At 56.2% G+C, this 81,696-nt stretch carries 80 protein-coding genes and 1 tRNA gene (1 of these 81 only partly in view); 30 read left to right on the top strand and 51 right to left on the bottom strand.

Translation table 11 applies throughout. The features are described 5' to 3' along the window. Positions 1-9,795 (bottom strand): hypothetical protein (locus tag Q7T36_RS08530; protein WP_304846543.1); only part of this gene is annotated, 9,795 nt, incomplete at its 3' end. Positions 9,796-10,063: 268 nt separating this feature from the next. Between Q7T36_RS08530 and Q7T36_RS08525 the strand changes: the two genes are divergently transcribed. Continuing rightward, positions 10,064-10,660 (top strand): hypothetical protein, encoded by a 597-nt coding sequence (locus tag Q7T36_RS08525; protein WP_304846540.1) that lies wholly within the window; start codon positions 10,064-10,066, stop codon positions 10,658-10,660. Beyond that, positions 10,647-11,018, top strand: coding sequence for a hypothetical protein (locus Q7T36_RS08520; protein WP_304846537.1), 372 nt, complete (start codon positions 10,647-10,649; stop codon positions 11,016-11,018). The genes Q7T36_RS08525 and Q7T36_RS08520 overlap by 14 nt, the downstream gene beginning before the upstream one ends. A gap of 12 nt (positions 11,019-11,030) precedes the next feature. On the opposite strand, the gene Q7T36_RS08515 is transcribed toward Q7T36_RS08520, so the two are convergent. The 29 genes from Q7T36_RS08515 to Q7T36_RS08375 form a co-directional block, all read right to left on the bottom strand. Continuing rightward, a complete protein-coding gene (locus Q7T36_RS08515) occupies positions 11,031-11,735 on the bottom strand; it encodes a sigma-70 family RNA polymerase sigma factor (protein WP_304846534.1) in 705 nt (234 codons plus the stop codon). Between the two features lie 17 nt (positions 11,736-11,752). Next, positions 11,753-12,493 (bottom strand): flagellar type III secretion system pore protein FliP, encoded by a 741-nt coding sequence (gene fliP / locus Q7T36_RS08510; protein ID WP_304846531.1) that lies wholly within the window; start codon positions 12,491-12,493, stop codon positions 11,753-11,755. Next, entirely contained in the window at positions 12,490-12,852 is a 363-nt protein-coding gene (locus tag Q7T36_RS08505) for a hypothetical protein (RefSeq protein ID WP_304846528.1), read from the bottom strand. The genes fliP and Q7T36_RS08505 overlap by 4 nt, the downstream gene beginning before the upstream one ends. Continuing rightward, on the bottom strand, positions 12,852-13,898 hold the full coding sequence (locus tag Q7T36_RS08500) for a FliM/FliN family flagellar motor switch protein (protein ID WP_304846525.1): 1,047 nt from the start codon (positions 13,896-13,898) through the stop codon (positions 12,852-12,854). The genes Q7T36_RS08505 and Q7T36_RS08500 overlap by 1 nt, the downstream gene beginning before the upstream one ends. Positions 13,899-13,940: 42 nt before the next feature. Beyond that, on the bottom strand, positions 13,941-15,116 hold the full coding sequence (gene flgF / locus Q7T36_RS08495; protein ID WP_304846523.1) for a flagellar basal-body rod protein FlgF: 1,176 nt from the start codon (positions 15,114-15,116) through the stop codon (positions 13,941-13,943). Positions 15,117-15,131: 15 nt separating this feature from the next. Next, a complete protein-coding gene (locus tag Q7T36_RS08490; protein ID WP_304846521.1) occupies positions 15,132-15,545 on the bottom strand; it encodes a flagellar hook assembly protein FlgD in 414 nt (137 codons plus the stop codon). Next, a complete protein-coding gene (locus tag Q7T36_RS08485) occupies positions 15,535-16,311 on the bottom strand; it encodes a hypothetical protein (RefSeq protein WP_304846519.1) in 777 nt (258 codons plus the stop codon). Before Q7T36_RS08485 ends, Q7T36_RS08490 begins: the two co-directional genes overlap by 11 nt. Then, positions 16,295-16,759 carry a hypothetical protein gene (locus tag Q7T36_RS08480; RefSeq protein ID WP_304846516.1) on the bottom strand — a complete coding sequence of 155 codons (465 nt, stop codon included), beginning with the start codon at positions 16,757-16,759 and terminating at the stop codon, positions 16,295-16,297. The genes Q7T36_RS08485 and Q7T36_RS08480 overlap by 17 nt, the downstream gene beginning before the upstream one ends. Then, positions 16,749-18,101 carry a FliI/YscN family ATPase gene (locus Q7T36_RS08475; RefSeq protein ID WP_304846609.1) on the bottom strand — a complete coding sequence of 451 codons (1,353 nt, stop codon included), beginning with the start codon at positions 18,099-18,101 and terminating at the stop codon, positions 16,749-16,751. Before Q7T36_RS08475 ends, Q7T36_RS08480 begins: the two co-directional genes overlap by 11 nt. Then, entirely contained in the window at positions 18,085-18,846 is a 762-nt protein-coding gene (locus tag Q7T36_RS08470; protein WP_304846513.1) for a FliH/SctL family protein, read from the bottom strand. The genes Q7T36_RS08475 and Q7T36_RS08470 overlap by 17 nt, the downstream gene beginning before the upstream one ends. Beyond that, a complete protein-coding gene (locus Q7T36_RS08465) occupies positions 18,843-19,232 on the bottom strand; it encodes a hypothetical protein (RefSeq protein ID WP_304846510.1) in 390 nt (129 codons plus the stop codon). The genes Q7T36_RS08470 and Q7T36_RS08465 overlap by 4 nt, the downstream gene beginning before the upstream one ends. A gap of 11 nt (positions 19,233-19,243) precedes the next feature. Further along, positions 19,244-20,629: a flagellar basal-body MS-ring/collar protein FliF gene (fliF, locus tag Q7T36_RS08460; RefSeq protein ID WP_304846507.1), complete on the bottom strand. Its 1,386-nt coding sequence runs from the start codon at positions 20,627-20,629 to the stop codon at positions 19,244-19,246. Positions 20,630-20,634: 5 nt separating this feature from the next. After that, positions 20,635-20,934 carry a flagellar hook-basal body complex protein FliE gene (gene fliE / locus Q7T36_RS08455; protein WP_304846504.1) on the bottom strand — a complete coding sequence of 100 codons (300 nt, stop codon included), beginning with the start codon at positions 20,932-20,934 and terminating at the stop codon, positions 20,635-20,637. Continuing rightward, positions 20,931-21,326 (bottom strand): flagellar basal body rod protein FlgC, encoded by a 396-nt coding sequence (locus tag Q7T36_RS08450; RefSeq protein ID WP_304846501.1) that lies wholly within the window; start codon positions 21,324-21,326, stop codon positions 20,931-20,933. The genes fliE and Q7T36_RS08450 overlap by 4 nt, the downstream gene beginning before the upstream one ends. 1 nt (position 21,327) lies before the next feature. Beyond that, positions 21,328-21,708, bottom strand: a complete 381-nt coding sequence (locus Q7T36_RS08445; RefSeq protein ID WP_304846499.1) for a hypothetical protein — start codon at positions 21,706-21,708, stop codon at positions 21,328-21,330. 11 nt (positions 21,709-21,719) lie between these two features. Further along, a complete protein-coding gene (locus tag Q7T36_RS08440; RefSeq protein WP_304846496.1) occupies positions 21,720-22,850 on the bottom strand; it encodes a flagellar basal body P-ring protein FlgI in 1,131 nt (376 codons plus the stop codon). Beyond that, the gene (locus tag Q7T36_RS08435; protein WP_304846493.1) at positions 22,832-23,404 is read right to left on the bottom strand and encodes a flagellar basal body L-ring protein FlgH; all 573 of its coding nucleotides are present in this window, start codon (positions 23,402-23,404) and stop codon (positions 22,832-22,834) included. Before Q7T36_RS08435 ends, Q7T36_RS08440 begins: the two co-directional genes overlap by 19 nt. Beyond that, positions 23,394-24,092, bottom strand: coding sequence for a flagellar basal body P-ring formation chaperone FlgA (gene flgA, locus Q7T36_RS08430; RefSeq protein WP_304846490.1), 699 nt, complete (start codon positions 24,090-24,092; stop codon positions 23,394-23,396). Before flgA ends, Q7T36_RS08435 begins: the two co-directional genes overlap by 11 nt. A 7-nt stretch (positions 24,093-24,099) precedes the next feature. Further along, positions 24,100-24,873 carry a flagellar basal-body rod protein FlgG gene (gene flgG, locus Q7T36_RS08425; RefSeq protein ID WP_304846487.1) on the bottom strand — a complete coding sequence of 258 codons (774 nt, stop codon included), beginning with the start codon at positions 24,871-24,873 and terminating at the stop codon, positions 24,100-24,102. A 13-nt stretch (positions 24,874-24,886) separates the two neighbouring features. Then, positions 24,887-25,582, bottom strand: a complete 696-nt coding sequence (locus Q7T36_RS08420) for a flagellar hook-basal body protein (protein ID WP_304846484.1) — start codon at positions 25,580-25,582, stop codon at positions 24,887-24,889. 11 nt (positions 25,583-25,593) lie between these two features. After that, on the bottom strand, positions 25,594-27,666 hold the full coding sequence (locus Q7T36_RS08415; protein WP_304846481.1) for a flagellar biosynthesis protein FlhA: 2,073 nt from the start codon (positions 27,664-27,666) through the stop codon (positions 25,594-25,596). Then, positions 27,663-28,727: a flagellar biosynthesis protein FlhB gene (locus tag Q7T36_RS08410; protein WP_304846478.1), complete on the bottom strand. Its 1,065-nt coding sequence runs from the start codon at positions 28,725-28,727 to the stop codon at positions 27,663-27,665. Before Q7T36_RS08410 ends, Q7T36_RS08415 begins: the two co-directional genes overlap by 4 nt. Next, complete coding sequence (locus Q7T36_RS08405) at positions 28,724-29,473, bottom strand: flagellar biosynthetic protein FliR (protein WP_304846475.1); 750 nt, start codon at positions 29,471-29,473, stop codon at positions 28,724-28,726. The genes Q7T36_RS08410 and Q7T36_RS08405 overlap by 4 nt, the downstream gene beginning before the upstream one ends. Before the next feature lie 14 nt (positions 29,474-29,487). Further along, entirely contained in the window at positions 29,488-29,751 is a 264-nt protein-coding gene (locus Q7T36_RS08400) for a flagellar biosynthetic protein FliQ (RefSeq protein ID WP_304846472.1), read from the bottom strand. 159 nt (positions 29,752-29,910) lie between these two features. Further along, positions 29,911-30,342: a hypothetical protein gene (locus tag Q7T36_RS08395; protein ID WP_304846469.1), complete on the bottom strand. Its 432-nt coding sequence runs from the start codon at positions 30,340-30,342 to the stop codon at positions 29,911-29,913. 122 nt (positions 30,343-30,464) lie between these two features. Next, a complete protein-coding gene (locus Q7T36_RS08390) occupies positions 30,465-30,755 on the bottom strand; it encodes a YeaC family protein (protein ID WP_370690076.1) in 291 nt (96 codons plus the stop codon). Beyond that, the gene (locus tag Q7T36_RS08385) at positions 30,748-31,647 is read right to left on the bottom strand and encodes an NAD(+) kinase (protein WP_304846467.1); all 900 of its coding nucleotides are present in this window, start codon (positions 31,645-31,647) and stop codon (positions 30,748-30,750) included. Before Q7T36_RS08385 ends, Q7T36_RS08390 begins: the two co-directional genes overlap by 8 nt. Further along, positions 31,644-32,720: a cyclic nucleotide-binding domain-containing protein gene (locus Q7T36_RS08380; protein WP_304846465.1), complete on the bottom strand. Its 1,077-nt coding sequence runs from the start codon at positions 32,718-32,720 to the stop codon at positions 31,644-31,646. The genes Q7T36_RS08385 and Q7T36_RS08380 overlap by 4 nt, the downstream gene beginning before the upstream one ends. 10 nt (positions 32,721-32,730) lie before the next feature. Continuing rightward, the gene (locus Q7T36_RS08375; protein ID WP_304846462.1) at positions 32,731-34,182 is read right to left on the bottom strand and encodes a hypothetical protein; all 1,452 of its coding nucleotides are present in this window, start codon (positions 34,180-34,182) and stop codon (positions 32,731-32,733) included. A 223-nt stretch (positions 34,183-34,405) separates the two neighbouring features. Here Q7T36_RS08375 and Q7T36_RS08370 point away from each other — a divergent pair, with 223 nt between their 5' ends. The 7 genes from Q7T36_RS08370 to Q7T36_RS08340 all read left to right on the top strand — a co-directional run bounded on the left by Q7T36_RS08370 (position 34,406) and on the right by Q7T36_RS08340 (position 41,227). After that, entirely contained in the window at positions 34,406-36,976 is a 2,571-nt protein-coding gene (locus tag Q7T36_RS08370) for a serine/threonine-protein kinase (protein WP_304846459.1), read from the top strand. Positions 36,977-37,029: 53 nt separating this feature from the next. Next, positions 37,030-37,752 carry a Stp1/IreP family PP2C-type Ser/Thr phosphatase gene (locus Q7T36_RS08365; protein ID WP_304846456.1) on the top strand — a complete coding sequence of 241 codons (723 nt, stop codon included), beginning with the start codon at positions 37,030-37,032 and terminating at the stop codon, positions 37,750-37,752. A gap of 3 nt (positions 37,753-37,755) precedes the next feature. Further along, the gene (gene ybgF / locus Q7T36_RS08360; RefSeq protein ID WP_304846453.1) at positions 37,756-38,700 is read left to right on the top strand and encodes a tol-pal system protein YbgF; all 945 of its coding nucleotides are present in this window, start codon (positions 37,756-37,758) and stop codon (positions 38,698-38,700) included. 77 nt (positions 38,701-38,777) lie between these two features. Continuing rightward, entirely contained in the window at positions 38,778-39,446 is a 669-nt protein-coding gene (gene queE / locus Q7T36_RS08355; RefSeq protein ID WP_304846450.1) for a 7-carboxy-7-deazaguanine synthase QueE, read from the top strand. A gap of 1 nt (position 39,447) precedes the next feature. Beyond that, a complete protein-coding gene (queC, locus tag Q7T36_RS08350) occupies positions 39,448-40,137 on the top strand; it encodes a 7-cyano-7-deazaguanine synthase QueC (protein WP_304846447.1) in 690 nt (229 codons plus the stop codon). Between the two features lie 77 nt (positions 40,138-40,214). Further along, entirely contained in the window at positions 40,215-40,745 is a 531-nt protein-coding gene (locus Q7T36_RS08345) for a glycine cleavage system protein R (RefSeq protein ID WP_304846444.1), read from the top strand. Between the two features lie 17 nt (positions 40,746-40,762). Next, positions 40,763-41,227 carry a peroxiredoxin gene (locus Q7T36_RS08340; protein WP_304846441.1) on the top strand — a complete coding sequence of 155 codons (465 nt, stop codon included), beginning with the start codon at positions 40,763-40,765 and terminating at the stop codon, positions 41,225-41,227. 50 nt (positions 41,228-41,277) lie between these two features. On the opposite strand, the gene Q7T36_RS08335 is transcribed toward Q7T36_RS08340, so the two are convergent. Further along, positions 41,278-41,511, bottom strand: a complete 234-nt coding sequence (locus Q7T36_RS08335; protein WP_304846438.1) for a sulfurtransferase TusA family protein — start codon at positions 41,509-41,511, stop codon at positions 41,278-41,280. Positions 41,512-41,613: 102 nt separating this feature from the next. On the opposite strand from Q7T36_RS08335, the gene Q7T36_RS08330 reads away from it, so the two are divergent. The 3 genes from Q7T36_RS08330 to tal all read left to right on the top strand — a co-directional run bounded on the left by Q7T36_RS08330 (position 41,614) and on the right by tal (position 45,039). Beyond that, a complete protein-coding gene (locus tag Q7T36_RS08330) occupies positions 41,614-43,020 on the top strand; it encodes a M48 family metalloprotease (RefSeq protein WP_304846435.1) in 1,407 nt (468 codons plus the stop codon). A 79-nt stretch (positions 43,021-43,099) separates the two neighbouring features. Then, positions 43,100-44,095 (top strand): tRNA dihydrouridine(20/20a) synthase DusA, encoded by a 996-nt coding sequence (gene dusA, locus Q7T36_RS08325; protein WP_370690085.1) that lies wholly within the window; start codon positions 43,100-43,102, stop codon positions 44,093-44,095. Continuing rightward, positions 44,092-45,039 (top strand): transaldolase, encoded by a 948-nt coding sequence (tal, locus tag Q7T36_RS08320; protein WP_304846429.1) that lies wholly within the window; start codon positions 44,092-44,094, stop codon positions 45,037-45,039. Before dusA ends, tal begins: the two co-directional genes overlap by 4 nt. Positions 45,040-45,117: 78 nt before the next feature. Here tal and Q7T36_RS08315 read toward each other — a convergent pair whose 3' ends face one another. The 7 genes from Q7T36_RS08315 to Q7T36_RS08285 form a co-directional block, all read right to left on the bottom strand. Further along, on the bottom strand, positions 45,118-45,624 hold the full coding sequence (locus tag Q7T36_RS08315) for an STAS domain-containing protein (RefSeq protein ID WP_304846426.1): 507 nt from the start codon (positions 45,622-45,624) through the stop codon (positions 45,118-45,120). A 3-nt stretch (positions 45,625-45,627) separates the two neighbouring features. Next, on the bottom strand, positions 45,628-46,812 hold the full coding sequence (locus Q7T36_RS08310; RefSeq protein WP_304846423.1) for a PP2C family protein-serine/threonine phosphatase: 1,185 nt from the start codon (positions 46,810-46,812) through the stop codon (positions 45,628-45,630). Positions 46,813-46,933: 121 nt separating this feature from the next. Then, complete coding sequence (locus tag Q7T36_RS08305) at positions 46,934-47,635, bottom strand: VacJ family lipoprotein (RefSeq protein ID WP_304846420.1); 702 nt, start codon at positions 47,633-47,635, stop codon at positions 46,934-46,936. A gap of 111 nt (positions 47,636-47,746) precedes the next feature. After that, positions 47,747-48,481, bottom strand: a complete 735-nt coding sequence (locus Q7T36_RS08300; RefSeq protein ID WP_304846417.1) for a DUF2063 domain-containing protein — start codon at positions 48,479-48,481, stop codon at positions 47,747-47,749. Next, positions 48,474-49,325, bottom strand: coding sequence for a DUF692 domain-containing protein (locus Q7T36_RS08295; protein ID WP_304846414.1), 852 nt, complete (start codon positions 49,323-49,325; stop codon positions 48,474-48,476). Before Q7T36_RS08295 ends, Q7T36_RS08300 begins: the two co-directional genes overlap by 8 nt. Positions 49,326-49,348: 23 nt before the next feature. Beyond that, positions 49,349-49,819, bottom strand: coding sequence for a hypothetical protein (locus Q7T36_RS08290; RefSeq protein WP_304846411.1), 471 nt, complete (start codon positions 49,817-49,819; stop codon positions 49,349-49,351). A 145-nt stretch (positions 49,820-49,964) separates the two neighbouring features. Next, positions 49,965-50,348 carry an SCP2 sterol-binding domain-containing protein gene (locus Q7T36_RS08285; RefSeq protein WP_304846408.1) on the bottom strand — a complete coding sequence of 128 codons (384 nt, stop codon included), beginning with the start codon at positions 50,346-50,348 and terminating at the stop codon, positions 49,965-49,967. 355 nt (positions 50,349-50,703) lie between these two features. On the opposite strand from Q7T36_RS08285, the gene ccoN reads away from it, so the two are divergent. From ccoN to Q7T36_RS08240, 9 genes are all read left to right on the top strand, one after another. Then, positions 50,704-52,131 carry a cytochrome-c oxidase, cbb3-type subunit I gene (gene ccoN / locus Q7T36_RS08280; protein WP_304846405.1) on the top strand — a complete coding sequence of 476 codons (1,428 nt, stop codon included), beginning with the start codon at positions 50,704-50,706 and terminating at the stop codon, positions 52,129-52,131. A 15-nt stretch (positions 52,132-52,146) separates the two neighbouring features. Next, positions 52,147-52,767 (top strand): cytochrome-c oxidase, cbb3-type subunit II, encoded by a 621-nt coding sequence (ccoO, locus tag Q7T36_RS08275; RefSeq protein WP_304846402.1) that lies wholly within the window; start codon positions 52,147-52,149, stop codon positions 52,765-52,767. Between the two features lie 4 nt (positions 52,768-52,771). Next, positions 52,772-52,954 carry a cbb3-type cytochrome c oxidase subunit 3 gene (locus Q7T36_RS08270; RefSeq protein ID WP_304846399.1) on the top strand — a complete coding sequence of 61 codons (183 nt, stop codon included), beginning with the start codon at positions 52,772-52,774 and terminating at the stop codon, positions 52,952-52,954. Then, the gene (gene ccoP / locus Q7T36_RS08265; RefSeq protein ID WP_304846396.1) at positions 52,951-53,862 is read left to right on the top strand and encodes a cytochrome-c oxidase, cbb3-type subunit III; all 912 of its coding nucleotides are present in this window, start codon (positions 52,951-52,953) and stop codon (positions 53,860-53,862) included. Before Q7T36_RS08270 ends, ccoP begins: the two co-directional genes overlap by 4 nt. A 73-nt stretch (positions 53,863-53,935) precedes the next feature. Continuing rightward, a complete protein-coding gene (gene ccoG / locus Q7T36_RS08260; protein WP_304846393.1) occupies positions 53,936-55,354 on the top strand; it encodes a cytochrome c oxidase accessory protein CcoG in 1,419 nt (472 codons plus the stop codon). 12 nt (positions 55,355-55,366) lie between these two features. Continuing rightward, a complete protein-coding gene (locus Q7T36_RS08255; protein WP_304846390.1) occupies positions 55,367-55,876 on the top strand; it encodes a FixH family protein in 510 nt (169 codons plus the stop codon). A gap of 5 nt (positions 55,877-55,881) precedes the next feature. Further along, positions 55,882-58,266: a heavy metal translocating P-type ATPase gene (locus Q7T36_RS08250; protein WP_304846388.1), complete on the top strand. Its 2,385-nt coding sequence runs from the start codon at positions 55,882-55,884 to the stop codon at positions 58,264-58,266. Positions 58,267-58,274: 8 nt separating this feature from the next. After that, positions 58,275-58,463: a cbb3-type cytochrome oxidase assembly protein CcoS gene (gene ccoS, locus Q7T36_RS08245; protein ID WP_304846385.1), complete on the top strand. Its 189-nt coding sequence runs from the start codon at positions 58,275-58,277 to the stop codon at positions 58,461-58,463. Next, positions 58,456-59,385, top strand: coding sequence for a sulfite exporter TauE/SafE family protein (locus Q7T36_RS08240; RefSeq protein ID WP_304846381.1), 930 nt, complete (start codon positions 58,456-58,458; stop codon positions 59,383-59,385). Before ccoS ends, Q7T36_RS08240 begins: the two co-directional genes overlap by 8 nt. Positions 59,386-59,394: 9 nt before the next feature. Here the strand turns inward: Q7T36_RS08240 and Q7T36_RS08235 are convergent, their stop codons facing one another. The 9 genes from Q7T36_RS08235 to hemA all read right to left on the bottom strand — a co-directional run bounded on the left by Q7T36_RS08235 (position 59,395) and on the right by hemA (position 70,372). Further along, positions 59,395-60,006 carry a tetratricopeptide repeat protein gene (locus Q7T36_RS08235; RefSeq protein WP_304846379.1) on the bottom strand — a complete coding sequence of 204 codons (612 nt, stop codon included), beginning with the start codon at positions 60,004-60,006 and terminating at the stop codon, positions 59,395-59,397. Continuing rightward, positions 60,003-62,336 (bottom strand): penicillin-binding protein 1B, encoded by a 2,334-nt coding sequence (mrcB, locus tag Q7T36_RS08230; RefSeq protein WP_304846376.1) that lies wholly within the window; start codon positions 62,334-62,336, stop codon positions 60,003-60,005. Before mrcB ends, Q7T36_RS08235 begins: the two co-directional genes overlap by 4 nt. A gap of 155 nt (positions 62,337-62,491) precedes the next feature. After that, a complete protein-coding gene (locus Q7T36_RS08225) occupies positions 62,492-63,844 on the bottom strand; it encodes an HD domain-containing phosphohydrolase (protein ID WP_304846373.1) in 1,353 nt (450 codons plus the stop codon). A gap of 205 nt (positions 63,845-64,049) precedes the next feature. Further along, complete coding sequence (locus tag Q7T36_RS08220) at positions 64,050-64,916, bottom strand: metal-dependent hydrolase (RefSeq protein ID WP_304846370.1); 867 nt, start codon at positions 64,914-64,916, stop codon at positions 64,050-64,052. 191 nt (positions 64,917-65,107) lie between these two features. Beyond that, complete coding sequence (locus tag Q7T36_RS08215; RefSeq protein WP_304846367.1) at positions 65,108-66,421, bottom strand: AarF/ABC1/UbiB kinase family protein; 1,314 nt, start codon at positions 66,419-66,421, stop codon at positions 65,108-65,110. Continuing rightward, positions 66,418-67,179: a molybdopterin-synthase adenylyltransferase MoeB gene (locus Q7T36_RS08210; RefSeq protein ID WP_304846364.1), complete on the bottom strand. Its 762-nt coding sequence runs from the start codon at positions 67,177-67,179 to the stop codon at positions 66,418-66,420. The genes Q7T36_RS08215 and Q7T36_RS08210 overlap by 4 nt, the downstream gene beginning before the upstream one ends. 21 nt (positions 67,180-67,200) lie before the next feature. Further along, positions 67,201-68,013 carry a peptide chain release factor N(5)-glutamine methyltransferase gene (gene prmC, locus Q7T36_RS08205; RefSeq protein WP_304846362.1) on the bottom strand — a complete coding sequence of 271 codons (813 nt, stop codon included), beginning with the start codon at positions 68,011-68,013 and terminating at the stop codon, positions 67,201-67,203. Then, positions 68,013-69,104, bottom strand: coding sequence for a peptide chain release factor 1 (prfA, locus tag Q7T36_RS08200; RefSeq protein ID WP_304846359.1), 1,092 nt, complete (start codon positions 69,102-69,104; stop codon positions 68,013-68,015). The genes prmC and prfA overlap by 1 nt, the downstream gene beginning before the upstream one ends. Then, a complete protein-coding gene (hemA, locus tag Q7T36_RS08195; protein ID WP_304846356.1) occupies positions 69,101-70,372 on the bottom strand; it encodes a glutamyl-tRNA reductase in 1,272 nt (423 codons plus the stop codon). The genes prfA and hemA overlap by 4 nt, the downstream gene beginning before the upstream one ends. 176 nt (positions 70,373-70,548) lie before the next feature. On the opposite strand from hemA, the gene Q7T36_RS08190 reads away from it, so the two are divergent. The 8 genes from Q7T36_RS08190 (at position 70,549) to Q7T36_RS08155 (ending at position 76,917) form a co-directional block, all read left to right on the top strand. Next, positions 70,549-72,213: a tetratricopeptide repeat protein gene (locus tag Q7T36_RS08190; RefSeq protein ID WP_304846353.1), complete on the top strand. Its 1,665-nt coding sequence runs from the start codon at positions 70,549-70,551 to the stop codon at positions 72,211-72,213. Further along, complete coding sequence (gene lolB / locus Q7T36_RS08185) at positions 72,210-72,836, top strand: lipoprotein insertase outer membrane protein LolB (protein ID WP_304846350.1); 627 nt, start codon at positions 72,210-72,212, stop codon at positions 72,834-72,836. The genes Q7T36_RS08190 and lolB overlap by 4 nt, the downstream gene beginning before the upstream one ends. A gap of 12 nt (positions 72,837-72,848) precedes the next feature. Then, the gene (ispE, locus tag Q7T36_RS08180; protein ID WP_370690084.1) at positions 72,849-73,688 is read left to right on the top strand and encodes a 4-(cytidine 5'-diphospho)-2-C-methyl-D-erythritol kinase; all 840 of its coding nucleotides are present in this window, start codon (positions 72,849-72,851) and stop codon (positions 73,686-73,688) included. Positions 73,689-73,711: 23 nt separating this feature from the next. Beyond that, positions 73,712-73,786: transfer RNA gene (locus Q7T36_RS08175), tRNA-Gln, on the top strand. A gap of 21 nt (positions 73,787-73,807) precedes the next feature. After that, positions 73,808-74,758 carry a ribose-phosphate pyrophosphokinase gene (locus Q7T36_RS08170; protein WP_304846344.1) on the top strand — a complete coding sequence of 317 codons (951 nt, stop codon included), beginning with the start codon at positions 73,808-73,810 and terminating at the stop codon, positions 74,756-74,758. 85 nt (positions 74,759-74,843) lie between these two features. Next, positions 74,844-75,425, top strand: a complete 582-nt coding sequence (locus Q7T36_RS08165) for a 50S ribosomal protein L25/general stress protein Ctc (protein ID WP_304846341.1) — start codon at positions 74,844-74,846, stop codon at positions 75,423-75,425. Positions 75,426-75,433: 8 nt separating this feature from the next. Further along, positions 75,434-76,018: an aminoacyl-tRNA hydrolase gene (gene pth / locus Q7T36_RS08160; protein WP_304846338.1), complete on the top strand. Its 585-nt coding sequence runs from the start codon at positions 75,434-75,436 to the stop codon at positions 76,016-76,018. Positions 76,019-76,128: 110 nt separating this feature from the next. Further along, positions 76,129-76,917: an MBL fold metallo-hydrolase gene (locus Q7T36_RS08155; protein ID WP_304846335.1), complete on the top strand. Its 789-nt coding sequence runs from the start codon at positions 76,129-76,131 to the stop codon at positions 76,915-76,917. A gap of 90 nt (positions 76,918-77,007) precedes the next feature. Here Q7T36_RS08155 and Q7T36_RS08150 read toward each other — a convergent pair whose 3' ends face one another. Then, positions 77,008-78,501, bottom strand: coding sequence for an NAD(P)/FAD-dependent oxidoreductase (locus Q7T36_RS08150; protein WP_304846332.1), 1,494 nt, complete (start codon positions 78,499-78,501; stop codon positions 77,008-77,010). Positions 78,502-78,612: 111 nt separating this feature from the next. After that, complete coding sequence (locus tag Q7T36_RS08145) at positions 78,613-79,365, bottom strand: glutathione S-transferase family protein (RefSeq protein WP_304846329.1); 753 nt, start codon at positions 79,363-79,365, stop codon at positions 78,613-78,615. Between the two features lie 78 nt (positions 79,366-79,443). Between Q7T36_RS08145 and ychF the strand changes: the two genes are divergently transcribed. Next, a complete protein-coding gene (ychF, locus tag Q7T36_RS08140) occupies positions 79,444-80,535 on the top strand; it encodes a redox-regulated ATPase YchF (protein ID WP_304846326.1) in 1,092 nt (363 codons plus the stop codon). A gap of 48 nt (positions 80,536-80,583) precedes the next feature. On the opposite strand, the gene Q7T36_RS08135 is transcribed toward ychF, so the two are convergent. Both Q7T36_RS08135 and Q7T36_RS08130 read right to left on the bottom strand, forming a co-directional pair. Continuing rightward, positions 80,584-81,369 carry a 5-oxoprolinase subunit PxpA gene (locus Q7T36_RS08135; RefSeq protein ID WP_304846323.1) on the bottom strand — a complete coding sequence of 262 codons (786 nt, stop codon included), beginning with the start codon at positions 81,367-81,369 and terminating at the stop codon, positions 80,584-80,586. After that, positions 81,366-81,696 carry the 3' portion of a biotin-dependent carboxyltransferase family protein gene (locus tag Q7T36_RS08130; protein WP_304846320.1) on the bottom strand. It continues 608 nt past the right edge of the window, so only the last 331 of its 939 coding nucleotides appear in the window; its start codon lies off the right edge, out of view — the gene reads right to left on this strand; it ends in the stop codon at positions 81,366-81,368. Before Q7T36_RS08130 ends, Q7T36_RS08135 begins: the two co-directional genes overlap by 4 nt.

Below are 81,696 nucleotides of genomic sequence, written 5' to 3'. Positions count from 1 at the left end.
AGGCCAATCGTTCGCCGAACTTGAATTCCCCGTTTTAATGCTGAGTTGATCTTGCGTCAGTGTCGCTGAGGTGACCGACGGATTATGCGTCCACGTCGATGGCAGAGCCCCTCCGGTAAAGTCTACAACCTGAATGGCGTTCAGCTTTATCGCGAAATCGGATTCGTTAGAAACATCTGCAAAATTGATGGCACCGGCATAACGCAGTGTTTCCGTGACTCGACCCAAGCTGTCATAACGCTGTTCCGTCACAAACCCCAAGGCATCAACGGTAAATCGCAACTGGTTGTTGGCGTTGTAAACGTAGCGGGTGACCTGTGCCCCAGTCACATCCAGTGACCCTGGATTGGCCAGCCAAGTTGTCAAGTCCCCTGGTTTTTCCACATAACGGACTTCCTTCACCACCCGGCCTAAGCTGTCGTACTGACGCTCCGTCACATAACCCAAGGCATCCACACTAAAGCGTTGCTGACCATCGGCGTCATATACATAACGAGTCACCTGCGCAGATGCTTCCGGATTCGCACTCCGACTCGAAATGCTCAGGTTATCCAAATAGATGACCGGCCCCGTCGATATTGTTGTCGACGGTCCGGTCACGGTTACACCTCGGAAACTGCAGGTGCCCCAAGTCGAAGTCGAAGTAGACCCTGCAAACCACTGGCTGAAGCCTGAATCACGGTTATTTCCCTTTTCATAAACATACGCCCATGTTCCATCCGCCATCGTTTCAATCTCCACCACATAGGTGGTATTGATCTTGGCCATACCCAACATTTTGCCGCCCGAGACTCCCGGCGCTCGCGTTACTCCATCAATACGGCCCCCGTTGAACTCGATGCTATGCTTCCATGGAGAGTTATCATCGGACAACGTCAAGGTCACGAACGCATTGCTTAAGCTGCTGCCCGTTGTCACCTCTCCCCGATAGACCTTACCGGCCTGATAGGCGGATAGCTGCTGTTCTTCAAAGACTTTGGGATATTGAGTGGTGGACAGGGCGTTATTCGCCTGTGGCTGCACGGCAAGACGGCCATCGACAATGGTTGTACCACTGTAAGTGCCCAGCTTCCAACCCACTGGCATCAAGGTGCTGCCAAGATCCGCCACGGTCAGGCTCTTTAATTGCAGATCAACATCTGCTTCGGTGACGACTGCATCAGCATTGATTGCCTTCGCATGCTTCAGCGTTGCGCTGACCCGGCCCAGGCTGTCAAAGCGCTGCTCCGTCACATAACCCAGGGCATCCACGGTGTACCGTAACTGATTATCCGCGTCATACGCATAACGAGTCACCTGCGCCCCGGCCGCACTCAGGTTCACCGTATTCGACAACCAGGCCTCTGTATAGCTGACCGTCCCGACCGGCTTCTGTGTATAGCGTATTTCCTTGACCATCCGGCCCAACGCGTCATACTGCCGACCCGTCACATAGCCCAGCGCATCCACACTGAATACCGCCCGGTTAAGGCGGTCATAGACCACGTTTGTCGTGGCCGTATCCGTCGGGCTTGCACCATTGGCCGCCGTTACCGCCGCCTGTATCTCCGAGAGCACCAAACTCGCCGGAACACTGATTTTTTGAGCATAACGGATCGTCTTGGTGACCCGGTCAAGACCGTCATAACGGTTCTCGGTCACATTCCCCAAGGCGTCCACCGTATAAACCACACGGCCATCCAGGTCATAGCGGTATTGTGTGCGTTGCGCCACAACATCAGCTTCAGTGACCGTCACCGGTGCATTGGCATTGACCGGCTCAGCGTAACGCAGACTCTCAATGACATGTCCCAAGGCGTCGAATCGTTGCTCGCTTAAATAACCCAAGGCATCCACGGTAAAACGCTCGCGACCCGCGCCGTCATACACCCGCGTTGTTGTCACCGCCGCCTTGTTCAGCAGCGCCGTCGTCAGCGTGCCTTCCGTCAGTGTCAACGGTACGGCGGTCAGTGCATCGCTATAGCGTTTTTCCTGTACCACCCGTCCGGCATCGTCATACACATATTCCGTCACTGCATTCAGCGGATCGAGCTGGAACTTGGCGCGTCCTGCTGCGTCATAAACCGTTCGCGTCCGTGACGAAAGTGTCGCCTGCGTCCCGTTCAGGTTCCATTCTTGCAGGTTGTCAATGCTGACTTTGGAGCCGTCATACGCCGGGTTGCGGCGGCCCCAAATGCGGAGCCGCATGTCAGCCCAGACTGAAGCATCGGAGCTCTGGCTAAAGCCGCTCTCACGGCTCTGCCCCTTTTCATGAACATACAATGTCGTCCCTTCCGCCCGCGTTTCCACCTCAACAACATAGGTGGTATTGGCCTTCGCCACGCCAAGCAAGACGGATTTTTCTTCCTTGTCAGAGTAGGCCACCGACCGCAGGTTGCCGTTATCAAAGAACAGGATATGGCGTCGATAAGTCGCACCATAACTGTTCTTGCTATTCTCCAGGCCTATCTTGAAGCTCTTCGGCAGGGTGGCGCCCAGGCTGAACTCCGCATGGTAGGTCATGCCCGGAGTGAACGTCTTGAACGCACTCTCATAGACCGAGGGTTCGGCTTCCGCACCCATTGCGTTGGTCAGGGTCAGCTTTCCCTCACTCAGCGACAGCACATCCGTGAAATTTTGCACGGTCATGCCTGAGACGCCGTTATCATCCAGGTCATCCGACCAAACGGGGTAAAGCTGCGCGGCAACTGCCGCTTCGCTCAACACCGTACCGGCCGTCAGGGCAGCCGCATGACGGATGGTGTCCGTCACCCGGCCCAGTGCGTCATAGCGTGCTTCGGTAACCTGATTCAGGGCATCCACGGTAAAACGTTGTCGGCCCGAACTGTCGTAGACATAGCCCGTCCGCTGGGCGCCGGCTCCGGCCAGGCCCAGGGCTGCCCCCACATCCGACTCTGTGGCGACAGTCTCCAGCGGAATCGCACGGTCATAACGCCGCACCTCGGTAACATGGCCTGCGGCGTCGTAGCACTTCTCGGTGACATTGCCCAAGGGGTCGATGACAAAGCGTTGCCGGTTCAGGCTGTCGTAGACATAACGTGTGCGGCTGCCCACAACCGCTGCTGACGTACGGGTCGAAATCGACAGGTTGTCGATATACGCCTCACCGTTGGTATCTGTAGGGGACTGCACACCGTAGAGGGTAAAACGGGCCTCATCCCAGCCGATGCTGTCAAACTCATCCTTGTAACCTTCGGCTCGGGTCTTGCCTTTCTCGTAAACATACAGCGAAGTGCCACCGGCACGGGTTTCAATTTCCAGCACGTAAGTGGTGGATGCCGCCGCAACCCCCAGCAGCGGCGTGGCGCTGATGCTGTTATCGTTGATAACGCTGTACCATTTGCCTCCGCTGAGATAAAGGGCATGGCGACGGTAGTTGTTAGCTGAAAGTCCGGCCGTGGAAGATTGGCCCTCGTTGGATAGGCCCACGATCAACCGGCTCGGCAGCGTGGCGCCCAGCGTGATCTCCATCCGATATTGCTGGCCTGGCTCAAAAGCGCGTGATGGCCCTATCAGCGTCTGATTGACACTGGCTGTATTATTGACGGAGCAAAGCACCAGACGCCGACTTACTGAATCGTAGCGAAACAGGCCTGGGTAGGTATTCAAAAGGGTCTGTGAGGCTGACGTCAGCGCCGTGAAACCGGTATCCGGCGAATTTGGGGCGGCGGGCCAGATCAGTGTATCCGCCGGCAACTCGCGCTCATGTGTAATCGTCTCAGTGACATTCCCGGCCGCGTCATAACGCGTTTCTGTCACCTGCCGCAGGGCATTGATCTGGTAACGAACCCGGCCGTCACGGTCGTACACCGCAAAGGTTCGCTGGTCACGGGCCGCATCGGCTGCCGGCGCCGAAATGGTCACCGTTCCCGCCGTTGCCGTCGCGCTCACTATGTCACCGTAGGTGTCCCGGGTGGCCTTGGCGATGACGTTGGCATACTTCAGGGTGCTGATGACCCGGTCATTACCATCATAGTAATACCGGGTGACCTGGCCCTCGCCATCCACCGTGTACATCAGCAGCCCGGCTGCATCATTGACATACCAGGTGCTGTTACCCAAGGCATCAATTTTACGCGTCAACCGGCCTTCCAGGTCGTACTTGTACTGCGTGGTCAGGTTCAGGCCTTCCGGATCCTGCGTTTCACTGATCCGGTGACCCAGGTCATCGTAGGCATACGCCATCACCTGCTGCGCCGGATTGGCGGTATCGCCTCGACTGATTCGGAGTTGACGACCCACGCCGTCATACGCGTAACTCGTGGTCAGCTTCTGTCCAGCTGGATCAACCGTGACCGTCAGCATCTGTCCCTTGCGGTCATAGCTGTAATCGGTAATCCGTTGCCCCAGGCTGCCATCACCCTCCGTGACCCGGACCTGGCGGCCCTGGCCATCAAACGAATATCGGGTGACATTCCCCGTCGTGGCCTCATCCAGACGGCGGATGACACGGTTGGCGGCGTCATACTCAAAGCGGGTCTGCGCCCCTTGCGCATCGGTCGTCTGAATGAGTCGCCCGGCAGCATCGTACACATTCTGGTTGTCATTTCCCTGTGCATCGACAGATCGTGCCAACTGGCCATTAAGGTTGTATTCATAGGACGTAGCATTTCCACGACCATCAACAACCTTCAGCGTTTCGCCGTGCCGGGTCTTCCAGGTGCTAAGCGTGATACCTTCCGGCGTGGTTACAGTGACTGATCGGTTGACGTCATCATAAGCATAGGAGGTGCTGTTACCATTGACATCTGTCTGCGTCAGAACACGGCCATAAGCGTCGTATATGCTCTTGCGGGCATGAACCAGAGGATCGGTTACCGTAATCTGGCGGCCATTGTTGTCGTACTTGGTGGTGGTCAGCTTTCCCAAGGCATCCGTTTGTTCAATGACCCGGCCAAAAGCGTCATACTTGGTCGATGTCACCCGGTTCAGTCCTGCTGGATCCAGGTCCTCAGTCACCCCGATACGCTCGCCGCGCTTGTTGTAGCGGTTCTCCGTAACGACGGTATTGGGAGTTGCCCCCGGTGTCAGCTGCCGGGTGGTCTGGAACAGCTGCCCGAAGTCGGTATAGCTGAAGCTGCTCTCGAAGCCTTCACCATCGGTCTGGCTGATCATCAAGCCGCGAGTGTCATAGCGGTATTGAGTCCGGCTGTCGATGGCGGAATTACGGATACCCTGCACCAGCGCCCTCAGGCCTGTGGTGAGTACGCCCCCCTGCAGGGCCTCCCGCCCCTCTGCACCCGTCAGGCGGCTTAACCCGCCCCCGACATTAATGTTGGTCAGGCTTTCAAAGTCATGGCTGTATATGCGGCCACGCGTCGAGCTGGCAACCTCCAGGTTGTCAAACAAAACTGTATGGCCTTCCTGCTTGTAGCCGCCATTAACATCAGCATACAAGTAGATATAAATCGCACCTGCGGCGGTGACCGTGCCGGTCACCGTCAGCGGTTGCCAATCACCGACACCATAGGCATCAAGCGCGGAGGTGCTGATAGCGCCGCCGCCGCTGCCTCCTAGCGCCACCCGCGCCCGGGTATCCGCCGTCGTCTTGAACCAGACCGTTGCGGTAATCACTTCGCCCACGGCGAAGCTTCCCAGCGCCTGCACGACATAACTGCTGGTTCCGGGCTTGTAAGCGACCTGAAGGGACTGGCTGCCATCAAAGCTGGTGACACTGCTTTGCCTGGCTGCATCCACACGCGCACCCTGCAGGAACCAGCCGGTCGTGGCGGTTACCGTGGCTGCCGGGGTCACCCCGCTGTCAAAGCCATCTGCCAACCATGCCACACCGTTCTTTAGCACCACCACGTCATCATAGGTGACCGAGTGCGCCGCGCTGGGGGCAGGATTAAAGGCATCCGCATTCAGGTAGAGGTAGAAATCCTCAGCGGCAGTCGCCGTGACGGTAATCGATACTTTTTTCCAGCCGCCCGTACCAACGGACTCTCTCCAACTGGACTGTGTAGCAACACCGGCGCTATTGCCCAGGTAAACCGCTGCCCGGGTATCTGTACCCGCCTTCAGCCAGACGGTCGCGGTCACCACATCTCCCGCCGCAACGCTGCCCAGGTTTCGGCTCAGCGTGCTGGGCGTCCCGCCCTGATACCACAGGCGGGCTGACCCGCTACCGCTGAAGGTACTCGAACTGCTCGCCGTTACAATATCTTTATACTGTGTCGAACTTGACCATCCGGTTAGACCACCTTCAAATCCATCCACATATTGAAAATTTCTGGCCTCACAGGTGACTTCCAGATCATCGTAAATAACATTATGGCCTTGGACACGGCTCGCACCATCGCGGTCACCATAGAGATAAACAGAGAGCGGATCACTCGAAGTAGCCGAATAACTGACTTTTATCTGCTGCCACTGTCCGTTTCCGCTCACCCTGACATACGCGCCGGAGCCTCCTGACCCCACATACATAGCGCCTTGAGTATCAGCATCAGCCTTGAACCAGACTGTTGCCGTCAGGACATCCCCTGTCTGGAACGTCTCACCTGAAGGTAAAAAGCCGGTTAGATTACGGGAAATACTGCTATTACTAGTCCCCGCCCGATACCAGATTCGCGCCGCTTGATTACCACTATGCGTGGTCTCCGTGGCCCGGTCGTTCTGGTTAGGGGCCAGCTTGGTCGTGTAGCGTGTTGTTTCCTGAACCTCGCCAAAAGCGTTATAGATGGTTTCGCTAACCTCTCCCTCTGCACTGATGGTGTGGGTCAGACGGCCTTCGGCATCGTAGTAGTAGACTGTCCGGTTACCCGCCGCATCGGTAAATGCCGACTTGCGGCCCAGCGCATCATATTCATATCCGGCGCCAAACTGCCGGTACACAGCCGCCTGTGACGCATCCGCCATGCCGCTCGTGATGCGAGTTGATGCCTCTCCCCCCAACTGCCCCACCACCTGGCTATAGGCGTCATAGCGGTTACGGGTGCTCCGCTCTTCACTGCTCCCCTGAGCAGCCGTTTCCCGAACGACACGGCCATAAGAGTCATATTCATAAGCAGTCACGGTCCCGGCGGTATCGGTCACTGTCGATACCCGGCCCAGGCTGTCATAGGCTGTTGTGGATGTCTGGCGGGCACTGGCCTGCAATGCCGTCTTAAGCGTACTCAGCATTGTCGAGGAAGCGACTGATCCCGTATAAGGGGTGGCGTAACGGATTGTCTGCTGCGCGTTGCCGGCGGCGTCATAGACCGTCTCTGTCAGGAACTGCTGTTCATCCAGCACGCCGGTGCGCCGACCGGCGGCATCGTAAAAATAGTAGGTGCTCAGCGCACCGGTGGCTGATGGCCGCACATCCGTCAAGGTGGCGCCGGCTTGCTGCAACGGCGTAGTCACCACCGCATATCGCTTGGCCTGGAACAGCTGGCCTGCGGCATTGTAGATGTTCTCAGTCAGATAGCCTTCGCCGTCGAGAACGGCCTGCGGGCGGCCTTCCTTGTCATAAAAATAGCGGCTGATCCGGTCTCCGGTCTGTGTCTGGATCAACTGACCGCGGGCATCGTAACTGTTCATGGTGACGACATTGGCGGCATCTGTCACTGTCCAGAGCCGGTCAGCGGCATCATACGCATAGGCTGTTTGCCGGTCCGCCACCGTTGCCACGGGGCGAATTTGGCTGACCAGCGTCTTGGTCATGACTCCCGCGCTGCTGATCCAGTCACTCGTATCAACGCGGGTGGCATAACGGCGCTCCACAGACAGCCCGCCGGTGGCGGTATAGGTGTACTCTGTCACCGCGCCGACCCCGTCGACGCGGGCGCTCACACGCCCTGCTTCATCATAGAAGGTAAAACGACGTCCACCGGCTGGATCCAGCTCAGCAACCAAACGGCCCGCAAGGTCGTAGGTGAATACAGTCACCCTGGACAAGACGCCTGTACCACTCTCGGCCACCGTCAACAAGCGACCGCTCGTATCGTAGCTATTGGTCACAATGCGACCGCTGCTGTGGGTAACCGTCAAGGTGCGGGCAACGCCGTCATAAACGTTGGTATGGGTGCCATCCGCATCAACCTGGCTTTGCAAGCGCCCCAAACCGTCGTAGACATTGCTGGCCAAGGTCGTCTTGCTGCTTCGATCTGGCCCACGAACCGCGATGGTCTGCAGCAACTGGCCGGAACCGCTATAGGTGTACTCGGTAACAACGGCTGCAGCATCCAGAAGGCCATTGCCCGTGCTGTCCACAGAAGCGTAATCCGTGCGCTTGGCGAGGTTACCGTAAGCATCATATTGCGTGAAACTCAAGGTAGTGCGGGTCTTGTCCTGGGAGACAACCCAGGTATTGAGCGCAGCCTCGGTCATGGTGCTGGTGTAAACCGCACTGCCGTACTGGATTACCCGCTCTGGCAGGCCTTGGGCATTATAACGGTACTCCGTCACCCGGCCTTCGGCACTGACGAAATAGCGCAGGCGGTCAGCGCTGTCATAAAGATAGTTCGTGGTCTGACCAATCGCCGGGTCTGTCCAAACGGCGGTTGTGCTGTTGTACATGGATGCTGTGGCATATCGCGTTTCCGTCAGCAGACGGCTGGTGATGCTATAGGTGCGGCGCAGCGTATTGCCCAGGCTGTCTCGTTCCAGGGTGCGGTTGCCATTGGCGTCGTATCCGTAGGTCAGCGTTTTACCGCCAGAACTGATCATGCCCACGTTGCTGTCAGCATCATAGCTGAAGGCCGTTGTCGTCAGCGGTTGACCGGCTACGGACGGACTACGGACTTCAACCAGCCGCTGTGATTCGTCGTAACGGTAAACCCACGCCTGGCCCAGCCCATTGCTGACGGTCGTGGTACGGTCTGCCAGATTCCCATAGTCAAACGTCGTGACGCCGGACGCATCCGTGACGGTACGCAAACGGTATTCACCGCCGGCAGGCACTTGTTGATACGTAAAGCTGACGCTGCCGCCGTCACTCTGGCTGACGGAGGCAATCCGCCGGCTGAAGACGCCATTGGCGTCATCGTAGGTATAATCTGTGACATAGACCTTGGCCCCGGCAGACAGCACCCCGGCAGGCGTGGCCCCGGCATCAGCAATGCTGTTGTCAACGGTCAGGTCCGTCAGCACGCGCTTCAGACGTCCCTGGGCATCGTAATAGTAGTAGACCTGCTTGGACGGCGTGTCGCTACCGCTCAGACGGGTATCTAGGCGTTCCAGCTTGCCGCCCGCATTGTAGTTGTAGATCAATTCCGCGCCGGAACTATCGCGGACTCCGGCCAGACGTCCCGCCGCATCATAGCTGTAACTAATACTGGTGCCGTCGGTAGCCGTGACGCTTTTGAGGCGGCTTTGCCCTGACTGCCCTGAAGCCGCCTCGTAAACTTCACTCGACCGGGTATCGCCATCGACCCATGTCCAAGTGGTGTCGCCTGACGACCAACTCAGGGAGTCATGCGCTCCGCGACCCTCAGCAGACTGGTAGCGACTGCCATTCCAGGTATAAAGCGTCTCGTGCCCATCGCCATTGATACGGGTGACGGTGCTTCCGGCAGTGTTAACCGTACCGGTCAGTATCAATCGACGCTCGCCATCCCAGCGCCAGCCGTCAGCATCTCCGTCATTGGACTGCCCCAATGCGTTATAAGTCCGAAGTGCCGGCAGGTCCTGGCCAATTCCGGAAAGTTGCTCATCGGTAAATTGCAGAATCAGGTTGCCCGTCGCTGCGTTGACGACAGCTTGGCCGTTTGCCTGCCCAAACCCGGCTTGTCCACTGACTCCGCTGCCACCCAAGGTGTTGAGCGAGGTGTTGAACAAACCCAGTCCGTTTCCCGATACGATGGCAACCATTCCCAATTCTCCACAAGCAATGCTTAAACGACTCTGCGACACCTGCCTGACATCACAAGCGCCTTATCTATTACTCTTATTCCCCGGTTTCAGAAAAAGTTAAGGACTGAAACAACATTTTTTTGTTTCTTACCCCTGTGCAAGACAGTATCCTTTTAATGCCAAACGGACTTCATGCCGATCAGGTGCTCTCACCGGTTCAGCCACATGACCCAAGGCATATATCATGCTTGCCCCCTTGACCCATTGTCAGACCGGAGCCCCGTCAGTGAACCTTGATGCCACCGAGTACCTGCACCTCGCCTTGCATGCCGTGCAAAAAGGCGATCATCATGCCGCACTGCTGTACCTGAAAAACGTTTTGGAACTGCAGCCGGACAACTCCGCCGCCCACTATCTGATGGCAGCCGAACACGCCGAACTGGGTCTTCTTGAACGCGCCGCTGAAGGTATGGCCGAGTCGCTGCTTCTGGATCCTGGACTGGACATTGCACGCTTCCAGCTTGGATTGCTCAAACTGCAGCTTGACCGGATTCCGGAAGCCGCAGAAGCCTTCGGCACTCTGGTTCAGGTGTCCACCGATACAAGTTTGCGGGAATTTGCCAGTGGCTACATGGCCCTGATTGCTGAAGACAAAGCTTTGGCCATTCCGCATTTTGCGGCCGGATTGGAATTATGCGATAACAATCTTGCACTGAAACAGGACATGACCCGGGTATTGGACAGCTTGCAACCCGCCTCAACCATTGATGAGGCCAGTGCATCCGCACCGTCCGTCTCCTTGGAAAAACCTAGCGATTCCGCCTCGCTGTTATTCCTGGGCGCGTACCGCGACTCTCTGGATGCCGGACATGAACCCGATTAACCCGGCCAGAATCTCGCAGATACTCTCCGCCCTGTCTTCACCGAGTGAACGGTCCGCAAAGACCGTGCAACCCAGCCGGACTTCCGAGCAAAGCGAAAACCGCCGTGTTCTGGCCAAATTGAGGTCTCGACTGGAAAACCGACTGAGCGACCTGAAAGATGAACCAGACTATGCGGCACAAGCTCCCGTCATCGCCATTCAGGAAATGCTGCTCTGGGAATTCGGGGACCGGATTTTGGAAAATCCGGAGTTTGAACGGGTTGTCCATCAGGTCGCGGCCACCCTGTTGCAGGATGAGCGTATGGCAACCGCCTTGCACAAATTGATTAACAAGGTGACTACTTCGTCCGGCGCTTGAGTACAATCGCCTTTACCAGCAAATATCCAGGTCATCCGTTTGCTCAAAACCAAGCCTGATCTTTTTTAGCGCTTGTTTATGCAACTGCGATACTCTGGCCTTGGACACACCCAGCAACTCACTGATCTCAACAAAACTCAGATATTGGTAATAATGCCCAACGATAACCTGTTTTTCATTTTCCGGTAAAACAGCCACAAACCCACCCAACAAGTTGTGCTGCTGCTCTCTGGCATATGCATCCATGGGGCCGGACTCCAACTGGCGATCCACCAGGCCGGACTCAAGAAAGTAGCCAAACGCCAAATCAATGGCTGTATCAACCAACAACTCGAATGAAACTTCGGCAGTATCTATGGCCAATGGAATATTCTTGGTCTGATGTACAGCCGGCAAATCCTGCACATAACAAGACAGCCCCTTAAGCACAGCCCCCTTCACGTAATGTTCGGCAAATGTCTGAAAGCGAACGCCACGATCAGGGTCAAACCGATCCAGGGCTATCAATAACCCTTGGGATGCAAAATGAACATAATCCCCCCAGTCGGCCAGACGGTGCGGATAAAGCCCCTGAATCTGACCGGCCAACATGCGGCACCAGTCGCTATAGTAATAGAATAGCGTGGCGCGGCCGGCCGGATTCTGACTGGTTTTCCAGTACTGCCAGAGCTCTCCCTCGGCAGCCGCATCAGATTCAACTTGCGAATAATTACTCATGAATGCGCTGCCGCCCCTTACCCGGCGCTTCGCACCAATACCTGAGCAATCAACCCCCATCCGTCAATCATCAGAAACAGCATGATCTTGAGTGGTAATGATATGGTCACAGGCGGCACCATAATCATTCCCAACGACATCAGAATGGAGGAAACCACCAGATCAATTATCAGGAAAGGCAGGAAAATCACAAATCCGATCTGAAATGCCAGTTTCAACTCACTGAGCATGAAAGCCGGAATCAGTCTGAACGGAGACAACTCCTCAATCGTTGTCGGCATCGGCGCTTTGGCTAATTCATGAATCAATGCCAGATCAGACTCCCGGGTCTGTTTGACCATGAACTCCCGCATGGGTGTCCAAGCCTCGTGACTGGCCTGATCCAACGGCATCTGACTGCCCATAAAGGGCTTGATTCCTGCCTCATACGATTTCTCCAGTGTCGGCGACATAACAAACATCGTCAGAAAAAAAGCCAGCACAATCAACACCATGTTCGGAGGAGTTTGCTGCAACCCCAAAGCCTGGCGCACTAGCGACAAGACCACGATATTCCGGGTAAAAGTCGTCATTGCAATAAACAGGAAAGGAATCAGCGAAAGCACTGTCAGCATGACAAACATACTGACAGGGGATCCTATCTGGTCAACTTTCAAGTTTGTCCAGTCTGCGGCGGCTGTGCCGGCAGCACAGGCCGGCATTGCCACAAACAAGGTAACCGTCAACACCATGCCCTTGATGAATGACCACTGCGTCATGATAACTCTGCCACTTTCTCAATCGACAGCTGATTTCCACTGCCGTTCAACAGGGTAACGGAAACTCCGGTTGAAGATTCGGTTATCAAAATGTCTTTTCCTTCTGCACGCACCAGGAATAATGTGGTACGGGTGGAAAGTCTCAATGTCGCTGCGCATTGCATGATATTCACCGAGCGCCGGTTATTGACAAGCCAGCCCTTATTCGCCATCACACGAATTACAAGATAGGCTGCGCCCAGTAACAACGCCGTCAGCATCAGTTCTTTAAACATAAATGCCCAACTCACGACTGACTCCCCCTGATTCAAAGGCAAGGATGCAGCCTTGACGGGCAATGCAGCTTCCTGGGCAGGCATTACAGGATTTCCAGTATCTGGATGCCGAAATGATCATTCACCGCCATCAGATTCCCCCTGGCTACGGGCTTGCCATTCAAACGCAACAACACCGGCTCTTCGACAGATTGATGCAGGGTTATGACTTCACCTGCCTTGAGGGAAAAAAGCTCCTCAATACTCAGGGAGGCGGTACCGATTTCCGCCGTCAACTCCACCGACACATGCTTGATCAACCCCATGTCACGTTGTACCAACGGGCCTTTGCCCGCAACTGCAGACGGCGTTAATTCGTCCAGCTCAATTCTTTCAACCACATCAGTCATGTGTTTTTGCTCCAGGGATTGTTTTTTTACAGGTGTCGACAACAACAAGGCTCTAAGGTCATGGTTTCGTCCCAAATGACCGACAGCAATCTCGACTCCGGTGTCCAGCATCAGGCGAAACGGCTCCGATAACAGGCTCTGGGCACGCAGTACGTCACCTGCTTCAAGGCGATAAACGTCACCCAACAGGAGTTCGGCAAGTGGCAACCGAACCACCAAGTTCACCTTAGACCGGCTGACAGCATTCTGTCGGCGCTCTAGTTGTGGGGCAGACACCTTGGTCTGAGAATCGACCTGGTCTGACGGAATTTGCGCAAATATATCAATGTTGAAATTTCCAACTCCAAGCCTTATCAGCACAATCGCCCGCCCCTTGTCATACAGGCCTTCAGGGTGCCGTCGGGTTAATCCGCCATCCTGCCGCAAACCGGCTGCATCGGCCACGCGGGCAAACAAATCCTCCCTCGCTTCCCCAAGCAGCGCCTCACTGACAGCATCATCAGGCAACATCGCAGCAAGCCTGCCGAATACCAGATCTCTCAACGTTCTGTCATTACTGCAGCCCAACCAGATTGCTCCATTGGTGCACGGCTGACCGGCCCACTCCGTATGCCGAAGTCGTGATGTTGAAGCCCAGCCGGATGCCTCTCCAATCTGAACAGCCAACGCCGCTTTCTCTTCTGGTGAAATGCACCAGCTTTCATACCAACGCCTGATAAGAGTCTCGAATTGGTCACTCAAAACGGATAACCGGTCTGCTCCCAACACTGTAAACCGTCTCATTCAACCTCCGCGAGTGTTGTTATAGAGTTGGTCCAGCATTTCATTCGCCACCGTCATAACCCGTGAACTCGCCTGATAACCACGCTGGATAATCAGGATATCCCCGAATTCTTGCGCCAAATCTACGTTGGATAACTCGATGTACCCCCCCTGTATTTTTCCAAACTGAACAGAATTTGGCTTCCCAATCTGCGGAGACATATTTTCCGGCGCTTTGAACATGGCTTTCTCTCCCTGAATCAGCGAGGACTCCTCGGCAAAATCCGCCATTGCCAACTGTGCACCGTCCTTTTTCTCACCATTGGAATAGGTGAACTTCATGACCCCTGATTCGTCAAAGCTGAAGGTCGTGAGTCCTGCCAATGCACTTCCGTCGATGACTTTCGCAGCCAGGCTGGATGAAGCCCCTGAAAACTGCGTTGACTTGGAAAGGCTGCCAGGCGTCCCGAAATCCAAAACAATATCCTGAGCCTGTCCGTTTACAGTCAAGGTCGCAGTAACGGTATTGAATCCGGCCAATGGGCTGCCATCTGCGCCAAAACGGACTTCCCCTTCCTTCAACGTGGTGGCGCCATTTGCCACGGTTACCTTCCAACTGTTGGGAGCCGTTGCTGTGGATTGATTACTGAAATTGATGGTCAGCGTTTGTACTCCCCCATTCGCATCAAACACCTTGACGGTACTAATGGAGTGAGTAGTACTGCCTGTCACCAGATTCCCGACCAGATCAATCTTGGTTGTCGGCTTCGGTGGCAGCGTCAGTTGCGGGGTTATATTCAGGTCAACAAGATTTCCGGTAGCATCCAGGCCGGCAAGTCTTAAGCCGGAGACGCTGTCTACAAGAACATTATCCTTGTCCAGCTTGAATTGACCGGAACGGGTATAGAGTAAGTTTCCCGCATCAGTACGGAGTATGAAATAGCCTTTGCCCTTGATAGCCAAGTCGGTATCGGTTCCTGTCTGCCGAAGTTCTCCCGCCTCGGTACGAAGGCTGGTGCCGGCTATTTCCGAGCCATAACCGCTGCCATCCGAATCGCCGCCACCCACGCTGCGAAAGAATGTGCCCGTGCCCCGAAAACCAGGAGTGTTCATATTGGACACATTATTCGACACATTGTCCAAACCCTTGGAGAACGAGAGCAAACCGCTCAACCCGTTATAGAATGCCTGCAACATGGGAATTTCTCCTTATTACCGTACTAACTGTATTTGGGAAAGTCGAATATCAGTAATCACCGAGCCGTCGGCCTGTTTGATAGTCAAAACGGGAGCGCCGCCGGCAAAACTTATGGCGGTAATTGTCCCAATAAACGAGTTGCCGGTATTACTGCCGGCCTCGACTTGCTTGCCGAGCAAACTCAAAGACTGTGCTGTCGCATTCAAAGTTACCAGACTGTCCATATTTTCATTGGTGACCCGGGCCTGCTCCAGATTGGCGAATTGCGCCATTTGGGCCAGGAACTCACGGTTGTTGATAGGCTCCAACGGATCCTGAAAGCTAAGTTCAGTCATGAAAAGCTTAATGAAGTCTTCCTGATTCAACCGAGACTCGGTGATATCCGAAGTCGTAGCTGAGAGCGCGCTGCCAATGGCATCAACGGCCATGTTTTTCTCCTGACTGAGGTTGCGGGGCCTCCCAATGGATATGCCCGTTAATTCTGATTCTGGCCGGGACGATCCCCGCGCTCAACATATGTTGCCGAATGTCATCGATAAGGCGGTGAACCTCGGCCTCGTCCAGATGATAATCCCTGATAACAACATCCACCCCCTGCTGTCCGGATACCCAATGGACCCTGCGGGGCAACCAGGAACAGATATCAGACAAGCTCGACCAGGTTGCTTCAACGGGCGCATCCTGCTGACATACCTCAGGCCGGCGCGTTTGGATATCTGAATTTACCAACCCGGATTTTCCATAAAAATCTCCCAACCCTGTCGAAGCGGCTGTATTCCAGACAAGACCCTTGGTGATCGCAGCCTCCCTTACTGCACTGAAACCGGTTAGCTGTAGTGACCCGCTTCCCGTATTCGGTATTGATACGTCATGATCCAGATAGGAAAGCCTGAGACCTGCCAGCAGACCCCATTGCACGCGCTGCTCAATGGGATCAGAGGCTGAAGTCCTGATCAAGGGTTGCCTGAAATCCGACAGCTCAACATCATGGAAATGTTCACTGTCACGCTCCGGACGCTTCACATTCCTGAATCGTGACTCCATGGAGGCTTCACTGTCTTCAGCAGCTTGCTCTTGGCCTGAAGCAGTTCGGTCAATACCAGCCTGTGACGCAAAATCCTCGCGAGGTTTCCCCTTTACTTGGTTATGCGTCTGGCTAACAACCGCCGCAGGAGAATCAATCCGGATGGACATGGCCGCTTCCTCGACGCTGGGAGTCAAAGATATCTTCCAGCTCCCTGGCCGATTGCTTAAGACGCCAAGCCGCTAATGTGCGCTCCTTCCACAAGGCGACTGCTCCTTCACTGGCATGGGCCTCCAGAAGCACTTTTCTGGTTAAGGATTGCCGTTCTTGACAGGCATGTTCTTCCTGTCGGGCAATCAGAACATCCTTGCGGGTCTGTAAAATGGCCATCAATCTTTCCGTATGAAGCTCCGTATCCACCACTTTTCCGGCTTCCTGATGGAGAGAGTAAGCAGCAAGCTCCCGCATATATTGATTCTGCCCGCAAGCAGAGACTTCACATGCCCGCTTCAATTCTCGACTGGCAATGGCATTGCCACGGGAGGCTTTATCACACTGCATTTCCTTGAGTTTGTGCAAAGCCCTGATGCGACGTATTTTGAGAAGATCATCGGGCATTGGCCATTCCCCGCTGGAGCTTGGACGTAAAGTCAGTACATATTGCCCAAGAGTTTTCCGGAGAGGAATATTGATCCGGAGACTGCCGCAAAAGGTTGTTCATGTCAGCTTCCATTCCTATCATGGTATCAAGTAATGCGCTGGAGCCTGCTTCATAAGCCCCCAACTGAATCAAATCTTCAGCACTCCGGAATGCAGACAAGGCTTGGCGAACTCGTTCGATTTGTTCTTTCCTTGTATCCTTGCAAAGCGCACCGGCCAACCGACTGATACTGTTCTGAATATCAATTGCGGGATAATGCCCGCGAGACGCCAGCTCCCGGCTGAGGACAATATGCCCGTCCAGAATGGCGCGCATATGATCCGCCACAGGCTCATTCATGTCATCACCTTCCACCAGCACGGTATAAACGCCGGTAATCGATCCCTGTCCGTTCACAGCTCCGGCGCGCTCCAAGAGCGGCGGCAGCAGTCCGAATACCGAGGGTGGGTATCCGCGACTTCCCATTGGCTCGCCGGTTGCCAGCCCGATCTCACGTTGGGCAAACGCAAAACGGGTGATGGAATCCATAATCAGCAGAACATGCTTGCCTTGAGACCTGAACCATTCAGCAATACCCGTGGCCGTATAGGCCGCTTGACGACGCATGACGGCAGGCTGTTCTGCTGAGGCCACCACCACTACAGCCCCTTTCAAGCCTTTGGCTCCCAAGCTGTCGCGCAGAAAATCCCCAACTTCACGGCCGCGCTCACCTATCAGGGCAATAACCGTGATATCGGCTTGCGCATGCCGGCTCATCATACCCAGCAAGGTACTCTTACCGACACCGCTTCCCGCCATGATTCCAATACGCTGACCACGACCAAGCGGCATGAACAGATCAACGGCACGCACACCGGTCACCATAAGGTCCTGAATGGGTCGGCGATGCAAGGGATTGATGGGGTTCTGAAAACGGTGCTCTTTATTTAAACTGCTCAACGATGGGCCGTCATCAAGTGGGTTCCCTCCGGCATCAATCACGCGGCCCAGCAGCTCATACCCAACCGGTATTGCATTAGTGTTACCCGAAGCGACTACCTCACTGGACAGGCAGAGTCCGTCTACAGAGGCATAAGGCATCAGCAGGGTATGATCATTCCTCAATCCCACTACCTCTGCCAGAACAGAATTTCCACCTCTGGCCGGCAGGATATCAACCAATTCGCCCAGCTGGACATCCAAGCCCGTAGCCTCAAGGACAAGTCCGTGTATCGCTCGCAAACGCCCCGTCCTGCTGCATAACCGGGCTTTTGACAACCTGTCCAGAAGTGTATCCCCCAGTTCATTCCACACGTTCATTCCCACGAAGTAATAACTGCTTCAATGATTCAAGCTGTTTTTCCAGGCTGGCGTCCAGAGAACCGTTGCCGTAATCAATCAGGCAGGAACCGGGTTTGGCGTGATCATCAACCCGTAATGAGTCCAGGATACTGTCTGAGGTATCTTCGGCAGCCATACGCTCATAATCAACGCGGGAGATTAAAATCCTGAAGGGGGAAGCGATGCGGTACTCCTTGATCGCTTGAGCCGCAATGTCTTTTACAAGCTCACCTTCAAGGGCATGTCTGCCCAGAATTTTTATTAATGATGCAAATAACAACTCCACCAATGCAGGAGCCATCTCGCCGAGCATTTGTTCACGCTCTTCTGCCAACGAAACGATCAAACCCCGAAGTTTTTCCTGATCCGACTTCAGGGACGCACGAAGTTTGTCCTCTTCGAGTTTCCATGCGCTGACAACCTGCTCTCTAGCATGCTTTAGGGCGCTCACCGCTTCATCGGCTGCATTCTTCAAGCCCGCCTTCCTGGCCTCTTCTTCCAATTCAGCCAATTGAACCGAAAACTGCACTTTCAGCGTGGCTCTGAGCGCTTCGGGTGATGGTTGGGCAGGACTCCCCGGAACAACAATGGCGGCCATTTCCTTAATTTGCTTTGCGCCATAAAGGTCGGTAGAAACAGGATTTCCGAGTTTTCTGGTCACTTCCGAGACAACAGATTTCTTCAGTACACTCGGATCCGCAACATGGCTTATCAAATTGCTCATGGGACGATTCCACCGCTGCTTATCCGGCGCTCCAAGCTGTTTAGAAGCGAAACGGGCAATTCGATACCCCGTAGTCGTGCCAACCACTCCTGCAATTGTTCATTATCAGACTGTTCACTGAAGCCACGTGATGCAGATAACAGTGCTCCCCAGACCGGGTGGACCAAAGGCAATCCGGTTGGTGTTATCTGTTCAATCTGGTCACGTAAAAGATCACTCACCACTCCGGGATTAGTCAGAAGACCCAGTTCATTTATCTCATCCAGTAATGCCAGCACTTGATTACGCTCGTTGTGATCAAGCTGCTCCAGAATCCATTGGCGATCCTGACGGCTTAAAACGGCAAGACGCAAAGTGATTCGGCGTAACGGGGCATCGCGTTCCATGTTGGATACTCCTACTGCGGTTCTTTCAGCCAACGACGCAAATCTGCCAACAATGCTTCGCGATCTTCACCGGAAAGATTTGGTGTGGTGTCCGGAGTCACAGCACCTTGGCGGAGTCGGGTGATGAATGCCAGCAAGGCCAACGAAAAAATCAGCCCGCCTGCCACTATCCACCAGAACGCCACCGGTATTGACGGAGTGACTGTTGTCGGGGTCACCTTGACTGGAGCGGTTGTTTCACGAACGGGCGCAGAAATCCGGGCCGCCGCATAGAGAATCGAAATTCGATCTCCGCGCGCCGGATTCAAACCCAGCGATGTGGTTAATAATTCCTGGATTTGAGTTGTGCTGACTCCGTCAACCGGTGTAGACAACACCACCCCGACATTCACACGCTCAAGTTTTCCAGCCGCATACTCAATCTCGGAGTGTTCCTTCCCGACTACATATTCTGTCTCGGATGTATCCTGTGTTCGTCCTTCACCACCACTGACCTGCCCGGAATCAGTTGCATCAGAGCTGCTGGTGTGAAGTTCTTTTTCACGCAGAACCAAACCATCTTCAGAACCTGCAACAGGAAGAGGGCGTTCACGTACCGCTTTGATCTTGTCGAAATTCATCTGGACATTAACGGCAACATAACCATTGTCTACTCCCAGTGTATGTTGGAGTAAGCTTTCCGCCTTGGTGCGAAGCTCGTTTTCCACTCTCGAGACCAATTGCAGCCGATCCGGCATCTGCCCTGCTAAATCACCGGAGTTCAACAATTGCCCGGCTTCATTCATGACTACAACATTTTCAATTGTCATACCCTCAACGGCCGAAGCGATAAGCTCCTGTATTCCCCTGGCCTGGCGACCATCAAGCACGGCTTCAGGACGTAGCTGGATAACGACCGAAGCTTTTGGCTGCTCGGGAGCCGTCAAGTATATGCCGGTACGCTTGAGGGTAAGGTGAACTCTGGCTTGCCTGATCTCCCGCATGCCCATGATGGTGCGTGCAAGCTCACCCTCCAGCGCCCGCTGGTAATTGATTTTTTGCGTAAATTCGGACATCCCGTAATCAGCATGGTCAAAAAGCTCAAATCCAGAACCAGCTCTGGTTGGAATTCCGCTTTCCGCCAGCTTCATACGCGCCTCACCAAGACGCTCCTCCGAAACCTCGATAGCATTGTCCTTGGTATTGATTCGATACGGGATATGTGCTCTGTCAAGGTTTGCCAGAATATCAGCCTGGGATGCCTCAGTGGCATTTTTGTAGAGTGGGGCATATGAAGGCGAAAGCGCCCACCATGCCGAAACGGCAAACAAGGCGACAATGACGGTGACTCCGATCGCCAAACCGATCGGCCGGCTTTTCAATGATGCAACTATATCTTGCTTTTCCACGATATTCATTCAACTCAGATCTGTAGACGGGAGAGTTCCTGATAGGCCTCCACCATTCGGTTCCGGATTTCGATAGACAATTGCAACGTCAACTTGGCCTGTTCCATCGCTATGACAAGATCATGGGGGGATATATCTTCCCCGGCCGCAAATGCAGCCAGAGCCGTTGAAGCGTTACGACTGCTTTTCTCCACCTCTGCCAAGCCATCCATCATGATTTTTCCAAAATCAGATGATGGAGCGCTCTGGCCGATGGTTCCCGCCCCTGATATGCTTTCCAGTGAAACCGGCATCACCGGTGTAATCAAACTCATGATTGTTTCCCTATTTCAAAAGCTTTGAGTGTCATGGCTCTCAGGCTGTTGTAAGCACGTACATCCGCCTCATAGGCTCTTGTCGCTGAAACCAGCGTGGCCATTTCGGTGGCAGTTTCAACTCTAGGATAATGAACCATACCCCTCGCATCAGCCATGGGATGATCCGGATCATGGACTTCGCGGTGAGCCGACACAGAGCGGGTTTCAGTTGGGAGTATTCCCAACTGGCTGCTGAACAGTGATGGCAGTACAGCTTGTCGAAGCGGGCTGAGAGCATCGGCTGCAATCGCCACATTGGTCATGGATAAATTGAAAGAAGCTGCCTCAACCCGCTGACGCTCGTAGGTCATCGCTGCTTTAACCACTTCGTTGATATTATCCAGCCTCATCTCATTTCCCTCCCTTTACTGCCAACTGCATCAAGGCAAATTGACGGGATACGCCATCTGCCAAAGCCTGATATCTACCGCTGGCGCTGGACAGCTCAGCGACTTCCTCATCCAGTTCAATCCTGGTGGACAATCCCGATGGGGTGCGGATACGTGAATCAACGCCTTCGCTATTCAACTCCATCACAGCACTTGCCAGGGTATCGGCATCGGACAACGACGCATGCAACATTTGCATGGCGCTCGCAATATCAAACCGGATAGCATGACTCCCCGGTACATTAGCCATGGAAATATTTCTGGCAGCCACTTTCGCACGCGCCTCTTCCAGCTGCATGGACACCCTCACAACATCGACAGCTGTCATTGGATCGATCGCCATCTTGCAACTCCCTATTGGATTATTAGTTCTGCGTGTAAAGCACCGGCCTGATTGATCGCCTGAAGCACGGTGATGACATCCCTTGTACTCAAGTGAATGCGGTACATGGCCTGCACCAACTCCCCTACCGTCGTTCCATCCTTGAGCTGAACCGGAACAGGAACTTGTTCAGTCACAGAAAGCTTGGTGTCCGGCACAACCACTGTGCCAACACCATCACCGGGATGCGCCAACCACCCCGGTTGCGAAACCTGATAGCGTGTGCTGATTTCAACATTCAGATTTCCGTGGGAAATACTGACTTCATCAATCCGAACCTGTCCGCCAGACACAACGGTGCCGGTTTTTTCGTTGACAATGACACGCGCAACATGATCCGGCGTAACACTAATGTTTTCAATTCGAGAAATGAGCTGAGGAATATTGGCCTTTACTCCAGCCACCGGAATCTCGATTCTGGCTCCGTGAATTACCTCTACACCGTTTAACGCCAACTCACGGGTCAAACCATCCGCAATGCGTTGCGCAGTTGTGAAATCCGGCTCGTTCAGAATCAGTGTAATTTTGTCTTTCTCCGATGACTCATGCGCTTCAGGGTGACGCTCAACATTGGCGCCACGGGGAATACGTCCCGCCGTAGGATGATTTTTCCGTCGACTGCTGTCGTTGGCTTCAAAATCATACCCTCCTACCGACAACGCACCTTGAGCCAAGGCATACAGTTTCTGGTCTGGCCCGTAAAGGGGGGTCATTAGCAAAGAGCCGCCCTGCAGACTTCGGGCATCACCCAGCGATGCCACCTCAACATCCAGTTTGTCACCTGCTTCTCCATAGGCCCCCAAACGTGACGTCACCATGACTGCAGCCGTATTCCGGCTGTTAAGATCCGCCTCGGTCAGGCTGACATTGAAATGCTTCAAAACATTTACCAGCGATTGCCTGGTGACCCTATTCTTCTCCGAATCACCAGTACCTGAAAGACCTACAATCACACCATACCCCACCAAAGGGTAATCGCGAATCCCTTGAATCCGAGCCAACTCTTTGATCCGAACTTTATCTGTGCCGGCCGCCATGCCGGGCTGGATGAGCATCAGCCCCATCAGCACCACCAAGACTTGCCTCATAAAATTCTCAACCATTTAAATAACCTGAAGAAAATATTCTGCTTTTGTGCATCTGCAACAACACCGTCTCCCTTAATATCGATGCTGGCCTCCGCTAGCCGATAAGAGAGAACTGTGTTTTCGTAACCGATATCATCCGGTCTCACCAAACCTGAAATCCGGATCAACTGGCGCTCATCATTTACTGTCACCACTTGTTCGCCCTGTACACGGTACAGTCCATCAGGCAGCTGCTCGGTAATGCGTACGGAAACATTGGCTCTAACCTGACCGCGACGGCTGGTCTGGCCGTTGCCGACTGTATCTCCACGAATACCCAACGCTGCCTGGTTCTTGTACTCATTGCCGCTGGCGCTGGCGGATATTGCAGTATTACTGTTTGCGCCGGTGCCGGCAGCAGACTCAGCGGAAGTAGACTCCACTACCAGAACTGTCAGGATATCCCCGAGATGGTGCGCATGCCTGTCACTGGTCAACCCACGATACGTATCTGGATTGATCAGACTGTTTTCTCCCGCCCAAACCGATCCGCTAATCAGCATGCATACAGCAAAATGTTTAAATCTCAATGAACACCTCTCCTTTACCAGATACGGTGGCGGTCGTACTGATCGTTGCACCTTCAACCATAACCTGCACTGAATGGCCTCTTTGTCCGGACTGTAGCACTGTTCCCCGAGTCCGGAGCTGCAGACCACCACCTCTCACAATGACCTGAACGCTCCGGTTCCTGAAAACCATTGGCTCATCCTGAAGGTCTGCATTCAAGACAGGTCGGCCTGGTTGTGTGCTACGAACCAACCATCGACCATCAAGATTATCCGCCAAATCATGGCTGAGTGACTCAATGCCGGCCATATCCACCAATTTTTTCTGCGGCTCAGCTACTGTAACCGGTTGATCTGCTTCGGAGTGTCGCCCATAGACCCAAGCCATCCGCATGGCTTCCAACCGAAACCACACCGTAACCTTCCGCATACGGGATTGGCAGTCCACGCCAGTCAATTCAACCGGTATACGACTCCGCAACTGCCGTAAATCAGGTTCCATTTTCTGGATATTGATTTGGGGCCAAGGTGAAATCAGGCTTAGTCCAATTAGTTCGAACGGTTGACTGGCATCCGTTTTTATAAGCTCAACCAATTGTGAGGTAACTTGAGCTTGGTCTGTTAGCGAACATGCCGTAACTGGGTCGGACTGTTGTGCATAAACCCCTCCCATGGCCACTATCATTGTCAGAAACAACACAAATTGCATCTGACTTTTACCTGCGAAGATTATTCAGGGTTTCCAGAATCTGGTCGCTAGCCTGCAGGATTCGGGCATTCAACTGGTAGGCACGTTGCGCCAACACCAAGCTAGTCATTTCTTCCACCAGATTGACATTGGAAAGCTCCAGATGCCCTTGCAAAAGAGATCCGGTACCGTTTGTGCCCGGTTCAGCAAGCACCACATCTCCACTCTGCTGCGTTGGCTGGAGTAGGCCATTATTCAACCGCTGAAGGCCCTCTCCGTTGGCAAAGCGAGCGATACGAAGCTGGCCCAGTTCAACCGGCTCGACCACACCGGCCAGGCGGGCCTGAACGCGGCCATCAGCTGTAATAGAAATACTGGCCGCATCGGGCGGAATACGGATATCACCTGAGAGCTCCAAGTCACCCTCTATCACTAACCGTCCTTCTGCGTTCTGGTGGAAACGTCCGGCGCGGGTATAGGCAGCATCTCCTCCAGGAAGCAGAACCTCGAAAAAACCTTTACCTTGGATTGCAATATCCAATGGGTTATTTGTCTGGCTTATAGAGCCTTCGGTCATACTGACACCCGGCTGGGAAATCTTTACCCCTGCACCCATCACACGGTTGGGTTCCATCATCCTGTCCAACGGATTTCCCGACTGCTGCTGGACGAGATCCTGGAAATTAACCCGGCTTTTCCTGTATCCCGGTGTTTGCATATTGGCAATATTATTGGAAATACTGTCGATCCAAGCCTGATTTGCATCCAGCCCTGAAGCAGCTATCGAAAGTGCGTCGATCATTGAATTATCCTCGTTATTCCTTTCCAATCTGGTTAATGCCGCTATTCAGTACCGCATCATACGCTTGCAGGGCTCGCTGCATAGTTTCAATATGGCGGGTTGCCTCCATCAATCGAACCATGTCGGCACTGACTTGAACGTTTGAGTTCTCAAGCATGCCTTGATGAACCAAGGCTTTTAATGGCGGCGATGCATTCCCAGGAAGATCATACAGACCGTTGCCGGCGGAAACTAACACTCCGTCATCCACTACTCGTATCAACTTTAGCCGGTCAATAAGATGACCATCTGCAACCACTTCACCATCATTTCCAACCTTGAAGCCATTGGTCCCGGTAGTTAGTGGTCCATGCTCACCCATCACTGTCAACCCACCGGCGGTGCGAAGGACTCCGGCAGGGTCCACAGAGAAACGACCGTCACGTGTTATCCACGATTGATGCCCCGAAGAAACAACAAACCAGCCGTCACCAGACAAAGCCAAATCCGTTGTAACGCCGGTGTTTTTCAGTGAGCCGTCCCTCAAATTGTTAGAAGTATGAAGTGACGTTTTCCCCAAACTATCCCTCCATGGATCAGATGCCTGGGACTGTACCAAACGGGTGAAACTGGTTTGAGTTTTATAGCCCGGAGTCCCAGTATTCGCTGCATTTTGAGCAATACCGCCAACACTATCCACTTCTCGCTGGATGACGCTGGCCAGTTGCATGATTAGATCCGTCATACACCCTCCATTCCTGAGAATCCTGGCAAGTCAACAATACCCGATGATGTAATTCTGGCATGCTGACCCACCTCAGTGACAGCCAGAACAGCCAAGTGCGGAACCGCACGTTGCACCAAAGCACGAAGTACACGCCTCAGTGATGGCGCGCATAATAATACCGGATGCCTGTTTTGGCCCAGTTCCTGCTCGGCTTTTTTAGCCAGGGCCACCATAAAACGCTCCAGCTCACCGGATGGCAACAGGGAAACCATGCCCTCCCGCCTTGATGAGGAAAGCATGTAACCCTCCAACTGCGGGGCCAGAGTCAGCACATGCAACTCACCGCGATCATCCACAAAGCGTTCGTAGAGTGTTGCACCCAGGCGCTCCCTTACCCGCTCCGCCAGATCTTCAGGATTCTTCTGGTTGCGTCCGGAATCCACCAGCACTTCTAGAATGAGTTCCAGATTACGAATGGGAACTTGCTCGCGTAACAGAATCTGCAAGACCCGCTGTATATCGGAATAAGTCAATACTTGCGGTATAAGTTCGTCAACTAATGACCCTAATGAAGCCCGCTTTCGTTCCACCAGATTCTCAGATTCCGCCCGGGTCATAAAATCCGACGCATATTTTCTGGCAAGCTCGGACAAATGAGTCATCAGAACAGTTTCCGGGTCAACCAGTGTGTATCCTGAAGTCTTGGCAAGATTGCGGTTGTTTGGAGAAATCCATTTAGCGCTCAAGCCGTAAGTTGGCTCCAGTGTCTCAATCCCATCCAAATCAGCCCTATCTCCACCCGGGTTGATTGCCAATATCCGGTCCATCACCAATTCACCGGAAGCAATGGCAGCTCCTTGAATGGCGACTTGATACATATTATTCCCAAGTTTTTTTTCCAACTTAACATGTAAAGCCGGCAACGCAAATCCATAGTCACGGGCAAATTGTTTTCGTAGATTTTCGATTCTGGTTTCGAGGACACTGGAGGCAGCCAAAAACGTGGCTGCTAAAGACGAAGCCAGCCGAAGCTCGAACACATGTGTTTCCATTGAGGCATATACATCCTTATCTTCAGACGATTCCTGCTTATGGCCATTGTCTCCGGGTTCTCCAGCAGCTATCCGGCTCTGCTTGCGCCATGCCAGCCAGCCCATTGTGGCGAAAAAAGCAAATAAAATCAGAAGCGGTGCGATTGGCAGTCCGGGAAGCGCCATGAGAATCAATGTTATTATGGCAACCATCGCAAGAATTTTGGGCTGGGAAGCCACTTGCCTCACAACCTCCTGGCCTAATTTTGCATCTGTGGCTGCGCGCGTAATAATGATGCCTGCCGCCACAGATATAATAAGGGAAGGTATCTGCGTGACGATGCCATCCCCTACTGTCAACAAGGTATAATGATGCAGTGTATCTGCCCAACTCATCCCCTTTTGCAGCATGCCAACAGAAATACCGCCAATGATGTTGATCAGGATAATAATGATTCCGGCAATAGCATCACCCTTAACGAACTTCGATGCCCCATCCATAGCGCCATAAAAACTTGACTCACGCTCCAGTTGTGACCTGCGGTGCTTGGCCTCATCCTGATCAATGATCCCCATATTCAGGTCCGCATCAATGCTCATTTGCTTACCTGGCAAGGAGTCCAGTGTAAAACGCGCTGCCACTTCGGCAACTCTCTGAGCGCCATTAGTGACAACTACATATTGAACAACAATCAGAATAAGAAATACTACAAAGCCAATAATGTAATTCCCTCCGACAACATGCGCCCCGATGGCGGAAATAACCTTGCCTGGATTTCCACTATCCAGAATCAAACGAGTAGCAGAAATATTAAGTGCAAGCCTAAATAATGTAGTAATCAGCAACAGCGACGGGAAAGTTGAAAAACTAAGCGGCTTTTCAGTATAAAAAGTAACCAGCAATATCAATAGCGCAATAGTGCAGTTGGTCAACAACAGGAAATCAAGTACTCCAGGGGGAATCGGAGTAAACAAAACCATCAAAATACCAATCATGCCAACTGCAAGCAGCAGATCATTTCCTTCTGAAAGAAGCATGTTTCCAAATGACTTCATCGACTAACAACCTTATTGCCAGGTAAACTGATAATCCAACGGTACACTTTAGCAATATCTGCCTGTGACTCAACCGGTATTTCGGAGTCCAGACGACATCTTGCCAAGCTCCTTGCCACAGGGGGCCTGCGTATGATGGGAACCCGATGGCGGCGGGCCAGCTTACAGATTTGCATGGCCAAAAAACCCTTGCCCGAAGCAACAATGACAGGGGCCAACATAGTATTTGGGCGGTACTGCAGAGCTACGGCGACATGGGTAGGATTAGTGATAATGACATCCGCATCCTTGACCTTCCTCAATGCAGCAACTTTCTTCAGCAACTCCTGTTGAATGCGCCGACGCTTACTCTTTATTTCCGGATCACCTTCCCTGCGTCGATACTCTTGCTTTAGTTCATGTTGACTCATGCGCATCTGGCGCGCAAAGTCCTTCCGGCTATACCACATGTCAAATAACGCAGAGATAGCCATTACTGCGACCAAGGAAAACCCCACTTGTAGAAAAAAACCAGCAATGGCGACCGGAAGCCTGGAAGGGTCCAGGGCTGTTGTTTCAAGTAATTTGGGGAGCAACGCCTCGCCCCCTTTGTAAATAACCAGTGAAAACAATGCCATTTTCACCAGAAGCTTTAACAGTTCAACCAACATCCTACGAGAAAAAAGCTTCTTGAGCCCAGTTACAGGATTAATTCTTCGGAAATCCGGCGTCAAGGGCGTCATTGAAAAGACTAACCCATTGAACAACAGATTTATCAGTATTGCTGCAAGGATCAACGAACCAAACAGAGGAAACAACGCATACGCCACATGCTTGATCGTAGCCGTAGCCGGACTTATCAGCGGTTGCCCGGCTAAAAAGTCTGCATTGGCAATCCACCATTGTGCTTGGGACTTCAATTCACCACCAACTGAAATGGCGATGGCGGAAAAAACCACCAGAAAAACCATGACCATGACAAAAGACACTAGCTCCTGACTATGAGGAACCTGTCCTTTTTTACGTGCATCGTCCAGCTTGAACGGCGTTGCTTCTTCTGTTTTCTCTTGCTGATCACTCATGGATGAACCACCGGCAGACCGCTAAACCGAATAGCCTGACCATACATGACTGATATACCTTGTATGATGAACGGCAATGCCATAGCCAATAATAAAATTCCCAAGCCTACTTTTAAGGGAAGCGCCATAAAATAAATATTTGCTTGAGGCATGGAGCGGGACATATAGGCGAAAGCAATATCCGTCAGCCACAGCCCCAAGAAAACAGGCATCACCATCATAAAGGCCGTCAGGAATTGCTGGGAAAACACCACAATAATATTTTCAGGACTCATTTGAAGCTTGGTCATGCTGCCAGGAGGCAGCACGCTCATCCATGTGGAAAGTCCCCTAAGCAACTCATAGTGAAAATCCATGCTCACAAATACCAGCGCCATGGTGAGCAGCAATAACTCAGAAACCATCCCCCCCGCATGCCCCCCCGAAGGGTCAAAGACTGCTGATGCATTGAAACCAATCTGCATATCCAGAAGCTTGCCCATAAAATCTGCCGCCGCCGCCGCCGCATGAAAGCCAAATGCCATGATCATCCCGATCAAGAATTCCATGATGATGCTACCTGGAGTTAGGCCACTGATTGCAACCGGATTAGCAGACCAGCCAAGCACTGTTGCCATTACCAGGCAAAAAATGACTCTGACTAGTTGAGGCAGCCTGGAAAATGGTGTGATTGGCGCAACAACCAATATGGGCAGAAGCCTGATGCTGGCAAGTAGCACCGTATAGAGGTGCGTATCCGGAGACATGCCTTCTTCCTGCCTCAGCGTGTTATGGACAATTGAATTACTTCCAGTGCGAATTGCTTAAGAGTTGCAAGCATCCAGTCGCCAAAAACAATCATGATCAGCACTGAAGCCGCCAGTTTTGGAATAAAAGTCAGCGTCATCTCCTGAATCTGGGTCGCTACCTGAATGATGCTGACCAAAAGACCAATTATCAGCACCGTAAATAATATGGGTGCCGCAAGTTTTGCTGCGGTTATCAGCGTCAAAAAGAGAATATGCAATACCTGATCCTGAGACATGATGACACTCCTGACTGGCAATGGAAGATGACTGCTTCAACCCCAACTGCCCTTTACAGCAACAATGTGGCTCTTATCTTTCGTAAGCACCACATTGTAATCTTTCATCCTTCACACGAATAGTACCTGAGCCGTGGTCAATTTTTACCCCCCAAAACCTCAATTCTTCCCCTTCGCCTCCTCCCTCGCCTTCATATAAACCACCAGCGCATCCTGATAAGGCCCCACCCGGTCCAAATGCTCCACCGCAATCTCATCACACTTCTTCAACAACGCCAGCGACAAATTATTCACCGACTGCGCCGGAATAAAATTCCGCATATTATCCCACTTCGCAAACTTCTCCTGGATATGATCAAACGCATAACCAATCGCCTCCGAATAAAAAAACACATTCGACGCATACACCTCACTGTACTGCGCCCAATGCGTCTTCATCGCCTCATCCGGATCACGGGCGCGCTGGTCTTCCGCAATCGACAGGCATTCCAGAAACTGATCCGCCTTCTCCGTGTCCGGTGCCGCCAACACAGACGAACTCCAGGCCACCAAAGAAAATGCAACGAAACCGAGTTGTTTGATATTGAACATGTTCTGCGCTCCCGGGCAGATAGAGTGTCACCCGAAGGTAGCGCAAAAAAACGACCTTGACACCCCTCACGCCGGGGGGATTGCAACAACATCGACAGGATGAAACCGCGCCACAAAAGCGCTTAGTGAATGATCTTCAGCAATTGCTCATCCGCATCCTGATGATCATGCTTGTCATCACTGGCGCAGACTTCCCCATCCTGCTTCGTACCTCGATGGATATACCCCGTGCGCTCCTGCTCCGGCAGGTTCTTCACTTCCCAAGCCAGCACCGCCTGCATGCAAGTCTCGCGTTGCTCGCGCGTCAGGCGCTCACCGCCCGGCCATTTACCGATTTCCACCGCCAGACGCAGCTTGTCCACAATATCCGGCGTCAAGGCTTCCAGCATGGCCGCGATGGTTTGTTCATTCATGCTCTTCATCTCCGCGAATGGGATTGCCCCAGCCCAACTTGGTGCGGCAGGCGGCGTAAAAATCAAAGCCCGGCGGATGAATCAGCCGCAGCTTGAAGGGATGCTTCTTGATATACACCCAGTCACCCGGATTCAGCGAAACGCCGGTCTGGCCGTCGGCGCTGACCATGGGCCGGATGCGGGTTTCCAGGATGCGGATCTTGATCTCGCTGTTTCCGTCCACCACGATGGGACGGCTGGACAAGGTATGCGGGTGCATGGGCACCGCCACAATCGCATCCAGCTTGGGGTGCATGATGGGGCCGCCGCCGGACAAGGCATAAGCCGTGGAACCGGTGGGCGTGGCCACAATCAGGCCGTCGGACTGCTGGCGGTAAACGAACTCCCCTTCCACATAGAGTTCAAAGTCAATCATGTGCACCGACTTGCCCGCATACAGCACCACATCATTCAGCGCCAACGCCTCATGGGCCGGGTTGCCGTTGCTGCGCACTTCCATGTTCAGCAAAAAACGGTGATCGATGGTGTAATGACCGGCCAGAACCTCGGCAACCTTGGGAATCAGTTCGTTGGGGGAAATATCGGTGAGGAAGCCCAGGCGGCCGCGGTTGACACCCAGCACCGGCGTCTTGTGCCGCGCCAGCGCGCGGGCGGCGTGCAGCAGCGAACCGTCGCCACCCACCACAATCACCAGATCGCAGACTTCGCCCATCAACGCGCGGGAGCAAACCTGCTGGCTCATCGACGGCATCAGGCGGGCGGTGTCTTCGTCGTAGATCACCTTGACACCGGTGTCGATCAGGTATTTTTCCAGCACTTCCAGCGTTTGCACCACGGAAGCCTTGCCGGGACGACCCACCAGACCGACATTGCGAAAAGTCTCTTTGCTCATTCCACTACCAGATTCTGCTGACGCTGTTCAGGACTCAAAGTCCACAGGCCCCCGGCAAGAACGGAGGCATTGAAGCCCTGAACACCCAGCAGGAATGCGGCGGCGGTGCTGCGCTGCTCACTGTAGGAGTAAACCAGATATTGACGGTCCGTCGGCAGTTGCTGCGCCTTGTGCCGGATATCCTGCAACGGCAGGGACAGGGCCTCCCGGAGATGCCCCTGCTTATACTCCTCGGGAAGCCTCACATCAAGCCAAACCGCTTTGCCCAGCGCCACCAGCCGTTCCCCTGCCGGAAAATCAACCGCCGCCAGACTGGGGGCTTTCAGCAAACCGTCAAAATCCTTTTTCTCCAGCCGCATCAACACGCCGTCTTCCAGCATGGTGACATCGGCATTGCGCGGCGCATCCTGCAGCAGGCCCTCCTCCCCGAAATACTGGCCCTTGCCCAGATAGGCCATGGTCACCGATTCACGGCCTTCGTGCTGCACCACCACGGCGCGGCCTTCGCGGATGAAATAGCAACTGTCGGCCTGTTCGCCCTGACGCACAATCACCTCCCCTTCGCTGACATTCATCGGGGTCATGGCGCGGATCAGGGCCAGGATGTTCATGGGCGGCACGCGATAAAACACATGTGATTGCAGCAGGCGCACCACCCAGTCGCGGTCGATGTCCGTCGGCAGCTCGGCAAACAGGGTCTGCGCCAGGCTGGACAGGCTTTGCTCCCACAACAGGGCGTCGTAGAGGCGCTGGTGGTTGACCGCCAGTATATTGACGGTGCTCAAGGCTGTGGCGTTGAACTGGCGGGGGTTGGTGGGGGCCAGTGCGTGATTGGCGGCTATATCAGTGGCATCCAGCAGCGTTATTTCACCGTCGCGCTCGGTCAACTCCAGGCGACCGCTCAACAGGAAGATGCTCTGCACATGCGGGTCGCCACAACGGAACAACACCGTTCCGGAGGGCAGCGACTGAATGCGGCAACCGTTCAGCACATCCTGCAAACGACTGCGGGACAAGGCGTTGAGCGGGACGAAACTATGCAGCACGTCAAGATTCAAACCGGTGCGCAACATGTTGCATCTCCTACTGGAATTTCAGCACATTGAGAATGGCGGTGTCCGCTCCCTGATGCCGGGCGCAACGGTCGGACTGTCCGGACATGAATTTCGCCGGTGAATCCACGCGAATCAGGCGGGCATTGCAGCACTTGTCATCGCCGATGCTGGCCAGGCAACGCGGGGTTTCGTAGTGGCGAATCCACTCCCGGTAATGTTCTTCACTGACCAGGCATTTTTTGGCAACGTAGGCCGGGGGGTTACGGGTATAGGCCGCCAGATCATCCACCGGTACCGACAGGTTGCCGACGCCAGGGTGAAAGGCGACAAAGGTCATGCCCATGCCCTGCAATTCACGCAGGTATTCATCCGCCGACGCTTCGGCAATGCGGGCTTGTTCCGCCTTCAACTCATCCAGCCCTTTCTCAAGCTCGGCAATACTTTCCTCTTTCTCCGCCAGTTCCGCTTGCAGCGACTTGACGCTCAGAAGATGTCGTGAGGCTTCCTCATCCAGCCGGCGGTCCATGGCCAGCATCAGCTCGGTTTCACGGCGGGACAGGCGGGTATTGAACTCCTGTTCCTTGGCTTCGGTCAGAATGGCAATCTGGTGTTGCGCTTCTCCGGCGCGGCTCAGGGCCTGTTGCAGCTCCTGCAACTTGCGCTCATGGGATTCGCGCTCCTCCTTCAATTGACGCTCAATGCCCTGCAGGCTCTGCACCTGCCCCATCAACGACTCCAGCCGCTCGGTCTGGGCCTCCAGCTGGGTTTTCTGCGTCCGCTGCTGATCCACCAGTTTCTGGTTCTGGGTTTGCAGGATGTCCAGTTGTTGCTGGTGGACATAGGCCTGCTCATTGATGGTTTCATCTTTCTGGGTGGTCAGGGTCTGCACTTTCAGTTGCAGGTCACTGATCTGCTGCAGCAACTCCCCGCCTTCCACCGGGAAGAAGACCGGTTCCGGCTCCAGCTCCAGTTGCGGCACCAGCTCATCGGTGGACAGCACCGGAATATTGGTTTCGGTATAGGCCGGTCGCAGGGCTTTCAGGCTGAAACGCTGGCAGGCGGCCGGCAAGGCCATCCGTATCTGCTCAAAGGTATTGAGATTGTCCTGGAGTTGCGGGTCCCACATGCGCGGGGCGTGCCAGGACACCGGGCATTGGCTGCGGCAGGCCAAGTGGATGGGGCCGCGTCCCATGTCCGGCCCCAGCCCCGCCACCTCCACCATATGCGCCAGCGGAATGTTCCAGCCCGGCTCGGGAAAACCCTGCCGGTCAAAGCGCATGGTGAACAGTGCACAACCCTTGACGGTGAGGCTGTCATCCAGTTGCAGGTAAGCGCCCCTTTTTTCTTCGCGGGCGTAATGCGCCATGGGCACCAGCCCGCTCAGGGTGACATCGAAGTCATCGTAAAGCATGGAACGGGCGATGGTGTCGTCGTCCCAGAACATGATGAGTTCTTGAAAAATGGCCGTGGAATGCAGCATGACGTCTCCTGACAACCTTGCCGGCAAGGGCTTAATTCTTATAAGGGTATGCCTTGGGTTTATAGAGCAGCGCCGCCGGACGGGCAAGCGCCAATAGCCTCATATTGACAAGCACGTCGTGAAATTTCTGCCGCAATGATCCGATTTTCACCTATTTGCCTCCGGCGGCTTGTACATGGTAGAAGCCTCTGCTAGAAACACAAAAAAAGCGGCAGGGTTTGCTATGCGTAAAATTTCGTTTTCCTGGAAGAGCGACTGGGTGTTTGCTCTTGCCATCACGACGGTGGTCGCCGTGGCCTCGTCTTCCTCGGTGTTCGAGAATCTGGAGCGGTATGCCTACGATCTCGGGGTGCGCTCCAGTCACCACGAACCGGGCGACAAGATCGCGATCATTGCCATCGATGACGAAAGCATCGGCAACATCGGCCGCTGGCCCTGGCCGCGCAGTTATCTGGCCGAAATGGTGGGTGCGCTCAATCAGGGCGGCGCCAAGGCGGTCGGCTTGCCGATCTTCCTCTCCGAACCGCAGTTGGACCCCGGACTGAAATACCTCCGCGAACTCAACGAATTCTATGGCCAACAACTGTCAGCGCCTCCCCTGTCCGATAATCCCGCTGTCGGTGAACTGGGCATGAAACTGGCAGAGGCTGAATCAGCCCTGAACACCGACCAGCAACTGGCCGACGCTTTCAGCGCCGCCAAGAACGTGGTGCTGCCCGTGCAGTTCGTCCTGGGCGAAATGCAGGGTCATCCCGACCAGCCGCTGCCGGACTACGTGCAGCGGAACCAGGTCACCGCCATTACCGACCGTATCGACGCCACTGCAACCGGTCGCCTGCCGCCGGAAACGATGCAGGCTGTGCCACCCATTGCCGACCTGGGTTCCAGCGCCGCGCTGCTGGGCCACCTCAGCATCAATCCCGATGAAGATGGCGGCATCCGCACCGAACCGCTGGTGGTGCGTTATGACGGCCAGTATTACCCCTCGCTGTCGCTGATGCTGGCCGCCAAGAGCCTGAACCTGAAGCCGGAAGACATTCAGCTCAGCCTGGGCGAAAACGTCCAGATCGGCAAACTGAAGATCAAGACCGATGAATTCTCGCAGATGCGCACCTATTACTACGGTGACGTCAGCGACCATTCCCCGTTCACTGTCGACTCGTTTTATGACGTGGTGTCCGGCAAGATTCCGGTATCCAAGTACAAGGACAAGATCGTCATCATCGGCCCCACCGCCTACGGGCTGGGCTCGCCGCAGGTGACACCGATCTCCCCGGCCATGGAACCAGTGATGATCCTGGCCCATAACGTCGCCAGCATCCTCAACCAGAACTTCTACCTGGTGCCGGAATGGAGCACCGCCCTGCGCTGGGGCTTGTTCCTGGTGGCGGCCTTGTACCTGATGCTGCTGCTGCCGCGCCTCAAGGCCGGTCAGGCGGTCATGGCCTCCGCCGGTTTCGTGATCGTGGTGTTCATTATCCATTTTACGCTGATGACCGGCTCCGCCACCTGGGTGCCGTTGATGCTGCCCGCCATCCTGGTGGTGCTGGGCCATGTGCTGATGACCACCAAGCACTATCTGGTCACGGAAAAGGCGCGCTTCCATTCAGACACACAATCCGCCGAGTCCAACCGTCAACTGGGTCTGGCCCTGCAACAGGCCGGCCAGCTGGACATGGCCTTCGAGAAGTTCCGCAAATGCCCGCGTGAGGAGTCACTGCTGGATGTGCTCTACAACCTGGCCCTGGACTATGAACGCAAGCGCCAGTTCAACAAGGCGGTCTCGGTTTACCAGTATGCCTCCGAGATCAACCCGGACTTCCGCGACCTGAAACAAAAACTGATGCGTGCCCAGAAACTGGAAGAAACCGTCATTTTCGGCGGCAGCTCCAACAGCGCCAGCAACGCCACCATGATCATGGACCCGAACAGCAACGAGAAACCGATGCTGGGCCGCTATCAGGTGGAAAAGGAACTGGGCAAGGGCGCCATGGGCGTGGTCTATCTGGGCAAGGACCCGAAAATCAACCGTGTGGTGGCCATCAAGACCATGGCGCTGAAGGACGAGTTCGAAGACGACGAACTGGCCGAAGTGAAGGAGCGTTTCTTCCGTGAAGCCGAAACCGCCGGCCGCCTCAATCACCCCAACATCGTCACCATTTACGATGCGGGTGAAGAACACGACCTGTGCTACATCGCCATGGAATTCCTGAAAGGCCATGACCTGGCGCGTTATGTGAAGCCGGACGCCCTGCTGCCGGTGCCGAAGGTGATCAACATCATCCACAAATCGGCGCTGGCGCTGGATTACGCGCACGAATTCCACATCGTGCACCGCGACATCAAACCCGCCAACATCATGTACAACCCGGAAAACAGCGAGATCAAGATCACCGACTTCGGTATTGCCCGCATCACCGACTCCAGCAAGACCAAGACCGGCACAGTGTTGGGCACCCCCACCTACATGTCGCCGGAGCAGCTGGCCGGACAAAAGGTGGATGGCCGTTCCGACCTCTACAGCCTTGGCGTCATGTTCTATCAGCTGCTCACCGGCACCGCGCCCTTCCGCGCCGAGTCCATGGCCGCCCTGATGTTCAAGATCACCAATGAGCCGCATCCTCTCCTGTTCAGCAAGCGTCCGGAGCTGGAAGCGCAGTTACCCTGCATGTCGGCCGTCATTGACAAGGCGCTGGCCAAAAATCCGGCAGACCGCTATCAAACCGGTCGCGAATTCGCCCGAGCCATTAAAAACTGCGTAGAATCATGCGCTAACCATTCACAGGAATCCTGATTGAATGGACAGGGAATCATACCGGCACGCGACACGAGGGTAAGGGGCGCGCCTTGAATAAAATAAACCTCTACGGTTTTACCGATACCGGCAAAACACGTACCAGCAATGAAGACTGCATCCTGTGCCTGCCGGAGATCCCGGCAGCGGTGCTGGCCGACGGCATGGGCGGTCACAGTGCGGGTGAAGTGGCAAGCCGGACGGCGGTGGACACCATCGCCGCCATCCTGCGTCAGACCACGCGCGGCATTTCTCCGCAAGAACGGCTGGAAGCCGCCGTTCAGGCCGCACACTCCGTGATCCGGGAAAAAAGCCGCCAGTCCTTGCGCTGCCGCGGCATGGGCACCACCGTGGTCGTGACGCTGGTGGAAGGCAACACCCTGTATCATGCCCATGTCGGGGATTCCCGGATGTATCTGCTGCGTGGCCAGGAGTTTCGCTGCCTGACCAATGACCATACCTTGCAACAGGAATTCATTGACCAGGGCCTGTATACGCTGGAAGAGGCTCAGGAAAAAGTGTCACGCAATATCCTCACCCGCGCCTTGGGGCTGGAGCCGCAAATCACCGTGGACTGCAATCAGGTGGACACCCTTCCCGGCGACCGGTTCCTGATTTGCTGCGACGGACTCTACGAGATGCTTTCCGACAGAGAAATGGCCTCGCTGCTGGGACGGCCGCATGCGCTGGATGAAGTCGGTCTTGACATGCTGGAGCTAGCCAATGCGCGCGGCAGCAAGGATAATGTCTCGGTCATCATCATTACCGGCTTCTAACCCATGCGTAAACTTGCCCTGCTTGTCTCGGCCCTGACGACGGCCGTCACCGTCCACGCCGAAGTTCCTGTTGAAGAGAAGCCGTTGAGCGGCGCGGTCCAGACCCGCCCGGTCCAGACTGCCCAGCCGTTGCAAAGCAAGGCCATTGACGGCAACCCCGCTGTGCAATGGGATTTGTATCAACAGGTGCAGCAGTTGCAGCAGGAAATCCGCCAATTGCGCGGGCTGGTGGAAGTCCAGTCCAACCAGATTGAACGACTGAAGCAAGACGCCCGCACCCGTTATGTTGATCTGGACCAGCGCATCAACCAGCTGGGCAGCCGTATTCCGGTCGATGCGGCTTCCCCGACCGTTGCTCCGGTCACGGCGACCACGCCAGCTGTCGTCACCACGCCAGTTGTCGAAGCGCCCAAGACTCCTTCCCCGGACGACGAGAAAAAAGCCTATTTTTCAGCCTATGAAGTCTATCGCAGCGGCGGCCCCAACAAAGCCATCAACCCGATGCGCGAGTTCATCAAGACCTATCCGCAAAGCACCTATATTCCTGGCGCTTACTATTGGCTGGGCGAATTCTACCTGGCGGCCTCCCCGGCGGATGTCAACAATGCCCGCAAGAGCTTCCGCATCCTGATTGAACAGTTCCCGGATGCCCCCAAAGCGCCCTCCGCACTCTACAAACTGGCCAGCCTGGCTGACGTAGATGGGAAAACCAGTGATGCCGCCCGCTACCTGCAGGACATCCTGAAGCGCTTTCCGGCCAGTCCGGAGGCTGCATCCGCCCGCCTGTGGCTGAAAGAACACAACATCACACCCGCCGTCCCTGAAAAGGCGAAACCCGCTGTCAAAACCCCTAATCCGGTCAAACCGGATGCCGCCGCCAAGCCAACGTCGGCGAAAACGGAAGCCAAACCCGCCAAACCGGCTGAAAAATCCAAGACCGCGCCCTAAGTTTGCTACAATCGCATTTTTCCTGTTGCGCCCTCACCTGACCGTGTCGGCGCTTTCTCTGCAAGACCGGCTGGCTGATGCACAACTCCGACGACATTCTTCAGCGCGAATTGCGCATCACCGAAGTTTTCCACTCCCTGCAAGGCGAAGCACGCACCGTCGGTCTGCCGACGGTATTTGTGCGCCTGACCGGCTGCCCGCTGCGCTGCGTCTATTGCGACACCACCTACTCCTTCAGCGGCGGTGAGAAGTTTACGCTGGCGCATTTGCTAGAACAGGTTCGCCACTACCGTACGCCGCTGGTGTGCGTCACGGGTGGTGAACCCTTGGCGCAACCGGATTGCATCCCCTGGCTGAAGCTGTTGTGTGACGAAGGTTTTGAGGTGTCGCTGGAAACCGGCGGCGCCATGGACGTCAGCCGGGTGGATCCCCGGGTCAGCCGTGTTGTCGATCTCAAAACCCCGGATTCCGGTGAAATGCACCGTAATCTCTATGAAAACATGTCGTTGCTGAATCGTCATGATCAGGTCAAGTTCGTGATCTGCAGCCGCAGGGATTATGAGTGGGCCCGCTTCAAATCTGACGAATACAGCTTGCCTGACCGGGTAGGCGACGTACTGTTTTCACCCAGCCACGGCCAACTGGACGCCCGTGAGTTGGCCGAATGGATGCTGGAAGACCGCCTAAGAGGCCGTCTGCAACTGCAACTGCACAAATACCTCTGGAACAATGAACCGGGTCACTGACATGACTGCTTCCAAACGCCCTCGCGCTGTCGTTTTATTATCCGGCGGACTGGACTCCGCTACCTGCCTGGCCATGGCGGCCCGTCAATACGACTGTTATGCACTCAGCTTTGCCTACGGTCAGCGCCACAGCAGTGAACTGCTGGCGGCGGCGCGGGTAGCCTCGACGCTAGGCGCGACCGAACATCGCGTTATCCGCCTGGACCTGGGCGCCATTGGCGGCTCGGCGCTGACCGACAACGCCATCGCCGTACCGGAAGAAGCGACTGAAGGTATACCGGTGACGTATGTTCCGGCGCGCAATACCGTCTTTCTCGCCTTTGCCCTAGGTTATGCTGAAGTGGTGGACGCCGACGCCATCGTTATCGGCGTCAATGCGGTAGACTATTCGGGCTACCCGGACTGCCGCCCGGAATACATCGACGCCTTTGCCCGAATGGCCGCCCTGGCCACCAAAGGCGGTGTCGAGGGACATCCGGTGCGAATTGAAGCACCGCTGCTGCATCTGACGAAATCGGACATCATTCAAGCCGGATTGAAGCTGGGTGTGGACTACGGGCTGACCGTCTCCTGTTACCAGGCGGATGACGATGGCCGCGCCTGCGGCAAATGCGACAGTTGCCGCCTGCGTACGGCGGGCTTCCTGGCGGCAGGCGTTCCGGACCCCACCCGTTACACCTCCGGTAACTGAAGAAGGCGGATTGCGGTTGCGCCTGTCAGAATAACTCTGTTACAACGTCAGCAGAAAATTGCATTACGGAATTACCGATGGAAAATTATCTTGTCATTACAGCGCTGGGCGAAGACCGTACCGGTATTGTCGACGCCATTGCCGGCGCGGCCAGTGAAACCCGCTGCAATATCGCCGACAGCCGCATGGTGGTCATGGGTCAGGAATTCGCCATCATCATGATGCTGTCCGGCACCTGGGACGCCGTGGCCAAATTCGAAGCCCAGATTCCGGTGCTGGAAGGCCGTCTGGGGCTGTCCATCCTGGTCAAGCGCACCAATCGCCGTGAAGCCCAGAAAGCCGCCCTGCCCTACAGCGTCAATGTCATTGCCCTGGACAACCCCGGCATCGTCCACGAAATCGCCAATTTTTTTGCGGTGCAAGGCATCAATATCGAGTCGCTGGAAACCAGCACCTATGCCGCACCGCACACCGGCTCCCCCATGTTTGCGCTGAACATGATCGTCAACATTCCCGCGCGCGTGCATATTGGCGTACTGCGGGAAAACTTCATGTTATTCTGCGATGACCGGAACCTGGACGCCATCATTGAACCTTACAAAAACTGACTACGGATATCTTTAACATGAGCCTTGCCATTGGCGATACCCTCCCCGCGCTTTCGGTAGCCGCCACCGGAGGTCACAGTCTGGATCTGGCCTCCCTGAAAGGCGCACCGGTTGTATTGTATTTCTATCCCAAGGACGCCACTCCCGGCTGCACCACGGAAGCCCAGCAGTTTCGTGACCTCATGCCGGAATTCGAGGCCCTGAACTGCCGCATCTTCGGTATTTCCCGCGATACCATGAGCGCCCATGACCGCTTCAAGGCCAACGAGTGCCTGCCTTTTGACCTGCTGAGTGATGGCGACGAAGTGCTGTGCCAGGCTTTTGCGGTGATCCAGCTGAAAAACATGTACGGCAAGCAGGTTCTGGGCGTAGAGCGCAGCACTTTCCTGTTTGACCGGAACGGCGTCCTGGTTCAGGAATGGCGCAAGGTCAAGGCCCCCGGCCATGCAGCGGATATCCTGGCGGCCGTCAAAGCCCTCTAGGAAGCGTCACAAGATCGGGCGCTGCCAGGCGTCCGGTGAAGATGCCCCTGTCAAGCCGGGGCATCGCCTCCTTTTTTCCGGATTTCAAAGCGGAACTCCCGCTCTCCCTGTTCCACTGCCAGCAAGTCATGCCCCGCCTGTCGCAGATATGCCTCAAAATCCCTTAACGAACCGGCATCCGTAGTCAATACAGTCAGTGGCTCACCGGGGGAAAGTCTGTGCAATGCCTGCTTCAGTTTCAGCAATGGCATGGGGCAACGGAGATTTCGGGCGTCTAGCAGCATGGTCGGCGTCTTTTGCAAAAAAGGTACAACCCGGCAATGCCGCCTCAGCGACAATGAGCGCAGCACAAACCGGGGTCGATCATTATGAAGTGTTGGACGGGAATGGCAATGGCCCTGCTGCTGGCATCCGGCCCTGTGACATCTGCCATGGCTGAATTGCCTACGCTGCAGCCATCCTCCGTCACCCCGCCAGAAGAACGCCAGCTCGGCGATATCTTTCTCCGGAAACTGCGCGGCAACACCCCCGTCATGGACGACCCCTTGGTGCAAACCTGGCTGGAAAACCTCAGTTACCGTCTGGCGTTCCATGCCGGCATGAGCCGTCCCGACCTGCAAATAGTGGTCATTCCTGATCGCCGTATCAATGCTTTTGCTGTCCCGGGCGGCATCATCGGCGTCAACGCCGGGCTTTTCCTGTACGCAGAAAACGAATCCGAATTCGCGGCCGTGCTGGCCCACGAACTGGGCCATGTGCAGCAACGGCACTACGCCCGAACGGTGGAACAAGCCGGACAGGACAACTGGCTCTATCTTGGGGCATTGCTGGCCAGTATCGCGCTGGCCTCCTCCAGCAGCGGAGATGCCGGCATGGCGCTGGGAGCCTCCGCGCAGGCGGCCATGATCCAGCAACAATTATCCTACAGCCGCCAGCATGAACGCGAGGCAGACCGGGTCGGCATGCAGACACTGCTCGACGCCGGCTACAGTCCGCTGGCCATGCCCCATTTTTTCGGGCGGCTGGAACGCGAATCCCGGCAAGTGGGTTTCATGCCGGACTTCCTGCTGACCCACCCGTTAACCCAGGACCGTATTGCCGACAGCCTGGGCCGGGCGCGCAACCTGCCGGCTGCGGGGGAAACGGACAGCCTGGCCTATCGCTTGGTGCGCATGCGCCTGATGGCGCTGGTAGAGGATGCCGACCCCCGCTCGGTGGAAAATTTCCGGCTAAAACTGAAGGATCACCCGGCACAGGAGGAAGCAAGGTTTGGCCTGGCCCTGGCGCTGAAAAACCTGAAGCAGTTTGAACAGGCGCGTCAGGAAATATCTGTCCTGCTGTCGGCGCATCCGGGCGCTGTGGATTATGTCGTCGCCCGGGCGGATATCGAACTGGCGGACAACAAACCGGAAGCCGCTCTGGCTATATTGCAACAGGCGCTGGCGCTGACGCCCGACAGCGTGGCGCTGCGCCTGTATGCCGCCCATGCCGCCAACCTGAGCCTGAATGGTGAACGTGCCATTGCATGGCTGGAGCCCTTGAGCCGGCAACGACCGCTGGACCCCGTGGTCTGGGAGTTGCTGAGCGAGGCCTGTTTGCAGCGCAAGGATTCAGCCGGCGTGTTGCGGAGCCGGGCGGAGTACCGCTTCTTGTCTGACCAGAGTGAAAAGGCGGTCAAGGACATGGAACAGGCGATACGGTTGGCGAAAGGCAATTATCCGCTGCAGGCGAAGTTGCAGGACCGTTTGGGCAAAATGAGGGAGATGGTCGTTCTGGAAAAAGAGGTGAAGTGAAGAATCAGGACTTCATGGTGTAGAATCCCGCCATTCTGACCCCGATGCCGATCCCGTGGATATTGACCTTCAAACGCCGCTGACAACCACTGCTTCAGCCCCCAAAATCCTGTCCGTGGCCCCGATGATGGACTGGACCGATCACTTCTGCCGCGTCTTCCTGCGCCTGTTCAACCCCCATGTCCGCCTTTATACCGAGATGGTCACCACCGGCGCCCTGCTGCATGGCGATACCGCCCGCTTCCTGCGCTATGCCCCGCAGGAGCACCCCATTGCCCTGCAACTCGGCGGCTCCGACATTCAGGAACTGGCCCGTTGTACGGCAATGGCCGCCGATTACGGCTACGACGAAGTCAACCTCAACGTCGGCTGCCCGTCGGACCGCGTGCAGAACAACCGCATCGGCGCCTGCCTCATGGCCGAACCGCAGCACGTCGCCGACTGCTTTGCCGCCATGCAAGCCGTCACCCGTACCCCGGTCACCATCAAGCACCGCATCGGCATCGACGACCTCGACAGCTACGAACACCTGTATCACTTCGTCAGCACCGTGGCCGCCGCCGGTTGCCGGGAGTTCATCGTCCACGCCCGCATCGCCATCCTCAAGGGCCTTTCCCCCAAGGAAAACCGCGAAATCCCGCCGTTGCGCTATGAGGAAGTCTACCGGCTGAAGCAGGACTTTCCCCACCTCACCATCCACATCAACGGCGGCATCAAGACGGTCAGCGAGATTGCCGGACACTGGCAGCATACCGATGGCGTCATGATCGGCCGCGAGGCCTACCACAATCCGTGGATACTGGCTGAGGCAATGACCTTGTGGAACGAGACTCCTCCTGAACGCATGGACATCCTTCAGGCCTACCTGCCCTTTATGGCGCAGGAACTGGCAAATGGTGTACCCTTGAACCAGATGACACGACACATTCTCGGCCTGTTCCAGGGTCTGCCCGGCGCACGCCGCTGGCGGCAGCATCTCAGCACCCACGCTCATTTCAAGCATCGCGGCATAGACCTTGTGGAAGAAGCGGCCGGATTCATACTCGACCAGAACCGTCAGGAAGTTACGGCATGAACCAGTTGGAACAACTGCAAAAATTCAGCACCATCGTCGCCGACACCGGTGATATCGCCAGCATCCGCCGCCTCAAGCCGCAGGACGCCACTACCAATCCTTCGCTGATCCTCAAGGCGGCGTCGCAGCCGGAATATGAGCACATCATCAGCCAGGGTCTGGACAGCGCCCGCCGTCAACCGGACGCCCGCAGCCGCCTGCAGGACGCCGTGGAAGCCATTGCCGTCGGTTTCGGCGTGGAAATCCTGCAATGCATACCCGGCCTTGTCTCCACCGAAGTGGATGCCCGCCTGTCCTTCGACCTGCGCGCCACCGTGGAACAGGCGCGCCGTGTCATCCGTCGTTATGAACAGGCCGGTATTGGCCGCGAACGGGTTCTGGTGAAAATAGCCAGCACCTGGGAAGGCACTCAGGCCGCGCGTTTGCTGGAACAGGAAGGCATTCATTGCAATCTGACCTTGCTGTTCAGCTTCGCCCAGGCCCAGGCTTGCGCTGAAGCCGGTATTACACTGATTTCCCCCTTTGTCGGCCGCATCCTGGACTGGTACAAGAAAAGTACGGGGCAGGATTACAGTGCCGACACCGACCCAGGCGTGCTGTCAGTCAAACGAATTTATGATTATTACAAAGTCTGCAGCTATCAAACGGTGGTCATGGCCGCCAGTTTCCGTAATACCGGTGAAATCGAGGCGCTGGCGGGTTGTGACAAGCTCACCATCAGCCCGGCGCTGCTGGATGCGCTTTCAGCCAATCACTCAACTCTGCTGCGTACGCTGACGCCCGCAACACCGGATAGTTCCGCGAAATTACCTGAACTGACCGAGGCCGCTTTCCGCTGGCAAATGAATGAAGACGCCATGGCTACTGAAAAACTGGCTGAAGGTATCCGCTTGTTCTCGGCGGATTTGCGGACACTGGAAGGAAAAATCGAAAGCATGCTGTGAGTCATGCCGGGCGGAAGGATTCGCCCTTGTGTACTGGCGTTGAGGCAAGTCTTGCTGAAGACTGACACTATGGGATACCTAGTGTTTGGCTTCCCCTTGGGATTGCTGCTCCATTTCAAGGATATCCACCAGATTCTTGAAAGTCTCTTGATTCTTTTCGCTGAGTCCCATCAGGATGCGGTGCGCTGAAATCACCTTGGTCATCATTTCCTGTTCCGATGGCTCAACTTCCGGCAGCTCATTCAGACATACTTCTTCGCAATCACAATCCAGAATCAGGAATACCTGGTCAAAACCCATGCTTTCCAGAATGCGGCTGATATCAGGGTTAGTAGAGAGGATGATCGGCTTGCGGGAGTTATGCAGTTGCAGAAAGACAGCGGTTTTGGCGATCAGCCCCAAGGCGGTACTGTCGACGTATTCCGTTTGAGTCAAATCAATAAGGATGCCGGCGATATCTGGATCAAGAAAGATCTTTTCAAGAAAGTTGTCCAGGGTCGCACACATGGACGCGCGGATTTCACCGGTGAATTTAAGCACATAGGTGCCGCCATGCGAGGCATAGAGGATGTGTCCGGATGCCATGAATCAGTCCCGCTTGATAACCAGCAAGGCAACATCATCCGGCAAGGCGGCGTCCTTGCTGAGTTGAAGGGCATTCACCAGGTCATCCACACTGTTTACATGCATGGCTATCTCTTGTAGCAATTTTTCTTTCTCACTGGCCGAGCCTTTGGGTAACACTTCCAGCACCCCGTCCGAGGCCGCTATCAGCGTAAACCGTTCGCCCAGTTCCACGACATGTTCTTCGTAATTGACTTCTTTGAAGAGCCCCAAGGGCAAGCCCTTGCCTGCTAATGATAGCACGTCTCCGCCATTTATCAGTAAGGGCGGCGGATAATGAGCGGCAACGCTGTAGGTCAACTTGTTATTGGCAAAATCAACCACGCCGCAAAACATCGCCAGATGTTTGCCCATGTGCATGGCGTTCAGTTCGGCATTGATATCGGCAAGCACGCGGGACGGGGAAACGAAATTGACCTGGGTCTTTTTTTCATAGTGTTTTTGCAGGCGGTTGGTGATCGCCTTGAGGAATACCGTGACGAAGGCGCTGGCCGCACCGTGGCCGGACACATCCGCCAGATAAAACCCAAGCTTGTTGTCGCCTACCCGGAAATACTCGACAAAATCACCGGACAGATACAAAGACGGGAATATGCGGTGGGTGACGGTGCAATTCAGCATGTGAAAAGGGCTTTGCGGCAATAAACGGAATTGCACCCGACGTCCCGCTTCCTGATCCTCCTGCAGCAACTCCAGACTGCGCTCCAGTTCGGAGTTGGCGGCTTCGAGTTGTTGACGGTACTGGCGGTTCTGACGCAGCAACCGGCTGCGCTCCAGCGCCTTCGTCACCCGCAGGCCAAGAATGACCGGACTCAGGTGTTGGGGAAAAAGATGGTCTACGGCGCCGTTTTCCAGAGCACCGATGACGTGCTCCATATCCTCACCGGAGGAAACCGTAATCACCGGGGTTTCAGGAGCTTCCTGTTCCAGCGTCAGCAGGAATGCAGAATTTTCGGCCCGCAGGGAGACATAATCCGCCATGACCACGTCATGATTGCCCGCACGGAAACAATCCAGCCCCAGCGCCAGACTGTCACAGGCATCCACGGTATGACCCAGCGCGGACAAATGCTCCACCAGCCAGTTCCGCATGGCAGCTTCATGTTCAATCACAAGAATGTAGCCGACTTCTTGGTCTGGTATGGGCATTATCAGGATCAATTACGGAATATACTTGCGGACAATAGTCAAACGGCTTGTAACATGCAAGCCGTTCCGAACACGCAGCAACAATGCGGTCATCACAATGACGGACTCAGCCTTGGCTTCGTCATTCTTCCACCTCATCCATGAACTCATCGCGCACCTTGCCGTCCTGAACCAGGAACTCCCGGCGTTGCAGCGAAAGGTCACGCATGAACAGGTACTCGTCGCCTTCCAGTATTTTTTCCAGCGGAATCAGGTCGGCGCGGAAGTCGACTTTTTCCAGCACTAACAGCCCTATCGCCGCACTTTGCGGCTCCACCAGGTTTCTGGGATTCGCCAGAGAATCCATCGGCAAGCCGCCAAGGTCGCGGACGCTGGACGGCCCCAGAAACGGCAGCACCAGATACGGGCCTGAAGACATCCCCCATTTGCCAAACGTCTGCCCGAAGTCTTCTTCATGCCGGGGAAGACCCATACGGGTGGCGACATCCGCAAAACCCAGCGAAGTCACCGTGTTCACCGTCAGCCGACCCAAGTCCTGAACAGCGGCGCGGCCTTTGCCTTGCAGGCCGTTATTAATCAGGTTCAGGGGTTCTTCCAGATTCAGGAAGAATCGGGTGACAGAATCGTCTACAAGCTGGGGCGTCACTTTCCGGTAGCCTTGGGCCACAGGCTTGAAGACCCAGGTATCAACTTTCTTGTTGAACGTATAAACCTTCCGGTTCCAATTCTCCCAGGGGTCAGGGTTCGGGGCAGCGGAGGCCCAAGCCGGTCCGGCCAGGAGCAGCAGCAATCCGGTGCAATTCAGCAAGTGTGTTGTTTTCATGCCTGTCTCGGCTAAATTATTGGCGGCATTCTACGCATTCACGGGCCCGTAATGAAAGCGACAAATCGAGCACAAACCATTTTCCATCCGTCGGCGCGTTCACGTCCCGCGTCAACAGGGTTTCACACCCAACAGAATTCCGTGCTCCAGATAAGCATCCACCGCAGGACCCAGCAGACCGGACAGGACCTTTTGATCAAGCCCTAGCGAGTCCGCCAGCTGGTTAGCCATCACAGTCAGTGGCGCGGGATCGTTTTGCAACTGCTCGATGAGCGCCGCCCCCGGCAGCGTAGTTTGCAGATAGCGCACTTCATGGTTTTGAGTCCGGTAGATAATCAGCGCGGTCGGGACAAGTGGCGGGTTGGAGGGTATCTCTTCACCCAGGGCATGAACCGGCCAGGCATACACCAACGGCCATACAAACGGTGAGATTACCGGTGTCTGCGTCCATACGTCTCCGGCAGCAGCCACCGGCCACTCCCCTTCCGCCACATCGGCCGCGATTTCAGCCCATTCGAAATGCGCCAGCTCCAGCAACCAGGGATAAAGCCCGGTTTCGGGACAATGCGGCAGATACTCCAGGAATTCTTGTGAGATATCGCGGAAGTACGGGCTTCTACAGTGATGCCCGGCGAAAAAACCCTGCACCAGCCGGTTCCAGACCTCATCGGGCAAGCGTTTCTTGACTTCAGGAAAGCTGTTCTCAACAAAACCGGCAATATTATTGAAGAACAACTCCCGATATATACGAAGACGGTGTAACGGGACATCTCCAGGCGGCGCATGAACCTCCGGCTGGCGAATCCAGTCAGTCAACTGTTTTTGCACCTGCCGGAAGTCAGCCATGCAGAAGCCACCGATCCTGACCGGCCACCGATTGCAACTGCCGGATATGATCCACTTCCGCCAGCAACTGCTCCACGGGAGGAATATTGAAATCACGTTCCAGCAGGGTGGGCAAGCATCCGAACTGGCGATAAGTCAGTGCCAGCAAGTTCCAGACTTCATCAATCACGTCGTCGCCATGCGTGTCCACACGCAAGTCTTCCGATTCCACCAGATGCCCGGCAACATGCAGGTAAGCTATCCGTCGGCCCGGTAAAGCGAGGATGAAGGCTTCCGGGTCATAACAGTGATTGACCGCATTGACAAAAACATTGTTCACGTCCAGCAGCAAATCGCAATCCGCCTTGTCCAGCACTTGCAGCAGGAATTCCAGTTCAGTCATTTCAGCGCCGGGGGCGGCGTAATAAGAGACATTCTCCAGGGCTATGCGCCGCCCCAGAAAATCCTGGACTTTCTGAACCCGGCCGGCGACATGAACCACCGCCTCTTGCGTAAACGGAACCGGTAACAGATCGTACAAATGCCCCTCATACCCTGAATAACTGAGGTGTTCCGAATAGCAGGCAATACAGTGTTGCTCCAGAAACCGTCTCAAGCTGCCCAGGAAATTCATGTCCAAGGGACGGGAGTCGCCAATGGACAACGAGAGGCCATGGCAGACAAAGGGATGCTTGCGGGTGAAATCTTGAAGCTGTTCAGCGTAGCGCCCACCCATCCCCATCCAGTTTTCCGGGGCAATCTCGAAGAAATCAGGTTGCCGCAGCGGATCTGAAATGGCCGGCGAATCCATGAAGCTGCGCCGCAAGCCCAGACCGGCCCCTTGCACGGGCAAGTTCAGATTCATAACCGGGCTCCGTCAGTTGTGCTTTACTTGGCGGGCACGGCGACGGGACTGGCAGGTGCGTCCTTCAATGCCTTCATTTTCTTGGCGCCGCACTTGCCTTCCCCGCATTTACCTTCTTTATCGGCTTTTTTAACTGCTTTCACGTTGCCGATAGGCGCCATGACCTCACCTTTCAACGCCGCATCACCTGGCTTGGCTTCAACCATGCCTTTCATTTTCGCGCCGCAACTTCCTTCATTGCCGGCTGCCTTCATTTTTTCAGCGCCACACTTGCCTTCATGTTCAGCAGCTTTCATATTTCCCATCTTTCCGGCACCGCACTTTCCTTCCTTTCCGGCGTCGTGCATTTTAGACGCGCAGCACTTACCTTCATCGGCTGCTTTAGCCGCACCGGAGAACGGCACGGTTGGCGCAGCAGCGCTTTCAGCCAGAACAGTGCTGGACATGGACATGGCCAGAGCAGCGGCAATCGGGGTCATTGAGGACAGTTTCATGAGTATTCTCCAAGTGAGCGTTATCAACAACACATGTTGCACTGTCATTTGGATGAAGGTTGTCTGATTTTGTTACGGGCTTCGAAAGCCTGAAATGCAAAAAGGCGCCAAAAGCGCCTTTTCACCACAACGGGCAATCCCGGGATCAGCTGATCGCGAGCACTTGCTGGAACAGGGCCTTCTGTTCGCTGCTGGGACGGGCCGTTTGCAGGGCCATCAGCTTGGTCATGTCGCCGGCGGCCTTGATCTGGCCGCTCATGAAAGCCTGCATGGCTGCGTTCATGTCAAATTCCAGAAACACCTTGCGCAGCACGTCGCCGGGCATGGTCAGGGTGGTAGAAGCACCGGCATTGTGGCCCTTTTCGAGCTTGCCGCCATTGATGGCCAGATCGACGTTACCTTGTTCGGTGCCGGTCACGGTAATGTTCATGATAATGTTCGCCAGCGTTGCGGGCGTGTTCAGGTCACCGGCAGCGGCGGTGAGTTCAGCCACTTTGTCGAACCAGGCGTCGGACAGGAATGCAGTCATTTGAATCTCCTACTTGTGGGTGTGTAAGCGTGCGCATCAAAGCTCCGTAACCTAACCTATTGGACGCTTGTTTGGCAACTTGAGATACCGGCACAATGTGCATGCCATGCTCTGCGTCAAGTTTAATGCGGTATTTTTGACCTTTTTCCAAGGCTTTTACACAAAAAGCTACATGACTGATGCACAGTTACATAATTTCCAATAAAATGTGGAAGTAGCGGGGAGTGATTCTGTCTGCCGCTATCCTGTACCCGTCCGATGTCCTCACTGCTTTCCCGAACTTTTCGGTTGTGGACCCGATGGTGACAGGCAGACCCATTCCCTTATTAACCTTGTGGTTTAAGGAGCTAAATGCATGAGTAACAACCACACTAACGTTGCGCAGCCGGTGACGTACGAGTTAGGGGTCATCCGGCAATTCACCATCATGACGGTCATATGGGGAATTGTCGGCATGCTGGTCGGGGTGATCATTGCATCCCAGCTGGTATGGCCCGCCCTGAACTTTGACACTCCCTGGCTGACTTTCAGTCACCTTCGCCCGCTTCACACCAATGCCGTTATCTTCGCTTTCGGCGGGTGTGCTCTTTTTGCCACTTCCTACTACATCGTCCAGAGAACCTGTCAGACCTCGCTGTTCATGCCCGGTCTCGCCAAGTTCACCTTCTGGGGATGGCAACTGGTCATTGTCCTTGCCGCCGTTTCCCTGCCGCTGGGGTTCACCTCTGCCAAGGAATACGCCGAACTGGAATGGCCGATTGATCTGCTGATCACCGTGGTGTGGGTTGCCTACGCCCTGGTGTTCTTCGGCACCATCGCCAAGCGCCAGACCTCCCACATTTATGTGGCGAACTGGTTCTTCGGGGCCTTCATCATCACGGTCGCCCTGCTGCACATCGTCAACAGCATGGCTATCCCGCTGAGCTGGACCAAGTCGTACTCCATGTACGGCGGCGTGCAGGATGCGATGATCCAGTGGTGGTATGGTCACAACGCCGTCGGTTTCTTCCTGACTGCCGCCTTCCTGGGGATGATGTACTACTTCGTGCCCATCCAGGTCGGTCGCCCGGTGTATTCCTACCGCTTGTCGATTGTGCACTTCTGGGCGCTGATCTCGGTCTACATGTGGGCCGGTGGTCACCATCTGCACTACTCCGCCCTGCCTGACTGGACTCAGTCCCTGGCCATGGTCTTCTCGCTGATCCTGTTTGCACCCAGCTGGGGCGGCATGATCAACGGCATCATGACCTTGTCCGGCAGCTGGGACAAGCTGCGTACCGACCCCATCCTGCGCTTCATGATTGTGGCACTGTCGTTCTATGGCATGTCCACCTTTGAAGGCCCGATGATGTCGATCAAGACCGTGAACGCCCTGTCGCACAACACCGACTGGACCGTGGGTCACGTGCACTCTGGCGCTCTGGGCTGGGTGGCCATGATCTCCATCGCTTCGGTCTATGTGCTGATCCCGCGCATTTTCGATCGTCAGCGCATGCACAGCATCAGCCTGATCAACCTGCACTTCTGGCTGGCCACTATCGGCACGGTGTTCTACATCGCGTCCATGTGGGTTTCCGGCATCATGCAGGGCCTGATGTGGCGCGCGGTGAACGACGACGGTTCCCTGACTTACAGCTTTATTGAGTCGGTGTCCGCCAGTTACCCCTACTGGACGGGTCGCGTTCTCGGCGGCGTGCTGTACCTCACCGGCATGCTGGTGATGGCCTACAACGTAGCCATGACCGTGATGAACAAGAAACCCGTTGGTTCCGACACCCTGTAAGCGGAGGAGATTCCCATGGCTGGTAAATCCCATGAGTTAGTCGAGAAAAACCTCGGCGCATTGATTGTGCTGATCTGTATTTCGATCAGCTTTGCAACCCTGGTGGAAATCGTCCCCCTCTTTTTCCAGAAGGAGCTTCGCGAACCCCTGCCGAACATGAAACCGTGGACGGCGCTGGAGTTTGAAGGCCGGGATATTTACATCCGGGAAGGTTGCCACGTCTGCCATACCCAGATGATCCGTCCGCTGCGCGCTGAAACCGAACGCTATGGTCATTATTCCATGGCGCAGGAATCGGTGTGGGACCACCCCTTCCTGTGGGGTTCCAAGCGCACCGGTCCCGATCTGGCCCGTATTGGCGCCAAGTACTCGGACGACTGGCATCGTGTGCACCTGAACAACCCGCGTGATGTGGTGCCCGAGTCCAACATGCCCTCGTTCCCGTGGCTGATGACCAACACGCTGGACGGTGAAATGACCGGCAAGAAGCTGGCGCTGTTCCGGGATCACTTCGGCGTTCCCTATACCGATGCGGATATCCAGGGCGCCAAGGCGGCCGTTCAGGGCAAGACAGAAATGGAAGCCTTGATCGCCTACCTGCAGCAACTGGGTCTGGCTGTTAAAACGCGGAGATAAGACGATGAACGGTTCGGTCCTGCTTTACATGTTCGGCCTGTTTTCAGCCATGATTGCGTTCGGCCTGATTTGCTGGTGGGCGTATTCGCCCGCCAACAAGCAACGTTTCGAGCAGGACGCGCATCTGGCTCTGGACACAGACCCCGTCTATCAAAACCGTCATAAAACGGGAGATAAATCAGAATGAGCGCATTCTGGAGTTTGTACATCATCGTGCTGTCACTCGCCGTCATTATCGGCTGCGCGTGGCTGATCACCTGGACCCGCACAATCGAACTGGACCACAAGGATAGTGACGGTACGACGGGTCATGAATACGACGGCATCAAGGAATATGACAATCCCCTGCCCCGCTGGTGGTTGATCACGTTCTGGCTGACCATCGTCTTTGCGGTGTTCTATCTGGCCGCTTATCCCGGCATGGGTGCCTGGAAGGGCTACCTGGGTTGGACATCTGCTGGCGAACACGACAAGGACAAGGCGGCCTATGACGCCAAGTACCTGCCGAAGTTCCAGGCTTATGCCAAAGTTGAAGTTCCCGAGCTGGCCAAGGATGCCGGCGCCATGAAGATTGCCGGTCGTCTGTTCGCGGACAACTGTTCAGTCTGTCACGGTGCCGATGCCCACGGTTCGCGCGGCTTCCCCAACCTGGCTGACAGCGACTGGCTGTATGGCGGCGAACCGGCGCAAATCGTCGAAACGCTGACCAACGGCCGCTTGTCGGTTCAGGGCGGCAGCAAGATGCCCGCTTGGGGAGAAATCCTCGGTGCGCAAGGCGTTGAAGAAGTGGCCAACTACGTGCTGAGCCTATCCGGCCGCAAGCTGTCCGATGCTGACCAGAAACTGGCGGAAGCCGGTGCCGGCAAGTTCGTTCAGTGCGCTGCCTGTCATGGTGCAGAAGGCCGTGGCAATACCGCCATGGGTGCTCCGAACCTGACAGACACCGTCTGGCTGTTCGGCGGCAACAAGGAAGCCGTGGTTGAGACCATTGCCAAGGGCCGCAACGGTCATATGCCCGCCTGGAAGGACCAACTGGGTGAAGAGAAGATCCATTTGCTGGCAGCGTACGTCTATTCGCTGTCGCAAGGGAAGTAAGTCTTTCTCTTGACTGCCCGCAGGTATGTTATACTGCGGGCAGTACCCCCACCCGTATGCGAGGCAACCCCTCATGACTCAGAAAATTCCCACCCAAGACCGCTCCCCCAATCCTGTCAAAATCAATCCCGACGACGAATTCGATCTCTACGCCAAAAGAAAAAAAATCCACCCGCGCACCGTTAAAGGCTTTTTCCAAAACATTCGCAATGTTTCCATGTCCGGCATGTTGCTGGCTTATTTTCTGCTGCCGTGGCTGATGTGGGGTGACCGTCAGGCCCTGCTGTTCGACCTGCCCCACCGCCAGTTCAATATTTTCGGTTTGACCTTCGCTCCCCAGGACTTCTTCTTCTTGTCGTGGATGCTGATCATGGGAGCTTTCGGCCTGTTCGTGGTGACGGTATTCGCCGGACGGGTATTCTGCGGTTATGTCTGCCCGCAAACCACGTGGACCCGGGTCTTCATGTGGATTGAAAAAATCACCGAAGGTGAGCGCAATGCCCGTATCAAGCTGGACAAGGCCGATGTCTCCGCCGTCAAGATAGGACGCCGTATTGCCAAACACAGCCTGTGGTTAGTGGTGGCGCTGGCAACCGGTTTCTCCTTTGTCGGCTACTTCACGCCAATCCGCGACCTGGCGAACGATTTCATTAGCGGCAATCTGGGGGGCTGGGGCTATTTCTTCATCGGCCTGTTCACCGTATTCACCTACATGAATGCAGGCTGGCTGCGTGAACAAGTCTGTTTCTACATGTGCCCGTATGGCCGCTTCCAAAGCGTCATGTTTGACAAGGACACCTTGATCATTTCTTATGATCATGAACGCGGTGAACCACGCGGAGCCTTGAAACAGTCTACCGCCGAAGACCCCTTGGGTGACTGCGTGGATTGCAGCCTGTGCGTCCAGGTTTGCCCTACCGGCATTGATATCCGTGACGGCCTGCAGTTCCAGTGCATCCAGTGCGCCGCCTGTGTAGATGCCTGCGATACGGTCATGGACAAGCTGAACAAGCCGCGCGGCCTTGTGCGCTACACCACCGAAAGTATTCTGGAAGAACACAAGCCGTATCACTGGCTGCGACCGCGACTGGTGGGCTATTCCGCCGTATTTGTGGCCGTGTTCATCCTCTTCGTCTATGCCTTGGCCATTCGTGTTCCGCTCACGGTCGAAGCCCTGCGGGACCGCAGCTCCATGTATCGCGAAAACTCCGAAGGCATGATTGAAAACGTCTATACCTTGCGCATCCTCAACAAGGGTCAGGTTCCCCATACCTACACTGTCGCCGTTGAAAGCGAAGCTGGCATCACCTTGCTGCCGGTCAGCAATGTCGAGGTGCAGCCAGGTGAACTGTACAGCTTGCCGGTGACCCTGCAGGCCAACCCGGCCGAACTGCACAAGACCAAGTATGAGGTTGAATTCAAGGTCAAGGCCGTGGATGTCGCTGACATCTCGAAGGAAACCAAGACCAGCTTCCTGGGTCCCCATAATTGAGAGTATGACTGCATGACTGTTGAAAATCAGACTGACTCCGCCCCGTGGTACAAGCACCCCTGGCTCTGGTTCGTCATTTTTGTGCCGGTATTCACGGTCGTACTGTGCTTCTCGCTGCTGTATGTGGCCGTGGTCAACAAGGACCCTGATGTGCGGGATGACTGGTACAAGGACAAGAAAGCCATCAACCAAAACCTGAGCCGCGATAATCTGGCCATTTCCCTGAAGTTGCAGGGCGTGGTCAACTTTACCGGCCAGGTTGTCGAAGTAACCATCTCCAGCCAGGGGGCGTTGCCGGATGGAGTGCTGCCTGGTGAACTGGACCTTGTCCTGTCTCATCCTACGGATCAGAAGCGGGATATTCATACCGAACTGAAGCTGAACGGCAACCGCTACACCGGCACCATGGCGGTTCAACCCACGGGCCGCTATTATCTGGAAGTGGGTTGCAAGACGTGGCGTATGAAGGAAGCCGTGACATTCCCCGTTTCCTCCGTTTCCCTGAACGCCCATACCCTCTGATTGGCATGACATCCTGTTATCACTGCGGACAGCCACTCCCTAAACGCCCCCTGGAAATCATGATTCTGGGGGAGAACCGCCTCATGTGCTGCCTGGGTTGCCAGGCGGTGGCACAGTCCATTCTGGAATCCGGTCTGGAAAACTATTATCTAGAACGGACTGAAATCAGTCCCACCGCGCCGCTTCCGGAAAAACTGGAGTTGCTGGCCGGTTATGACCATCCGGACACCCAGGCGCAGTTTGTACACCGTGAAGAGGACTACGCCTGCGCCGAGTTGAGTGTCGAAGGCTTGTCCTGCGCCGCCTGCGCCTGGCTGATTGAAAAACGCATGCATCAGGAACCGGCGGTCCGTCAGGCTTCCGTCAATTACAGCAACCATCGCCTGCGCCTGTTGTGGGACGACCGGCAAACCCCGCTTAGTGTACTGATGTCGGATCTGGAAAAACTCGGCTATCGCGCCCGCCCCTTCCGCCAGGACACACATGCCGGTTTGCTGAAGCAGGAATCCCGGCAGCAACTGAAACGCTTGGGGGTCGCGGCGCTGGGTTCCATGCAAGTCATGATGTATGCAGGCAGCCTCTATCTGGGTATTGAAGAAGAGGCCTTCCGCGAATTTTTCCGCTGGACCTGCTTTATTGTCACCCTGCCGGTTTTCCTCTACTCGGGCTATCCCTTCTACCGCTCAGCCTGGGTGGCCTTGCGTGAACGCAGCCTGAACATGGATGTCCCGGTGTCGCTGGCGCTGGTCAGTACCTTCATCATCAGCGCCTACGCCACCATCAGCTCTACCGGTGAAATCTATTTCGACTCGGTCAGCATGTTCATTTTTTTCCTGCTGACCGGGCGCTACCTGGAAACACGGGCGCGGCAACAGGCGGGGGAAACCGCCGCCGACCTCAGCCCGGTGCTGCCGCAAATGGCTCACCGCATCAGCTGCTCTGAACAGGAAGATGTACCTGTCAGCCGACTGGAAGTGGGTGACCGGGTGCTGGTCAAACCGGGTGAGACCGTCCCCTGTGACGGCGAAGTCCGCGAAGGTTGCAGTGCGGTTTCTGAGGCCTTGCTGACCGGAGAACCGCTGCCCATAGCCAAATCTGCCGGAGACGCCTTGGTGGGCGGCAGCCAGAATCACGACAGCCCGCTGCTGATGGAAGTGCTGCGTCCGGCCGCCACCAGCACACTGGCCACACTCAACCATTTGATCAATCGCGCCTTGTCGGAAAAACCTCGGATGGCGCAGAAAGCCGATCGCATCGCCCGCTGGTTTGTCGGCCGCATCCTGATCCTGTCGGCCCTCGTTTATGTCGGCTGGTATTTTGTCGATCCGCATCGGGCGCTGTGGGCGACCTTAGCCGTGCTGGTGGCCACCTGCCCGTGCGCCCTGTCGCTGGCCACCCCGGTGGCGCTAACCATCAGCACCCACCGCCTGGCCAAAGCCGGATTCCTGATAACCCGCGGCCATGTCTTTGAAACCCTGGCGGAAGCCACGCATGTGGTCTTTGACAAGACCGGCACCCTGACCGCCGGACGACTGGTCATGGTTGAATGGCAGGCCCACGCAGACTCTCCGGATAAGTCGTTATACCTGCAACTCGCCGCTGCACTGGAAGCCGGTTCAGAACACCCGGTAGCTGCAGCATTCCATGAACTGCACCTGCCTGACCTGCCCACCGTCAGTGAACGCCGCAATCATCCCGGCCAGGGTTTGTCCGGTGATATTGATGGCACCGGTTATCGTATCGGTCATGCGGCATTTGCCTTGCAGGCGGATGCGCATTTAGCCACACCCGATGAGGGCCGGTTACGAATCTGGTTGTCCCGAAACCATGAACCGCTGGCCTGGTTTGACTTTGAGGACCAGGTGCGCCCTGAAGCTCAGGGCGTCATTACCGCGCTCAAGGTCAAGGGCCTGAAGACGGTCTTGCTGTCCGGCGATCATTCCGGTCTGCCGCAGTCCCTGGGGAAATCGCTGGGCATGGATATCATAGCCGGGGGCCTGTCGCCGGAAGCCAAGATCCGGCATGTCGAGGACCTGCAGGCCGCCGGGGGTATCGTCATCATGGTCGGCGATGGGATCAACGACGCGCCGGTGCTGGGCAAGGCCCATGTCTCCGTGGCCATGAGTTCGGGAGCCGATCTGGCGCAGATCAGCGCCGATGCGGTGTTGCTGGGAGACCGGCTGGAGGCTGTTCCGGTTGCCATTGGTCTGGCGGAACGCACGCGCCAGATCATCCGCCAGAATCTGTACTGGTCACTGGTCTATAATATCGCCATTATTCCACCCGCCGCCTTGGGCTATGTTTCGCCCTGGCTGGCCACCATCGGCATGTCCGGCAGTTCGCTGCTGGTGGTGCTGAATGCCCTGAGAATCAAACGCTACCGCTTGTGAGGTGTTCCGTGGAAGTCGTTTACTTGTTGATTCCCCTCAGCGTCATGTTTTTGGCCGGGGCCATCTGGGCCTTGATGTGGGCGGTCAAGACCAACCAGTTTGATGATCTGGTGGGCCCCGCCCACCGCATCATTATTGATGACCGCGAGGCGCGCCGCGCTCAGCTGAACAAACCGGAAACCAAAACCGATGAATGAGTCGTTAATCCTGGTGACGGCGCTGGCGGCGGGCTTTTTCGGCTCCCCCCATTGCCTGGGCATGTGCGGGGGCATCGTCAGCGCACTGGGTTTCGCCCTGCAGTCACAAACACCGGCCAGACGACTGGCGCTGCAAAGCCTGTATCATCTTGGCCGCTTGCTTTCATACAGCTTGCTGGGTCTACTGGTGGGCTTAATGGGCAAGGGGATTCTGGCACCGTTGGCCAACTCGCGCTGGCCGTATGTACTGACGGCCGCCATGATGATTTTGTTCGGTCTGTACCTGACCGGTTGGTGGCGCGGTCTGGACCGGCTGGAGGCCTTGGGAGCGCGCCTGTGGCAAGCCATGGCGCCATTGCGTCAACGTTTTGTGCCCATCAACACTCTGCCCCGGGCCTTATTTGCCGGGATGCTGTGGGGGTTCCTGCCCTGCGGTCTGGTCTACAGCGCCCTCGCCCTGGCCATGACCAGCGGCAATGCCCTGACTTCAGGCACCACCATGATGGCTTTCGGACTTGGTACTCTTCCGATGATGCTGATGACCGGCAGCGCGGCAGCCGAATTGAAAACCCGCTTGCAGGAACAAGGATGGCGCACGGCCAACGGACTGCTGGTGGTGGCTTTCGGTTTGTGGACGCTGTTGCAGGCCATGCAGCATGGTGCCGGTAGCCATCAACACCATGGGAGGGCCATGCCTGGACAAAGCACGATGTCAGGGCATCAGCATGCGGCCGGGCCCGCCGTCACCGCCCCGGCATCCGCCACACCGCCTGCCATGACCGCTCCTGCTGCCGACATGAACAACATGGATGGCATGGATCACTCCCAGCACCACATGCCCGGCATGGAGATGCCTCCGCCGGACGTTGACGCCTCAGCCGAAACACCGGCGATGGATCACAGTCAGCATCACATGCCCTGAAACTGCCGCCTAGCCCCGATCGCCGGACGCCTCCAGCTGTTCGGCTTTCAGGCGGGCTTGGGCGGCTGTTTCCGCTTTCCCCTGGCGTTCAGCAGCCATAGAAACCAACCGCCACAAAGCCGCCTGCTGGGCTGCGCCTTGTGCAAATGCCAAACCCTTGCGCGCCAGTTGTTCAGCCTCCAGCACCCGATTCTGGCGCAAGCGGGTTTCCGACAGCTTCAAATACACTGCCGCCGACTGCGGAGCCAGGCGCTGCGCCCGTTCCAGACTGTTGGCCGCCTCTTCCAGATCACCTTGCTGCAAACGGGCCTCGGCGCTGGCCAGCAAACCTTGAACAGCCGGCATGTCACGCCCGTCCGCCAGTTTGCGAACCGGCTGGGCAGGGGCTGGTTTGACCAGCAACGACGGGGGGCTGGCAGCAGGAGGTGTGGTTTGAGGAGTAACTGCTTCCCGGAGAACCGGAGGTTGCGCCGGAGTCACCACCGGGCGGCTTGGCACAGCCGCGCGCATCGGAGCCGGTGACTGGTTGCGCAGATGGTAATCCGGCAAGTTCTGGCACCCGGTCAGTGCGGCGCTGACGGCCACCGCCGGCCAGACGCTGCGGAGATTTAAAGTCATCATCGGAAAATATCCAGGAACTTGTTGACGGTGCCGTTCAGCAAACGGCCAATCGGGTCGGCTGTGGTATCAGCGGCGGCGGCGCAGGGCGTCAACTCTGCAGGAATACCGGCTGTCGGGAAAGGCACATACACCGCGCCGGGGCAGCTTTCAGCACTCAGCTTGCCGCTGGCGCGATCGGCCCAGATCCAGCTGACGGTATCGGGCTGCACCGGGGCCAGCGACACCGGATGCAGACGGGTCATCATGTCCGTCCAGATCGGCAGCGCGCCGCTGGCGCCGGACAGACCGGTGGAACGGTTGTCATCATGCCCCACCCACACCACCGCCAGGTAATTGCCGGTGTAACCGGCAAACCAGGCATCACGCATGTCATTGGTGGTGCCGGTCTTACCCGCCATCACCAGATTACCTGGCAACCGCGCATAGGCGGCTGAGCCGGTGCCATTGCGCATCACTTGCTGCATGGCGTAATTAACCTGATACAGCGCGGCGGGATCATAGACCTGCTTCACGTCCAGCCCATAGCGCGTCAGGCGTTTGCCCTGCGAATTCACCACTTCGCGAATGGCGCGCGGCGCGGTCTGGAAACCATTGGCGGCAAATGGCTGGTACAACTGCAAGACATCCATCGGCGACATGTCAACCGCACCTAGCAATAACGAAGGATAATTGGGCAACTCCTGCCGCACCCCAAGCTCCTTCAGGGTCTTGATGACGGCGGGAATACCCACGGTCATGCCCAGACGAATCGTGGACTGGTTGTAGGAATGCGCCAAAGCATCATACAGCGGCACCACACCGTGATCCTGACGGTCATAATTTTCGGGCCGCCAGATCTGCCCGCTTTGCCCGGCTATTTCCACCGCGCTGTCATCCAGGGGCGTCAACAGGTTGTACTGACCGGACGCCAGCGCCGTCAGGTAAACCGCCGGTTTCAGCAACGACCCCACCTGACGGTTGGCATCCACGGCGCGGTTATAGCCGGTAAAGCTGCCGTAACCGCCCAGCACCGCCAGCAACTCACCGTTTTCCGGGTTGGCCACCACCACTGCGCCCTGCAAATCACTCATTTTCTTGCTGCGGGTGCGTAACTGGCTGACGGTGCGGTTGAAAGATGCTCCGGCTGCATTCTGCACCCTCGGGTCCATCGTGGTAAAAATACGCAGGCCTTCGGAGTTCAGGTCCTCTTCCTTGTACTCTTGCTTCAACTGCCGCCGCACCACATCCACAAAGGCCGGGTAGAGGCTGAGCCCGGCGGTGGGCTGAATCAATATTCCCAACGGCCGGGATTTCGCCTTGTCATACTGGGCGCGGGTAATGCGCCCCTGACCCAGCATATTGTCCAGCACGGTATTACGGCGGGACAACGCCCGTTCCGGGTTGCGCCAGGGGTTGTAATACGACGGCCCCTTCACCAAGCCCACCAGCAGCGCCACTTGGGACAAGCCCAGCTCACTGATGGGTTGCCCGAAATAGAATTGCGCCGCCAGACCGAAACCGTTGATGGAACGATTGCCGTTTTGGCCGAGATTCACTTCGTTGAGATAACACTCCAGGATTTCCTGCTTGCTGTAATGTGTTTCCAGCAATATCGCCATCAAGGCTTCATTCAGTTTGCGTTTCAGCGAACGCTCGTCGGTGAGGTAGAAATTCTTGACCAGCTGCTGGGTCAGGGTGCTGCCGCCCTGCCGCAATTCACCGCTGCTGATATTGACGGCCATGGCCCGCAAAATGCCGCGAATGGAAATGCCGAAATGGCTGTAGAAATTGCGGTCTTCGGTGGCAATCAGCGCTGGCTCCAGGAACTTGGGCGCTTCTTTCAGCCGCATCAGCACGCGGTCTTCATTTTGGCGCGGATAAATGCCGCCAATGACCAGCGGCTCCAGACGCACCAGGCCGCGCCCGTTCTGGTGGGTGCTGGCCAGGTCTGACAGGGTTCCGCCGTCAAACTTCAGCTTCAGCACCTGGGATTTTTCAGTGTCGTCGCTGAAAACAAAGCCCCGGGTATGGATGTACAGTTCACCGTCCTTCTCGCTGAAGACACCCGGCATATCCCAGGTTGGCGCAGCGCGGTAATGCAGTAATTCCATTTCCGCCAGCACATCTTCACGACTGAGCGGGGCGCCGGTATATAGCTCCAGCGGGCGGCTGTAGACCTTGGCGGGAATGGCCCAGCGTTTGCCTTCGAATTTGGAGCGCACCTGGTTGTCCAGCGTCAGGGCGTACAAGCCCAGCCCGACCAGAGCGATCAGTGCCAGCGTCAGGATCAGCAGCAAGGCTGTTAGGATGAATCCACGATGGGCGCGGGGGGATGATCCGGCAGGAATCATAACTTGTTACAAGTTGGGGAATACGCGCCATTGTAGCGCGTGTCAAGACAGCAAACGAGGCTCTTTTGCGACTCGGAAACCAAGTATCAACAATAGGCGGCAGGGATTGTCGCTTCCGGTTGAATTCACTTGATTTCCGGACTTTCCGGGATGGCTCACCCCGGCAACCGGTACCCCTTCTCCCTCACCATCCTGAACATGGCATCCACCACGACCGGATCAAACCAGGTTCCGGAATGCTGCCCGATTTCCAACAGCGCCGCTTCAATCCCCAGCGCCGGACGGTAAGGCCGGTGTGAGGCCATGGACTCCAGTACATCCGCCACGGCCAGGATGCGCGCTTCGGGGCGAATCTCCTCTCCCTTCAACCCACGCGGATAACCGGTGCCGTCCATGCGTTCATGATGCTCATAGATGATTTCAGCAATCGGCAGCGGAAACTCCACATCCTTGAGAATCTCGTAACCCCTTTCCACATGCGACTGCACCAGCTTGTATTCAATCGGCGTCAACCGCGACGGCTTGGTCAGGATATCGCCGGGAATGGCAATCTTGCCGATATCGTGCACCGTCCCGATCATCTCCAGACTGCGGCACTCATCCTCCGGCCAGCCCATTTCACGGGCAATATCACCGGCAATGATCCCGACCCGGCGCTCATGGCCGGAGGTATAAGGGTCACGCATTTCCACCATGTTCGACACCGCCTGCAAGGTCTGCTGCATGGCGTTTTCCAGCTGCCGGACATGATCCGCGATCCGTTGTTCGGCTTTCTTGCGATCGGTAATATCCCGGCCAAACGCGGATATTCCGAATATGCGGCCGTCCCGTTTCAGTACATTCAGGCTCAATTGCAGCACCGAGCCGTTACCTGCGGTGATGTACTCGGTGGAGAGCGTCCCTTCCAGCAGGGCCTTGGCATAGATGCCCCGCCACATCAGGATATGTGATTCGTCCGCCGACAAATCCTCCATTCTCATGCCTGTGGCCAGATGAATGCCATATTGCTTCAGAAAATAATCACCAACCGCACGATTGAACCAACGAACGGTAAATTGCTCGGTGTCCACTGACCAAATCAGGTCATCCGTACTGTTGACGATGGAGTTCAGCAGCGCCTGCGATTCCGCTAATTCCGCTTCAGCCTGCTTCTGGGCGGAAAGATCACGAATGATCATGACGGTGCGGGGTTCGTCATGATCATCCAGGAACTGCTCGGAGCTGACTTCGCCGGGAAAACGGCTGCCGTCGGCGCGGATGCATTCAAACTCGCCCTGTGCCCGGCCTTGGTTGGCGCGCTCCGTCAGGAAAGCTTCAAACCGGGGAGTGGTGCAGTCCAGCAAACCGGATCGGCCTACACGACAGATATCCTGCTCGCTGCGTCCGAACAAGTCTGTGGCGGCGGGATTGGCTGCAAAGATGGTCCCATCGGGAGCAGTGAGAAACACAGCCTCCATGCTGTGTTCAAAAACGGAGCGGTAAAAGCCTTTGGAGTGGGCCGGGGACATGCCGATTCTTACCTGTCAGGGAGAAAATTATCCAAGGGAGATCTGCTGTCGAGTCAATCCGGGAACGACGGGTAGTATTACAAAAAGTATGGTTTTTGCGGGTGCGAAGAATACCCCGGCGAAGGGTGCAACTCAATCGGGAATTGATGATTTACCGGGCAATGATGCCCGGTCAGCTTTGAAAAAAACGGGACTGCCGTACCACTCAGGCGACCAGCTTCAACTCCGGGGCATTCACCAGCATTTTCGCCAGCATGGCCATGCCCTGCCGGCGCAGCTCACGGCTGTCATAGTCATCCGGATGGAAGTCACGGCGGTAATAAGCGAAATACATGGGCAGCGTGCGGCGCAACACGCCCTTGCGGCCCCACAGGAAATCCACCCCGCGCAGATAAGCCATGACATTGCGCGACTCGCCCGCCGCCTTCAGCAATTGAGCGGTATGCAGGCCGGTAAAGAACGAGAACAACACCGTGGTGATCATCATCTCGCGAATGCGGATGCCGTAGTCTCCCACCTGTTGCTGATAGACATCGTAGGCCACCGCCTTGTGCTCACTCTCCTCTACGGCGTGCCACAACCACAACGGCTTCAAGCGTTCATCAACGCCGTCCAACAACTCCGGATGTTTCAGCATGGTTTCGGCCAGCATGGCGGTGAAGTGTTCCAGCGCGCAGGTCTTCGCCAGCTGGCGCTCGGGACTGAGGATTTTCTTCTGGTAAGCCAGCGCCCCTTTCACGAAGTTCTCGATCTTCGCCATCGGCAGCCCTTTGCGCGCCATCAGCGCGTTGAAGCCGTCATGCTCCTTGCCGTGGTGGGCTTCCTGACCAATAAAACCGCGAACGCGCGCCAGCAGCTCGGGATCGGTAATGCGTTCCTGGTAATAGCGCACGGACTGGATGAAAAAACGCTCGCCTTCGGGAAAGGTGCAGGACAGGGCGGACAGCAACAAGGTCTTGAAGGGGTCGCCGTCAAACCAGTAGCGGGGAATGCTGTCGCTGAACTCGAAATCCATGCGTCGGGGAATGATTTTACCGCTGTCGGCCTGATCGGGATGGATGACGGAACGCATGACTGAACCCTTTTATGATAGTTATCAGGGTCTCAGTATGGCGGGAAAGGCGCAAGTCCGGCAGAGGAACTTGCGCCAATTAACCTGTCATTTAGGGCCATCTGTATATACAAGGTCGGGCTTCAGCCCGACAATGTCTTTCGATCGGAGAGTGTTGTCGGGCTGAAGCCCGACCTAAAGGGGCTTGGTACTCAGTGCAGGCGCTTGAGCTTGTTTTCCATGTCCGGCTTGCCGAACATCTGCAGGCGGTCATCGGCAAACAGTTCCATGTCCGGCGCCAGTATCTTGATGTAGCGGTCAAAATACAGAATTTGCTTGAACAGCAATGCAAACGCACGTGGGAAGCGGATGCCGTGGCGCTCCCCTACCGCGACCACATCCAGCATCAACTGGTTGATTTCGGTATCATTTATGGCCCCGTTCAGCACATGCGCCGGGTCCACCACAGACATGGTCTGGTACATGCTTTCCAGATCCTTGGCCAGTTTGGGAATATCCACCTTGGCGCCGGTCATGCCGATGCGGACCATGCTGTCGGCCATCTTTTCAAAATTGCCTTCGCCAATGGACTCCATGAAACCCATGGTGGCGGTCCAGGTGTCCGGAGCAATACGGCCGACAATGCCGAAATCGATAAAGCCGATGCGGCCGTCGGTCAGCACCATCAGGTTGCCGGCATGCAGGTCGGCATGAAAAGACTCGCAGTACATCAGGCTGGCGAACCAGGTGTTCATGGCCGAAACCAGGGTGTTGGCCGGGTCCCGCGTGTATTTGCGGATGGTATCCAGATCAGTCAGCGGTACGCCGTAGAAACGCTCCATGGTCAGCACCCGCAGGCCGGATGCTTCCGGGTATACCCTGGGCGCCACGGCCAGCGTGTTGCCGGTGGCCAGCAGGAACTCGCTGAACTGGGCGATGTTCGCGGCTTCCTTGTAGAAATCCACTTCCTCCATCATGCAGGCCTGGATTTCGGTGACAATGGCCGACAACGAGGCGAACTTGATCTTGGGGAAGAATTTCTCGAACAGCGCGGCGGCCCAGTAGATGAAATTGAGGTCGGTCAGCAGGATGTTTTCAACACCGGGGCGTTGGATCTTGATCACGACATGCTCACCGGTCACCAGCTTGGCGGCGTGAACTTGAGCAATGGAGGCGGAAGCCAGCGGTGTTTCGTCAATCTCGGCAAAAATCGAGGTCAGGGGACGCTTCAGTTCGTCCTGCAATACCTGACGGACGACACTGAACGGCAAGGGCGAGGTCTTGTCGAGGCACATCTGGAACTCGTTGACGAATTCCGGCGGAAACAGCGACGGCGAACTGGCAATGAACTGGCCCAGCTTGACGTAGGTGGCTCCAAGACGCTCGAAAGTCTGGCGCAGCAGCCGTGCCGTGGGCGGACGTTTGCCGCGCATCCAGTCAATGCCGGTTTCCGCCAGCACCACGCCGGTTTCGCCCAGACGCAACATGCCTTTCAGGGCATTGCCCCAGGTTGCATAACGATTCATGACTTGCTTACCTCCGGATTTCCGCAAACGGAGCAGGCGGGATCCCTGCGAAACGCCAGCGTTCGCCACATCGACGACTCGCCTTCCCAAACCACCAACTTGCCGAACAACGGTACACCGACTCCGCTCAAACATTTCAACGCCTCATGCGCTTGCAAGATTCCCATGACCCCCACCACGGTGGCCAAGACCCCGGACTCACTGCAGGTCGCCGCCCCGGCATCCCCTTCGGGATACAGGCAACGGTAACAGGGACGGTCATCACGCCCCTGAAATACAGACAACTGTCCACTCAGGCCGATGGCCGCGGCGGACACTAACGGCTTGCCCGCCATAACGCAAGCCCGGTTGACGGCGTCGCGGGTGGAAAAGTTGTCGGAGCAGTCCAGCACCAGATCGACCTGTGCCACCACGTCCGGCAGGGTATCCACATCCAGCGCCTTCACCAGCGGCTTCAGCACCACATAGGGATTGACCTTGGCCAGTTGCCGGGCCGCCGCCTCGGCCTTGGGCTGACCGATATCTTCCTCCCGGTACAGCACCTGCCGTTGCAGGTTGCTCTCTTCCACCGTATCGAAATCGGCCAGCCACAACTCGCCGACCCCGGCGCTGGCCAAATACAACGATACCGGGCAACCCAGGCCGCCCATGCCCACAATCAGGACTTTTGATGCACGAATTTTCTCCTGCGCAGCAATATCCCATTGCGGCATCAGGATCTGTCGGTTGTAGCGCATCAGTTCGGCATCAGTCAGCATGGCAAGGGTTCCGGGTGAGCATCAGAGGTGGCCACGGGTGTAGCGTGGGTTGCCGCCGTAATCATAGCCGGTCGTGACATCGAGGAAACCTGACCGTCGGAACAGTTCACGCACGGCCTCGCCCTGTTGCCAGCCATGCTCAATCAACAACCAGCCTTGCGGATGCAAATACTGCGCCGCATGCGCGGTCAGCCAGTCGATATCCGCCAGTCCCTGATCCGCAGCCACCAACGCACTGCGCGGTTCTTGGCCCAGGTCGCTCATGTGGCTATCGTCGTCCGCAATATAGGGAGGATTGCTGACAATGCAGTGAAAGCGGCAGTCCAGCGGTTCAAACCAGCTACCCAGTCTGAACTCGATATTGGAAAATTGATAGGTTTCGGCATTGGCGCGGGCCACGGCCAGTGCGGCCGCACTGGCATCAGTCGCGATGAATGACCATTGAGGATGTTCCTGCGCCAGGCTGAGGGCTATCGCGCCGCTGCCGGTGCCCAAGTCAGCCACCCGCCAGATGCGGTCCTTGCCCAATTCCAGCACCGCTTCCACCAGGCATTCGGTATCGGGGCGCGGAATCAGCACATCGGGCGTCACTTTCAGCATCATGCTCCAGAAGCCCTGCTCGCCCAGGATATAGGCCAGCGGCTCTCCTTCGCGGTAACGCCGTGACAACGTGTCGAACACTGCCGTCTGCGCCGGGGACAAACCGGTTTCGGGGAAGGCCTTGAGCATGGTGATGCTCTTGCCCGTCACTTGAGACAACAGTTGGTAAAGCGCATCACGATCCAGAGGTTCCTGCCACGCCGGATCGGCTTTCAACTCACGGACGATTGTCATCAGGCCAGGGAATCTTCGCTGCCCAGCGCCGCCAGCTGGTCGGCCTGGTACTCGCGGGCCAGTGAGGCCAGGATTTCATCAAGGTCGCCGTCCATAACGGCATCCAGCTTGTACAAGGTCAGGTTGATGCGGTGGTCGGTAAGGCGGCCTTGCGGAAAATTGTAGGTGCGGATGCGTTCGGAGCGATCGCCGGAACCCACGAGGTCGCGACGCATGTCGGCCGTAGCGGCATGCTGGGCGCTGCGCTGCATGTCCTCGATCTTGGCCGCCAGCAAGGCCATGGCCTTGGCGCGGTTTTTGTGTTGCGAACGCTCTTCCTGGCAGGCCACGACAATACCGGTGGGAATATGCGTCAGGCGAATGGCGGAGTCAGTCTTGTTGACATGCTGACCGCCTGCGCCGCTGGATCGGTATGTATCCACACGTAGGTCGGCAGGATTGATCTCCACGGAACCGATGTCTTCGCGCTCCGGCATGATTGCCACCGTGCAGGCGGAGGTATGCACCCGCCCCTGTGCTTCGGTGGCGGGTACACGCTGCACGCGGTGCACACCGGATTCGAATTTCATGCGTCCGTATACGCCGTCACCCATGACACGGCTGATTACTTCCTTGTAACCGCCATGCTCGCCGTCGCTGCAGGAAATGATTTCCACCTGCCAGCCCTGACGCTCGGCATAGCGGCTGTACATACGGAACAAATCACCGGCAAAAATAGCAGCCTCATCACCGCCGGTGCCGGCGCGGACTTCCAGGAATACCGGCAGGGTATCGTTGGGGTCCTTGGGAATCATCAACACGCCCAGCTGTTCGTCAAGCGACACCAACCGTTGTTTGGCATCGGTGATTTCGTCTTCGGCAATGTCCTTAAATTCGGGGTCGTTGCGCAGGGATTCCGCCGTGTCCAGGTCTTCCTCGCTTTGGCGATAGGCCTTCCACACCTGAACCACTTCTTCCAGTTCAGCGTGCTCGCGGGACAGTTTGCGGAAACGGTCGTTGTCGCTGATGACCGAGCCTTCCGCCAGCAGCGCGGTGACTTCTTCCAGGCGTTCAGTCAATTGTTCAAGACGGGCGCGCAAGGACGGCTTCATTCATTCTCCCCGGAGTTGTGGTCTTCGACGCCCAGCAAGCGCGCAGCCCAGGCCAGCTTGTCGGCGTCACGCTCGGCGGCGGCCTGTTTCAGGCTGATCGTCGGCGCATGCATCATTTTATTGGCCAGATTACGGGTCACCCGTTCCAGAACATCTTCTGGACTCATGCCCTGTGACAGCCACAAGGCGGCCTTTTCGACTTCCTGCTTGCGCAACTCTTCAACCTGACGGCGATAGGTTGTCACCAAACCGCTGGCGGCTTGAACCCGCTGGTCGGCCTCAAAACGGGCGGTGCAGGCAATGATCAGGTTCTCAGCATCGGCCGCTGCATCCTGCCGTGCGCGGCGGTTCTCCGAAATCACCTCTTCAAGATCATCCACCGTATAGAGGTAAACATCGTTCAGCTCGTCCACTTCGGGTTCAATATCGCGCGGTACGGCGATATCCACCATGAACATCGGCTGGTAACGGCGCTTGCGCAGTGCGCTTTCCACCATGCCCTTGCCAATGATGGGCAAGGAACTGCCGGTGCAACTGATGAGGATGTCCGCTTGCGGCAATACCTCGTGCAAATCGGACAGCAGCACAGCCCTTGCTCCGCCCAGTTCCTTGGCCAAGGCTTCCGCACGGGCCAGTGTGCGGTTAGCGATCACAATTTCAGCTACTCCTTGCTCACGCAAATGTTTGCCGACCAGTTCGATCATTTCCCCCGCCCCCACCAGCAAGGCCCGGGATTTCTTCAGGTCGGTAAAGATCTGCCGCGCCAGCTGCACGGCAGCAAAACCCACCGAAACCGGATTGGCGCCGATGGCGGTTTCGGTTCGCACCCGTTTTACAGCGGCAAAAACCTGCTGGAACAACCGATCCAGCCCTTGACCGACGGTGCCGGCCTGCTGGGCGTGTTGGTAAGCTGCCTTCACCTGACCGAAAATCTGCGGCTCCCCCAGCACCATGGAGTCCAGACCGGACGCCACCCGCATCAGGTGGCGCACGGCATCTGCTTCAGAGAACTGGTAAATGCTTTGGGTCAGCTCTTCCGCATTCAGTTGACGAACCTCCTTCAACCAGCGCAGCAATTGCCGGGGATCATCGGTGTAACCATAGAACTCGGTGCGGTTACAGGTAGAAAGAATGGCGAGTTCGGGCATGCCTGTAGCGACACAGGCTTCCTTCAAGGACTGTGGCAGGGTTTCGGGCAGGAAGGCAACTTTTTCCCGCGTATCCACCGAAGCCGTTTTGTGATTGATGCCGAGCGCAACCAGGCCCATAAAATGAGGATATCCCCGAACACAGAGCGGGTATTTTGCGGGATAGACGCCTGCTTTTCAAATCGGGTATTCCGCAACGCAATGTTACTCGACTTGAAGAGCTGCTCCTGAGACACTTGTATACCTGAAATTCGCCATTTCCGGCGTGATTCCCTGGACTACCATCCGGTTTATTTATGTCCCGTTTTGTTGTCACCGTCCTGAGCGTCTTGTTGTGCACCACAAGCCACGGCGATTCCGCCACGATTGGCTCTTCCTTCAGCCATGAGGGACTGTTCCGGCTGATGCACGCCGAGTTTTCGCTAAGCCGCAACCAGCCGGACAATGCGCTGGCGCCTTACCGCGAAGAAGCGCGGTCGACCGGTGATCCGCAGGTGATTGAGCGCGCCTTGCAGATTGCCAATTATTTGCAAAACAGTGAAGCAGGCCTGGAGCTGGCGGGTCTCTTGTCCCGTCTGCGTCCGGAAACCGCATCTGTCTGGTACCAGACGGCTTATCATGCCTTGCGCCTGCAACAACCCGACGCCGCCATGAATGCTATCGGCAGGCTGATTGCCCTGAATCCCGAGGCCGAACTGGAAGCGCTTTTCCTCAGCGCCTACCCCTCCTCACCGGAAGGACGGACCGCTTTGTTGAGCGCGCTGGACCAACTGGACAGTCAGTACCCCAAAAACAGCCATTTACTGTTTGCCCGCGCCTTGCTTGCTGGCGAAAACAACCGCTTTCCCGAGGCTATCGACTATGTCAGGCGCTCTTTGGCCCTGAAACCGGACTCCATCCCCGCCACGTTGCTTCATGCCCGCTTGCTGGGATTGAACAAACAGGAAAAGGACGCGCTGGATGTGCTGTCGAATGCCGTCATGAAAAACCCCGACAGCCGGCAAGTCAACCTGCATTACGCCCGAATGCTGATCAAAACCGGCCATCCCTTTCAGGCCGAATCGCGTATCAGGCAAATGCTGCCGAAAAACCCCAATGATGAAGAACTGCTGCTGATGCATGGTTTGCTAGCCTTCAACAACAAACACGACACTGAAGCCCGGTACAGCCTGGAGAAACTGGTGCTAACCGGTGAACACGATGACGAAGCGCGCTACTATCTGGCGCTGATCGCCCGCCGGCAGAATAATCCGGAACAGGCAGCCAGCCTGCTGAACGCCATTGGTCCCGGCCCCCAGTATGTTCAGGCGATGAGTGAGTTATCCGACCTGCTGGTGTCCGACAAGCGCCTTGACGAAGCCCGGCGCAATCTGGCCGCCGCCCGGCGCGGGCAACCGGATCAAGCGGCCACCCTCTATGTCGTTGAAGCAGAATTGCTCAACAAGCAAAACCTGCATGTCGAGGCCATGGAGTTACTGACGGCCGCCATTGCCCAGCATCCCACCGAAAACCTGTTGCTGTTTTCACGGGCGCTGACTGCAGACCGCATGAAAAATCTGCCCGGCTTTGAAAAAGATATGCAAGAATTGCTGGCGCGCGACCCCGGCAACGCCAGTTACCTGAATGCCTTGGGTTATACTCTGGCTGACCGCACCCAGCGTTTGGGTGAAGCGGAAACGTATCTGCGCCAGGCCTACCGGCTCAAGCCCGATGATCCCGCAATCATCGACAGCATGGGTTGGTTGTATTACCGTCTTGGAAATGTGACCGAGGCGCTGGAATATGTGCGTAAAGCGTTTACCCTGATGCAGGATGAGGAAATCGGTACGCACCTGGCCGAAATACTCTGGATATCGGGCAACCATGAAGAGGCCGCCAAAGTCTGGCAGCAACTTCTGGATAAAAAACCCGATAGTGACATGGTGCTGAAACACAAGGCCAAATTCGAGCAAAAACCGTGAGATTTCTTACCCTGTTGTTACCCGTGATGCTGGCAGGATGCGCGTCATACCCCGTTCGCCCCCTGCTGCCGTCCAGCATCCCGCCCTTACCGGACGCCGCCACCGCCACGCCAATTGACCTCGTGGTCAAACCCGATCATTTGCTGATCTGGACTGCCAGCGGCAAGATGTCCATCCGTGTGCTGCAGCCCGACGGACGTGAAAGCGCCGCAACCGCCTATTATGTCTGGCAGCAACACGGCAACCTCTACCGCATCACCTTGTCCGGACCACTTGGCCAGGGGCGAACTGTTCTTGAAGGTAGTCCCGAAAAAGTCACGCTCGACAACAGTCGCATCGGGCATGTAGAGGCCGCCTCCCCCGAAGAGCTGATGCAACAATCGCTGGGCTGGACTGCGCCGGTCTCGCTGCTGCCGAAATGGTTCCAGGGCAAAGCGGCCACCTCCGGGGCTGAAACCGTTTCCGATGACACCGGCCTGCTGAAAAGCATTGAGGAACAAGACTGGCAGGCGGATTTCAAAAGCTGGCGCACCATTGATACTCACTCCTTGCCCGAGCGCTTTGTCATTACCGGCCCCAATACGCGCCTGATCGTGCTGGTCAGTGAGTGGAACATCCATTAACCCATGACGGCTTTGCTGACCCTGCCCGCGCCCGCAAAACTCAACCTGTTTTTGCATATCACCGGCCGTCGGGCAGACGGCTACCACACCCTGCAAACCTTGTTCGCCTTGCTGGATTACGGCGACACCCTGCACTTCACCGTCGTGGACTCACCGGACATCCGGGTTGAACCGGCCTTGCCCGGCGTCCCATCGGAACAAAATCTGGTTTACCGGGCGGCGCGACTGCTGCAATCCGCCACGCAGTGCGGTCAGGGCGCAGAAATCCGTCTTGAAAAGCGCCTGCCCATGGGTGGCGGCATCGGCGGCGGCTCCTCGGATGCCGCAACCACCTTGCTGGCGCTGAACCATTTGTGGCAAACCGGACTCACGGAAGACGCGCTGGCGGCACTGGGTTTGCAATTGGGAGCGGATGTTCCGGTGTTCGTCCGGGGCCGCAGTGCTTGGGCCGAAGGTGTCGGCGAGATCATTTTTCCCGCAGAAATTGCCGAAAACTGGTATCTGGTGCTGAAACCTGCCTGCGAAATAAGCACTCGGGACATTTTTTCAAATCCGGCGTTGACAAGGAATACGTCCCCGATTAAATTAGCGGCCTCGCAAACGCAGTACTGCAAAAACGATTGTGAAAGCGTCGTAAGACAGCAGTATCGCGAAGTTGACGAAGCTCTTGAATGGCTTGATAATTTTGGAAAGGGCAGATTAACCGGAACCGGTTCATGTGTTTTTCTGGAATGTGAGAGTCGTGAAAATGCGGAAATGCTGTTGCAGCAATCACCTTTTAAAGGTTTTGTTGCAAAAGCGGTCAACGAATCCCCGGTTCACCGGATTTTGCGGGAAGCACTCAAAAATTAGCGATTTACGATCGCAAACGCTATAGGGGCGTCGCCAAGCGGTAAGGCAGCGGGTTTTGATCCCGCCATGCGTTGGTTCGAATCCAGCCGCCCCTGCCATCTTTACAATGGTTCTCTGCCATGCCCAATCTGGTCGTCTTTACGGGTAACGCCAACCCGCAACTAGCCAAGAAAGTCGTTAGTAATCTCCATATTCCGCTTGGTTCCGCCGAAGTTTCACGTTTTTCTGACGGTGAAATTGCAGTCGAAATCAACGAGAACGTGCGCGGCAAGGATGTCTTCATCATCCAGTCCACCTGCGCGCCGACCAACGACAACCTGATGGAACTGATTGTCATGGCCGACGCCCTGCGCCGCGCCAGCGCCGGCCGCATTACCGCCGTCATTCCCTACTTTGGTTATGCCCGTCAGGATCGCCGCCCCCGCTCTGCCCGTGTACCCATCACCGCCAAGGTGATTGCGGACATGATCACCAGCGTCGGGATTGACCGCGTTCTGACCGTAGACCTGCATGCCGACCAGATTCAGGGATTCTTTGATATCCCCGTCGACAACATCTACGGCTCACCGGTTTTGCTGACGGACCTGCAGAAGCAGCACTACGAAAATGTCATGGTGGTGTCGCCGGATATTGGCGGTGTGGTGCGCGCACGCGCCATCGCCAAGCAACTTGGTGATGTCGACCTGGCCATCATTGACAAGCGCCGGCCCAAGGCCAACGAATCGCAAGTCATGCACATCATCGGGGAAGTGTCCGGTCGTGACTGCGTCATCGTAGATGACATGGTTGATACCGCCGGCACCCTGTGCAAGGCGGCGGCTGCGCTGAAAGAACACGGTGCGCGCCGCGTGGTGGCCTACTGTACCCATCCGGTGCTGTCCGGGGCCGCCATCAAGAACATTACCGGCTCCGCACTGGACGAACTGGTTGTCACCGACACCATTCCCCTGTCGGATGAAGCCCGTGACTGCGGCCGCATCCGCCAAATGTCGATGTCCTCGCTGCTGGCCGAGACACTGCGCCGCATCAACAACGAAGAATCCATCAGCGCCATGTTCGAGTTGTTCTGAACACGCTGATTCATGGGCGGCCTCAGGCCGCCCTTTTGCCAATAGCCGTATCCGGTCGCAAGATACGGCGTAAACGGAGACAATCATGTCCTTCAACTTTACTCTGAATGCAACAAACCGGACGGACGAAGGGAAAGGTGCGAGCCGCCGCCTTCGTCGTCTGGAAAAGAAGATTCCCGCCGTCATTTACGGTGGCTCCCTGCCCGCCCAGTCCATCAGCATCGAACTGCGCGAACTGGTCAAGGCCATTGAGAACGAAGCTTTCTACTCCCACGTGCTGACGCTGATCATTGACGGCCAGCCCCAGCAAGCCGTGATCAAGGCCATGCAGCGTCACCCGGCCAAGAACACTCCCTTGCATGCTGACTTCCTGCGCGTCAACGCCAACCAGAAGCTGACCATGAAGGTGCCCCTGCACTTTACCCATCAGGATGCCTGTGTCGGCGTGAAGTCGGAAGGCGGCACCATTTCCATTATCGCTACCGAAGTGGAAATTGCCTGTCTGCCGGCCAACCTGCCGGAATTCCTGGAAGTGAACCTGCTGGACGTGCATGTCGGCACTTCCCTGCACCTGTCTGACATCAAGCTGCCGCAAGGCGTGGAAATCCCGTCGCTGGCGCTGGGTCATGACTACGACCAACCAATCGCCAACGTCAACAAGGCCTAAGCGGCAACATGGCGGGTTTGCATCTGATTGTCGGCTTGGGTAATCCCGGCCCGGAATACGAGCAAACTCGCCACAATGCGGGTGCCTGGTTTGTCAGCCAACTGGCGGCGGACCACGGCATCCGTCTTGCTTCCGAACCCAAATTCCATGGATTGACCGGCCGCGGCAACATTGCCGGGCAGGAAGTCCGTCTGCTGATTCCCACCACCTTCATGAATCGTTCGGGTATGGCCGTTGGCGCCATGGCCACGTTCTTCAAAATCCCCCCGACCTCCATACTGGTCGCCCATGACGAGCTCGATCTGCTGCCTGGACAAATACGCCTGAAAACCGGCGGTGGCCACGGCGGTCATAACGGCTTGCGCGACATGATTACCTGCCTCGGCAATCACAATGGCTTCCACCGCTTGCGTATCGGCATCGGTCATCCCGGCGAGGCCAAACAGGTTTCCGGATTCGTGCTGGGCAAAGCCCCCTCCTCCGAACAGGACAAGATTGACGCAGCTATTCTGGAAGCCCTGCGCCATGTTGAAACTCTGGTCAAAGGCGATGTCGCCAAGGCGATGAACCAATTGAACGGCTTCAAGGCCTGATTCAGCAACTGCGAACCTCCTCACAGAAAATTAACAAATATCAAGTTATCCATGTCATGTATGGGGTCAATTTGATAGCATACGCCAACTTTACAATGGCAGGCGCAGCTATGAGCATCTCATCCTCCCAAGTGCTTTTTGACAACGGCCATCACAAGTGCGTCAGCTTTACGCATCTGGTGAAAGGGGAAGGAGTTCAAGCCAATCAGTTCCTGATCATTCACGGCAACCATGCCGCCGTCATCGATCCGGGTGGAGATCTGACCTACACCCCGCTCACCATTGAAATCCTGAAGTACGTCAAGTTGCAGAATCTGGACTATGTCATTGCCTCCCATCAGGACCCTGACATTATCGCCTCCATGCCGCGCTGGCTGACCCATACACCTGCAACCGTGGTGGCTTCCAAGCTTTGGGCGCGTTTCCTGCCGCACCTGACCTCGGCCTTCATGGCGGAGCGCATTCGTGATGATTTCTCCGACCGCCTGATTGAATTGCCGGACCGAGGTCAGGACATTCCCTTTGGCGACACTGTGATCAAGGCCGTTCCAGCGCACTTCCTGCATTCGGTGGGTAATTTCCAGTTTTACGACCCGATCTCGAAAATCCTGTTTTCGGGCGATATGGCCGCTTCACTCGTGGATGATGCCAGTGTCACGGTTAGCAACTTTGAAGAGCACACCAAGTACATGCGCGGTTTCCACCAACGCTATATGTGTTCCCGCAAGGTGACTCGCTTGTGGGCGAACATGGTGCGTGACATGGATGTGGAGATGCTGGTGCCCCAGCACGGCATGCCATTCAAGGGCAAGGAGTCCATCGGGAAATTCCTGGACTGGATCAGTGAACTGGATTGCGGGATTGACCTGCTGACACAGGCGGACTACCGGGCTCCGTGAAGGAAAAAGAGCGGGTGTCGGGCTGAAGCCCGACCTACATCCGCTCGGCACTCCCGCGCTGGCGGGAGTCCGTTGCTTTCAAGTGAGCCTTCATGCTTCGGCTTTGACAATACGGTAATCGCGCTCGTCAAACTTGCGGGTTTCCATCCAGTACTGAACGGTAAAGCCCGGCCACAAGGTGGTATTTTTGCCGTTTTCATCCAGATACCAGCTGGCGCATCCTGCCTTCCACACGGTATTTTTCGACCTCCGCTGCATATCCTCGACAAAGGCCTTCTGGATGGCGCGCCTCACTTCCACCTGCTGGTAACCCTTCTTCAGCATGCGCGTAATGGCCTGCATCACATAGTTCACCTGCGCCTCGATCATGAAAATAATGGAGTTGTGGCCCAGGCCGGTATTCGGGCCCAGCAACATGAACATGTTGGGGAACTTGTTGATGGTGATGCCGTAATAAGCCTCCATGCCCTTCTGCCAGGCCTCCGCCAGATCCAAGCCGTCCTTGCCCGTGATGCTGAGTCCCAGCAACGAGTCGGTGACATGGAAACCGGTGGAGTAAATGATGGTATCCACCGGGTGTTCCACGCCATCTTCCGTGACGATGGAATGCTCACGGATTTCCTGGATGCCTTCGCTGACGACCTCGACATTGGGACGATTCAGCGCCGGGTAATACTCATTCGACATCAGCACCCGCTTGCAGCCCATGGTGTATTTCGGCGTCACCTTGCTTTGCAGCACCGGATCGCTAATTGACCGGCGGATGAAGTTGAGAGCCACGGCCTCACCCAATTTCATCAGGCGCGGGTCAACCACAAAACCCAGCGCCCGGCTTTCAAACATCCAGTACAGGCTGTTGCGGTGCAGGCGGTTAAAACGCGGAAACCGCTTGAACATGAACTTTTCAATGCCCAGATAACCCCGGTCAAACTTGGGCAGGACCCAAGGCGGCGTGCGCTGGAACAAACTGAGCTTTTTGACGGTTCCCGCAATGGCCGGAACAATCTGGATGGCGCTGGCTCCGGTGCCGATGACGGCAACCTCCTTGCCGGTGAGGTCCACATCATGTCGCCACTGGGCGGAGTGGAAGGCGTCGCCCTTGAAGTTTTCACGGCCCGGAATGGCCGGAAGCGCCGGGATCTGCAATGCGCCCTTGGCGGAAATGACCATATGCACCCGCGCCATCATGCCCTTGGCGTCCCGCACTTCCCACAGCGCCATCTTTTCGTTGTAGCGCGCCGAGACAATTTCCGTGTTGAAGCGGATGTGCGGGCGCAACTCGTACTTGTCTACGCAGTGCCGGATGTAGTCCTGGATTTCTTCCTGCGGGGCATAGCTGCGACTCCAGTCCGGATTCGGTTCGAAGGAGTAGCAATACAGGTGCGAGGGAACATCGCAGGCCGCACCGGGATAAGTGTTGTCGCGCCAGGTGCCGCCGACATCATCGGCCTTTTCCACGATCACGAAATCATGGATCCCGGCGCGTTTCAACTGGATGCCCATGCAGATACCGGCAAAACCGGCGCCCATGATGCCGATGAGTGCGTCAGCCTGGGGATGGCGGTTGTACTTCTGGTCGATCATGCCTCACTCCGGAATAATTATTCTGTGCTGTTTTTTAGCGTGGTACGCACGTACCAGCAATGTGCCGGAAATTTCTTTTCGAGGAAAGTGCGGTCAATGATTTTTTGACGCTTAACGCCAATTGTCCTTCGACTCACGCTCTTCCTGATACAGGCGGAGAATCCACTGCCCCAGCGGACGACGCAAGGTGTCTTCATAAACCTGCTGGAACAGCGGGGAACGGTTCGTCAGGCTTTCCCAGGGCGTTCCGGGAATGGCCAGCAAAGGGGCAAACAGCGAAGCGGCGGCAATATCGGCCAACGTCAGTTTGTCTCCCACCAAATAGCGGCCGCCATTGTCGACCAGTGTCTGCTCCAGACGACTCATGATGGCCAGCATCTTTTCCAGGGCCTTCGGCGTCTTGTCCGGGGTGACGCGGTACAGCTGGCGAATGCCCTGTTGCAGCACCGGCCACAGGAACTCCTTGACGGGGACCGCCCAGGGGTAGCTGTCCAGCATTACGTTCATCACTTCCGGGCGGTCGAGGATTTCACCATAGATCCAGCGCCGCAGATGCACCCCGCCCTCATCGGCAATTTCTTCCAGCATGGCTACCTTGCTGCGCTTCAGCGGGTCGTTCGGCAGCAACGGGTTTTGCGGATAGCGGGCATCCAGCCAGAAGGCCATTTCCGTGGAGTCGCCGATCCATTCCTTGCCATCCTTCAACAGCGGTACCGTGGAACTGTGGGCGCGCCACCAAGACAGCAGACGATGCGCGCCGGGGAACAGGTTGCGCACCTCGTACTCCAGATGCTTGAAATCCATCATCCAGCGGGCTTTTTCGCAGTAATGGGAGAGCGGAAACTGGTAGAGAATGCGGTACATAGAGCCTTCACCTGAGCAAAACAAGTCGTTTTCGTGTACGATGCGCGCCATTGCGAACAGACAGACGAGGAAACAGACATGGGGTTCAATTGTGGCATTGTGGGCCTGCCGAATGTTGGCAAATCTACCCTATTTAATGCCTTGACCAAAGCCGGCATTGCCGCCGAAAACTTCCCGTTCTGTACCATTGAACCGAACACCGGCATTGTGCCGATGCCGGACCCGCGTCTGGACGCCCTCTCGGTAATCGTGAAGCCGGAACGCGTGGTGCCGACCAGCATGGAATTCGTGGATATTGCCGGTCTGGTGGCGGGTGCATCCAAGGGCGAAGGATTGGGCAACCAGTTCCTGGCCAACATCCGTGAAACCGATGCCATTGCCCATGTGGTGCGCTGTTTTGAAGACGAAAACGTCATTCACGTCGCCAACCGCATCAGCCCGGTGGATGATATTGAAATCATCAACATGGAACTGGCGTTGGCCGACCTCGACACCGTCGAGAAGGCGCTGAAGCGCTGCGAGAAGCTGGCCAAGGGCGGCGACAAGGAAGCCCAAGCGCTGAAAACCGTGATCGACAAGATTCTGCCCGTGCTGTCAGAAGGCCAGCGCGCCCGCGCCATGGGCCTGTCTGCGGAAGAACTGCTGATTTTGAAGCCATTGTGCCTGATCACCACCAAACCGGTGATGTACATCGCCAACGTGGCCGAAGACGGCTTTGAGAACAACCCCTTCCTGGATGCCGTGGTGGCCTATGCTACGGCTGAGAAAGCGGTGGTGGTGCCGATCTGCAACAAGATCGAAGCCGAGATCGCCGAACTGGACGAAGCCGACAAAATGGAATTCCTGGAAACGCTGGGCATGGAAGAGCCGGGCCTGAACCGGGTGATCCGCGCCGGTTATGAACTGCTGGGCCTGCAGACCTACTTCACCGCCGGGGTGAAGGAAGTTCGCGCTTGGACTATCAAGGTGGGTGATACCGCGCCGCAGGCGGCGGGTGTGATTCATACCGACTTTGAAAAGGGCTTTATCCGTGCCGAAGTGATTGCCTATGATGACTTCATCAAGTTCAACGGCGAGCAAGGCGCGAAGGATGCCGGCAAGTGGCGTCTTGAAGGCAAGGCTTATGTGATGAAAGACGGGGATGTGGTGCATTTCCGGTTCAATGTCTGAAACGTGACTCAGATGCCTGTAGGTCGGGCTTCAGCCCGACATTGCCCTTCAATCGGAGAGGGTTGTCGGGCTGAAGCCCGACCTACAGGCGCTGACCATAATTCCTTGCTTTTCCAACGCCTCACGTAGCCGGCGCGCAAATTCCACCGCCTGAACCCCGTCGCCATGCAGGCAAACCGTGTCGGCCTTCAAGCCAATCCACACACCTTCCCGCGTCCGTACCCTGCCCTCCCTCGCCAACCCCAGCACCTGTTGCAAAGCCTCCTGTTCATCCGTGATCATCGCCTGCGGATGTGTGCGCGGCGTCAGGCTGCCATCAGACTCGTAGCGCCGATCGGCAAAGACCTCTTCCACCACCCGCAAGTTGCACTCCCGCGCAGCCCGGACATGTTCACTGCCCGCCAACCCCACCACAACAAGATCGGGAGAGATTTCCCGGATAGCGGCGCTGATCACCCGCGCCATGCGCGGATCCCGGGCTGACTGGTTATAAAGCGCGCCGTGCGTTTTTACATGCATTAACGCCGCGCCTTCCTCAACGCAGATCCTGCGTAACAGGCCGACCTGATCGAGAAGCAACTGGCGCAGGACTGAATCCTCCAGCTGCTGCGCTACACGCCCCATATTGACCCGATCGGCATAGCCCGGATGCGCACCAATCCGCACGCCATGCTGTTTTGCCAAACGCACCGTCTGCCGCATCAGCGCCTCCGAACCGGCATGCGCGCCGCAGGCGATGTTGCATGAAGTAATCCACGCCAGCAGTTCAGCATCGACATTCCGGTCTTCCGGCAACTCACCGACATCGGCGTTCAGATCAATACGGGTTTTCATAGGGAGAGACTTTTCAGGATTCGTTGGAGCAAGGCCTGCCACTGCCCCAGACGGTGAGCGGCTTCCGCCTCGTTCAGGTTGCGGAAGCGGATACGCTCGCCCGCCCTCAGTTGCGCCATGCGGCTGAGATGATGCGCGCAAACCTGCAACACCAACGGATAACCTCCGGTCGTCTGGTGCTCGGCCGCCAGCAGGATCGGCAGGCCTTGCGGCGGCAGTTGCACCGCACCGCGACAAACCCCCGCGCTTAGGCACTGACGCTGGGGAGCAACCAGCGGTTCACCCTGCAAACGGATACCCATGCGGCTGCTCTGGCTGCTGACCGTG

Source organism: Fluviicoccus sp., from assembly GCF_030646115.1.
Lineage (GTDB): Bacteria > Pseudomonadota > Gammaproteobacteria > Pseudomonadales > Moraxellaceae > Fluviicoccus.
This window is presented reverse-complemented; position numbering and strand designations above follow the sequence as displayed.

Excerpts from the sequence above, each read along its gene's own strand:
- Q7T36_RS08210 (WP_304846364.1), bottom strand. The coding sequence starts at position 67,179 with ATGCTGACTGATGCCGAACTGATGCGCTACAACCGACAGATCCTGATG.
- Q7T36_RS08300 (WP_304846417.1), bottom strand. The coding sequence starts at position 48,481 with ATGGCTGACTTCCGGCAGGTGCAAAAACAGTTGACTGACTGGATTCGC.
- Q7T36_RS08395 (WP_304846469.1), bottom strand. The coding sequence starts at position 30,342 with ATGTTCAATATCAAACAACTCGGTTTCGTTGCATTTTCTTTGGTGGCC.
- ccoP (WP_304846396.1), top strand. The coding sequence starts at position 52,951 with ATGAGCGCATTCTGGAGTTTGTACATCATCGTGCTGTCACTCGCCGTC.
- Q7T36_RS08310 (WP_304846423.1), bottom strand. The coding sequence starts at position 46,812 with ATGCCCATACCAGACCAAGAAGTCGGCTACATTCTTGTGATTGAACAT.
- fliE (WP_304846504.1), bottom strand. The coding sequence starts at position 20,934 with ATGAGTTTGATTACACCGGTGATGCCGGTTTCACTGGAAAGCATATCA.
- Q7T36_RS08145 (WP_304846329.1), bottom strand. The coding sequence starts at position 79,365 with ATGTACCGCATTCTCTACCAGTTTCCGCTCTCCCATTACTGCGAAAAA.
- Q7T36_RS08240 (WP_304846381.1), top strand. The coding sequence starts at position 58,456 with ATGAATGAGTCGTTAATCCTGGTGACGGCGCTGGCGGCGGGCTTTTTC.
- hemA (WP_304846356.1), bottom strand. The coding sequence starts at position 70,372 with ATGGGCCTGGTTGCGCTCGGCATCAATCACAAAACGGCTTCGGTGGAT.
- Q7T36_RS08220 (WP_304846370.1), bottom strand. The coding sequence starts at position 64,916 with ATGCGTTCCGTCATCCATCCCGATCAGGCCGACAGCGGTAAAATCATT.
- Q7T36_RS08505 (WP_304846528.1), bottom strand. The coding sequence starts at position 12,852 with ATGCCTGCCCAGGAAGCTGCATTGCCCGTCAAGGCTGCATCCTTGCCT.
- Q7T36_RS08170 (WP_304846344.1), top strand. The coding sequence starts at position 73,808 with ATGCCCAATCTGGTCGTCTTTACGGGTAACGCCAACCCGCAACTAGCC.
- fliF (WP_304846507.1), bottom strand. The coding sequence starts at position 20,629 with ATGAATATCGTGGAAAAGCAAGATATAGTTGCATCATTGAAAAGCCGG.
- Q7T36_RS08150 (WP_304846332.1), bottom strand. The coding sequence starts at position 78,501 with ATGATCGACCAGAAGTACAACCGCCATCCCCAGGCTGACGCACTCATC.
- Q7T36_RS08290 (WP_304846411.1), bottom strand. The coding sequence starts at position 49,819 with ATGAAACTGTCCTCAATGACCCCGATTGCCGCTGCTCTGGCCATGTCC.
- Q7T36_RS08385 (WP_304846467.1), bottom strand. The coding sequence starts at position 31,647 with ATGAGCAAAGAGACTTTTCGCAATGTCGGTCTGGTGGGTCGTCCCGGC.
- Q7T36_RS08515 (WP_304846534.1), bottom strand. The coding sequence starts at position 11,735 with ATGAGTAATTATTCGCAAGTTGAATCTGATGCGGCTGCCGAGGGAGAG.
- ccoO (WP_304846402.1), top strand. The coding sequence starts at position 52,147 with ATGGCTGGTAAATCCCATGAGTTAGTCGAGAAAAACCTCGGCGCATTG.
- flgG (WP_304846487.1), bottom strand. The coding sequence starts at position 24,873 with ATGATCGACGCACTTTCGATAGCTGCTTCAGGGCTGGATGCAAATCAG.
- Q7T36_RS08135 (WP_304846323.1), bottom strand. The coding sequence starts at position 81,369 with ATGAAAACCCGTATTGATCTGAACGCCGATGTCGGTGAGTTGCCGGAA.
- Q7T36_RS08370 (WP_304846459.1), top strand. The coding sequence starts at position 34,406 with ATGCGTAAAATTTCGTTTTCCTGGAAGAGCGACTGGGTGTTTGCTCTT.
- queC (WP_304846447.1), top strand. The coding sequence starts at position 39,448 with ATGACTGCTTCCAAACGCCCTCGCGCTGTCGTTTTATTATCCGGCGGA.
- Q7T36_RS08440 (WP_304846496.1), bottom strand. The coding sequence starts at position 22,850 with ATGGTTGAGAATTTTATGAGGCAAGTCTTGGTGGTGCTGATGGGGCTG.
- Q7T36_RS08475 (WP_304846609.1), bottom strand. The coding sequence starts at position 18,101 with ATGAACGTGTGGAATGAACTGGGGGATACACTTCTGGACAGGTTGTCA.
- Q7T36_RS08335 (WP_304846438.1), bottom strand. The coding sequence starts at position 41,511 with ATGCTGCTAGACGCCCGAAATCTCCGTTGCCCCATGCCATTGCTGAAA.
- flgF (WP_304846523.1), bottom strand. The coding sequence starts at position 15,116 with ATGTTGCAGGCATTCTATAACGGGTTGAGCGGTTTGCTCTCGTTCTCC.
- Q7T36_RS08390 (WP_370690076.1), bottom strand. The coding sequence starts at position 30,755 with ATGAATGAACAAACCATCGCGGCCATGCTGGAAGCCTTGACGCCGGAT.
- Q7T36_RS08380 (WP_304846465.1), bottom strand. The coding sequence starts at position 32,720 with ATGTTGCGCACCGGTTTGAATCTTGACGTGCTGCATAGTTTCGTCCCG.
- ccoG (WP_304846393.1), top strand. The coding sequence starts at position 53,936 with ATGACTCAGAAAATTCCCACCCAAGACCGCTCCCCCAATCCTGTCAAA.
- queE (WP_304846450.1), top strand. The coding sequence starts at position 38,778 with ATGCACAACTCCGACGACATTCTTCAGCGCGAATTGCGCATCACCGAA.
- Q7T36_RS08465 (WP_304846510.1), bottom strand. The coding sequence starts at position 19,232 with ATGGAACGCGATGCCCCGTTACGCCGAATCACTTTGCGTCTTGCCGTT.
- Q7T36_RS08315 (WP_304846426.1), bottom strand. The coding sequence starts at position 45,624 with ATGGCATCCGGACACATCCTCTATGCCTCGCATGGCGGCACCTATGTG.
- Q7T36_RS08410 (WP_304846478.1), bottom strand. The coding sequence starts at position 28,727 with ATGAGTGATCAGCAAGAGAAAACAGAAGAAGCAACGCCGTTCAAGCTG.
- Q7T36_RS08340 (WP_304846441.1), top strand. The coding sequence starts at position 40,763 with ATGAGCCTTGCCATTGGCGATACCCTCCCCGCGCTTTCGGTAGCCGCC.
- Q7T36_RS08250 (WP_304846388.1), top strand. The coding sequence starts at position 55,882 with ATGACATCCTGTTATCACTGCGGACAGCCACTCCCTAAACGCCCCCTG.
- Q7T36_RS08375 (WP_304846462.1), bottom strand. The coding sequence starts at position 34,182 with ATGCTGCATTCCACGGCCATTTTTCAAGAACTCATCATGTTCTGGGAC.
- Q7T36_RS08255 (WP_304846390.1), top strand. The coding sequence starts at position 55,367 with ATGACTGTTGAAAATCAGACTGACTCCGCCCCGTGGTACAAGCACCCC.
- Q7T36_RS08485 (WP_304846519.1), bottom strand. The coding sequence starts at position 16,311 with ATGTCCATCCGGATTGATTCTCCTGCGGCGGTTGTTAGCCAGACGCAT.
- Q7T36_RS08490 (WP_304846521.1), bottom strand. The coding sequence starts at position 15,545 with ATGGCCGTTGATGCCATTGGCAGCGCGCTCTCAGCTACGACTTCGGAT.
- tal (WP_304846429.1), top strand. The coding sequence starts at position 44,092 with ATGAACCAGTTGGAACAACTGCAAAAATTCAGCACCATCGTCGCCGAC.
- Q7T36_RS08345 (WP_304846444.1), top strand. The coding sequence starts at position 40,215 with ATGGAAAATTATCTTGTCATTACAGCGCTGGGCGAAGACCGTACCGGT.
- Q7T36_RS08270 (WP_304846399.1), top strand. The coding sequence starts at position 52,772 with ATGAACGGTTCGGTCCTGCTTTACATGTTCGGCCTGTTTTCAGCCATG.
- Q7T36_RS08470 (WP_304846513.1), bottom strand. The coding sequence starts at position 18,846 with ATGAGCAATTTGATAAGCCATGTTGCGGATCCGAGTGTACTGAAGAAA.
- mrcB (WP_304846376.1), bottom strand. The coding sequence starts at position 62,336 with ATGATTCCTGCCGGATCATCCCCCCGCGCCCATCGTGGATTCATCCTA.
- prfA (WP_304846359.1), bottom strand. The coding sequence starts at position 69,104 with ATGAAGCCGTCCTTGCGCGCCCGTCTTGAACAATTGACTGAACGCCTG.
- Q7T36_RS08295 (WP_304846414.1), bottom strand. The coding sequence starts at position 49,325 with ATGAATCTGAACTTGCCCGTGCAAGGGGCCGGTCTGGGCTTGCGGCGC.
- Q7T36_RS08155 (WP_304846335.1), top strand. The coding sequence starts at position 76,129 with ATGAGCATCTCATCCTCCCAAGTGCTTTTTGACAACGGCCATCACAAG.
- Q7T36_RS08445 (WP_304846499.1), bottom strand. The coding sequence starts at position 21,708 with ATGGCGATCGATCCAATGACAGCTGTCGATGTTGTGAGGGTGTCCATG.
- flgA (WP_304846490.1), bottom strand. The coding sequence starts at position 24,092 with ATGCAATTTGTGTTGTTTCTGACAATGATAGTGGCCATGGGAGGGGTT.
- fliP (WP_304846531.1), bottom strand. The coding sequence starts at position 12,493 with ATGACGCAGTGGTCATTCATCAAGGGCATGGTGTTGACGGTTACCTTG.
- Q7T36_RS08305 (WP_304846420.1), bottom strand. The coding sequence starts at position 47,635 with ATGAAAACAACACACTTGCTGAATTGCACCGGATTGCTGCTGCTCCTG.
- Q7T36_RS08520 (WP_304846537.1), top strand. The coding sequence starts at position 10,647 with ATGAACCCGATTAACCCGGCCAGAATCTCGCAGATACTCTCCGCCCTG.
- Q7T36_RS08405 (WP_304846475.1), bottom strand. The coding sequence starts at position 29,473 with ATGTCTCCGGATACGCACCTCTATACGGTGCTACTTGCCAGCATCAGG.
- Q7T36_RS08165 (WP_304846341.1), top strand. The coding sequence starts at position 74,844 with ATGTCCTTCAACTTTACTCTGAATGCAACAAACCGGACGGACGAAGGG.
- pth (WP_304846338.1), top strand. The coding sequence starts at position 75,434 with ATGGCGGGTTTGCATCTGATTGTCGGCTTGGGTAATCCCGGCCCGGAA.
- Q7T36_RS08330 (WP_304846435.1), top strand. The coding sequence starts at position 41,614 with ATGGCAATGGCCCTGCTGCTGGCATCCGGCCCTGTGACATCTGCCATG.
- ychF (WP_304846326.1), top strand. The coding sequence starts at position 79,444 with ATGGGGTTCAATTGTGGCATTGTGGGCCTGCCGAATGTTGGCAAATCT.
- Q7T36_RS08450 (WP_304846501.1), bottom strand. The coding sequence starts at position 21,326 with ATGAGGCTGGATAATATCAACGAAGTGGTTAAAGCAGCGATGACCTAC.
- Q7T36_RS08225 (WP_304846373.1), bottom strand. The coding sequence starts at position 63,844 with ATGTCCCCGGCCCACTCCAAAGGCTTTTACCGCTCCGTTTTTGAACAC.
- ybgF (WP_304846453.1), top strand. The coding sequence starts at position 37,756 with ATGCGTAAACTTGCCCTGCTTGTCTCGGCCCTGACGACGGCCGTCACC.
- ccoN (WP_304846405.1), top strand. The coding sequence starts at position 50,704 with ATGAGTAACAACCACACTAACGTTGCGCAGCCGGTGACGTACGAGTTA.
- Q7T36_RS08190 (WP_304846353.1), top strand. The coding sequence starts at position 70,549 with ATGTCCCGTTTTGTTGTCACCGTCCTGAGCGTCTTGTTGTGCACCACA.
- Q7T36_RS08415 (WP_304846481.1), bottom strand. The coding sequence starts at position 27,666 with ATGAAGTCATTTGGAAACATGCTTCTTTCAGAAGGAAATGATCTGCTG.
- Q7T36_RS08400 (WP_304846472.1), bottom strand. The coding sequence starts at position 29,751 with ATGTCTCAGGATCAGGTATTGCATATTCTCTTTTTGACGCTGATAACC.
- prmC (WP_304846362.1), bottom strand. The coding sequence starts at position 68,013 with ATGACAATCGTCCGTGAGTTGAAAGCCGATCCGGCGTGGCAGGAACCT.
- Q7T36_RS08480 (WP_304846516.1), bottom strand. The coding sequence starts at position 16,759 with ATGCCCGATGATCTTCTCAAAATACGTCGCATCAGGGCTTTGCACAAA.
- Q7T36_RS08285 (WP_304846408.1), bottom strand. The coding sequence starts at position 50,348 with ATGACTGCATTCCTGTCCGACGCCTGGTTCGACAAAGTGGCTGAACTC.
- Q7T36_RS08215 (WP_304846367.1), bottom strand. The coding sequence starts at position 66,421 with ATGAATCGTTATGCAACCTGGGGCAATGCCCTGAAAGGCATGTTGCGT.
- Q7T36_RS08235 (WP_304846379.1), bottom strand. The coding sequence starts at position 60,006 with ATGATGACTTTAAATCTCCGCAGCGTCTGGCCGGCGGTGGCCGTCAGC.
- Q7T36_RS08420 (WP_304846484.1), bottom strand. The coding sequence starts at position 25,582 with ATGCAACTGGCCAGCGTCATCCAGCGAGAAGTGGATAGTGTTGGCGGT.